Genomic DNA, 114,586 nt, shown 5'->3' on the forward strand with positions numbered 1-114,586 from the left:
CCCAGTACTCCTCCAGGTCCGCCGCTCCGGGAAGCCGGGCCGCCATCCCCACGATGGCGACGGCCCCGTCGTTCGCCTCGGCCGGGAGGGCCGCCGGGGCGCCGGTCCCGGGCCGGGTCGCCGCCTCACCGCCGGTCGCACCGCACAGCTCACCGACGAGGAAGCGGGACAGGCTCCGTGCGGTCGGGTGGTCGAACACCAGCGTGCGGGCCAGCCGCAGCCCGGTGTCCTGGGCGAGTCGGCCGCGCAGTTCCACCGCCAGCAGCGAGGTGAAGCCGAGGGTGACCAGGGAGGCGCCGGCCCAGTCGGGCGCCAGGTCGTCGAGGGAGTCCACGCCGAGCAGCGCCGCCGCATGGGCGGCGATCAGGCTCAGGGACTCACGCTCAGCCACGGTCCTGGGCAGCTCGGCCAGGCGGTCGAACGGTCCTTCGTTCTCCGTCCGTTCCCCGGCGGACGCCGGGTCGTCGGCACCGGCCGGCACAAGCGGCTCGACGGGCATGACGGGTGCGGCACCGCCGTCCAGTACGGCGGTCCAGTCCACCGGCACGCCCCTCACGTGGAGTTCGGCGAGCGAGGCCAGCAGGGCTGCTTGTCCGTCCTGGGCACGCCGCAGAGTGCCGACGACGACACCGTCCGCCTCGACTCCGGCGGCCTCCAGGACACTCGACACGCCCATGGCCAGGGCCGGATGGGGGCTCAGCTCGACGAAGGTGCGGTAGCCCTCCTCCACCAGGGCCCGTACGGTCCCCGCGAATTCCACCGTCTCGCGCACGTTGGCGAACCAGTAGGCGTTGTCCAGCTCGGTGCCGAGCAACGGCTCACCGCTGATCGAGGACCGCATGGGCAGTTCGGCCGGGCGGGGCGTGATCGCGGCCAGGTCCCGCATCATCCGGTCCCGAACGGCGTCGAGGTGTGTGGAGTGCACCGCCAGGTCCACCCGGATCAATCGCGCCCGGACGCCGTCCGCCGTGAGCTCCTCGACCAGGTCGACCACGTCCTGGCGGTCGCCGGACACCAGGACCCAGTCCACTCCGTTGACCGCGCCCAGCCCGATCCGGCCGTCGTAGCCGGCGAGCCGCTCGCGCACGGCATGCGGCGGGAGTTCGACGGACGCCATGGCACCGGCACCGGCCAGGGTCGCCTGGGCCTTGCTCGAATGGGCGGACAGTGCCGCAGCGTCCTGCAGGGACAGGGCGCCGCTGACATGGGCGGCGGCCATCTCGCCTATGCAGTGCCCGAGTACGGCCGCCGGTCGCAGCCCCCAGGAACGCAGCAGTGCGTGCAGCGACACCATGACCGTGAACAGCGCGGGCTGCACCACGTCCACCCGGTCCGGCGAAGCCGCTCCCGGTCGGCCGCACAGTACGTCCGTGAGCGACCAGTCGATGTGCGGCGCGAACGCCTCGGCACAGCGGTCGGCCTCGGCGCGGAACACCGGCGAGGACTCCATCAGGTCGGCGGCCATGCCCTGCCACTGGGATCCATGACCGGGGAAGACGAAGACCGGCCGGCTGTCGGTCACGGACACCACGCCGCGGGTCACTCCTGGGGATGGCCGGCCGGCCGAGAGCGCGGTCAGGCCGCGCAGGAGATCGTCGCGGTCGGTCCCGACCACGACGGCGCGGTGGTCTCCGGCAGGGTCCGTGGCCGCGTCGGCGGCCAGGGACCTGGCGATCTCCAGGGGCGACTGCTCCGGCCGGGCCTCGACGGCCGCCCTGACCTCGACCGCCCGTCTGCGCAGCGCGGCCTTCGACTTCGCCGCCAGCACCCAGGGCATCGCCTCCGCCCGGTCGGCGCTTGCCTCCGGCGCCGCGGCTCCTGACTCGGCTCCCGGCTCGGGGCGCGGGTCGGCAGGGTGGTCGGGCAGCCGGATCCGGCGCCGGCCCTGGCCCTCGTACACGTTGTCCCACTCGATCTCCGCACCGCCGAGCCAGGCACGGCGCAAGGTCTCCAGAGGGCTGTCGGAGCCGACCGTCAGCACGAGGTCCTCGGGCTCGGTTCCGGATCCGAGCGGAAGTACCTCGAAGGACGGCCTGCGACGCGCACGCCGACCGGACTTCGTGACCGTTTCCGGCTCCCCCAGCGACGCCACCGCGTCCGCCAGGCTGAGCGCACCGCCGACACACGCGGCGACCGTCTCCCCCACCCCATCGGCCCGCAGCGCACGTGGCCGGAGACCCCAGTGCAGCCAGAGCCGGACGAGCGCGTACTGGTAGGCGAAGACGGCGCCGGCGGTGCCCTTCTTGAGGGCTCCGGCGCGTCGGCACGCCCGGTGGAAGCCGGCGAACCGGGGATCGGTGCTGATGGCCTCGGCGGCCAGGCGGGCGACGTCCGGCACATCGGCCGGCAGCTCCAATACCAACGCACTCGTACCGGGGCCGCCGTCGCCTGCGGACGGTGAGGCCTCCAGCAGCCGGGCCGCCTCCTGCGGATCGTGACAGATCACGGCCCGCCGGTGGCTGCGCCCCCGGCGCCCCACGGCAAGCGTGTAGGCCGCGTCGGGAAGGTCTGCGACCTGGAGCCGGCGCAGGCGCCCGGCGAGTTCGGCAGCCGCCGCGTCCCGTGCCTGAGCGGTGTCACCCGACACCACGACCAGGGTCGGTGCCCCGGGCGATCCCACGGTCGACGGACTGCCGTCGAGCTTCGAATCCAGCGTGGACATCTTTCCTCTTCCTGGCTTGCCCGTCAGGTCCCGAAGGCGGCACGAACGCGTCCCGCGGCGGAACGGTCAGCGAACGTCCCGGGGGCTGACGGTCAGCTCATGCGCGTGTTCGAGTCGCTCTCGCAGAGTGCGCAGGAATCGCACGGCGTCCCGCCCGTTGACGATCCGGTGGTCATAGGCGACCCCGATCGCGGCCACCCGCCGCAACCGGACCTCGCCACGGTCGTCGACCGCCAGCTCGTCCCGGGTGTCGCCGAGGGAGACCGCGCAGGTGTTGCCGGGGAACACGATCGGGGTGGCCATGACCACACCGGCGTCGTTGTTGAGCGCGAGCAGCGCCGTGCCGCCCGCGAGGTCCGATCCCCGGAAGCCGTCCCGGACCGCCTTGACACGGAAATCCATCATCACGTCGGCGATCTCCACCACCGACAGTTGCTCGGCCTCGCGGACGACCGGCGTGAACAGTCCCTTTCCCACATCGACGGTGACCGCGATGTGGGACGCGTCGGCCGGCCTCACCCAGCCGGTCTCACCCGGCGCGGCGAAGAACAGCGGGAACTCCACGCGTAGCCGGGCCATGGCAGCGATGACGAACTCGGTGGCGCCTGCCATGGTGCCTAGACGGGCCGCGCTCTCCTCGACCTGCCCCATGTCCACATGGACGACCGTGAACGCGGCAGGGATCGTCCGCTGCGACTCACTGACGACGTTCCACACAGCCCGCTGATTCGGGCTCAACCGGTGCCCCTCGGGATTCGCCGCCGCTCCCGATCCGCCCTTCAGCTGGGCGAGCCGCTCGACATCGGCCCGTTTGACGACCTTCTGGTCCAGCAGACGCAACTCGGCTTCGTCGATGCCGAGTTCGTCCATCAGCTCACGCGCCGGGGCCGTCACGACCGGGGAGGGTGCCGGGGCGCTCACGGCGCGCTCCGCGTCGGCGTCCGGGGACGGCACAGGTGCAGGCGGGCCGTCGGCCGCGCTCCCCACCAGTCGGCCGATCACTTCGCCGCACTCGCACTCGGTCCCGTCGGGCACGATGCGCTGGAGGACACCGGAGGCGGGCGCGACCAGGTCCTCGGTGGCCTTCGAGGTCTCCAGTACGGCGACGGACGCGTCCGCCGGCACCTGGGCACCGTCGTCGAACAGCCACTCCACGAGGAGGTAGGAACTGTCATTGTTGTTCAGCTTGGGAACCGCGATATCAACCAACGAACATCTCCCGTACCGCGTGATGGATGGTCTCGCTCTGCACCAGTACGCCGCGTTCCAGATGGGTGGCGGTCGGGATGATGCTGGCCGCCGAGTGCACCAGCCGGACCGGCGCCGCCAGCTTCCCCCACAGCCTGCTGTGCACGGCCTGCGCGATCTCGGCGCCCCAGGTCCCACCGGCCGTGCTCTCCTCCACCACGCAGACCCGGCCGGCCGCCGCCAACATGGGCAGCAGAGGGTCGAGGTCGAGGGGGTACAGCCGGGAGGGGACGACGAGCTGGCAGGTGATCTCGTGGTCCAGCAGCAAGCCGCGCATCGCCGTGAGCGTCCGGTCGACGAGGCCTCCCGGCGCGATCAGCACCACATCGGCGTCGTCCGGCCGACCGGCGTACACGCGGGCGAACTCCTGCGCAGGATCGGCGAAGTCGAAGTTGAATATGTCATCGACGACACCGTCACGACGCATTCGACGGGTGTACAACACCTTGTCCTCGAACAGGACACAGGGTTCCGCCCCTCGGAACATGCGCTCCAGAACGACTCCGCTTTCATGGAACGGAGACAGTTCGTAAAGATTCAGTCCAGGAATCCCCACGAAATGCTTCTGCGGGCTCTGACTGTGAGTGGGGCCATAGCCGCGGCTTCCTCCGGTGGGACACCGGACGACGAGCTTCAGTGGGATCCGACGACCGTACATGGAAACCGATTTGCTCGCGAAATTCAGGATCTGATCGAAAGCGAGCGCGATGAAGTCTCCGAACATGATCTCCACGATTGCCGTGTTACCCGCGAGCGACAGGCCGGCGGCCACGCCCACGATGCCACCTTCACTCAGCGGAGTGGCGAGCACGCGGTCACCATATCGTTCGGACAGACCCCTGGTGACTTTGAATGCGCCTCCATAGGGGTCCACGATGTCCTCACCGAGGAGGTAGACACTCTCGTCCCGCTCGAACAGGCCGTGCAGGGCTCGGTTGAGATTCTCGACTACACGTTCGGCAACAGGCATCTGTCATCCCACGTGGACAGGGGGCGGGCGGCAACTTCTTTCACGACCTGCTCGACGAATTCACGCTGACGTATGTCGCACAGCCCAAGCCGGTCGGGAATCTCGGCCGCGTACCGGCGATACCAGTCTCGCTCGGCGGCCAGATCCACCTCTTCGGCGGGCCGGGTGTCGTCGCCTTTGCTGTGCGGCCCCAGACGCTGGGTCAGGAACTCGACCACGAGGGGTTCAGCGGTGTCGCGCACCCGGGTTACGGCCGGGCCCAGTTCGGCCCTGATCTCGTCGAGGTCCTGGGTCCGGACGAGTTGATGGCGGACACCGAAGGCGGCGGCACGGCCGGCGATGCTGCCCGCCAACTGCACACCGGTCGGGGTCGACTGGGCGATGCCGTTGTTCTCGACCAGGACCAGTAGCGGCACCTGCCACAACGAGGCCATGTTCAGGGCCTCGTAGACCGATCCCTCGCCCCAGGTGCCGTCACCGAGGAAGACTGCTGCCAGGTTGTTCGAGCCCTCGCGCTTGAGGTGCAGCGCCGTACCGACAGCGACCGGCATGCTCTCGCCCTGCACTCCGGTGGAGAGGTAGCGGCCTCGCAGGATGTGCTGACTTCCGCCGACACCCTGACAGACCGCACCCTCACGGCCCATGATCTCCGCCAGCAGTCCGTGCGGATCGTTGAACCGGGCCAGGTAGTGGCCGTGGCCGCGATGATTGCTGAACACGTAGTCGGCTTCGGCCAGCAGCGTCCGCAGCGCGACCGGTATGTATTCCTGCCCCAGGCAGGTGTGGGTGGTGCCGTTGAGCTGACCGGCTTCGAAGAGTTCCAGCAACTTGCGCTCGAAGTGACGTATCAGCAGCAGGAGTTCAAGGTCCGCATCATCCACGCCCATGACGGTTCCTCCTCTCAGACATTCGGACGGCGCCACGGGGCCGCGCGGCCGGATGAACAGGTGCGAATGCCAAAGCACCGGATGCAGCAATACACCCAGCACTGCCGATCCAGAAAATTCTGAACGAACAGAACATGAACAGAACAGACCGAAGAGAAGAGACCGGAGATCGGCTGGGGAATACGGGGGGCCACGGACTCCCATCAGCAAGCTCGTACGACGACAGCAGAGACGGTGCCGCACCATCGAATCGGAGCCAATTGACGGTAAGTCACATTCACAAGCGGCTCACTTGTATTTACATTCGGTCAGACCGGAGCTGCGCTCAACGGTAAGACATCAGGCAAAACAACCGACCGGACTCGCGACCGGGTTGCACCAGGGATCAAGTGTGGGGATTTCAAATGGTTCACGCGAGGAGTGTGACAGCTGGTACGCGGCCAGACAAGAGTAAGATCCGCAACCTCATCACAAAACGGACAGGCTTTCCACTCAATGGAAAGAGGGGGTCTGTTTTCCACATGTCGGTGCGTCAAGTAAGCGCCCTACCAACCCATCGGGGCATCAGTTCACTCCGTACCAGGCAGTCCGCGAGGACGATCCGGGACACATTCCCATAGGCGCGTTCCCGCAGGCGCGTTCCAATGGCATAGTCCATCGCATGGTTCGTCGCTTTGCCCCAAGTGGTGGCGCACGGCCTACCGGTAGTTCGTTACTGAACTTCTTCAGCGTTGCCACTCAAGGGTGAGGACGGCTTTGGCGATTGACGTCATGCGGTTTGGGCTGCATCGGGATCTGACGCCAAGGACGCCCTGGTCATCGCCGACCGGGTGCGACTGATCAACCGCCTGCGCGATGAGCCGGCCGCAAAGCCGTGCTGACCGAGGCGGGGACGGCGTTGATCGAGCCGGCCCGGACGGCTGTGCGCAGCCTGGAGACGGCCCGCGCCGACGTCGCGGCCGAGCATGAACTGGGGGAAGTGGGCCTGGACATCGCGGCCATGCCCTCCCAGGTGGTGGAGCCGCTGACCACGATGATCCGTGCGTCCAGCACCCGCTGTCCCTGGGTGCCGTGAACATCCGGACCGCCTTCACCTCCCGCGATGTCGTCGACATGGCGCGTACCGGCGCCACCGGGCTGGGACTGATCGCCGCATCGAAGCCGTTTGCCGACAAGGACGTGCTCTTCCATGCTGCCGGGGAGCAGTAATTCGTGCTGGTCGCCCCTCCCGACTGACCGTTCCCCGCGGGTCGGCCGGTCGCCTGCGAGGAACCGGCCGGGTCACCCCCGCCAGGCTCAAGCCGGCCGGGGAGCAACTCGCCCGGCGCGCCGAGGTCGCGTTCGCCGGGGCCATCAGCGGCCACCACAACCTGATGGCCAGCGTCATCTGCCGCGACGCCGAGGACTTCTACCACTGCCTCACCAACCAGGTCGCCGCCATCGACGCCTACGAGGTCAGCATCCACGTCCGCCGTCTCAGGCAGGCCGCCTCACTCATCTTCCAGGGCCGCCTCGTCCACACGTCACCCGCCTGACAGCCGGGCCCACTGCGGCGACTGATCCGGGCGCACGTTCCGAAACAACCGGAAGGTCATCACCTACGGCTCCCGCACCAAGGCCGACCGCCGCGACGCCTTCGTCCGGCGCGGACCGGGGAGGTCCGGCGGACACGCTGGTTCCCTTGTGCTCCCGGCGCCCGAGCGAGGAGTTCGCCGTCCACGTCACTCGCCGGGCGCCCGCATAGGTCGCCGGTAGTGCTGCTCAGCGCGGGTGGCGAAGACCCTGGCAGAGGGCTGTGATCACGTCCGCATTCATCCGGGTGGCCACTGCGGCCCGGCTGCCCTGGTTGGCGCCGTGGAACGTACCGGGATACAGGTGCAGTTCGGTGAGCACGGCAGCCTGCGCGAGCCGCTGGGCGTAGGCGATGGCCTCGTCGCGCAACGGGTCGAACTGGGCGGCGCCGACGAACGCGGGCGGCAGTCCGGACAGGTCCTCGGCGCGGGCGGGAGCCGCGTAGCAGGGCACGTCGTCCCTTCCCCGTACGCCGTCTCCGAGAAAGTGGTCCCAGCTGAGTTCGGCGTCGGGCCGGCTCCAGCCCGGGGTGTCGGTGTAGGCGCGCATCGACTCGGTGAGCAGGCGGTCGTCGAGCACGGGGGTGAGCAGGCACTGGAAGCACAGGTTCGGGCCGCCCCGGTCCCGGGTGAGGAGGGTCAGCGCGGCGGCCAGGGCCCCACCCGCGCTCTCTCCGAAGACCCCGATCCGGGTCGCGTCGATGCCCAGGCCTGCCGCGTTCTTGGTAACCCACTCCAGGGCGGCGAAGCAGTCGTCGAGCGCGGCCGGGTAGGGGTGCTCGGGCGCGAGACGGTACTCCACCAGTACGACGGCCGCTCCCGTCTCCGCTGCCAGGCGGCGGGCGTCGGCGTCCGAGGCGGCGATGGAGCCGAGGACGAAGCCGCCGCCGTGGAGGTACAGCAGTCCCGGGACCTCGTCCTGGCCCACGGGACGGTGGACGCGCACCGCGACGGGCGGGGCGTCCGTGGGTCCGGGCACCAGCTCGTCCCGGACGGTCAGCGGCACGGGCGGCTCGTACGGGGGCTGGTAGGCCAGGCCTCGGATCATGCCGGCGCGGGCGGCCTCGTGGTCGGTGAAGTCGAACAGGGCGACGAACTCCAGGCGGGGCGCCAGCTCGGGGTCGATGGGGTAGGACGGGTCGGTCATCGGAGGTCCTCTGCGGTGGTGGGCCAGGGGGTGCGGAAGGAGTGCCGGCCGGGACCGGCCTCGACGGGCGCGCTACCGGGCATCTCCACGGTGGCTGTGGCGCCGTCCGCGACGAGGACGTCCAGGCGCAGTTCACCGTTCTCGATCCGCCAGGAGGACTCCGCGCGGCCGTACGGCGTCTCGTGTGCCGCGTCGGCCCAGGTGATGCCGCCGCCGGGCAGCGGGCGGAACCGGATCCGTCGGTAGCCGGGCTCGGCGGGTGCCAGTCCCGCGACGGTGCGGTGGAGCCAGTCGGCGACAGCCCCGTAGGAGTAGTGGTTGAGTGAGTTCAGGGGCGAGGGGTTGAGGCTGCCGTCGGGCAGTACGGCGTCCCAGCGTTCCCAGATCGTGGTGGCGCCACGGTCCACCTGGTACAGCCAGGAGGGGCACTCGCGTTGGGTCAGAAGCCGGTAGGCGGTGTCGGCGTGGCCGGTGTCGGTGAGCGCGTCGCAGATCAGCGGGGTGCCGAGGAAGCCGGTGCCGATGCGGTGGCCTCGTGCGGCGACCAGCGCGGCCAACCGCTCACCGGCCCGGCCGCGTTCGGCGTCATCGTCGATCAGCCGGAAGCACAGCGCCAGCGCGTACGCGGTCTGGGTCTCCTCGTGGAGCAGGCCGCCACCGCGATGGAAGCGGTCCCGGAACGCCTCGCGCACCGAGTCGGCGAGCGCGTGATAGTGAGCGGCGTCCTCCTTCTCCCCCAGCACCTCCGCGGTACGGGCCAGCAGCCGGGCCGAGTACGCGAAGTAGGCGGTGGCGACCAGTGGTCCGGAGGTGCTCGACTTCGGGGGCATCGACGGGGGCGCGGTCGGGTCGAGCCAGTCGCCGAACTGGAAGCCCTCGCCCCACACATGACCCGGTCCGGCGACCGCGTCCACGGTGTCGACCCAGCCACGCATGGACGGGTACTGGGCACGGAGCACCTCAGTGTCGCCGTACCGCTCGTAGAGGGTCCACGGGACGACGACGGTCGCGTCGCCCCAGCCCGCCATGGGCCGATTGCCGCTGGGCGGCGGGGCACTCTGGAAACGCAGCGGAACCGCGGGGCTCATCACCGGCGGCACCCCGTCCTCGTCCGCGGCCTGTTCGGCGGCCAGATCCCGCAGCCAGGAGGCGAGGAAGTCCCGGACGTCGTACAGGAAAGAGGCAGTGGGAGCGAAGACCTGGGCGTCGCCCGTCCAGCCCAGCCGCTCGTCGCGCTGCGGGCAGTCGGTGGGCACGTCGAGGAAGTTGCCGCGCATGCTCCACACGACGTTCTCGTGCAGTCGCTCCAGGGAAGGGTCGGAGCAGGCGAACCAGCCGGTGCGCCGCAGGTCGCTGTGCAGGACCACGGCGGTGATGTCTCCGGGACCCAACTCACCGGGCCAGCCTTCGAGTTCAGCGTAGCGGAAGCCGTGGAAGGTGAACCGGGGCTCCCACTCCTCCGCATCCGCGTCGCCCCGCAGGACATAGCGGTCGGTGGCCTCGGCGCCCCCCAGTGAGCGGGCGGACGGCGTCCCGTTCTCCAGGACCTCCGTGTGGCGCAGGGTGACGGTGTGGCCGGCCTCGCCACGGACGCGGATGCGCAGCCGGCCGACCAGGTTCTGCCCGAAGTCGACCACGACGCGCCCCTGGTCGTTCCCGCTCACACAGACCGGTCCGAACTCCTCGACCCTGCGGACCGGCGGGCTGTCCGCGGGGAAGAGGACAGAGGGGTCGAAGCCGCCGAGGATCTGTACCGGCGGCCAGGCGGAGTCGTCGAATCCCGGTGCGCTCCAACCGGGCTGTTCGAGGCGGGCGTCGTGCGTTTCGCCCTCGTACAGCCCGGTCACGACGACCGGCCCGGTGCCCGCGCGCCAGCCGGGTCCGGTGGTGACGGTCTGGGTGGTGCCGTCGGCGTAGGTGATGTGGAGTTCCGCGAGCAGGCCGGTGCGCGAGCCGTACAGGTTGCGGGTGCCGCCGTTGAAGCCGAGCAGTCCCCGGTACCAGCCGTCGGCCAGGTGGGCGCCCCAGGCGTTGGGGCCCGGCCGCAACAGACCGGCGACGTCGAACGTCTGGTACCGGTGCCGGTGGTGATAGCTCGTCCAGCCCGGGGCGAGCACGACGTCGCCGACGACCGTGCCGTTCAGCTCCGTCTCGTACACGCCCAGGGCTGTGATCAGCATGCGGGCGCTGTGCACCGGCCCGCGCACGGTGAAACCGGTACGCAGCAGCGTGCCGGGTCCTGGCGAGTCGGAGGGGGCGCCGGCCGGGGAAACCGATGGGGCGGAAATGACCTGTGCGGTCCACTGGTGCTGGGGCATTTCGTCCTTCTGGCGAAGCGGGGCGGGTGCAGGTGCGGGGCGCGGGCGGGCCGAGGACGGCTCGATGAGTGACATTCGCGACCGCCGCCCCCGGCCCTTCCTCCTGCTGATTCAGAGGCGGGATCGGCATGCGCTGCCCGGCAACGGCGCCGCGACGGACGGTGTGATGCCGGAACAGCCCGTCAGTCCGTTGGTCGGCGGGATCAGGGTAGGCCGTAAAAACCATCACAGCAATGGTTTTTATGGCTGGGTACGATGCCGCCATGCCGAGGCAGAGAAGAACCGGAAGCTACGCGGTGGGCCGTGCCCGGCAGGACGCCATCCTGGACACCGCCACCGAGCGTTTCGCCGAGACCGGCTATCACCGCACGTCGATGGGCCGGATCGCGGCGGACGTCGGCCTCAGCGAGCCCGGGCTGAGGCATCACTTCCCCACGAAGAAGCACCTGCTCGTCGCGGTCGCCGGCCGCCGCTTCGACCTGCTCGCCGCCTGGGCCAGGGAAGCGCCTCGGCCCGATGACGGCACCCGCCCCTTCCGTGTGATGCTCAGCATCACGGAACGAATGGTCACCCAACCGGGACTCATCGAGCTGTTCGTCCTGATGTCGGCGGAGGCCGCCGGCCCCGGCAGCCCCGCACACGACCTGTACGCCACCCACTACAGCCAAGTGGTGCGGGCGATCACGGGAGAGTTCCACAGCGCCGCCGAACAGGGCTTCCTCAGGGCCGACATCGACTATGAGGCCGTCGCCCGGCGCTACATCGCCATGAGCGACGGACTGCAGCTCCAGTGGGTGCTGAGCGGTGGCACGCTCGATCTCGTCGGACTCATGCGCGGCTATCTTGAGCAGCTCGCCCTTACCTTGCAGACCTCGCCGGCCCCTCTCGATCCGACTCCAGTCGTCTGAAGCCGCCCTGCCGGGCTCGACTCTCCGGGGTGCCCAAGTGCCCGAGTGGCCGAGCGGAGATCCGAGGTCGCCGATCCGGACCATGGCGCGTACCGGTGATCGGGCACGGACGCGGCCTGCGCGACCACGGCGACGAGTGCACTGCCTGGTGACCTCGCCGGATCAGCGGCGCCCGTGACGGGAAGTCCGGTCGGTGCACGGGCCGTTGGCACAGCCGCGCTCTCCCCGAACTCTCCCGAACCCTCTTGAGGAGCCCCGCTCTCAGGGAGCGTGCCGACCGGCCCACCGGCTGCCGATCGCGGCCCCGGCGATGTCGCCCGCTCGCCTGTCCGGCCCGACGGCGGCGCGGCCACACCGACAGGATCACCCTCACCCACGGGCTGAAGGAGGAGAGCACCCGCACCATCCTCGCGAAGCACCCGTGGGCGCCGATTCGAAGGCACCGTGTGAACGCGACACACCGCGCACGCCGCGCGCCCTGGGCCGGGCTTCGCCGTCGCCTTCGCGTCCGAAGTTCCGGCTCCTGCTTTCCGCAACCGGGCCCGTGGCGATCACGCCGACTCGCGGACCACAATCCTGCCCGGCGGGGGCGTCAGCTCGCCCGGGTCGATGCCGAGGGCGTTGCGGGCCGCGATCCGTCCGAGGATTTCGGCGTCGATGTGGACCGTGGTGAGTGCGGGGGTCGACAGGGAGCCGTACTCGGTCTCGTCGAAGCCGATCACCGCCACGTCCTCGGGCACCCGCAGCCCGAGGTCGCTCAGGGCCGTCAGGGCGCGTAGCGCGATGTCGTCGTCGAAGGCGGCCAAGGCGGTCACGTCCGTGTGGGCGGCGAGGAACGTCTCGACGGCGGCGGCGCCGGCCCGACGGGGACGCGGCACGACAAAGCGCTCCAAGAGCGGAAGCCCCAGCCGCCGAACGGCCTCCTGGGCGAATCCGAGCCGGGCCTCGGTCAGCGGGTACTCGCGGTCGGTCATGCCCATCGCGATCCGGGTGTGCCCGCGTTCGGCGAGGTATCCGATCTGCAGCGCGGCGTTGGCGGCGAACCCGTTCTCCCAGTCCTCCTCGGTCGGTTCCTGTCCCTGCAGGTAGGCCTCGCCGAGCCGCAGCACCGCCCTCGGCGCGATGGTGTCCAGCACCTGCTGCGTAGCCTCCGGGATCGCGTGCCCATGGCGGACCAGGAGGATGTGGCCGTGCTCGGCCAGTTCCTCGTCCAGGCCCCGGACGTAACTCCGGGAGAAGTTGCCCTCCATGCCCCAGTCGACATTGAGCACGACGATGCGCGACGAGCCCTCGCGCAGCGCGCGGGCGATGCCGTGTACGACGTATCCCAGGTCCTGAGCGGCCTCCATGACCCGCTCACGGGTGGCCGCCGAGATCGTCTGCCGTGGGTCGTCGTTCAGCACGAAACTCACCGTGGCCCTCGACACGCCGGACGCCTTCGCCACGTCGGTCAACGTCACTCGGCCAGAACGGCCCATGGCGGCACACTCCTCTCCGTCGGACCGGGCACACCCGCTCGCATGTGGTGTCGCCAAAATAGTGGCGACCGGCTTCTAGAACGATTAAGCGTCGGACCTCAGCGTACGCGGCTAGATCGTTACAGTCCTTCACCACCTGAGCCAGACCGATGTGCGCCCGTACGCTCCATGTCTCAGGACTCCCTCTTCTGCCGCCACCCCGAAACCTGGCTCAGCGGGGGTCCGTTCAGGCGGATCGCCCGAAGGCCCCGCCGCCCGGAGAGCGAGCTGCGGAGCCATGCTCAGATATTCCGTCCGCGCTCGACGCTATGGAAAGCAGCCGCCGCGCCTTCAGTTCGGTTTCCTGCCACTCCCGCTCGGGCTCCGAACCCCAGGTGATTCCTGCCCCCGTGCCGAATCTGAGGAGCCCCGCCGACCTGTCGATCCAGAAGGTGCGGATACCGACGGCCAGTTCCCCGCAGCCTCGGTCCGCGTCGACCCAGCCGATCCCGCCGCAGTAGGGGCCACGCGCCGACGTCTCCAGTGCCGCGATGATCCGCAGGGCGCTCTCCTTGGGAGCCCCGGTGACCGATCCGGGCGGGAACGTCGCCGCCAGCAGCTCGGGCCAGCCCGCGCCGTCGCGCAGTCGCCCGCGCACCGTGGACACCAGGTGGACGAGCCCTGGATGCTTTTCCACGGCGCACAGATCGGGGACGGCCACGGAGCCGGGGACACAGACGCGGCCGAGGTCGTTGCGGACCAGGTCGACGATCATCACGTTCTCCGCGTAGTCCTTCTCCAGCAGGTCCGCCTCGGTCCGGCCGGTTCCCTTGATGGGGCCCGACGCGATGCTCCTGCCGGCGCGTCGCACGAAGAGTTCCGGGGAGGCGGTGGCCACCTCGATGCCGTGCCGGGGGATACGGACGACACCTGCGTACGGTGCCGGGTTGTGCCGGGCCAGCAGTCCGGCCAGCGCCGCGACATCGGCGTCCGCCGCGACCGGCGCGGACAGGACCCGGCAGAGGTTCGCCTGGTAGACCTCACCCGCGGCGATGTGCTCGCGGATACGCGTCACCCCGTTCGTGTACGCGGCACGGTCGAGCGAGGTGGACCACGTCCCGGTACCCGGCCCGCGCCACGGCGACGCAGGCAGGACATGGCCCTCGGCCTGTCGCACGTCGCTGAACCGGGCGCACGTCAGGTGACCCTCGAAATCGGCCACGACGGCCCAGAAGCCCTCGGAGTCCAGTGCCGAGGGGTCGCTGGTGACGTCCACGAGACCCGTTGCGAGATGCCCGCCGAGAAGGGCCATCGGAGCAAGCAGCCCCATTCCGCACCTCCTGTGATGTGTCGTGCCGTGCATCGAGCTGTCAGGGCTCCCCCGTACGGAGCACTCAGGCCACAACGGCCTCGCGTTCGGCGCCCCATTGAGCCGCGCGCAGGGTGTTGACCATGAGCATGGCTATGGTCATGGGACCCACGCCGCCGGGGACCGGAGTGATGCGACCGGCGATGCCGTCGAGCTCGGCGGACCGGACGTCGCCGCTCAGGCCGGCGGGCGTGCGGTGGATGCCCACGTCGATGACGACCGCGCCGGGCGTGACGTGTTCGGGGCCGATGAGGCCGCGGACGCCGGTGGCGACCACGACGATGTCGGCGGGCCTGGTGACGGCGGCGAGGTCGGTGGTGAACTCGTGGGCGACCGTCACGGTCGCTCCTCGCCGCAGCAGCAGGTGGGTCAGGGGCTTGCCGACGAGTTCGCCCCAGCCGACCACGGCGACGCGGGCGCCCTGGATGGGAATGTCCTCGGCGTCGAGGAGTTCGATGACGCCGCTGGGTGTGCACGGGCGCAGGCCGCGCTCGCCCCGGGCCAGCAGACCCGCGCTGGCGGTGGTGAGGCCGTCGACGTCCTTGGTGACGGGTATGCGGTCGATCAGCGTGGCCGCGTCGAGCTGCCGGGGCAGCGGTAGCTGGAGCAGGATGCCGGAGACCCGCGGGTCGGCGGCCAGTTCGTCGATCACCCCGGCCACGTCGTCCTGGGTGGCGTGCTGGGGCAGGAATCGGTGGAAGTCGCGCATGCCGGCTTCCTTGATGGCGCGCCGTTTGGCGGCGACGTACACGGCGCTGGCCGGATCGTCGCCGACCAGAATGGTCGCCAGGCCGGGAACCCTCCCCGAACCCGCGGCGGTGGCGACCTCCTCGGCGACCTGTGAACGGATCCGCTGGGCGATGGTGGTGCCGTTGATCGTGGTGGTCATGGTGGCGAACCGCTTTCTTGCGATGAGGAACGATTCGCCCGGGTGAAAGGGGTGTGCCGGGCGCGGTTGCCGTGGCCGCGCGTGTACGGCGCCGCGGCCGGGCCGGCCGTCGCGGCGGCCGGCCCGCCGCATGGGGTGTGGCGCACGACAGGACTGTCCATTCCCTGCACCGGGCGGTTTCCCTGTCCGTGGGATCTCCCGCGTCCCTCCGTCAGGCGAAGACGATGGTGTGGTTGCCGTCGCGGATGACGCGGTCCTCGGCGTGCCACAGCACGGCGCGGGAGAGCACCGCGCGTTCCACGTCGGCGCCGCGACGGGTGAGGTCGGTGGCGGTGTGGGCGTGGGTGACGCGGACGACGTCCTGCTCGATGATCGGCCCCTCGTCGAGGTCCTGGGTGACGTAGTGGGCGGTGGCGCCCACGAGTTTCACTCCCCGCTGCTTGGCCTTGGCGTAGGGGCCGGCGCCGATGAAGGCGGGCAGGAAGGAATGGTGGATGTTGATGATCGGGACGCCGACGTTGTCGATGAAGTCGCCGGAGAGGATCTGCATGTAGCGGGCGAGGACGACGAAGTCGACGTTGCCCCGTAGCAGCCGCAGGTGCTCGGCCTCGGCGGCGGCCTTGTCCGCGCCCTGGCAGGGGACGTGGAAGAAGGGGATGCCGAAACCGCGTACTTCGTCGGCCACATCGGGGTGGTTGGAGACCACCATGGCGACGGTGACGGGGAGTTGGCCCTGCCGGTGGCGCCAGAGCAGGTCGAGCAGGCAGTGGTCGGACTTCGAGGCGAAGATCGCGACCCGTTTGGGCACCGACAGGTCGCGCAGTGTGTAGCTCAGCCCGAACGTGTTCACGAGGTGCTGGTCGAGGTCCGCCCGCAGTGCGGGCAGCGCGACCCGGAGGTTGTCCAGGCCGAAGACGGTGCGCTGGAAGAAGGCGCCGCCCTGCGGGTTGTCGGAGTACTGGTCGAGGGAGACGATGTTGGCGCCGTGGCCGCCGAGGACCGTTGTCACGGCGGCGACGATGCCCGTTGCGTCGGCGCCCTGCACGATGAGCGAGGCCTGCTGGACGGGCGGCTTGCCCGTTGCGGTGCGGGCCGGGGCGTCTTGCGTGAGGGTCATGCCAGGCTTTCCTTCCGGAAGCGGGCGGCCCAGTCCGAGGTGGCCTTGAGCCCGCCGAACGTATAGAAGTGGATCTTCAGTTCGCCGTGGCGGCCCGGATCGTGGGCCTCGGCGAGGTCGTGCAGGAATCGGTCAGGGCCCGCGGTGCCCATGAGGTTGGTCAGGGAGAAGCCGTATTTCCTGACGACCGACGCGCTGGTGCCGACGCCGAATCGTGCCGCGTACCCCATGAGCCGGCGCACTCCGGCGGGACCGGGCACCCCGATCCTGACCGGGAGCCCGATACCACGGCTGCGGACCTGTTCCACCCAGGCGAGCACCGGGTCGACGTCGAACCCGAACTGCGTGATGATGCCGCCCTCCAGGGGCTGCTCGGCGAGTGCCACGTGCTTGTCGCACAGCGCGGACCAGAGGGTGGCGCCGTCGATCGCGGGGTGCCCTTCGGGGTATCCGCTGATGCCGACGTGGCGCACTCCGTACTCCTCCAGCAGCCTGGTCTCGATCAGCGACAGGGAGTCGGCGTAGGGGCCCTCGGGGTGTGCCGGATCTCCGCCGACGACGAACACGTTGTCGGACGTCCCGTCGGCGTGCAGGCCGGCCAGGAAGCGCTCGAAGTCGTCGCGCGATCCGAGGCGGCGGGCGGATATGTGCGGCACGGGCACGAACCCGAGCCGCTTGACCGCCCGGGCCGCGTCCAGGCGCATCTGGAGGTCCTCGTTGCCGAGGAAGGTGACATTGACCCGGGTGCCCTGGGGAATGGATTCGCTGGCTTCCTCCAGTTTGGGAATGTCCTTCGCCGTCATCTCCAGGGAGAAGTCCTCAAGCAATGATGTGCTGACCGCTGTTCGTGTCGTGGTGGCGGGAGTCATCGTCTTTCGTCTCGCTTTCTCGTCCGGGGGGCGAATGCTGGGCACCCGGGGCACCGCCGAGGCGGAGGATCAAGCCCTGCGCCGCCCCCGCGCGCCGTCACCAGGGCGCGGGGGCTGGACGGCGGAGGGAGCTCCGTGGCGCGGGGCCGGCGCGATGCGCGTGCGGCCGGCTGTCGTCAGCGGTCGCGGCGGTAGAGGGTGCGCGCGTGCTGGTTGAACGGGGAGGGCTGCACGGTGGCACGGATACGGGGGAATCCGAGGTCGGCCCCGGGGTCGGTGCCTGCACCGGGGTGCTCGCCCCAGGCCACCGTCACCTCTGTGCCCGGTACGGCGTGCTCGGAGTCGATCAGGGTCTGCGCGAGGACCGTGCCCATCGGGTCGATCGACGCGGTCTGCATCGTCGTCCCGACCAGGCCCGCAGCGGTCTCCACCCGGTGGCGGGCGTAGGTGAGCACGAAGCCGGGATCCTCGCCACCGCCGAGGTCACGGCGTACGTCATCGGCGTCGAGAACGAGGGTGACCTTGGTGCGGCGCACCTCGTCCTTGGCCTTCTCCAAGGCGTCGCGACCGACGAAGTCGTGGTTGAAGGAGATCATCTTCCCGTAGCCCAGCTCGTACGGGGAGACGTAGTAGTCCTCGATGTCCTCGCTGAAGTAGCTGCCGTTCAGCGGACGTTTGCCCTCGATGCCGAACAGGGGCAGCTGTCGGCGGTACTCCAGCAGTTCGGGGTCGGTGTAGATGCCGGGCACCGGTGAGGGGATCCAGCCGCTCTCCACGCTCGGCGTGGTGTAGGCCAGTGCGCCCACCTGGACCAGGCCGAGCGGCTCGCCGGTCTTCAGGAACTTCTCGTGGACGTAACCGGCGTGCTCCCAGTGGCCGATGAACTCGAATCCGGCCTGGCCGGCCATACCATGGCGCAGGGCACGCAGGGGGCGTCCGTCGAGGGTGACCGCGGTGGAGTGGAAGAACTTCGTCTCCGGCAGCGGTCCGCCGAACGCGCGCTCGACCAGTTCCACGGCCAGCGGGCCCTGGATCTGGTAGCGGAAGAGCTTCGGGTCGCCGCCGCCCTGGCGGAAGGCGGAGGACGGGTCGGTGACGAAGCCGACGTCGTAGCCGCCCTTCTCCGCGTGGTACTGCACCCAGTGCTGTGCGGCCGGGATGCCGCTGAGCAGGTACTTGTTCTCGCCCTCACGGGCGAGGATCCCGTCGGTGACGATGTGGCCGCCCCGGGTGACCGGCACGTACTGCTTGGCCTGGCCGATCGCGAACTTCTCGAAGTTGTTCGCGCCGTGGTCGGCCAGCACCTGCGTGGCGTCGGGGCCCTCGATCCACATGTCGTACATGTGATGCGAGAGGTTGAGCAGGGCCACGCCCTCGTGCCACGCGGCCTGCTCCCGGCGCCAGCCGGAGAACTCGCGCGCGACCACCTCGGGGGTCCACGGCTCGGCGCCCGGCTTCCACAGCAGATTGATCGCCGATCCGGCCTTGTCGATGCCGTCCTGGAGGGAGGGAATTGTCATCTGCGGGTCCTTCTCGTCGTTCGCCGGAATGTGTTCCGGCGTGAACTAGATCGATCTAGTGCTATATCGATCCAGCACGTTAGCGCAGCAACCTCATTCAGGTGACTACGGCGTTACGAATGCATTGCGTGCGCCACTTGCACCCTGCGGGCGCTCGCCGGCGCTCACGGACACGCGCCGGTGCCCAGGCGTCTCCCCAGGCATCCAGGGGCACTCAAGGTCGGGCCCGTCGCGGTCGAGGGCGCCACGTACGCGGCGGCCATGCGCACCGCGTCGAGGCTCGCGCGGACGTCGTGCACGCGAACACAGAACGCGCCCGCCGCAGCGGCGAGCGCGGAGACGGCGGCCGTCGCCGGGTCCCGCCCTCCGGGCGGCACGTCGCCGGCCCCTCCGCTCGCGAGGGCCGCGCCGATGAAGCGTTTTCTCGACGCGCCGACGAGCAGGGGGAACCCCGACTGCCGCAGCGTCCCCAGGCCGGCCAGGAGCGTCCAGTCGTGCTCGGTCCGTTTGGAGAAGCCGAGTCCTGGGTCGAGGACGATACGGGCCGGGTCGATCCCCTGTGCCGTCAACTGCCTTACGCGTGAGTCGAGTTCGGCAGCGACCTCGGCGACGACGTCACGGTACTCGGCGTGGCGGTCCATCTCCCGGCTGGGCGCACGCCAGTGCGTGGCGACGTACAGGACGCCGGCCGCGGCGATCGCCGGTGCCATGTCCGGGTCGGCCAGACCGCCACTGACGTCGTTTACCAGACACGCTCCCGCTTCGACGGCGGCCCGGGCCACGGGGGCGTGCATCGTGTCGATGCTCACGCGCACCCCGGCGCGGGCGAGTTCACTCACCACCGGGACGGTCCGGGCCAGCTCCTCGGCCACGGCCACGGGCCGCGCTCCCGGCCGGGTCGACTCGCCGCCCACGTCGACGATGTCCGCACCCTGGGCGGCAAGCTCCAGCCCTCGGGCGATCGCCTGCCGGGTCCGCGCGTACAGGCCGCCGTCGGAGAAGGAGTCGGGTGTCACGTTGAGGATGCCCATCACCAGACACCGGCCCGGCCGGGGCAGTCCCTCCGGCCGTGGGGATGCCCCCGGCTGCCGGGCGGCCGGGCTTTCCGTGGTTGACATCGGCGGCAACCTCCTTGGTCCCGCTCCTGCGGGGACGAGATGCTAAATCGATTTTGTCGGACGACGCAAGAGTTTCGCTAAATCGTTCTAGTACGCTGCGCGGGCAGATGCAGGAATGGTGGGAGCGATCGTAGGGGCCGTCACACCCCCACCGGTCGAAAGCTGATGTTGCGCCCCGAACGGGCACGGGCCGGGCGTCCGCGTCAGGACTGCGGCGACCTCGCATACGGGTGGCCGGCGGGCCGGGGCAGTGCGGGAAGCGCAATCTTTGGTTGTCTCCCACGCCCTTCCGCGTGCCGGCCCATGTCCCGAGACTTCCCGCAATCGATCGCTCATCGGCCCGCCGACCGGGCCTGTGCGGCGCGGCGGGAGTGAGCGATGGACACCGTGCCCCATGGCCACCGGACAGCGCACACGCGGGCCCGACGCGGCCCGGACTCCCCTTCCCCTCGGACTCGTCCCCACCACGGCAATCGCCCTGAGCGGCACCCGGCGGTGGCATGTGCCCGCCCGGGACAGCGCGAACTCTCGACCATGGAGGTACAAGCAATGGCGCTTACCAGAAGAGGGTGGCCGGCCCTGGCCACGGCCCTGCTCCTCGCGTCGGCGGTGCTGGCAGGATGCGGCTCCGGCGGCGGCACCGCCTCGTCGGGCAGCACCGTCTCCGCCTCGGGCCTCAGCACGGCCGAGAAGAAGGTGGCGGCTCTCCAGGCCGGGGTCAGTGACTACCCCGTCCCCACCACCGACGTGCGGGGCGTCGCCGGGTTCAAGGGTCGCAAGGTCTACTACATCCCGTTCCTCCAGCAGATCCCCGCCTTCGCGGACGCGGCACGGTCGATGCGCGAGGCGCTCGCCAGGGCCGGGCTCTCCCAGCAGGTGTGTGACGGCAAGGCCCAGCCCAGCGCGATCGCCGCCTGCGTCCAGCAGGCCATCGCGGCGGACGCCGCCGGAATCATCCTGGAAGCCGTCCCCTACGGCATGGCCCAGAACGCCCTCGACACGGCCAAGGCCAAGGGCATCCCGATCGTCGTCGCGGACCAGGACCCCCCGGCCGGTTTCACCAACAGCAACCAGGTGGCCTACATACCGGGGGCGACCACTCAGGCGAGCGCCATCGCCTGGTGGGTCATCGCCGACTCCAGGGGCAAGGCCGATCTGATCATCACGGAGTCGGCCGACAACCCGTCGGCGACGAAGTACGTGACCGACTCGCTTCCCATCTACAAGAAGTACTGCCCCGGCTGCACCGTCGAGGTCAAGGTGATCACCGCCTCGACGCCGGCGCTGCTGGCCTCGAACGCGAGCTCCAACATCCTGGCCAACCCGAAGGCCACCTACTACTTCACCCAGTTCGAGGACAGCCTCCAGCCCACCATCCAGGGCATCCAGCAGTCGGGGCGCGCTTCCGGCATCTCCCTGTCCGTGACGGCGGGTTCGGTGAACGGCCTGGGCCTGCTCAAGGGCGACTCGGCGGTCAAGGCCGTCGTGGCCGTGGACATGGCCTATGCCGGATATGCCATGACCGACCAGATCCTGCGCATGATGACGAGCTCCGGGCCCGTCGAGGAGACCTTCCCGATGCGGCTGTTCACCGAGCAGAACATCGCCGGCATCAAGGTGACGGCCGCCGCCCAGACCTCCGGTGAGTGGTTCGGTGACGCGTCGTTCCACGAGGACTTCGCCAGGCTCTGGGGTGTCTCGTGACGAAGGGGTACACGCCATGAACACTGTTTCCCGGGCCCACCCACCGGACGCGGAACGGCCCCAGCGCCTCGAAGTGGCAGGGCTGTCCAAGACGTTCGGCTCGACACGGGCGCTCAGCGACGTCCGGCTGCGGGTCGCCCACGGAGAGCTGCACGGGCTCGTGGGCCAGAACGGATGCGGGAAGTCCACCCTCGTCAAGATCCTCACGGGTGTGCACTCTCCCGATCCGGGAGCGTCCGTGACCGTGGACGGGCTGCGTCTGGACCTGCCGATCCGCCCGCTGCGGCAACGGGCCGCGGGAGTCTCGGTCGTCCATCAGAATCTCGGCCTGGTCGACGACTTGACGGTCTGGGAGAACGTGCGGCTGGGCCACTACCGCGCGGGCCGTCTCTCCCGGCGGATCAACCGCCGGGAGGAACAACGGGCGGCGCAGCAGGTGCTCGCCGGGCTGGGCCACCCGCTCGACGCCGACCGGAAGGCCGGTTCGCTCTCGGCCCAGGATCGAGCCGTGGTCGCCATCGCCCGGGCGGTGCAGGACCATCCACCCGGCAGCGGACTGATCATCTTCGACGAGTCGACACGGGCCCTGGGCAGATCGGCGCGGACCCGTTTCTTCGAGATGGTCCGGTCCCTCGTCGCGGAGGGCACCTCGGTGCTGCTGATCTCCCACCAGTTGGAGGAGATCGTCGAGGTGACCGACCGGGTCACCGTCCTGCGTGACGGCACGGTGATCGAGGGGGGCCTGCCCACCCGCGAGGTGGACGAGACCTCGCTCACGCGCATGATGCTCGGACGCCACCTCGTCACCCAAGGCCCGCGGGCGAGCCACGCCCAGAGCCGGCCCGCGGCCTCCGTGCGGGGCCTCTCGGTCGGCGCGGTGAACGGCCTCGACCTCGCAGTCCGGCGCGGCGAGATCGTCGGCCTGACGGGTCTGGTCGGATCGGGGTTCGTGGAGGTGGCCGAGGCACTGGCGGGCGCACGCACAGCTCGCGCCGGCACCCTGTCCCTACGCGGGCACGACCTGGCCCTGGACCGTGGGCGGGGCAGCTCCGGGCCGTTCGTGCGGGCGGGGGTGGCGTTCGTGCCCGAACGCCGTCTGGAGTCGGGGCTGGCCGGTGAGCTCTCGGTGGCCGAGAACCTGACTCTGCCCCGGGTGGGCCGGCGCGGCGGCCCACTGCGGATCGGCGCGGCGTGGCAGGCCGAGGTGACCGCCGCGATGATCACGAAACTCGATATCCGACCGCCCGACCCCCACGCACCGGTCCACACGCTGAGCGGCGGCAACCAGCAGAAGGTACTGCTGGCCAAGTGGCTGGCCGACGCACCCGAGCTGCTCGTGCTGAACGAACCGACGCAGGCAGTCGACGTCGGCGCCCGCCACGACATCATCGAGGCGGTCCGGGCCGCCGCGCGCGACGGCTGCGCGGTCGTCATCGCCTCGATCGACCCGACCGACCTCGCGGTGCTGTGCGACAGGGTGCTGGTCTTCCGGGACGGCCAGGTCACCAGGGAACTCACCGGCGATCTGGAACAGGACACCGTCGTGCGCGCCGTCTTCGACGACGACGCAAGGCCTCAGGGAAAGGAACAGGCCGACTGATGGACGTCGCCCGCCGGAAAGATCTCGCCCCTCCCCCACCCGCGCCGCAAGCGGCGCACGGCGCGAAGCAGGTATCGGCCTCCGCCCAGGTCCGGCGCGTGGCATCGCGCTACGCGGTGATCGGTGTCTGGGCAGTCATGATCGCGGTGTACACGGTCGCGGAGCCAGGGCTGTTCCTGACCGAGGGGACCTTCCAGACCATCTTCGGCTCCCAGCAGGCCCTGGTGTTCCTGACCATGGCGCTGCTGTGCACCATCTGTGTCGGGGAGTTCGTGGACCTGTCCGTTCCGGCGGTCTTCGGGTTCTCCGCCACCGTCCTGCCCGTTCTTGTCGTCGACCACGGGTGGGGAGTGTGGCCGGCGGCGGCCGTCGCCCTCCTGGGCGCGATCGCCGTCGGCGCGGTCAACGGGCTGCTCGTCGTCGTGGTCGGGGTCAACACCATCGTGGCGACGCTGGGAATGGGCACCCTGTTGGGAGGCATCAGCCTCTGGATGTCGCATCTCAACACGGTCAGCGGTCTGCCGACCGGGTTCGGCAGGTTCGCGCTGTACCCCGTGGCCGGCCTGCCGGTCTCGTTCTTCTACGGTGTGGTGCTGGTGGCCGGATTCGCCTACGTCCTCGCCTTCACCCCGCTGGGCCGCCACATCCGCTTCGTCGGAGCCAACCGGGAGGTCAGCCGGCTCTCGGGCATCCACGTGAACCGGATCCGCCTCGGCTCCTTCATCGCCTCCGGCGCCATGTGCGGCGTCGGTGCGGTCATCGCCGTCGCGGCCCTGGGCGGTTACAACCCGACCACGTCCGACACCCTGCTCCTCCCGACGTTCGCGTCCGTCTTCCTCGGCACCGCGGTACTCCAGCCGGGGCGCTTCAACCCGGTAGGCACGTTCGTCGGCATCTACTTTCTGGCGACCGGGATCCTCGGACTCCAACTGCTGGGCCTGGAAGCCTGGGTCTCCTCCGTCTTCTACGGAGGTGTCCTCATAGCAGCGGTCACCATCGCGACCGTGCTGCGCCGCCGAACCACGTGACCGACGCGCGCTGCGAACCGACCGGCACCGTCGTCGTCGACGACGAGCCGGGCAGCGGTTCTGAGGGTCCCGTGCGCCCGCGTGTCGCCCGGGGCCGGTTTCGCCGCGCGCGCCACGGCAACGCAGGTCTTCGGCAGTGCCGGCGGCGGCGCGTCCGTCAGGGTGTGGTGCCGGCCAGGGGCCACATCGCGGCGCCGGCCGGGTCCTCGCCGTCCAGCGCGACGGTCAGCTCCCGGAGCCGTCCGAGGACCTCGTCCTTGCCGTCGCCCAGCATCGCCGTCAGGACGCCGTCGATCCGGGCCATGCGTGCGCGGCCGTCCACGACACCGGCGAGACCGGTCTCGGTGAGCTCGTGGAGGATGACGCGCTTGTGCACGGGGTGCGGCAGCCGCCGGACCCACCCGATGCGCTCCAACTGGGAGAGGGCCGTGGTCACGCTCTGCGGTGTGATGTGGAAGCGGCGCGCGAGGTCCGACGCGGAGAGCAGGCCGAGTTCGTCGAGGTGGACGGCGAGTCCGAGCTGGGTCACCGTGACCCCGAGCCCGTCGAGTGCGGTGTCGACGCGGCGGTGCACCGCCTGCTGGGCCCGCCAGAGCACATGGGGCAGCCCGTGCTCCCACGCGAATCCCACTTCGCCCGTTGCCAACGACATGGTCGCCCTCCGTTCCGAGTGAAGCCATTATCGGTGCGGAATATTGTTTCAGACATCTTAAAACTTTTCAGATGACTGATATAGCCTGACGCTCACGCGGACAACGAGGCCGTGCGAGTCGCAGTGCGGAAGGAATGCCATGCCCAGTCTCGAAGAAGAGATCAACAAGGCGGGAGGGCCGCTCGCCCTCCTCCGACAGGGGCGCTCCGGGGCGTACCCGTTCCCCATCAGGGCGGAGTTCAGCAACTGGCGCGACGAGCAGGAGGCGTGGCGCAGCACCGCGGCGCTGATGGACCTGTCGCACCACATGACGGACCTCGTCGTAGAGGGCCCCGACACCTACCAGTTGCTCGAACACCTCGGGGCGAACAGTTTCCAGGGCTTCGGCCCCGGCAGCGCCAAGCAGCTCATCACGGTCCGGCCCGACGGCTACATGATCGGCGACTGCATCCTGTTCTGCGTCGGCGACCGCCACGTCCGGATCGTCGGCCGCCCGCCGGCCCTCAACTGGGTCCAGTTCAACGCGGTCACCGGCGGCTGGGACGTCACCGTCCGCCGCGACGAGCGCACCGTGAACAACCCGAAGGGCCGGGAGCTCTTCCGGCTCCAGTTGCAGGGCCCGCACGCCGAGGCGATCTTCGAGAAGGTCAACGGCGGCCCGATGCCGGACATCCCGTTCTTCACGATGGGACGCTTCAACGTCGGCCCACACCGGGTCACCGCGCTCAACCACCGGATGTCCGGCTTCCCCGGCTACGAGTTCACCGGACCGTACGCGGACATCGAGGCGGTGAGCGGCATCATCCTGGAGGCCGGTGCGGAGTACGGCGTGCGCCAGGTCGGCGCCCGCGCGTACGCCTCGGTCGCCACCGAGTCCGGCTGGATCGCCAACACCCTGCCGGCGACCTACACCGGTGATGACATGAAGGCGTTCCGCGAGTGGCATTCGGCGCGCTCGTTCGAGGGCAACCTAGCGCTCGGCGGCAGCCTGGTCTCCGACCGGATCGAGGACTACTACAGCACCCCGTGGGACCTCGGCTACGGTCACGTCATCAAGTTCGACCACGACTTCGTCGGGCGCGAGGGACTTGAGGCGATCAAGGACCAGCCGCACCGCCGCAAGGCCTGGGTGCTCTGGGACCGCGACGACGTCGCGAAGATCTTCGCGAGCATGTACGAGAAGGAGGACCGGCGCTTCAAGTACATCGAGATGCCCGCCGCGTTCTACACGGCCTGCCAGTTCGACCGGGTGGAGAAGGACGGCGAACTCGTCGGAGCGGCGATGCTCACCTCGTACTCCGCGAACGTGCGCGGCTGGATCTCGCTCGGCACCATCGATCCGGCCGCGGCGGCCGGCGATCGGGTGGAGATCGTGTGGGGCGAACCGAACGGCGGGTCGCCGAACCCGGCTGTCGAGCGCCACTCCCAGACCCGGGTGCGCGGAACGGTCATGGCGCGCCCGTTCCCGACGAAGAAGCACTGACTCGGCCGTGACCCGCAGCGTCTGCCCGACGAGGAGGGCGACGCCTGCCGGGAAGGGCACCAGACCCGTCGCGCGACCTGTGGTGAGGCGCGTCGCACCACAGGTCGCGCGACGGGTCCCGGGGAAACGCAGCGCGACGCCGAAGCCACTCGGAACTCAGGGCTCCCACCTCTCGCGGGAATGCCGGGGCCTCTGCTAGCCTCCAACTAGATCGTTCTAGTAGCGACCAGCACATCTCATGTCGGACACGGCCTGAGGGAGACCCGAGCCGTGGCCCGCTGGAGGATTCCCATGGACCGCATGCTCCTGATGCGCAGCTTCGTCACCGTCGCACGGCTCGGCAGTTTCAACGGGGCCGCCCGAACGCTGAACTCGTCCGGCTCGCTCGTCTCACGACATGTCGCGGAACTGGAGCGGCAGATCGGTGTCCGGCTCGTCAACCGCACCGCCCGTTCCATCAGCCTGACCGAACAGGGCCTGCGCTACTGCGAGTTCGCCGCCCGGATCCTTGCCGAGATCGAGGCGGAGGAGGCCCGGATCGGACAGCAGCACGACCGGGCGGAAGGCCAGCTGAGTGTCGTCTGCCCCAAGTGGATAGGGAGTCTGGACGTCGGCGACGCGATCGCCGCGTTCGCCGCCGCGCATCCCAGGATCGCCGTCCGGTTCGAGCTGGGAGGCCTCTCGGAGCGCACCTACGACTTCCTGGACAGCGGCTTCGACGTCGCCCTGCACACCCGGGACCTGCGGGACTCCCGGGTGCACCTCAAGAAGATCGCGTCTCTCCCCTTCACCCTGTGCGCGTCCGAGGAGTACGTGAAGCGCCACAGTTCCCTCGCCCACCCCAGCGACCTGGCCGCACATGACTGCCTCGTGCATGTCAACGAGCCGGTCTGGCGTCTCGGGCAGGGGTCCACCTCCAGCCTGCACAAGATCCGCAACGTGGCCTTCTCCTCCAACTCGTACATCGCTCTGCAGAAGGCCGCCGTCCAGGGGCGCGGCATCGCCCTGCTCCCCCAGCGGTCGGCCTACGAGGACCTGGTTTCCGGGGCACTCCTGGCCCAGCTCCCCTCGGTCCCCGTCCCCGAGCGCCCGCTGTTCGCGGTCTACGGCCCCGGACAGACCGTGCCGCGGAAGACCGTAGCCCTGCTGGAGTTCCTCACCCGCTGGTTCAGGGAGAACCCGATTCCCGTGCTGGCGACCTGAGGCAACCGCGCCCGCAAGAGTCCTCTCGGTGACGGTCAGCCGGTCAGTGGTCCGACTGGTGTGCGCGTGGACGCGGCGCGCCGCGTGAGGGGCCACGGCGACGCTCGTCCACGGAAACCCCGACTACAGCGCGGAGACGTCCGTTCGCCGCCTGTCGGGCTTGAAGGGGAGTGCGGCCACCGTCGCCCGGATCTCGCGCTGCGAGGTTCCCGGCCTCCCCCACACCACCACCACCTCGGTCCCGGGCTCCGCGTGGGCCGGGTCGATCCCGCACAGGGAGATGGTCGACCGCAGGTTCACGCTGACCGTCCGGCCCGTGGAGGCGCCGACAAGCCGTCCCCCGACGAGAACCTGGTCGAAGACCGGGCCGCGCCCCCGGGGCAGTTCCATGGCGTCGGGCAGGTCGCCTCCGCCCATCGTCGCGGCAAGGACACCCGTGACGTCGGAGGTGTTCCAGCGCAGGCCGACGAGCGTCCTGTACGGCTCCCCCTTGGCGGCGTCCGCCACCAGCGCGTCGCGGCCCAGGAAGTCGCGGTCGGGGACGCCCTTGCGGAAGCCCCAGCCCAGTTCGGCCGGCTTGCGGAAGTAGTCGGTGACGCCGTTCTCCGGTACGAAGCTGCCTCCGGGAAAGGCCATCCTGAACTGCCTGGGCACGGCGGGGGTCACGACGGACGAGGCAACGTAGTCGAGGCCGTTCGTGGCGATGCCCGCCTCGATGTGCTGAACGGGCTGGGACCGGAAACCGAGCTGACGGATCCCGAACTGCCCTCCGCTCTCGACCGCGGCGGACCAGATCTCGTTGGCATGTCCGGCCGGGCCGTGCAGTTCGTAGCCGAGTTCGCCGGAGATGCCCGTACGGAGGATGCGTACGGGGATGCCGGCGACGCTGGACATCCGGCTCCGGCAGAAGGCGATGTCGCGCAGGCTCTCCCCGGTCAGCTTCTCCATCGTGTCCAGGGCCGCCGGACCCTGGATGCCGAAGATGAACAGCTCGGGGCTGACGTCCTGGATCTCCGCGTCCCAGCTCCCCTGGCTCAGCTGCCACAGCAGCCAGTCCCCGCTGCCGGCCGTGTAGAGGAACTCCTCCTCGCCCAGGTGGCACAGGACCCCCTCGGACGCCACCCAGCCGTTCTCGTCGAGCTGGACGTGATGCTTGATCTGTCCGACCTCGAAGCGGGACAGGTCCCGCATGCCGTGCCAGGCGAGGAAGGCTCGCGCCTGGCTCCCCCGGACGACGAGCTTGTGCAGCGGCGACCAGTCGCCTATGTAGCAGGAAGCGACGTGCGCGATGCTCTCGTCGATCCAGCCGGAGTACTCAAGAGGCAGCAGGGTCTGGGCGAAGTGACCGTAGGCCTGCAGGTTGTTGCTCACGGCCTGGGCCGACGCGGCAGGGCTGAAGTAGGCCGGCCGCTCCGCGACGAAGGGGGCGTCCTTCAGTCGCAGGACCGCCTCGTAGGTGGCGCGCTGGACTTCGGTGATGTCCACGGGTGATCCTCCCGCTCATGGGGCTTGGTCTGTCGGGCTGTGGGGCCATGGACCCGCAGGGCGGTCCAGACCATCTGGAATGTGCGAGTACTTCCGCCGCTCACACGTCCGGCGTGGTCTCCGGTGGGGTGATGCCGAACCTGGCCGCGCTCTCCGTCAGTTCGCGCCAGACCTTCGGCGCCACCGGTACCCCCTGCGCGGCCCGCTGCCCGGCCACGCCGGCACTGCGCTCCCCGGGGTAGTACACGCCGTCCGCGCCGTCGGCGACCGGGAGCCCTTTGAGGGTGCCGAGGGTGGCGTCGGCGTCCGCGGTGAAGGTGCCGGGGTCGCCGAAGGCCGCTGGGGCGAGGGCGATGAGCAGGGCGTTCTGGCGGTGCTTGCGGCCCTTCGGGTCGTCCGAGTGGAACGCGGAGAAGATCGGCGCGCCGACCAGCACGCTGGTGAGCAGCTCAAAGGCCAGGGACATGCCGGAACCCTTGGCGCCGCCCAGCGGAAGGGGCATGACCGCCTTCTCCGGGTCGGTGGTCGGCGTGCCGTCCTCCGTTGCGGCGGCGCCCTCGGGCAGCGGGGTACCGCTCGCCCTGGCCTGGCGGATCTTGCCGAGCGCGATGGTCGCGGTGGCCATGTCGAGCAGCAGCGGGGCGTGGTCCCGGGCGGGTACGGCGATGGCGAGCGGGCTGGTGGCCACGGCGGCGCCCTTGACGCCGGTGTAGCCCATGTTGGGCATGCCGGCGACGAACCCGAGGCCGACCAGGCCCTGTTCGGCGATCTTCGAGACGTAGTAGCCGATAGCGCCGGTGTGCACGGTCTGCCGTACGCCCACGGAGGCGATCCCGGTCTCCCGGGCCCGCCGCACCGCTTCCTCGGCAGCCATGGTGAGGGCCACCGGACCGGGGGCGCGGTCGGCGTCGAGGACGGCGGTGGCGGGCGTGCTGGACTCGACCCGGATGCGCGGCCGGGCGTTGGCCACGCCCTTGGCGAGCAGTTCCAGGTAGGCGGTGACGCGCCCGACGCCGTGGGAGTCCACGCCGCGCAGCGAGGCCCAGACGAACACGTCGGCGGTGGTGCGGGCGTGCTCGGGGCTGAGCCCGCCGTTTTCGAGCAGCTCGGCGGCGAAGGTGCGCAGGTCCTCGGCCGAGACCCGGACTTTGCCCGGCTTGGGGGGTGTGTCGGTCATGACGGTGGAAGCCTCCTGTGTCAGAGGTCTGCGGTCAGCGGGTGACGAGGACGTCGACGACGGCGGTGGTGCCGTCCGCCACGGCCTTGAGCGCGCGCTCCAGGGCGGGACCGAGGGAGTCGGGGGCGTCGACGGTCTCGGTGTGCAGGCCGAACGGCTCGGCGAACGCCGCCAGGCGCGGCAGCCGGTGCAGGTCGGTGCCCAGCCACTCGCCGGTCTCGGCCGCCGCGCCCTCGGGGTAGAACCTGCGGTGGTTGAGGTTCATCGACTTGTAGACGCGGTTGTTGAACACCACGATCAGCAGCGGGAGTTGATACGTCCTGGACGCGTCGTACGACGGGATCACCGGGTTGTAGGCGAAGGCGCCGTCGCCGATGGTGAGCACCACGGGGCGCTCCCGGGCGGCGAGTTTGACGCCGAGGGCGACCGCGATGCCCTGGCCGAGGCCGCCCTGCACGTAGAAGTACGAGTCGGGGGCGTCGGTCCGCAGGTGGCGCTTGACCACGCGGCTGTGGGTGATGGTCTCGTCGACGACGATGCCGTCCCGCCCGTCGAGGAGCGTGCGCAGGGTCGCGGCGACGAGCACCGGGTCGATGCCCTCGGCCCGCGCCGCTCCCGCCTCGGCGGCGGCGATCGCGGCCTGCTCGTCGGCGTGCCGTTCCTCCTGCGCCGAGCGCCGGGCGGTGACGGCCGCCACGTCCAGGCCTGTGGCCCGCTTGGCGAGCTGGCGCAGCGTGTTGGCGACGTCGCCCTCCAGGTACCGGTCGGCGAACAGCACCTGGTAGACGACGTGCGGACGCTGCGGGACCCCGTCGATGACGACGACCTGTGCCTTCGCGGGGCGCCTGCTGGGCGGGTAGAACGGGGCCCGGCAGTTGACCAGGAGGATCAGGTCCGCCTCGTGCAGCCAGGATCCGATGTCGCTGCCCGCGTGCAGCGGATGGGCGCGAGGGAAGTTCCCGCAGACCGCCGAGTCGGGCTCGACGACCGGGATGCTCCAGGCCTCGGCGAAGGCGAGAAGTGCCTCGAAGCCGCCGTCCTCGCGGCCCGCGGTCTCCGTGACAACCACGGGGTTGGTGGCCTCGCGGATCATCTGGGCGACGGCGTCGACCTCGTCGGGCGAACTGTGCGTGGAGCCCGGCGCGACGACGGGCTTCGCCTCGCGGCCGTCCCACTCCTCGAGAAGGGTCTCCAGCGGGATGTTCAGGTACACCGGTCCCGCCGGGGCCCGCCAGGCCAGTTCCGCGGCCCGGGTGATCATCGTGGGCAGGGTGTGGACGCTGGCGGCCTCGGTGGACCACTTGGTGAACGGCTGGGCCACGCCCTGCGGGCCGCCCACGATGGACAGGTTGCGGTACCACTGTCCGCCCGGGTCCGGCCCGGGTCCGTCGCCGTACGTGGTCGACTCCGAGGAGGCGACCACCATCGGTACTCCGGCCAGGAGTGCGCCGTGCACGGCCATGGAGCCCTGGAGCAGGCCGGGGGCCGCGTGCAGCAGAACCCCCTGCGGGCGGCGTCTGACGAGTCCGTAGCCGGTGGCCATGCCCACGGCCACCGTCTCGTGGGTGAGGTCCAGGTACCGCGGGGCGCTCTCGCCGTCGCGGTGACGGCGGGCCAGCGACTCCCAGACGGGGGCCCACTCGGACCCCGACGCGCAGAAGAGGTGGTCGGCGCCGACGGCGTCGAAGGCGGATACGAAGGCATCACCGCCGTCAATGCCCGGTGTATTGCCGGTGTCTGTCATGGCGTGTGGTTCCTCAGCCCTCGACCGGCCAGTTGAGGACCTCGGAGATGCCGCGGCCCATGATCCATTCGAGCTCTTCGGGCGTGAAGTCCCAGTGCTTGGTGAACTGCTCGATCGTGTCGGTGTAGGTGATGCCGTGGCCGAGCAGCCGGGTGATGTCGGTGCCGTAGAAGCAGCGCTGCGGGCCCATCCTGTCGACCATCTCGCGCACGTACTTCTGGATGTTGTTGTTCGGGAAGGGCTGGGTGGAGTAGCCCGGCAGGGCCGAGACCTTGACGTAGATGTTCGGGTGGACGGCCAGGTCGGCGGTCTCCTGGACCCAGTAGCCGATCGCGTCGTCGACGCAGCGGGCCATGATGCCCATGTGGTCGATGATGATCTTCAGCTCGGGATGCTTGGCGGCGATCTCGCCGAGCTCGCGCTTCCAGATCGGGGCGTGGACCATCGTCGGGATGCGCAGTTCCTCGGCGATCGGCCAGTACCACTCGTTGGTGCCGTCGATCATCCAGTTGCGGTCGATCGGCCGGTGGAAGGTCAGCCGCGTGCCCTTGACGTGCGGGTTCTGCGCGAAGTCCGCGAGCATGGCCTTGCCCTCTTCGGGCTTGTTCTGCGGGATGCGCGCCATGATGCCGAAGCGGTCGGGGTGCGCCTCGCATGCCTTCAGGGCGTAGTCGATGCGGTCGCCCTCCCAGGACGGCGGCAGGATCAGCGCGCGGTTGACGCCGGCCTCGTCCATGAGCTCCAGGGCCTCCTCGTAGGAGAAGGGGTCCTCACGGTGGCCGTTCAGCCGGATCCGCTCACGCGCGCCCGGGACCCAGGGGCGGTCCGGGGTCTCCTCCAGCCAAATGTGGATCTGGGTGTCGACGACGAACATGTCCCGAACCTCTTTCTCTACACGGGAGTGGGATGGGGGTGGGGATGGAGGGTGGGGGGTACGAAGGAACGCTAGGCGGGCCTCGCGTCCTTGCGGAGTCCCCAAAGGCGCAAGCTGTTCTTGCGGGAAAGTGCGCTGTGAGCAGGGCGTTCCCCGAATTCACGGGCGCCTGGTCGCGGGCGCGTCCTCGAAGGCGGCGTGCACGATGTGCTCGGCGATCGCCATGGAGGCCGTGGCCGCCGGCGAGGGGGCGTTGCGTACGGCGGTGACACGGCCCGCCCGGTGGATGCGGAAGTCGTCCACGAGGGTGCCGTCGCGGTCCAGTGCCTGGGCGCGGACGCCCGCTCCGCCCCGTACGACGTCCTGGACGCCGACGCCGGGGACGTACAGCCTGGCGTCCCTCATGAAGGCCGTCCGGGAGAACGAGCCGCGGTACTCCCGGATGCCGGTACGCCAGTGCCGGGCGGCCATCCGCCAGGTGCCGGGGTAGGCGGCGAGGCCGATGAGGTCCTTCGGTGAGACACGGGTGCGGGTGTAGCCCTCCCGGGCCAGCGCGAGGACCGCGTTGGGGCCGACCTCCACCGAGCCGTCGACGCGGGGCGTGAAGTGCACGCCGAGGAAGGGGTAGCGCGGATCCGGGACCGGGTAGACCAGACCGCGGACCAGGTCGGTCCTCCCGGGCCTGAGCAGCAGGTACTCGCCCCGGAACGGGACGATCCGCGGCTCCCGTCCGTCCAGGGCCAGTCTCGCCACCACGTCCGACTGCAGGCCCGCGCACAGGATCAGCCGGTCCACCCGGACACGCTCCCGCGCGGAGGCCACCTCGATGCCGCCGGGTACGTCGGTGATGCCGGTGACCGGGAAGCCGAGCCTCACCTCGCCGCCGGAGCCGGTCACGTCCTGGGCGAAGGAGCGGGCGATCGCCGGGTAGTCGGTGATCGCGGTGCGCGGGGAGTGCAGGGCGGCGACTCCGCCCACGTTCGGCTCCAGCTCGCGGATCTCCTCCTGGGAGATCCTCCTCAGATCGGGTACGTGGTTGTTCCTGGCCCGCTCGTAGAGGCTGTTCATGCGGCCGAGTTCGTCGTCGCGGACGGCGACGACCAGCTTGCCGATCTCCTGGTACGGCAACCGGCGGTCCTGGCAGTACTCACGCAGCAGGGACACGCCCCGGACCGTCAGGCCGGCCTTCAGACTGCCAGGGGCGTAGTAGATGCCTGCGTGGACGACGCCCGAGTTGTGGCCGGTCTGGTGGAGCGCGACCTCCCTCTCCTTCTCGAAGACCAAGACCCGGGTGCCGGGCCGCCTCAGGGCGATCTCGCGGGCCGTGGCCAGTCCCACGATCCCGGCCCCGACGACGCCCACGGTCTCGTCAGGCACCGGTCTGCTCCGGAGTACCGAAGTGGACGGCCACCGTCTTGACGCGGGTGGAGAACCGCAGGACCTCGTCGCCCTGCTCCTTGTACGCCGTGCCGGAGTCGCGGAACCCGCCGAAGGGCAGGTGCACGTCCCAGCCGGTGGTGGTCGTGTTGACGGCGACCTGCCCGCACTCGGCCTCGTCCGCGAAGCGGTACGCGCGGGCGAGGTCGCGGGTGAAGACGGCGGCGGCCAGCCCGAAGCCGGAGTCGTTGACGGCCTCGACGGCGGAGGTGAAGTCGTCGACCTCACGGACGGCGAGGACCGGGCCGAAGACCTCCTCGCGCCAGACGGCCGTATCGGGGGTGACACCGGCGAGCACGGTCGGCCGCACGTAGCAGCCGTGCACGCGCTCACCCTCGGTGTCCGCACGGCCGCCGGTGAGGACGGTGGCGCCCTGCTCGACCGCGCGTCCGATGTCGGCGAGGACGGAGTCCCGGTGCCTGGGGCTGGACAGCGGGCACAGGGTGGTCGCCGGATCGCTGCCCGGCCCGACCTTCAGCGTCTCGACCTCGGCGACCAGCAGCCGGGTGAACTCCGCGTACACGGGCCGCTCGACGATCACCCTGCTGGTGGCGGTGCAGCGTTGTCCGGCCTGGCCGAAGGCTGCGGCGACTACGGCCTTCGCGGCGGTCGGCAGGTCGGCGTCGGCCAGGACGACGGAGGCGTTCTTGCCGCCGAGCTCGCCCTGGAAGCGGACGTTGCGGTCGGCGAGGCGGCGCCGGATGCGGTTTCCGACGGAGTTGGAGCCGGTGAAGGTGACGCCGGCGATCCGCGGGTCGTCCAGGAGCGCCTCCTCGATCTCGGCAGTACGGCCCGTCACGACGTTCAGCACACCAGCGGGCAGTCCGGCGTCGTGCAGGGCGCGCGCGAAGTGCAGTCCGGAGACAGGGGTCTCGGTGGCGGGCTTGAACACGGCCGCGTTACCGGCGGCCAGGAGCGGGGCGAGCTTGCGGGCCGGGGTGATCAGAGGGTCGTTCCACGGGCTGATCACGAGGATCACGCCGATCGGCTCGCGCTGGGTGTGCGTACGGTGGTTCGGGCGTACGTCGTGCAGGAGGGTGCCGTAGCCCTGGCGCGCCAGCCCGGCGTAGTACTCCAGGAAGTCGGCGGCCTTCAGGGTCTCGCCCCGGGCCTCGGCCAGGGTCTTGCCGTTCTCGGCGGTGACGTCGGCCGCGACGGCGTCGGCCCGCTCGCGGATCAACCGGGCCGCGTCGGTCATGATCCGGGACCGCTCGAAGGGGCTGGTCCGCTTCCAGACGGCGAAGCCGCGCGCCGCGTGGTCGTAGGCCCGGGTGACGTCCTTGGCGGCGAGGGCGGGGACGCGGACGATCGGGGTGCGGACGTCGGCCGGGTCGTGGACGTCGATCCACTCCCCGGTCGTGACCCACTCCCCGCCGGAGAGGATTTCCACCGTGCGCATGAAAGTTCACTTCCTTCGTCCGCCGCGATGACGCGGGCTGTACCTCACAACGGCCATGCGGGCCGGATGCGACAAAACACCATGTGGGAGCGGGCCACCAGCCCCTCCGGGGCACTCAATGCTTGCGCCGTGCGCGGGGTCGGCGGGCACCTGATCCGTGCTGGAATCTGCGGGCCGGACGGCATGTGCGACGCCGCCGGGACCCGTGACACAGCCGAGGAGACACAGACATGGCCTGCACAGTCATCGCCCACTACCGCTGCGCGCCCACCGACGAGGCCACGGTCCGGGCCGCGCTGCTGAAGGCTCAGGAGGCGACCCGTACCGAGCCGGCCAACCTCATGTACGAGGTACACACCGTGACCGGTGAGCCCGGCGGTTTCCTCCTCTACGAGCGATACACCGATCAGGCCGGATTCGAGGCCCACAAGGCGGCCGAGCACTTCCAGGAGCTGATCGTGAAGACGACGTGGCCGCTCCTGACGGATCGGTCGGTGACGTTCGCCGAGTCGATCTGAACCGGTAGGGGGCCGGGATCCCCGGCCCCTCCCCCGTCAGAACTCGTTGCCCCAGACGTAGCGGGCGACCGTCTCCACCAGCACGATCTTCCCGTGCTGTGCCTCCGCACTCAGCAGCGGCCGGTCCGCCACGTCGGCGAAGCCCCGGGACGGCGACACGGCCGCGTCCTCCAGGTCCTTGAACTCGCCGACCGCGTCGATCCTGGCCATCACCGTGTCGAGGTCCTCCAGCTGCGGCACGGTCGCGTCCACGACGCCCAGGCACACGTCCCGGTCCTCGGGCAGCGCCCTGACGAGGTCGAGTTCGGCCGCCGTCCCCTGGTCGAACGGCAGGACCCAGCGGTCGGCCGCGATCGCGCCGTACAGCCTTTCGGCGCGGGCCATGTCCACCGCCACGGGCGCCGCCCAGCCGGGTGCCACACCGATCCGTACACCCTCCTGGCGCTTGCCCGGCCGTACCGCCAGCGCGTCGACGGCCAGCGCGTCCTCGAAGGACAGCGCGCCCGGGTCGGCCGGGTCGGTGGCCAACTGGGCCAGCAGGAGCGGGTTGTTGAGCTGGATCAGACGGACTCCCCTGGTGACCAGCAGCTCGATCTCCGCGTGGATGATCTCCGCGAGTGCCTCGCCCAGCTCACGGGCGGAGGCCGGGCCGAGGCCGGGCCTGAACGTGGTGGCGGCGAGGTACGCGGGAGAGGGCAGCGACGCCTTCGGAGCGATCACCGTCAGCTCGGCGAGGCGCGCCGCCCAGTCCGCGAGCAGCGGGCCGTCGGCCTTGGGCAGCGACTCCGCCACCCAGCGAGTGAGTCCGTCGGCGCCCGTCTCGTCCGTACGGCGGAAGCCGGAGACGGCGTCGAGGACGGCGCTGCGGAAGTCCTCGCGCGGGAAGTCGCCGTCGGTGACGACGGTGGAGCGCAGCCTGCGCTGGTACGCCACGGCCTCCTGGACGGCCCGGAGCTCTGCGTCCAGCAGTGCCTGCGGGTCGCCGCCCGAGGTGCGGGCAGCGGTCAGCTCGGCGGGGCGGACCAGGCTGCCGTGGTGGTCGATCCGGTAGTTGAACGTATCCGCCATGGCTCAGACGTCCTTTCCGGGCGTGGCCAGTGTGCCCGCGACGCCCCAGGCGGCGAACTCCAGCTCGTAGCCGAGGGATTCGAGGACCTCGTCGGCGATCTGCTGGTCCTCGTCCGCGGTGCCGCCAGCGATGCCGAGGCCGCCGATGATCTCGCCGTCCTTCTTGATGGTGACGCTGCCCTCGGTGGCCATGATCGGCAGGGCCGCGCCGGGGAGCTGGGAGAGCTGGGAGAAGAAGACGGGCTGGGTCTCCTGCCACTTCTTCAGCATCCTGCCGGGCCGTTGCATCACGGCGGCGGTGTAGGCCTTGGCGCGGGCGATGTCGGGGGTGAGCGGACGGGCCCCGTCCGCGCGGCGGACGCTGATGACGAAGCCGCCCGTGTCCACGACGGCGACGCTCACCGCCTTTCCGCCGGACAGGGCGTGCTTCAGGGCCGCGTCGACGATCGCGTCGGCGGCGTCCAGGGTGAGGCGGCTGGTCATGCTGCTTCCTTAGGTGCGGTGAGGGTGCGGCGCAGGTGGGCGACGGCCGCGTTGTACCGGTCGGGGACCTCCCAGTACATGGAGTGCGGGGCGCCGGTGACGATCTCCAGGCGCGAGCCGGGCAGCAGCTCGTGGGCGCGGGTCACGGTCTTCACGCTGAGGACCGCGTCCTTCTCGCCGGCCAGGAAGGCAACCGAGACGCCCGCGTCCTGGATGTCCTCCAGGGTCGGGCCGCCGGTGTCGAGGTTGCGCAGGTCGGCCATCTTCGCGACGTTGAAGGTGCCCATCTGCTGGAAGAGGAAGGTGAGATCGGCCCGCTCCCGCTGGAACCGCCGGGTGAGCAGGCGGTCGATGACGGGGAGTTTGACGGCCTCGGCCCGGTCGGCGGCGGCGAGCTCCTTGAGTTCGGGGTGGCTGATGCCGCCCAGGGAGTGTCCGAGGACGACCGAGCCGACCCGTTCGGGGCGCAGCAGGGCGGCGCGGAGCGCGGCGACGGAGCCGATGGACTGGCCGACGAGCATCACATCGGTCAGGTCTTCGTGGTCGAGGACGGCGACGATGTCTCCGGGGAAGTCCTGCCCGTCGAACTCGGGCCTCGACGAGCCCGGAGGGGTGGGTGCGTCGGAGTTGCCGAAGCCGCGCAGGTCCACGGTGACGACCGTGAACTCGTCGCGCAGGGCGGCCACTTGCTGCCACCAGGCGGCATGATGCCCGCCGCTGCCGTGCACGAACAGAATCGCCGGACCGCTGCCGTGGCGCTCGTAGTAGAGGGAGGTGCCGTCGGAGTCGGCAATAGGCATGAGAGTGAACTCCTGTACAGGCGATGTCAGTTGGGGCGTTTGCCGTGCCAGACCAGTTCGATCATGGTGTGGTCGGGGTCGTGGATGTAGCAGAACTTGGACTGGTTCTCCGGGCGTTGGATGGGGCGGGTGTGCCGGATGCCCAGCTCCTGGAGATGGGCGAGGAAGTCGTCCCAGTCGTCGACCTCCACGGCGAAGTGGTAGGGCGCCATACGCTCCATCTCCTCGACCGGGGTGAAGTGCAGGTCGAAGTTGCCCCGGGTCATCAGCACCACGCGGGTGTTGGACTTGGGCATGATCCGCTTCATCCCGAAGACCTGGGTGTACCAGGCGGCGGTCCGGTCGGGATCGGTGGTGGGAAAGTTGACGTGGTGGATGTAGCGGGGCTCACTGCTCATGACTGGCTTCCTTCGAGTAGTACGGGGTTGGACAGCACACCGATGCCGCTGATCTCGACGTCGACGGTGTCCCCGGGGGCGATTTGGCACGTGGACTCGGCGCCCATCCACAGCACGTCGCCCGGATGCACGGTGATGTGCCGGGTGATCTCGACGAGGTGGTCGAAGGGGTCGAACACCATGTCCCCGGTGGGGAATTCGGCGCGGACCTCGCCGTTGAGGCGAAGCGTGGTGGTCTGCGCGAGGGCGTCGACGTCGGTCTCGATCCAGGGCCCCATGGGCTTGAACGTGTCGCTGTTCTTGCTGCGCCAGAACGAACGGTCCTGGTGCTGCCAGGTGCGGGCGCTGACGTCGTTGCCGATGGTCCAGCCGAAGACCGACCCGCGCGCTTCCTCGTACGTCGCGTGCCGCAGCGTCCGGCCGACGACGGCGACGAGTTCGGGCTCGGCCTCGAACCGCCCTTCCACCTCCGCGGGCTTGACGATCGGCGAACGATGGCCGGTGAGCGCGTTGTTGGCCCGGTAGCCGACCTCGGGGCGGTCCGGAACCGCGGCACCGGCGTGCGCGATGTGCCGCGGATAGTTCAAGCCGACGGCGTAGAACACGGGCGGGACGACGGGCGGCAGCCAGACGGCAGAGTCGCGCTGGACAGTACCGAGGACATCCGGGTCACCGTCGATCGGCGAGCCGGAAAGCAGCTCGACATCCGTCTCCCGCACCCGGCCCCACACCGCGCGCCCGCCCACCGAGACTCGCGCGTACCTCATGGCGCCAGCAAGTGGGAGACCCTCTTGGTGACCAGGTAGGCGTCCAGCGCCTCCGGGCCGCCCTCACGGCCGTAGCCACTGTCCTTGACGCCGCCGGAGGGCGCCTCGTGGACGGAGCCGCCGCAGTGGTTGATCGACAGGATCCCGGCCTCCAGCTCGGCCGACAGCCTCTCGGCGGTCGCCGCGGAGTCGGTGAACCCGTAAGCGGCCAGGCCGTACGACAGTGCGTTCGCCGTCCGCAGTGCCTCGTCGAGGCCGGTGAACGAAACGATGGGCGCGATCGGGCCGAACGGCTCCTCGTGGAGGAGTTCCGCGTCCTCGGGCACCTCGGTCAGGACGGTCGGTGCGAAGAAGTACCCGGGGCGGTCAAGGCGTTCGCCGCCGGTGAGGATCTTGGCGCCCCGGGCGACGGCGTCGGCGGTGAGCCGTTCCAGGGACTTCAGCCGGCGCTCGTTGGCCAGCGGCCCCATGGTGGTGCCCTCCGTCAGGCCGTCCCCGACGACGAGGGATTCGGCGGCCTTCACGAACTCGGCGGTGAACTCCTCGGCGAGGCTGTCGTGGACGAGGAAGCGGCTCGGTGAGGTGCAGACCTGGCCGGCGTTGAGGAACTTCGCCCGGGCGGCCCTGCGCGCGGCCTTCACGGGGTCGGCGTCCGCGCAGACGATCACCGGGGCATGGCCGCCCAGCTCCATCAGGGAGGGCTTCATCACCTTGCCGGCCTCGGCGGCGAGGAGCTTGCCGACGGTCACGGAGCCGGTGAAGGCGACCAGGCGGGTGACCGGCGAGGCGATCAGGTGTGCGGAGACCTCGGCCGGCTCGCCGAACACGAGGTTCAGCGCCCCGGCCGGGACTCCGGCGTCCGCGAAGCAGCGCACCAGCTCCATCGCGGTGGCCGGGGTCTCCTCCGAGGCCTTGATGACGATCGAGCAACCGGCGGCCAGGGCCGAGGAGATCTTCCGCATCGGCCCGCCCGCCGGGAAGTTCCACGGCACGAAGGCGGCGACGGGTCCGACGGGTTCGCGGCGCACGGTGAGCAAGGTGCCGGGTTCGGAGGGAATGACCCGGCCGTAGGCGCGCCGGGCGTCGTCGGCGTGCCAGCGCAGCGTGTCCGCGACCCGCCGGGCCTCGCCGGTCGCCTCGGCCAGCGGCTTGCCCTGCTCCAGGGTCATGGTCCGGCCGACCTCGGCGGCACGCCCGGTGAGCAGGTCGGCGGCGGCGTGCAGGATCGCGGTGCGCCGGGCGACGGGGGTGCCGCGCCACACTCTGAATCCCTCGGCTGCGGCATCGAGGGCGCGGTCGAGGTCGGCGGTGGTGGCGAGCGGTACCTCGCCGATCGTCTCCCCGGTGGCCGGGTTCACGATCGGGGCGGTACGTCCGGCTCCGCCCTGGCACCACTCGCCCGCTATGTACATGCGGACGGCGGGGTAGCCGTGGTCGGTGGTCATGGCTGGATGCCCTCTCAGGCTTGGGGGATTCAGGAGGCGGAGGCGTCCTGCTGATCGCGGTTGGTGCGCAGCGCCCAGATGTGGTGGGGCGGGGCGGCCTCGTGCACGCGCGTTCCGTACGAGTCGTCGACGCGGTCCATGTCGGCGGCGTACTCGACCCGGCCGCCGCAGGGGGCGTGCAGGAAGCGGAAGACGTTGGAGCCGACGGTGTGCCGACCGAGCCGGCGTGCTTCCCGCCAGCCTTTGTCGATCATGTGGTTGCCGCCCTCGACGACATCGTCGAAGCCCGGTACCTCGTAGGCGATGTGGTTGATCCCCGCCCGGTCGGGACGGTGGCACAGCAGCATGGTGTGCTGGTCCTCGTCGCCCGGGGCCTGCATGAACACGCCCATGGGCTCGACCACGTCGGTGGGCCGGAAGCCGAGGCGCTCGGTGTAGAACGCGAACGCCTCCTCCCTGCCCTCCTTCGGGATGTTCAGCGCCACATGACACATGCGCAGCGGGCGCACCCGGGTGATCGGCTCCAGGACGGTGTTCCAGCGGTCAACACTGCCCAGCGTGTTGGCGGGCCGCGGTGTGACGGACGCCGGCTTCGGCCGGGCCAGGGTCAGACCCACCCCGAAGCCGGTCCCATCGACGGTGTGGTGGACGCCGTCGGCGCTCGCTCGGACCGTGCGGTCGCGCCCCGCCTCGGCGACCAGCCGATGGAGCTCCTGCCCGGTGTCGACGCCCCACACCACCTCGCGCAGAGTGGGGCCGTCCTCGACCGGGGGCGGCAGCGACGGGCCGGGGCGGGTGTCCAGGTGCAGGCTCTGCCCGGTGAGTGTCTCGAACACCGCGTGCTCGTCGGTCCTCTCGACGAGGAACAGGCCGAAGTCGTCGAAGAACCGGACGCAGGTGCCGAGGTCGTCCACACCGTAGGTGACCGATTCGATTCTCTGGATTCCCATGGATTCCTCGCTTCGTCGCAGCTCACGCTGCGGGTCTCATTCGGTCACCGGCCCTCGGCTGCCGGTGTCGGTGATCGTAAAATCGCGGCTCGGGCGACCTCAATAGATTCGCGACGCAGGCATCGCAAACGTTTCTTGCACAATCTGTCGGCCGGCCGGAGCCATGGCCTGGCCCGGTCTGCTCACCTGCTGATGGCCGGTATCGGATTTCCGGAGAACCACTCGGTCAGGAAGTCGAGGAAAACGGTGACTTTCCGCGGACTGGCCTGACCGGGTCCGTGGATCGCGTACAGCGGGCGGTCGGGTACGGAGAGCCCGGGAAGCAGGACCTCCAGCGCACCGGACATGAGGTCGTCGTAGACCGGCCGCTGTGGGAGCAGGGCGATGCCGCGTCCGTGCACGGCCGCCTTCTGCAGGGCCAGGTAGGAGTTCGACGAGAACGCCGCGTTGTGGATCTTGTGCAGGGTGGAGGCGGGGCCGTGCCCGATGCGCCAGACGGGGTCGTTGACGTGCACGAGGCAGTCATGGCCGGCGAGGCCGTGGGGCTCGGTGAGCGGCCCCTTGCGGTCCAGGTATTCCTTCGACGCGCACAGCACGAAGGGCAACGAGGCGATTTTCTTCAGCCGGACGCTGGAGTCCCGCAGATCTCGGGTGTGGAAGGCGATGTCGAATCCACTGTCCAGAAAATCGTAGGTCCGGTCGGACATTCCGCCGAGTTCGAAGCGGACGTGAATCTTGGGATGAGCCACGGAAAATGCGGCGATGGCATCCCCTAGATCCAGGCTTCCGATCCATTTGGGACAGATGATGCTCAACGCCCCCTCGGCACGATCGTGAAGCTGGGCGATCCCGGCGTCCTCGGCGTCGATCTCGTCCAGGATGCGTGCGGCGAATTCGGCGTACCGGTGGCCCGGTTCGGTCAGGCTGACCGATCGGGCCGTGCGATTGACCAGGCGGACACCCACATGTCTTTCCAGTTCGGCGACATGCCGGGACACCAGCGAGCCGGAGGAGCCCAGTCTCTTGGCTGCTCCGCTGAAGCTGCCGACCTGCGCGACGGTGACGAAGCTGTGCATGAGAAGCAGACGATCCATGTTTCCTCCCGGGGTGCTTCCTCCCCGCTCACGCGATGCCGGTGGGACACAGCTGCACGTCCCTGGGCATGCGGACCCGATTCGGGCCGACGGATACCGCTACGGGCGCTGTCGCGGCCGGTCTCCGCCGGGGACCACGCGCTCGAAGCCTCGGATGTCCGGGAAGGGAGGCTCGCGGTCGGGCTGGAGATCGACTTGGAAGGTGTTCAGGCACATGCCGAGCATGGTGAAGTTGCCCAGCGCACCGATGGTGTCGACCAGCCCCTTGGATCCGAAGTGCTCCAGGGCGGCGGCGAAGGTGGCGTCGGAGACGAAGTGCCGGTCGAGTACTTCGTGGCAGAACCGGTAGAAGGCCTGGTCGGCCTCATTGCCGAAGACCGCTTCGCGCCCCTCGGCGATGGCCTTGACCGCGCCCTCCGGAATGCCGGCCGCGATCGCCTGGTGCGCATGGGCGTTCCAGGAGTACTGCGCGTCCCAGTTCCGCGCGGCCATCAGAAGCGCGAGTTCGCGCAGATGCTCGGGCAGGCTGCAGTCGAAGCGGGCGAAGGCGCCGAGGGACTCGGCACGTTCACACATCTCCGGGCTGTGCAGCCAGACCCGGAACGGACCGCGGACGGCACCACGACGGCCTGCGATCCGGGCGGCCAGTTCCTGCTGACGCTCGGTCATTTCCTCTTCGGTGAGAACGGGGAGCCTCATGAGGCGATACCTGCCTTTTCTTCCCGGCACGTTGCGGGCGCTCACAGATGCGGAACGCGACGCCGCGGGGTGCCAGGTGACCGTACAGCCGGGTCCGGGGTCGCCGACCCCTCCAGAAGCGCAAGGTAAAGCTGCACGCCAGAGGGCATCCAATCACCGGGCGGCGCCCTAGTGTCGACCGACGCACGACCGTGGACTGGAGAGGAACCAGGGATGACCACCATCATCAAGGCCGCGTCCGTACCCCGGCTCGACCGGGGCGGCGCCGTCCTGACGACGCCGCTCATCACCACGTCCTCGGCGGGAGGCGAGAACCTCATCACCAGCGGGATGAGCGTCTACCCCGTCGGTTCCGGAGCACCGCTGCACTCGCACAACTGCGACGAGCACGTCACGATCCTGGAGGGCGAGGCGGAGGTGGTGGTGAACGGCGAGGTGACCAAACTGGAGCGGTTCGACACCACCTACGTCCCCTCCCCCCTCCCCCACCTGTTCCGGAACATCGGCGACCGCCCGCTGCGCATCCTGTGGGTGTACTCGTCCGGGCACGTGACGCGGACGTTCACCGAGACCGGCAGGACGGTGGAACACCTTTCGGCCGAGGACCAGATGGGCTGAAAACATCCGATGACCGTCACGGCCCGCCCCATGCCAACGGCACCAACCCGGACGGACCCAATTCAGAAGTATTCGGGTGAGCAGATTCCACGCTTTCTGTCAATTCAGGCATTATGCCGACCAGGTTCCATGGACTGTGTCAATACTTGAGACCGAGGGGAATCATCACTCGCTATACGGACGCCCCACGGGCTGACGTACGAGCTAGAATCGATCGTCGATTTCTTTCAAAAGGAAGGGAGAGGTGCGTATGAGTACTGCATATGGGGTGACCGTGGACATTGCGATGCGGGACGGCACAGCCGATGCCTACCTGGCACACCCTGATGGAGCAGGACCGTTTCCCGCCGTTCTGCTCTACATGGACGCCTTCGGGCTGCGACCGCATCTGAAGAAGATGGCCGATCGTCTGGCCTCGGCCGGCTACGCGGTTCTGATGCCCAACGTCTTCTACCGCCATGGACGGGCGCCGGTGATCGACCTGCCGGAGTTCGTGGACCCGGCCGAGCGCCCGGAACTCTTCCAGCAGCTCGGGCCGATCATCCGGTCCCTGACCCCGGAGTCGACCATGGCGGACGCCGACACCTACCTGCGCTGGCTGGCCGAATGGCCGCTGGCCAGGAGCGGACCGGTCGGCATCACCGGCTACTGCATGGGTGCCGGCCTGGCGCTGCGGACGGCAGGCACCTATCCGGACCGAGTGGCCGCCGCGGCCGGCTTCCACGGCGCCAACCTCGCCTCCACCGCGCCGGACAGCCCGCACCTGCTCGCCGACCGCGTCAAGGCCGAGCTGTACTTCGGCCACGCCGACCAGGACCGGGCACTGCCACCCGAGCAGATCGACCGTCTGGACGCGGCCCTCGACGCGGCGGGCGTACACCACCACTGCGAGGTGTATACCGGCGCACACCACGGCTTCACGCAGGCGGACACCGCCGCCTACGATCCCGAAGCCGCGGAACGCCACTGGGCGGCGCTGCTGGACCTCTTCGGGCGCACGCTCTGACGCGCTGAAGAAATACCGCGGGCCGAAACCCGGCTCGCTCCCACCGGTGAAATTCCGGTGAACAATTCCATTGCACACAAAATTGCGTCCCGGTCGGTAGTCCGGGGCACAGCCTTTCACTTTCACATCCGGCTGTGTCAATATTCCTCTCCTCCAAAGAGGCCCAGTGTGCTCCCTCGTACGAATCCAATTGCACTGGGAGTACTTTTGTCTGGGACACGTTTTGTCATCGCCGGCGGCGGTCTTGCCGGGATGACCCTGGCCCACTATCTGCACCGGCACGGTCTGGACGTCGCCGTCTACGAGCGTGACACCGGCATCGCCGCCCGCGAGGCGGGATACCGCATCCACATCAACTCCACCGGCACCTCCGCCCTGCACGCGGCCCTGGAACCGCGGCTGTGGGAGCTGTTCCTCGCGACCTCCGGCATGCCGAACGACGACATGCTGCTGTTCGACGAGCAGCTCAACCTCCGCCCGGGCCGCGACAAGTCCGCCACCGAGGGCACCGGGGTACCCACCGACATCCCCGAGCACCTGGTGGTGTGCCGCTCGACACTGCGCCGGATCCTCTACCTCGGGCTGGAGAAGGTCGTCCACTTCGGGGCCAGGGTCACGGGATACCGCTCCAACCCCGACGGGACCGTCACCGTGCTCCTGGGCAACGGGGAGAGCGTCGAGGCCGACGTGCTCATCGCCGCGGACGGCATCAACTCCGACGTACGGGCCCAGAGGCTGCCCCAGGTGAAGGTCGCCGACCTGGCCGCCCGTCACATCGCCGCGAAGGTCCCCATCACCGAGGAGACCAAGGCCAAGCTTCCGGCACAGCTGTTCAACACCTTCTCGCTGGCCTACGCCTCCGACTGGACCGGACTCACACTCGGCCCGCTGGAGCGCAGCAACCCCGGCTCTCCGCTGGTCAAGGAGCAGGACCCGGACTTCCAGGACGAAGCCACGAGGAACTACGCGCTGAGCATCTTCAACTCCGTGGAGAGCCTCATGATGCCCGACGCCGAACTGTTCACCGCCACTCCCGAGCAGCTGAAGGCATACGCGCTGGAACGCGTGGCCTCCTGGCACCCGGCCCTGGTGGAGACGGTCCGGCTGTGGGACACGGCCACGGTGCAGGCGCTGACGTTGCGCAGTTGTGTGCCCGTCAGCGCCTGGGAGCCCTCGAACGTGACCGTGGTGGGCGACGCGATCCATGCCATGAGTCCGTCCTGTGGCATCGGCGCCAACACCGCGCTGCGTGACGCACACGTTCTCGGTGGGGAACTACTCGCCGCCGCGCGGGGTGACAAGGACGTCGTGGACGGCATAGGCGCCTACGAAGAGGCCATGCGGGACTACGGGTACAAGGCCCTGCGGATGTCCGCGGCGGTGGGCGAGAAGGTGATCGGCCACCTGCCGCTGCCCGAGTAGGCAGCTCCTGCGCGGCCACGCCCGGCCCGCGGGCGCCGCGCGGGGCCGACGGTCATCGGTGTCGGAGCCCTCGGTAGACGCTGGGGCCCGGCACCGATGACGGCCGGGCCGGACCGACGCCAAAGACCTCGGCCGGGCTGCCGGCGCCAGAGGGTCTGCCAACTGCCAAAAGCGTCCACGCCGACAGCAGCGCGCGAATCCCGATACGTCTGTCGGAGAGTTGTCCGTACGGGTTTAGGTTCTCCGCCACCGCTTGGCACAGGGCTCCCACGAGGGCTTCATCGCGTCCCCGGAGGCGGCGAGGTTTTTCTGCGCCCGTTGTGCGGATTTCTCTGTTTTTCGGGAATTGCTGTACTGGCAGAGTGTCGCCTCTCGCTGTCTCATATCTCTCCGCAGGCGCGGAATTTGTCGTAGCAGATGAGCCGGACGTTCATGCCGCGGCGAAGCAGCGGCAGTGGGCGCACAGGCCGTGGAGTTCGGAACAGACGCCGTCCTGGACGCATACCGGGGCGGCGCTGACGTCTGTGATCCGGGCGGCCGGATCCAGTGCTCGTGGGTCATCGTGCCGGACCGTATGTGGTGCAGGACGACACGGACTTCGGCGGTCAAGATCCGCGGGCCAACCTCGTCGCGGTCTCCTTCGAGGGTCAAGGCGGTCGCTGGGAATAGCGTGCCGGACGCCGGCTGAGCAGACGAAGCCGAGTGCCAGGGCGGTCTTAGCGACCTTGCCCGACGCGGGGCAGGCGCCGATAGCAGTCAGCTGACCAGAGCGAGTTCCGCCGATGAGGGAGGCGAGTCGATGCGGCCCGTGTGTCCGCCATGACGTCACGGGGAGGACCGGCCGACGGGCTTGCGGGGACGCAGCTGACGCCGGTTCGACTCCACCGCGACCGGCTTCAGCACCGATGGTCGCCGGTATTCGTATACAAGAAATTTGGAAAACAATTCTGCATTTCACAGCGCCCCCGTTCATGCTCGAAAAATTTCGACATATTGCCGCTCGATCACAAATCCGTCGCCCTGGTCAAGCGCGAAAATAGTCACATGCGGAAGGGTGCCCATCGTCGAAATCCAAGGTGTTATGGTCCATTCGACTCCGAGGCGGGACCGCGCTATGCATCCATCTCCACCGACAATCGGGCAACAAAGGTTGCAAACGTGACCACTGCGACGTCCAGCTCACCGTCTGCGATCTCCCGGAAATCAAATCGCTGTTCAACTTCCCTTTCTCGCTCTCACGCAATTACCGCACCTCCTGACCATCCTTGAAGGAGTTCTCCGTTGTCTGCCGACAGTACGATCACCACTCCCACTCGGGCGGGTGCCGATCAGACGGGGGCCTCCCCGGGCACCCGGCACCTCGGCGTCGCGCTCTTCGTGATCGCCGCGGCCCAGCTGATGATGGTCCTTGACGGCACCATCACCAACATCGCCCTACCCTCCATCCAGACCGACCTCGGCGTCTCCGAGGCGAACCTGGCCTGGATCGTCAACTCCTACGCGCTCGCCTTCGGTGGCCTGCTCCTACTCGGAGGCAAGGCCGGCGACCTGTTCGGACGACTGCGGATGTTCCAGGTCGGCATTCTCACCTTCACCCTCGCCTCGCTGCTGGGCGGACTCGCCGCGAACGAAGAGCTGTTGCTCGGCGCCCGTGTCCTGCAGGGCGTCGGCGCCGCGCTTGCCGCTCCCAGCGCGCTGGCTCTGATCACCACGACTTTCCCGACGGGCAGGTCACGCAACACGGCCATGGGTGTGTACGCGGCCATGGGCGGCATCGGCGCCACGGTCGGAATGCTGCTGGGCGGTACGTTGACCGACGCTCTCGACTGGCGCTGGGTGTTCTTCGTCAACATCCCCATCGGCCTGGCCGTCCTCACCGGAACAAAGAGCCTGGTCGAGGCCGAGCGTCACCCAGGCCGCCCGGACATCCCCGGCGCGATCACCGGCACAGGTGGCCTGCTCGCGCTCGTCTACGCCATCACCCGAGGCGGCGAACACGGTTGGACGAACGGCCTGACACTGGTCTCCTTCATGACGGCCGCCGTGCTGCTGTCCGTGTTCCTGGTCCTCCAGTCCCGCGTATCGGATCCGATGATGCCGTTGCGCATGTTCAAGGACCGCAACCGCAGCGGCAGTTACACCACGATGCTGCTGATGGGCGCGGGCATGTTCGCCACGTTCTACTTCCTGACGCTGTACATGCAACTGGTCCTGGGCTACAGCGCCGTCAAGACCGGCTTCGCCTATCTGCCCTTCAGTATCGGTATATCGGCTGCCGCCGGCATCAGTTCCAAGCTGGTCACCCACTTCGCACCGCGGCTGATCGCCGCACTGGGCCTGACGATAGCCGCGGCGGGCATGTTCTCGTTCGCGACCTTGGAGACCGACTCCTCGTACGCGGCTCATCTGGTGCCCGCGATGTTTGTCACCGCCATAGGGCTGGGGGCGGCCTTCGTCCCGCTGACGGTGACCACGGTCAGCGGCGTGGACCACCGGGACACGGGTGTCGCCTCGGCACTCCTGAACACCGCCCAGCAGATCGGCGGAGCGCTCGGTCTCGCCGTCCTGTCGACGATCTCCACGTCGGCAGCCGACGACAAGCTGCCCGAGGCGGCTTCCAGCCTCTACCGGGGCCTCGCAGTCAAGGACTTCGGCCTGGTGTCGAAGGCGAGCGCTGCGCTGACGCACGGCTACACCATGGCCTTCGTCGGCGCGGGCGCCATGTTTCTGGTCGGCGCGATGGTCACAGCCCTGGCTGTGAACGCCGGCAAGCAGCAGCACACGGAGGGCGCGGCGCCCGTCCACATGGGTTGACAGACCACGAAGAAGGCCCGGCCCACCCCTGCGTGGCGACGGCATTCCCAGCTGTGCGGCCCAGTGGGTCCAACCGAACCTCAAGTCGGCCAGAACGATGTGTGGCGCGAGACATCGCATCGTGATGCCTCGCGCCCGCAGAGAGAAGACACGCACGATGAACACCCCACGCTGTGCTCCGAAGGAGCACCGGTCCGACGCCCCGTGGCTGCCCGCGTCCCTTCTGGCCGCTGACCGAGCCTTCACCCTGCTGGGCAAATGCTGCAACGGTCTGATCATCGCGGCCTTGGCCAAAGGTCCGGCCGACTTCGCTCAGATTCACGACCATGTTCCCGGCATCGGCGACCGCATGCTCGCCGAACGCCTCAGGGAATTGGCCGCGGTTGACCTCGTTACTCGTACTGTCCCGCCCGGCCCCTCCTCGCGAACCCTTTACGCGCTGTCACCGCATGGCAACGCCTTCCTCATTCCCCTCGCCGCCGTGATGGTGTGGGCGGAGGACCATTTCCCCGCGACCGGCTCACCAGCGACGGAATGACCGGCCGTACCGGATCGTCGAGTTCCGTTCCCGCGCAGGTACAGGTACCGGCGGTCCGGGAGCGGCAGCGGTGTGAGACACACAGCTGCCCGGTGTCCTCGTTCCGGTGTGTCGCACGCGCCATTGACCTGGCTCTCCGCTCTCTCCATGGATGCATACAGGACACCGGTCGGCTGAAAACTCGCCGCCCAAAGGAATCAAGAGGAAACATCTGTCATGCGTAAGGCGCCCCTGCTTTCCCTCACCCTCATTGCTCTGACACTCTCGATGACGGTCGGCTGCACCGACAACGAGCCGGAGCCGGCTCTGGCCGCGAACACCGCGTCGGCAATACAGAGCCCCGGCCTGACACGTGCCGTTGGCGGCACTGGCTCGCCCGCTGCCGGTTCGACGAGCGTCCCGGACTCCGCAGCAGAAATTCCCACCGGCAGTGACCCGTCACTCACCATCGACAGCAACTACAGCGCGCGGACCACCGACTGCGCAGGGCGCGACGTCGTCATCGAAGGCCAGGCGAACACCATCGGGCTCACCGGAACGTGTGGAACGGTCGCCATCGGCGGCCGGTTCAACACCGTCACGGTGGAGACAGCCAACACCATCAAGATCACGGGCAACTCCAGCACGGTGATCGCGGAGACGGTCGGCGCCATTCGGCTGGACGACGCCGCCTTCATCACCGTGAACTGGGTCAACGGGGCCGGTGGCAACGAACCCGCCATCTCCGGAAACAGCAAGGCCTCCACCGTGAACAAGATCAGCGGCCAGGAGTACGAAAACCGGATGAGGCCCTGAACGGGCCTACGCCTGGGCCACCGCGTCGGCGCCTCCACCATCCGACGCATCCCGCGCAGCGCCGGCCCCGGCCCCGCACCCTGACGAAAGCGCGGCGCCCCGACCTGGCGCGAGTTCGTACGCGCCCAGGCCTCCGGCCTGCTCGCCGCCGACTTCTTCCACGTGGACACCGCCGCGCTGAACAGGCTGTACGCCTTCGTGGTCATGGAGGTCGGCACCCGCACCGTGCACATCCTCGGCGTCACCGCCCACCCGACCGCAGCCTGGGCCACCCAGCTCTCGAGGAACCTCCTCGCCAACCTCGCAGACCGCTCCGCCCGCTTGCGCTACCTGCTACGCGACCACGACAGCCGCTACACCCAGGCGTCCGACGCCGTCTTCACCGCCGACGGCATCGAGACCCTGAAGAGCGCGCCACAGACACCGCGGATGAACGCCCACGTGGAGAGGTTCATCCGCAGCGTGCGGGCCGAGTGCACCGACCGGATGCTGATCTACAACGAGCAACACGCACGGCGTGTCCTCGCCGAATACGCCAAGCACTACAACTCCGGAAGGCCGCACCGGGCCCTGCACCTTCGCGCACCAGCCGACGATCCGGACGTCATCCCCTTCCCAGCCCAGCACATCCAGCGCCACGACGTCCTCAGCGGACTCATCCACGAGTACCGCGACACAGCCTGACAAAGATCACGACAGTCTGGCGAACGCCCAGCTCAACGCATGTGCGGGACTTTGGGCACCCAACAGGGAACGCATCGATCCGGTCATCAGCCAATCCCTGAGTGCACGCGACATCACCGCCACCGTCTACGACTACGCCTGAGCCCGGCTCTCCGCCTGGCCGCCGAGCCGCAGATTCACTGTCAACCTACGGGTGCACCTCGACCGCAGGCCACCGGCACCGGGCCACGACCCGGATGCGCACACCGTGCCCTGTCTTGCCGTCCGGTGGCGCGGGACTCCAGCTGACCATCAGGTGGAGGAGCGCTCCATCGCCCTGTCCAGATGCGTGATGACGGTCGGCACGTCACCGCTCTCGGTCCGCCGGATCAGTTCCAGGGCCGGTCGGACGATACCGGTCGGCCGTGCGATCAGCCTGGCGAGCACAGCGGCCCGGATGTCGAGGCGCTCGATGGTGGCCTCGCGCTCCCGCTCGCTCTGGCCGGCGAGCAGGACGGCGTTGTACCAGGCCTCCTCACGGGACTGGCGGATGCTGAAGTCGAGGATCTGCTCGTCGGTCCGGCCGCCGACCTTGTCCAGCAGCGACAATAGGGGCGACAAGGCGTCGACCGAGCCCTGCACGGCCAGCACCACCCGCGCGAGGATGTCGTTGATCAGCAGGAAGTCGCGGCGCAGCGCATGGATGTCCGCGCCCGGGCCGGTCCGCGCGGCCGCGACGGCCAGGTCAAGATTGATGTGCGCGTTCACGCCGAGCAGCAGGTGCTGGACGATGACGGTGTCGGCGTCGTCCAGCAGCCCAAACGTCTCCCGCCAGCAGCGCGGCCCGCTCCGATCGCGACGCCAGGCGTCGTACGCCTCGAAGTAGCGGTTGCCGAAGTGGGTGTCGAAGCGATCCATGCGGGGACCGTCGTCGAACAGGTCTTCATGGATGCTCTTGCGGACCTCGACGGTCACCTGTCGGTACAGCGCGGCGAAGTACCCGATCCGGTCTCCCGTACGGACGGCCTCGCGCACGATCCCGGCAAGGCCGTCGACGACATCGTCGATGTTCTCCGCCACCATGTCCGGCTCCCCCCTCGTGACTCCCTCACCCCTAGGACTGTAGGCCAAATGCCTTGCTTGAAAGAGGAGTTGACGTTTCCCTGATGCGGCTTGGTGACTGAAAGGTGGATCGAGGCACCGGTGGGACTGTTCCCGCAGCGGGCAGAGGTCGTCGCCGTCGAGGGCTGGCTCAAAGGCGTCGCACCGCGATAGCGGGATGCCGGTCCTGCCGTCGCACGAGCTCAGCCGGATGAGCTGTCTGAGGCCGAACGGCGGCGGGTCCTGCTGGAGTTGATCACCGATCACGCGGGTGCCATCCTCAGCCACCCCGACCCCGGGGCCCTCTCCGCCGACACTGGCTTCAGGTCCCTGGGCTTCGACTCCGTGACGTCCGTGGAGATGAGCAACAGGCTGGGCGCGGCGACCGGGCTGAGCCTGTCGGCGACCGCGGTCTTCGACCACCCCACCCCCGCCGCCGTCGCGGACCATCTCGGCGAACGGCTGGCCGAGATCAGTGCCCCCGTCGCGCCTGTGGCGTCGTGGGCCGGCCGCCGGGAACGGCCGGAGGGCGCGCTGCTGCGCCAGGCGGTCACCCAGGGGCGGGTCGCGGAGGGAGTGGGCGTACTGGCGGCGGCGCGGCTGCGGCCGGTGTTCTCCCATCCCCCGCTGCCCGAGCACACGCCCGCCGCGACCTGGCTGCGCCGGGCCGGACGACCCGTGCTGATCTGCGTGGACTCCTTCATCCCCGCCGCCGCCAACCTCACCTACCAGCGGCTGGCCGTCGCCCTGGAGAGCCGGTACGACGTGGCGGCCGTCCAACTGCCCGGCTACCGGGACGGCGAGTCGCTGCCCGACAGCGCCGACTCCGTGGCCGAGGCCGTGGCCACCGCCGTCGACGCGTCGAAACGCTCACGGCTTTCGACAGCAGCACTGGCACTGCGAAGTCGCTGCCGGGGTGCTCGGCGGCTGCGGTCTCAGAGTGTCCCTGGACATCCTGCGTGAGCTGCTCGACGGCACCACCGGCGGGTAGAGCGCCTGCCCGCGCCCGATCGACACGCCGCCCTCCACCTGACGAAATCGGGTGCAGGGCACCGGCGGTGGGCCGAGGCACTGCCGCCACACACAGGCGGCCTTGGGGTTGTAAAGGCCGCTCCAGGTGTTCGGGCCCACGACCCCGTCCTCCTGGAGACCGTTGCAGCGCTGCACCCACGTGATGCCGTCGTACGGGTTGGTGCCGTGGTCACCGTCCCTGGACATGCAGGTGGGGGAATCCGCTGTAGTAGTCGATCAGGCACTGGACTGCTTCGTCGCGGGTCCGTCCCGATTGACGTACACGGTCGGACGCGACGAGTCCGAGATGTAGTTGCAGAAGTCCTCCGCGGACGCGGTGGGGCCAAAGGCGACCATGCCCCCGAGGGCCAGGGTGCCGACGGCCGCAGCGATGGTCAGCCTTCGGATCAGCGCGAGCATGCGGATACCTCCGGATTCGGACGGTCCCACCATGGGCCGAGCACAGGCCCCCGAAGCCGACCGACTACGGGCGTCGCACCGAAACCCTCACCCTGCCAGCCTTCAGGAAAGAGCAAGGCCACGTGACAACACGCTCAGCTCACCCCTGCCGACCAGCTCCAGGACGCACTCCTCCCACTCACATGACTCCCACAATGACGCCCCGCCTCCTATGACACAGACAGGCGGAGCCGGCCGCTGTGCGGGTCGCCGGGTCGATCGCACAGCGCAGCACGGCCCCCGTGGAGGCGACCCGATGACGACCGAGGCAACACCCGAAGCGGCGACCGGAACGGTGACCGCAGCGACGAACAGCGCGACATCGGCCGCCGGGCCCTCCGACCCGCGTGGACCGGAAGCTGTACGTCCAGGACGTCACCCTGCGGGACGGCATGCACGCCCTCCGACACCGCATTGACCCCGCCGACGTGGGCCGTACCGTGGCCGCGCTCGACGCGGCAGGGGTCGACGCCATCGAGGTCGCCCACGGCGACGGCCTCGCGGGCGGCTCGGTGAACTACGGCCCGGGCAGCCACACCGACTGGGAGTGGATCGAGGCAGCGGCCGACAGCATCCGCTCCGCGGTCCTCACCACGCTCCTCCTGCCCGGCATCGGCACCATCACCGAACTGGAACGCGCCCACGCGCTCGGCGTCCGCTCGGTACGCGTGGCGACCCATTGCACCGAGGCCGACATCTCCGAGCAGCACACCGCCAAGGCCCGCGAACTGGGGATGGACGTCGCGGGCTTCCTGATGATGAGCCACATGGCCCCGCCCGACGAACTCGCCGCCCAGGCAAGGCTGATGGAGTCCTACGGCGCGCACTGCGTGTACGTCACCGACTCCGGCTGCCGCCTCACCATGGACGGAATGCGCGAGCGCGTCCGCGCCTACCGCGACGTGCTCGACCCGGCCACCGAGATCGGCGTGCACACGCACGAGAACCTGTCCCTGTCGGTCGCCAACAGCGTCGTCGCCGTGGAGGAGGGCGTTACCCGGGTGGACGCCTCCCTCGCCGGCCAGGGCGCGGGGGCGGGAAACTGCCCGATCGAGGCGTTCGCCGCCGTGGCGACCCTGCACGGCTGGCAGCACGGCTGCGACCTGTTCGCCCTCCAGGACGCCGCCGACGACCTGGTCCGGCCGCTGCGGGACCGCCCCGTACAGGTCGACCGGGAGACGCTGACCCTCGGCTACGCGGGCGTGTACTCGTCCTTCCTCCGGCACACCGAGATCGCCGCCGCACGCTACGGCGTGGACGCCCGGACCCTGCTCCTGGAAGGGGGCTGCCGTGGTCTGGTGGGCGGCCAGGAGGACATGATCGTGGACATCGCGCTCGACCTGGCAACGTCCGGGCACACGACCTCCCGACGCTGACTGCCCGCCTCGAAGCGGCGGCTGTCAGGAGGCCGGCGGCCCTCAGGACCGTGAAAATCACAACTCGGGCAAACGCGTCGGCTCGTCCAGTCCTGCCCGCGGTCACTGCGGGCTTGGACCGGTGCCATGCCACAGCCGCAGGACGTCGAGATCACCCCACGGCTCGGCACGGCCCTTCGTGCCTCCGCGGACGTCACGCTCAGCATCACTGTCTCCGCCGACGCCCCGCCCGATCGCGTCCGGCCCGCGCTGCGCCAGGTCCGGGAGGCCCTGTGGCAGGTGGGCAGCACCACCCCGCTGCCCACCGGCGACCTCCCCACACCGTCGTACGTCTCCCTGCCGGCCGGCAGGGGACACGGCCCCTGGACCATCACCGTGGACTTCGACTTCGCACCGCGAGAGGAACGCACACGCGTGCCGGATCTCATCGCCGGCATCCTGCGGGAGTTCCAGGTCACGCCCGCGCACCTGGACGTCTTCGTGGACGACTCGTAGTGTCGTGCGCCGGAAGTTGCGGGCTCAAGTCAGTCTCAGGGTCCGGTGGTGGTCGGCCGGTGGCCGGTGGGTTGATTCTGGTGAAGTAGTCGGCGAGGAAGTTGAGGATCTCGTCGGCGGTCTTGGTCCAGAGGCCGACAGGACCGCCTTGTCGATCGCGGCCAGGAACCTCTAGTAATCGTGGGTGCGCCGCTCGCGCATGCCCGGCAGCATCGGCAGTACGGGCGTCAAGGGCCCCTGGCCGACGAGGCCTCCCGATAGAGCGGCTCCGTCACGCTGGTGGGTTTCACAGAACATACGGACGCCTGGCAGAGCCTGAAAATCTCCCCTGCCGTGAGGGCTCACGAGAGAGCGGTGCGGTTCCGGCGGCCAGGAGCAGAGTCACCAACCGCGTGAGCCAGGTGCGAACTCGGATGCCACCTCGCCACATGGGGCTGCCCGCCATGAGCACCCCGTCCGTCCGACCGGCCCGGGACGGACGGATACAGTGCGCGCGACGGTAGCCTGGTTGATTTAGGAGGGGAAGCGTGACCGCCACCAGCGAAGCTCGCTCCGACGACAGCGCATCGCACAAAACCCAGCGGACCCGACTGCACCGCCTGATGCGCTACCTCCCCCTGATCGCCCCCGTCCTGCTGTGGGCCGTGCCCTGCTGGGTGCTGCTGTACGCCGGCCAGCACTGGCCGCTGCCCGTGACGCTGGGCGGCACCACCCTGTTCGCCCTCGGCCTGATCGGCATGCCGCTCGCGATGGTGCGCGGCCACGGCCGACGGCAACAGGACTGGGCGGCGATCATCGGGGACACCCTGCTCGGCACCAGCTGGGTCCTGTTCACCTGGTCCGTCCTGCTCGGCGTCCTGCTGCGCCTGACCCTGACCGTGACGGGCGTCGGCGACGGCCAGGACCGGGCCCGGATCGTCACCTGGGCGGTCCTCGGCACAGCCGCCGCACTACTTGCTTGGGGGTACGCCGAGGCCCGCCGAGTCCCACGGGTGCGCCGGATCGACGTACAACTCCCGCGCCTGGGAGCCGGATTGGACGGCACGCGCGTCGTCCTCATCACCGACACCCACTACGGCCCCCTCGACCGCGCCCGCTGGTCGGCGCGGGTGTGCGAGACGGTCAACACCCTGGAAGCCGACCTGGTCTGCCACACCGGCGACATCGCCGACGGCACGGCCGAACGCCGCCGCGCCCAGGCCGCCCCACTCGGCACCGTGCAGGCCAGCCGGGCCAGGGTCTACGTCACCGGCAACCACGAGTACTACAGCCAGGCCCAGGGCTGGGTCGACCTGATGGACGAGCTGGGCTGGGAGCCGCTGCGCAACCGCCATCTGCTGCTCGAACGCGGCGGCGACGCCCTCGTGGTCGCCGGCGTGGACGACGTCACCGCCGAAGCCTCCGGCCTCGCCGGCCACCGCGCCCACCTCGCCGGAGCCCTCAACGGCACCGACCCCGACCTGCCCGTCCTGCTCCTGGCCCACCAGCCCAAGTTCGTCGACCGGGCAGCAGCAGCCGGCATCGACCTCCAGCTCTCCGGCCACACCCACGGCGGCCAGATCTGGCCCTTCCACCACCTCGTCCGCCTCGACCAGCCCGCCGTCTCCGGCCTCAGCCACCACGGCACCCGAACCCTCCTCTACACCAGCCGCGGCACCGGTTTCTGGGGCCCACCCTTCCGCGTCTTCGCCCCGAGCGAGATCACCCTGCTCGTACTCCGCTCCCCGCAGCAGTCCCCTTCTCGACGGCATCCGCGATGACACGGAACGCGAAGTCTTCCTGCACGACTGGATCGCAGGCCGCAGACCTGGCGACATCCCGCCCGAGATCACGGCCATCATCGACCGGCACGCACGTCCTACCGTCGTCGTGGACTCCTTCTTCCGCCGTCTGTGTACCGAAAGCAAGCAGACGCCGTACCCGGCGGCGGAGATAGAGCGGCAGTTGGGCGCTGGCGTCACAACCCCGAGTTGATCAATGCCCTCGCCTCGGCCTGTCAGCGGCAGCCAGGGGGCGGTGTCTCCGGTTCTGGGACTGATCAGGGTGACGCCGCTGTGGGCCTGAAGGGCGACTCGCAGGGCCTCGTTCGCCAGGGTCAGGCGCCGGATGTGGTCTTCGTAGATGTACAGGTGGCGGGTGAGGCATCCACTACCTCCGACACCGAGGACGCCAACTCCCGTGCCCCACGCGGGCAGTACGCGCTCGCGCTGTACGATCTCGCCGACTACCCCCGGGAAGAACACCTGGACCAGGGCCGGCACCTGGCTGCGCAACTCCGCCGGCGGGACCACCGGAAACACCGTGTCCTACTACATCGGCATCAGCCACCGCATCTGTCTCTCGCGCGACAGCGACGGCTACGACCACTTCACCGACGGCACCGACAGCGGCCGCATCGCGGGCTACGCCTACCGGACCTGCAGCTAGAACCGGTGCGGCACAGTGTGTGAGGGATACCTGGCACCCTCGCCCACCGCCGGGCCCGGCCCGCCGGTCCTGCGCCGCAACTCCTTGATCTCGCCCCTCTCGTACGAGCCCCACGTCTCGTACCAGCCCCGTGCCAGGGCGAGAAGCCGTTCCCGGGCGGTCTCCGCAAGCCGCAGCCGAAGCGCCTTGCGCCGCGCAGATGGAAAGGGACGTGCGGGCCGTGCCCGGCAACACTGTCGAGGCAAAAGCCCATGAAGGCAGACGTGACGCTCGCGGGCCTGCCGTGGGTGTGCCGTCGCAGTCCGCGCCTGGCGATCGGACTGCTTCGGGCCGGGGCGGGCACTAGAACCACCACCGCCCGTCCGGTTGTGCCCCGGTCGCGCGCAAACGCTACGGGAGTCCCTTTGCCGATCAGCCTGTTCGTCGCCCGACGTCTCCGCAGAGCCGCACGGGTGGCCTTCGGATGGGACGAGTTGCGTCCCGGTCAGCTCACCGCGATGAAAGCGGTCATGCGCCGCAGGGACGCCATGGTGGTGATGCCGACCGGCTCGGGCAAGTCGGCGGTGTACCAGGTGCCGGGCATGCTGCTGCCCGGTCCGACGCTCGTCGTGTCACCGTTGATCGCTCTCCAGCGGGACCAGATCGCCGGACTGCTGCGCAGCAGCGGCCAGAGAGCCGTCGCCGTCAACTCGTCGATGTCCAGGGCGCAGAACGAGCAGGCATGGGAGAGCGTGAGCGACCGAACGGCCCGGTTTCTCTTCCTCTCCCCGGAACAGCTCGCCAAGCAGGACGTGCTGGAGCGGCTGGCCGCGCTGAGACCGTCCCTCTTCGTCGTGGACGAGGCGCAGTGCGTGTCCTCCTGGGGCCACGACTTCCGGCCGGACTACCTCAGGCTCCGTCAGGCCGCCGAGAGCATCGGGCGCCCTCCCATCCTCGCCCTCACCGCCAGCGCAGCCGCACCGGTCCGAGCCGACATCGTCGAGCAGCTCGGCATGCGCAAGGCCCACGAGGTGGTGGCCGGGTTCGACCGGCCCAACATCCGCCTGGAGATCACCCACTTCCTGGACAACGCGGCCAAGCGACGCGCGGTGGTGGAGCGGGCTGCGGCCGAGCCCAAGCCGGGCATCGTCTACGTCGCCACCCGTAAGGACGCCGATGCGTACGCCGCCGAGCTCAGCGAACTCGGCCTGAGCGCCGCCGCCTACCACGCGGGCAGCCGGTCGGCCGACCGCAGCGCGGTCCACGACCGCTTCCTCAGCGGCGAGTTGGACGTGGTGGTGGCCACCTCGGCATTCGGTATGGGCATCGACAAGCCCGACGTACGGTTCGTGCTGCACGCCTCGGTGCCCGGGTCCCTCGACGCCTACTACCAGGAGATAGGCCGGGCGGGCAGGGACGGCGAGCCGTCCCGGGCCATCCTGCACTATCGCGTCGAGGACCTGGGCCTGCAGAAGTTCTTCTCCACCGGCCGCCCGGACGCGGATACCATCGCCGACGTCTCCCGCCTCGTACGGGACCGTGCGACCCCGCTGACACCGACGGATCTCCAGGAGGAGACCGGCCTGTCCGCCGGCCGCCTGACCGCCGTCCTCAACCTCCTGGAGAGCGCCGGAGCCCTCACCACGGAACGCGGAAAGGTGGCACCGGTACCCGGGGCCGATGCGGAGGAAACCGCCACGCGGGCCGTGGAGTTGGGCACCGCGCACGAGAGCATGGAACGATCCCGGGTCGACATGATGCGCGGCCTGGCCGAGACCACCGGCTGCCGACGGCGTTTCCTGCTCGGCTACTTCGGCGAGCGCCTCAACTCCCCCTGCGACAATTGCGACCGATGCGAACAGATGCCCACCGGCGTCGAAGCCCCAGCCGGCGCCGTCCCTGGCCTGTCCCGCCCCCGAACCACCTCACCCACACGCCACGACCACCCCTTTCCGCCCGGCACCGCGGTCCACCACCCGCAGTGGGGTGACGGCGAGGTCCTCAGCGAGGAGGAGAACAGGATCACCGTCCTGTTCGCCTCGGTCGGCTACCGAACCCTGTCACTGCCGGTGGTCCTGGAGAAGAAACTGCTCACAACCGCTTCCTAGACGAAGGCCCGGGCGGCCCGGCGCAGCACCGCGTACAACCCCGTGCTCACCGCGAACCCGACCAGGAAGGTCACATCCCCGAACGACGGCCACTGCTCCGGCACCCACCCCACGTACTTCTCCTGGTTCGCAGGCGGCCTCGCCTGCCGTACTGCCCTTCCCGGGCAGCAGGAATGATGCCTGCATGGCGACCAACCTTGAGCTCTTCGCGGACTACTCCCAGATCCACGTTCTGGACGACGACTCAGAGGCAACCGAGACCGGCATCGGTGACGTGTGGACCGAACAGGCCGTCCTGGACGGGCTCGGCGTCGCCGAACACGCCCTGGCTATCGGCACAGCGGTCAACGTAACCGTCGACGTCACCTTCGACCTCTTCACGGGCCAGCCGGACGATGACAGCGCCGAGTTCGACCACGTCGTCGAGGCAAGTCTCAACCTGGCCTCGGGACGACTCGTTGTGTTGGGCTGCACCGACTACGTCCCCGACGCGGCACGCTTCGACATGCCCGCCGGATGGATCCGCATCCGGACGTCCCGGCGGAATCTCGAAGCCGCGGCCTTCCCCGACCTCGAGTGCGAGGACGAGCCCGAAGACATAGAGGAGATCCGGATACAAGCATGGCCGGCACCGCAATCTGAGCCCAACATCATCAAGCGCTGGGCCCCGCCGGACGCATAGATCGCGAGTTGCTCTTCGTGGTCGCTCTGTCGTCGCGCACCGAGCACTCCTCAAGCACCCAAGCCCTGCCCGGGACATCGTCATCGTGAACGTCGCCGAGCCACTGGCTCCTGCTCACGCTGAGAATCGGCCGACAAGAGGCCGGCTCGGCGAGGTCGAAGGTCTTCAGGTCAGCCTGGTCGGCGCAGAGTAGAACCTCTGCCCGCTGGATCGGGGCCACGGGCAGCGTACGGCCGTGGACCTGGGTATCCCCCACCACACGTGGGTGGGGGATGAACCCATGAAGGTGGGCTGCCGCATGGCTCAACCAGGATCGAGAACAACTTCGAATGAGCGTGCGTCAAACGCCCTTCAGAACACGGTCCAGTGCCGCCCGGCCTACGGGTCCCCAGTTCGGCTTGCCGCCGGGAAGGCCCCGATCTCCGTTCTGCCCCATGAGCATCAGAAAGAGGCTCTTCATGGCGGCCAGCCCTCGGGCGCGCCGAATCGCCGCCTCGTCTGCACGCGCGTACGTGTCGAAGAACCGTGAGGCCGTGCCTGCGGGCAGCAACACCCATGCGGCGGCGAGGTCCAATGCCGGATCACCGGCGAACATGTCACCGAAGTCGACGATGCCCGAGAGCGTTCCGTCCGAGACCACGACGTTCGCGGGATGGAGGTCACCATGGACCCAGAGCGGTGGCCCCTCCCACTCGGGCGCTGCGACGGCGTCTTCCCAGACGGCCCGGACATCGTCGGCGAGGTCGTCGAGAGCAACGGCGTGGAAGAAGTGGTCGAAGCCGCCCGTGCAGTTCCTGGGATGGGCACCGCGGTCCTTGGCGATCGGCGCCTCGGCGGGCGCCTCCACATGGAGCGCCCGGAGGAAGTCCGCCAGCGTGTCGGCCGCATGCACACCGCGGCTGATCGAGCCGTGGTCCAGCGGCTCGCCGGGAACCCACGTCATGACGGTCCAGTGCTTGGGGAAGCGATCGGACGGCTCGCCGAACCGCACCGGGACCGGCACCGGGAGCGGCAGGCGCGGGGCCAGCACGGGCAGCCAGCGCCGCTCCTTCAGCTGGAGCTCGGGGGTGGGGTCCATACGCTGCATGCGCACGGCCAACTCGTCCCCAAGACGCCACATTTGGTTGCCCCAGCCGCCCGCCACCTCGCGGATGGCCAGCCCTGCAAGGTCTGGATGCTGCTCCTGCAGCAGGTTGCGTACCAGGTCTGCGGTGATCTCGATCTCGGTGTCGGTCATGCGAAGTCACAGTACCGAGGCGACAGGCGGAGCGGCTCTCACTCTCCGGAACGTCTCACTGCGTGGCTCCGTTCGCGAGAACGGACAGCCGATGTTCGCGGTTGGGAGGCAGCCGGCCCGGCGAACGCGTCGAAACGTTCACGGCTTTCGACAGCAGCACTGGCACTGCGAAGTCGCTGCCTGGGGGCGGCTGCGGTCTCAGAGTGTCCCTGGACATGCAGGTGGGGGAATCCGCTGTAGTAGTCGATCAGGCACTGGACCTGCTTCGTCGCGGGTCCGTCCCGATTGACGTACACGGTCGGACGCGACGAGTCCGAGATGTAGTTGCAGAAGTCCTCCGCGGACGCGGTGGGGCCAAAGGCGACCATGCCCCCGAGGGCCAGGGTGCCGACGGCCGCAGCGATGGTCAGCCTTCGGATCAGCGCGAGCATGCGAATACCTCCGGATTCGGACGGCCCCACCATGGGCCGAGCACGGGCCCCCGAAGCCGACCGACTACGGGCGTCGCACCAAAACCCTCGCCCTGCCAGCCTTCAGGAAAGAGCAAGGCCACGTGACAACACGCTCAGCTCACCCCTGCCGACCAGCTCCGGGACGCACTCCTCCCACTCACATGACTCCCACAATGACGCCCCGCCTCCCATGACACAGACAGGCGGAGCCGGGCAAGCAGTAACAGCAAAGCCCTTCCGGGCGAGCAGTCACACAGAATTCCCACAGCATTCCTGTGGCTCATCTCACGTTTCCCGATGGAGCGCATGAGATTCACTCGCACCGAAATCCGAAAAGTCTCCACGATGCTCCAACAACCCGGACATATCGATAGTCTCTAGGTAGGGCAAATTTCCTGGACCGGCACGCATCAACGCCTGCAGGATCTGCAAGGATCGAATTCAGGAAAAGCTGCGGGGACGGACCGTGCTGGATCTTTCCGGCGGTCCAGGACTCCACGCCGGGACCGGGGGGAAAGCCACCGATGGATGACATGGTGCTGCAGGCGCAGAAATTCATCAACACCACGTACGCGGGAGTCCCCGGTATACCCACGGTCGTCGAGGACGGCACAACCGGCTGGGACGTCATGTACGCGCTGACCCGGGCTCTCCAGTACGAGCTGGGTATCACCGCACTGTCCGATACTTTCGGCCCGACCACACTCGGCAAACTCACAACGCTTTACCCGGTCATCGACGGGACGAACACGAACGCCAACATCAACCGCATCGTCCAGTCCGGCCTCTACTGCAAGGGATACGACGGCAGCGGAATATCCGGATCGTACGACTCGACGACCGGCTCCAGCGTGACCCAGCTCAAGGCCAATATGGGCGTCGCGGCTACCTTTCCCGGGAACGGTGTCACACCCAAGGTCTTCAAAGCGCTGCTGACAATGGATCCCTACGTCCTTATCAGCGGCGGCAGCGACCAGGTGCGCGCGATCCAGCAGTGGATGAACGCGAGTTACATCAACCGCGCAAATTTCTTCATCATCCCCTGCGACGGCTACTTCTCGCGGGACGTCCAGAAGGCGCTGATGTTCGCGATCCAGTTCGCCATCGGCTATGACGACGCCACAGCGAACGGCGTCTTCGGACCGGGGACTCAGGCCGGTTTGAAGGCCAATACCCTGTCGGTCGGTTCGAGTGGCACCTTCGTTCAGCTCTTCACTGCCGCCATGGTCTTCAACAAGCGCTCGGGGGCGGTTTTCTCCAGTTCCTTCGGATCGGATCTGGCGGACGCGGTCTCGAACTTCCAGAGTTTCGTGCGGCTTCCCGTCACCGGTACCGGAAACTTCCAGACCTGGGCCTCCCTGCTGGTCAGCACCGGAGATCCGAGCCGCTCGGGCACTGCCTGCGACTGCGTCACCGAGGTCACCGCCGACCGTGCGGCAGCGCTCAAGGCGTCCGGATATTCGATCATCGGCAGATACCTGACCAACGTCGCGGGCACCACCCTCAACAAGAAGATCCAGGCCGGAGAGTTGGACACCATCGCCGGTGCCGGCCTGCGGGTGTTCCCGATCTACCAGACCTACGGCGGCTCGGTCAGCTACTTCAACCACAGCCAGGGGGTGGCGGACGCGTCGGCCGCCATCGACGCAGCCCAGGGTTACGGCTTCAAGAGGGGAACGCGGATCTACTTCGCGGTGGACTACGACGCACTCGACGCCGATGTCACCAGCAATATCATTCCGCATTTCCAGGGAATCCAGGACCGTTTCGACCAGTATGCGGCCGGCTACAAAATCGGCGTATACGGACCGAGAAACATATGCAGCCGCGTCGCCGCCTCCGGTGCAACCTCCGCGAGCTTCGTCTCGGACATGTCGACCGGATTCAGCGGAAATCTCGGATTCTCGATGCCGGAGGACTGGGCCTTCGATCAGATTTCCACGATATCCATCGGATCGGGAACCGGCGCCATCCAGATCGACAACGACATCTCCTCCGACCGGGACAGTGGGCAGAACACCTTCGATCCCGTCCCCACGCAGAAGCTGGACGTCGCGTTCGACACGGCAAACCGTGACGCACTGCTCGCCGACATTCGGGCGACCATGCAGTCCCTGGGTGTGGACGAGACGACCTGGTACACCAATCATTCGACGGAGGACGCCCTGAACGTCGTTCTCCAGTACGACTCCTACATCACCGGACTCGCCCGCTCGCTGAAAATGCGCAAGTCTCTCATTCAGGTTCCGATCTTCTGGGAATACCGGAAGTACACCTATCTGGACGATGCCGCGAACACCTTTGTCCAGGAGTACTACAGCTACATGGAGCAAATGGAGGCATGGAACAACATGCCCGTCTGGCAGCAGCTCATCACTCCGGTCCCGGAAATGCCGGTCGGTTCCAGGGAGGATGCCAGTGCAGGGCTGGGCCAGATTTTCGCCGCCACCGCCATCAGTGCCCGCAATTACTGCTCCTCGGTGGGAATCACCGACGAGGCGACACTCGATGCGTCGGACTGGCACACAATGGAAACCGTCTGGAACAATCTGTACACGGACAACGAGTACAACATCACCACTGCAGCCCTCGTCCACATATCCGATGCTCATTCCATCGGTCAGCGCGTTCCCGGTCTGGATTATACGGACGCTGAAACACAGGCCGTCCTTGCACGCTACAACGGCACCGGCGACGATGCGACGGAGTACGGGGTGCAAAACCTGAGCGTCTACCAGACGTTCGAAAAGTACAACGCGCCTGCCCGAAACCTGTGACCCATGCCGAGCGAGTGAAAAAGAGTGCGGAAATGACTGGAGATCCGATGTCCGAACAGCAAGGGAACGCGAAGAAGACCGCCCGGCGCCCGACCCGCCGGTCCGTTCTGACGACCGGCACCGGGGTGCTGGCCGGTACGGCCCTGTCCGGCTTGGCGGGGCAGGTCCCGGCGATGGCCGCCGGCAGGGGCAGGACAGTGCAACCCACCCGGCCGCCCGCACCTACCGACGAACACCCGACGCCGAAGAAGACCCCGGCCAGCGCCAACGGCTGGGCGACGGAGGCGAAGGCCAACGACGGCGGCACCATATGGTCCAGAGCCGTCAACGGCAGCGATCTCTCGGTGGAAGTACGGACCGGGGACGTTGCCGCGGTCCTCCTCTACGTGGTGCGCCGTTTTCACTACGAGATCGACACCCTGCGGACCGGCGACGTGGTGGGCTTCAGGAAGCTGGGCAGCACCAGCCTCTCCTCCCCGCAGAGCAACCAAGCCTCGGGGACCGCGATCTCGATCCGGAGCGGCTGGTACCCGGAGGGCATATCCGGAGGCTTCTTCGCGCCGCAGCTGGCCGTCATCCGGGACATCCTCGCCGAGTGCGACGGCACGGTGCGGTGGGGAGGCGACGACAAGCGGCCCTACGAGGCACTGTTCTACATCGACGTCCCGCCCAGCAGCGAGGAACTGAGCACGATCGGCAGTCGCATTCTGGGCTGGAACCAACAGCCCGGCCAGGGGGCAGGTCAGCTCCCGGACCCGTCGCAGCCGACGCGCCGGTCCGCCGCCCTCGCCCTGGAGCGTGTCCAGCACGGTTCGTGACCTGACCTTTCCGCGCACTGACCCGCCAGGACGGACCGGCACCGGTCCCCACCACATCGCGCCGGATTGACGGCCCCGGCATCCCGCCTACCGCTGCCGTCGTCCGCCGCAGGGGTGACCAGCGGCCGTTGTTACTCTCTCCTCTGAAGGACCCCCGCTCCGGGCACGTCCCACACATCGGCAGCCCTCATACGGCGCCCTCGGCCACCCCCCTAGGGACGATGGCGGCGAGCCGCCCCGCCCGGGCCACCAGGACAGGACAGATGTGAATACCAGCGCTGCTGGCGCCGCCCCTCGTACACGGTCCGCGCAGGAAAGCCGCCGCATACGGATCCGGGCCGGTTTCGGTCTCGGTCTACTACCCGTCTCTTTCGTGCTCGCCGCCCTGATCTGGCTCTACTGCGCGGACCAGTACGCCCATTCCGGCGCCGACTGGACCACCCACTGGCCCCTGGGGCTCACGTTCTTCGCCGCTTCCGGACTTCTCGGACTGCTGGCGTTGGCCCTGCCTCGACGATGGCTCGTGTGGCTGCAACTGCTCCTGCTGCTGCCGGCCATGGTGCTGTTCGCCTTCTGACAGAGCTGAGACCTGTCCCGTAGAGATCTACGAGTTATCGGGGCCGTGATCGGCTACCGCCTGCTCTGATCGCCTGTCAGCTGAGTGCGCGAGGGGGCCTTCCCCCGTGAAGGTGGGCACGCGGTTATTGATCACGCGGCGAGCGTGAGTTTAGCGGTGTGGTGTCGGTGTTCGTATTCGTTGGGGCTGAGGTGGCCGTTGGCGGAGTGCCGGCGGCGGGTGTTGTAGCGGGTCAGCCAGGCGAAGACGGTCCTGCGGCAGGTGTCGGCGTCGCCGTAGTCGTGGGCGCCCTGGAGAGGCTCGCGTTTGAGGGAGGCGTGGAAGCTTTCGCAGGCCGCGTTGTCGGCCCTGGTGCCGACCGCGCCCATCGACGGGATCACTCCGAGTTGGTCGCAGAGGCCGGCGAAGGCCCGGGAGCCGTACTGGGCGACGCGGGCCTCGGCGTCGGCGAGCCACTTGTAGTAGCTGGACCGGTTCACGTCCAGGACCTGGCAGAGCCGCTTCACCTCGTAGGTGTCCCGGTGGTCGTCAACGAACTGGAAGCGGCTCATCACCAGTTCGTCTCCCCGGCGAAATACTTGGCCGCCTTGCGGAGGATGTCCCGCTCGGTGGCGAGCTTGCGCTCACTCGCCTCCAGCTCGGCCACCCTCGCCTCCAACTGCCGCACCCGCTCGTCCGGATCAACGGACGCCACCGCCTCCCGGGGCCGGGCGGCCGGCCTCGCAGCCGCAGCGGTGACGCCACGGCGTTCGCGGTCCCGCAGCACCCACTCCCGCAGAGTCGCCCGGTTGACGCCCAGGTCAGCGGCGATGCTCTTGTAGGTCACCCCGGGTGTGGACTCGTACAGGGCCACGGCATCAGCCTTGAACTCGTCCGAATAGTCCTTCATCGCCATCGGCGGTCTTCTCGCTTCCTCCGGATCAAGCAGATCCAGTATCAGCGTGTCCACCACTCAGGTGGAGGCCCCGCCCGCCTATGCACCCGACTTGCACCCTCAGCAGGGCATTTGGTCGCTGGTTGGACGCAACCTCGGCAACCTTGCCGCAGCTGACCTCGCCCAGATCACCGGGGCTGTGAAGCGCAGGCTCAAGCAGATCCAGTCCCGGCCCGATCTGGTCGACGGCTGTCTGGCGGGCACTGGCCTGATGATGGGCGGCTGACCGACCTGCCCCGTCCTGTCCGTGAGGTGAGGGGGTATTCGATGGCAGACCAAGCCTCCCGGCTGACAGGCTTTGCCCATGAGTCTCCAGCCCAACGACGTATCCGACCCTTCCTGGCTGGGCAAGCCGATTGACGCTCGCCCACTGTTCGGGTCAGAGCTGGCGTCGCTCCTCGACGTGCTAGGCGGTCTGCGGCGCAGTGAGTGGAGCAGAGCTGCGGTCCCAGGCTGGACCGTGCAGGATCTTGCCTCCCACATCCTCGGCGACTACCACGGCCGCCTCGGCTGGAGCGCAGAGAGCCACCAGCGCGCCATGGCCTTTGGGGAGACGCTGGAAGCGTTCATCCACCGGGTCAACCAAGAATGGATCGACCTCCACGCCGATCACAGCCCCGCCGAGATCATCGAGGCCCTGGAACTGTCCGGGACCCAGGTCGCCCGTCAATTCGAGGGTGACGACCTCGACGCAACGGGTCTAGGAGTGTCCTGGGCAGGGGCCGACCCGGCACCCAAGTGGCTGGACATCGCCCGGGAGTTCACCGAGTACTGGACCCACCGCCAGCAGATCCGCCACGCCACCGGCCGGGACACCGATCCGGAGCCCAACGCTCTGTCCACGGTCCTGGACACCTTCATGAGGGCCTTGCCTCACACTCTGCGTGACACTCCCGCACCCGCCGGGACACAACTCCAGGTGGTCATCGATGAGCCAGCCGCCGGCACCTGGACCGTGACCGCCACCGCGGACCGCTGGTCACTGGCCGCAGCACCCAGCGGTCGGCCAACCGCATCAGTGGGACTGGACCCAGAGACCGCCTGGCGACTCTGCACCCGCGGCATTGATCCTGGCACTGCCCTCGCCCGGGCCCGCATCAGCGGAGACCGCCAGATCGCCGAAGCCGCCTGCCAGATCGTGTCCATCGTCTACTGATGGACGCTGCGCGTCGAGGTACATCGCCCTGGTGTGACGGCACCTCTCATAGACGGCAGACCGACATCACGCATTCCAGTTCAATAGCCCAGCTGACGGCCCCGCGGGGCCGGATCACAGTCGAGTTGCTCAAAGTAGTGGGCAACGATCTCGGTGCCGGGCAGCATTCGGGCGTGTCGCGCTGCCAACTCCGGCCGGGTTGCCCCTCAACGGGTGTCCGGGCGTCGGGGTACACCCGTATCTGCTCAGGACGGTACAACCGATGGTGTTCAGCTTGGCCGCGACGAGGGCACGGCGAAATCGGGACGCGCTTCGGGCGGGGGATGTGGAACACTTCGCCGGGTGATCGTCATGCAGCCTGTCCTGGAGATCTACGCCCCTGACGGCTTCGACCTCTGGCCCATAGCCGCGATCGAGCCGTTCAGCTTCCTGCCTCTCAGCGGTGATCTCTCACCCGCCGAGGTCGGGACGGCGGTGATGCGCATCGCGGGCTGCAATGACATCGACCCCGACGGCGACCGCCCGCCTCGTCCGGCCGACGCGCTCAGCTCGTTCCTCCACGGACTGCTGACCTTCGAGTGCCTCTTCGCGGCCGGCGGCCTGCGGGTCACCGACAGCTCCACAGGCGTCACCTTCGCACCCGGCTGCTGCGACGGCCTGGACGACTGGCGCGACTGGCACCAGTTCGTCGACGACGGCACCCTGCTCGGCTTCGGTCACGAGCCCGTTTCACCGGTTGCGGAGCGTACGGGCGACACAATCCGGCTCACCGTCAACGCCGAACAGAGCGACAGCCCGCTGATCGAACTGTCCGACACCGAGCTCCGCCAGCTGCTCGCCGGTGCCGAACGCGACCTGGCCGACTTCCTCGAACTGGCAGCAGACTGGGCCTCCGAACACCTGCCGGCCCACTGCGCTCCCGTCACAGCCGCCCTCGCCCGCCTTCTCGATCTTCCCGTGCCGGCCATACCGCAGGCGCCGTAGTACGGCGGCCCAGCCGTTCGCCGATACAACGGCCTCGGGGCTGTCATCGTGTGCGACGCGGTGAGCATGTTCGCGTCTACCCGCCTGGGCACTTCGACGTGTATGCCGACACCGGGGACGGCGGAGAATGCAGCGTATGGATGATGCCTTCACACTCCTTCGGCAGGCCGTCGACCTGCTGCCTGACGACGCAGTGGCAGAGAACGGACAGACGGTCGGGGACGTGCGCGAGGACATCCGGCGCCAAGAGTGGGAGATGGTGCTCGGCGTTCTCATCGAGATCGGGGATGTCCACCCCGTGTCCGTGGACTTCTGGGAACTCCTCGCCGAAGCAGCTCGCCAGATGATGCTCGATCGCAGCCGCCGTTGGTGCGAGTGGCGGGGCTGGGAAGCCCAGCACGGCACCGTCCGGGCGACCCTGAGCCTGGTGGGTTCGGGGGAAGGCCGACGCGAAACTGTCTTTGCCGCAGACGGACAGCTTCGGCCGATGTGGGACATCGGCAACCGCACCGCTGAAGGGGAGCGTGAGCTGAACGTCGCAAGGCTCTGGGTGGAGTATGCGCAGGAGCTCTGCCCGGGACAAACCGCGGACGTTCGGCTGGCTCCCCTGAGCCCCGAGCAGTGGAGGCATCTGACGTGCGGTGATGTGATCACCATGCACGAAGCCCGACCTGTTGTCGGAAGGGCCACCGTGATCGAGGTCTTGCCGCCGCGCGCCTGAGCCCATCTCGTGGCTCCTGGTGCGCGGCAGTAGCACGAGGCTCGTCAGCTGCTACCGGGGCACGGGATGAGTCGGCCTGCGTTGGTGCGGAAGTCGGGCATGCCGAGGTGAACGATGCTGTGCCGGGTGGCGACATCGTGCATCACCTGGAGCTTTTGCTCGGCGGCGAGGCCGGCCTCGATCGCGGCGACCTCGACGAGCCAGCCCTGCTCTCCGGCCGCGTGGAGACGGTGGAGGACCAGGTTGGCGCGGATCTCCTCCAGGCGGGGCATCTGCTCAGAGTCCGGCCGAAGGACGGGGGCAGCGCACGCAGGCTTCTCTGAACTAGCCGTTGCGCGGTGATCGAGTCAGGAGGTTCTTACTCGCAGTTGAGTTCGTGGTAAGCCCGAAAGTCGAAGTGAACCGCTCCGGGTTCGATAGGGACTCGATCATTTGAGAGGATCGAGTCATGGCACGCCCTTCCCCTTACCCCCTTGAGCTGCGCAAACGTGCGGTCCGCATGGTCGCCGAGGTGCGGCCCGAGTACGACACCGAGTGGTCCGCGATGAAGGCGGTCGCCGCCAAGCTGGGGATCGGGACGACCGAGACGCTGCGCAAGTGGGTCCGCCAGGACCAGATCGACAACGGAGCCCGGCCGGGGACCACGACAGAGGAGTCCGCGCAGGTCAAGGCGATGAAGAAGGAAATCGCCGAACTCAGGCGGGCGAACGAGATCTTGAAGGCGGCGGCGAGTTTCTTCGCGGCCGAGCTCGACCGGCCACACACGCGCTCGTAGCGTTCATCGACGAGCACAAGGGCCGCTTCGGCGGTGTCGAGCCGATCTGCCGCGTGCTCACCCAGCACGGCTGCAAGATCGCCCCTTCCACCTACTACGCCTGCAAGAAACGCCAGTTGGCGCCCTCGCCGCGGTCCGTGCGGGACGAGGGGCTCAAGGAACAGATCAAGGAGGTCTACGAGGCCAACTACCGTGTCTACGGTGCGAGGAAGGTCTGGCGCCAGCTGAACCGCCAGGGCCAGAAAGTGGCCCGCTGCACGGTCGAGCGTCTGATGCGCGAGATCGGCATCGCCGGCGCCGTCCGCGGCAAGAAGGTCATCACGACCATGCCGGACCCGGCGGCGGCCAGGGCCCCGGACCTGCTCGACCGCGAGTTCGTCGCACCGGCGCCGAACCGGACCTGGGTCGCCGACTTCACACACGTCGCCGCCTGGGCGGGCGTCGTCTATGTCGCCTTTATCGTGGACACCTTCTCCCGCCGCATCGTCGGCTGGTCCGCATCGCTGTCGAAACAGACCCAACTCGTCCTGGACGCCCTGGACATGGGCCTGTGGCAGCGCGACCGAGACGGTCGTCCACCCATCCCCGGCGAGTTGGTGCACCACTCCGATGCCGGGTCGCAATACACATCATTTCGCCTCGCCGAACACCTGGACTCGGTCCGGATCGCGGCCTCGATCGGGTCGGTTGGCGACGCTTACGACAACGCGCTCATGGAGTCGACGATCGGCCTGTTCAAGACCGAGGTCATAAAGCCGCAGCGGCCGTGGAAGACGCTGTCGCACGTCGAGCTCGCCACTGCCGAGTGGGTCGACTGGTACAACCACCGCCGACTCCACGGTGAGATCGGGCACATCCCACCCGTCGAATACGAAGCCAACTTCTACCGAGCAACCACGAATCTCCAGGTCACAGCCAACATCTGAGATCTCTATCGAACCCGGAACGGTTCAAAGAAGCGCAGGCTGGCGTTCAATGCTCCAGACTTGATCTCCTGCAAGGTCCAGGGGTGGCCGGAATAGTCGTCGGTCGCCACGCCTTTATGCTCAAGCAACAGCTCGACCAGTTGGTGAACCTCTGTGGTGCCGCCGATTCGTCCGGAGATGTCAATCTTCACTGCCCAGGTGGGGCGATGCCCGACGGCCGCTTCCAGGGCCGCCACGTCGTCGGGATCCCAGTCGGAGAAGAGGTAGCCGGTCTGCTCATCGTCAATCTCGATGTAGAGGTTGTCCTCCACAGTCCAGGGATCGCTCTGCTCGGGCAGATGTCGATCGAGCGACGCGACTGTCTCAGCACGCTCACCTGCAGGGAACACGAACACACTGCGCATGGAGTGGATCGTAGGTGTGCAGCTCCTCAGCGACCACGGATATCCACTGGGCATCGATCAGCTTGCTTTCATGAGGTGCTGGTGGAGGCTCTCGGCGGAGCACGGAGGCCGCGGTCGATGGTGCTGTGGCTGATGGGGCGGCGGTCGAGCTAGGCAAGTTCCTCCGGTGAGGCTGGCCTGGAGTCTCTCGACATCGCCCAGCCAGCCTTCGCAGTCGGCTTCGGCAATGCGGGCGAGGAGGTTGTCGCGGATGTCGACGAACCGTGCCCGTTGGGCTGGATCCGGCCGGAGGAGCGAGCATCTGACACAAGCTGCTCTAAAACTACATTCGCTTGGTTGGGGTCTGATCGACACGCGGTGTCAAGTGACGACTGCCACGGAAGCGGGTCGGGGAACGGCATCATCTCCCATCCCAAGGGCCAGTCAGGATCTCGTTGTTCTGCAGCCTCGACCTCAAGGCGCCGGGGAACACGCCATGTCCACCATCGAGCACCTTCCTCGGGGCGGTCAGGCCATGGAATCGTCGCGCGGCGATAGCGAACGTCGATGCAATCGAGTTCCGGTTGCCTGAGCGCGCGAACACGTGAGGGCAGCAGCGGCCAGACTCCCGCGAGCGCGCTCCGGCACGAGAGATCGTGGTCGAGCTCCGGCGCGCACCACGAGTAGCCCTCCTCTACCTCGTGCACCAAGGCGCTCCACTGTGCGAGGAGGGAGTTGAGGGAGTGGGCTTGTGCTCCGCCTCTGGTGCTGGTGACACGGGCGAGGGCTGCCCTGACGGCGTCGTACTCTTCAGCGCTCAGAGCGATTTCGTCCGCGTGACCATCTGCCGGATCCATGCGGCGACTCCTGCTGAACTTGATGGGACGGCGCGGGTGAACTCACCTGTTGTCGGAGCTGATTGTCGCGCTCAGAGCGCGCAAGGCGTCGTCGTATTGGCGGCGGTCGAAATGGAACGGGCCGAACGCCGTATAGTCGCGTGTTGTGCGGTGGGGCTGCTCGATACTGAACTTGAATGGGTGATGTCGGGGAACGGTGAGCGTGGTGGTACCCCGAGCCGTTCCACGTATGGCTGTTGCGTCAAGATGACCGCATGACCGAGAGTCAAGCGGATCTGCTGGCGTTGCTGTGCGGGCTCGATGACCCGGAGTGGCTGGAGTGGCCGCAGCACTACAACCGTGCCGAGACTGCGGCCTTGTTCAGCGGTCTGGTGAGCCGGCTCGAAGGTGACTTCGCAGCTCGGTGCACGGCTGAGCACGACACTCAGGACTCCAGCGAGTACGGACGTGTCGTCGTGCCTGCGGACGCGACCGTATGCGGAACCCGGATCGTGGTCTGTGTGAGCAAGTTCGGCTCATTGGCTCTGGTCTGCGCGGACAACCCGGGAGCCTTCTTCGGGACGGAGGATGCCCAGGCTGAGGGCGCACTGGACGGTGTCGACCTTGCCAAGGTGAATCGCGCGTTGGTCGAGCTCGGCTACGTGGTGGTCGCCGAGGAAGTGTTGGAGCTCGACTACGACGGGCCGAGCCGACTGCCCTCGCACGTTCAGCGGCCCAGCTGGTGGCATCGCTTCTTCGGCATCTTTTGACAATCACGATCACAGGGTCAGGCCGGTGCCGGCGAGGCAGCCGTCGATTACCCCCGGTTGGTACTGCAACATCTTCAGCTTGCGCTTCACAGCGCGGGTGATCTGGCCGAGGTCCGCGGCGGCGAGGTTGCCGATGTCGCGTTTGACCAAGGACCAGATGCCCTCCTGCGCGTTGAGGTCGGGTGCGTAGGTTGGAAGCTGGAACACGGTGAGCCAATCAGCGTTTGCCCCGAAGAACTCCCGCAGGGGCGCGACCAGGTGCATGCGTAGGTTGTCCCACACCAGAACGATCGGCCCGCCGAGCTGTGTACTGGCGCGGATGACCAGGTCACGATAGTCCTTCCAGCCGAAGCCCTTCGGCTCCTCCTTGCGGCCCCGGTACTCGCGGATCGCATAGATCAGACGGGACCGCTCACCAGCCTTGTAGCAGGTCATGCCCGCCATCGACACACGGCCCGATCCCCGTCCGCGCACCCGGATGACCGGAGTGCTGCCCTTGCGACCCCACGTCTTGGCGCGCGGCGGCGTCATCGACTGGCCGGCCTCGTCCTCGAAGACCACCCAGGCTCCGTTCGCCGCCGCGGTGCTCTTACCCGCGGCCACACCTCCCGCTTCCACAGCTCCACCGCGTCGTCGTCACGCTCGATCGCGCGCCGGGCGGGCTGCTGCCACGACCAGCCATGGCGCCGCAGCAAACGCCATGTGCCCTCCACGGTGTACGAGACGTGGAACAGGCGGCCGATCATCGTCTTCACCCGAGCCAGGGTCCATCGCTGGTCGATCCACCCGTGTGCCAGAGGCCCACGCTCCAACTCGCGCTCCAACCTGGCCATTTGTGCGTCAGACAGCCGAGGTCGACCAGGTGACCCCTTGGACGCCACCCCGGCGTGGCCGCCCTCACGCCACTGGCGTCGCCAGCGTTCCACCGACCGCTCCGAGACCCGCAATGCGTCAGCGACCTCCCGGCTCTTCGTCCCACTCTCGAAGCAAGCCACAGCCTGGAGCCGGACCCGCTCCCGTGCGTCCCTCTCGGTGTCAGTCAAGCCGCCACCCTGCGGATATCTCACCTCGCCAGGACTACCGAGGCCACCTGCGCGCTGTCCGGCGAACAGCCCGACATCACCCGATCAAGTTCGGTAGCGTCCCAGGTAACGAGGTCGGCTGTCGCGGTGATGCGGGCAACGGGGTTGTCTCGAATCTCCTCCAACAGGCCGCGCTGGGCCGGGTCCGGCCAGACGAGCGAGCAACGAACACAGGCGTGTTCATGAACACAAGGGCTTGAAAAAACGCGCGAGCGCAGGTGCCGATGGACGCCTTGCGCTTCTCGAAGTGCGCAAGGAAAGCGTCCCATTCCTCCTCGGTGTGCGTCCGATATTCGTCGCTGGGTCGGGTGGTCCGGCGACGGCCGATGAAGGCGCGGTGGGCCTCGATCGTCTCGGCCGGGTAGATCGCCTTGTAACCCATCGTCGTATCAAGACTCTTATGCCCGCAGATCACTTGGGTGATAGGCGGTGGCAGGCCGTTCATGATGGCGTCGGTCACGAAGATCCTTCGGAAGTCGTGCAGGGAGAAGACGAGCGGTTCGCCGGCGGCATCAGTGAGGCCCGTGGCGGCCAGCGCGTTGATCAGAAACTTGCGGAGCGCGGTCGGGGTGAAAGCGCGGTGTTCGGTGCCGATATCGCGCTGGAACACCAGCGGCATCGGCGGGTTCCAGACCCGCTCGTGGACGTCGTAGGAGGTCACCGGCGGGATCACACCGCTGCTTCCTCGCAGGCGGCGGATGATGGTGGAAATGATGTCCGCCAGTTCCGGGCTGACCAGCAGGAGCCGTTCGCTGTCGGTCTTGGACGGGGCGACCTGCAACAGGGGCACGACTTCGCCGGTGGTTGGGAGCCGGGTTTCGGTGATGCTGTGGTGGGTCAGCTCCAGGAGCTCCTCGTTGCGGATGCCAGTCAGGCGCAGGACCTCGATCGCGGCGAAGGCCCAGAAGGCTTCGCTCTCCTCGTAGGTGAGGTTCCGCCGCTGCCCGGTCAAGGTCTCCTCGGCCCAGGTCAAGTGCCCGGCGGCCTTGGGCGCAACGGTTCTGCGCAAGGCTCCGGCGGTGTCGGGGATCAGATCCCCGGGCCTGGGTGTGCTCGGCCGCGGTGCGTCGCCTGCGGTCCACTGTGTCGCCCAGCACCGGCAGGGCGGGAAGCCATTCGCGAGTGCGCTGGTCCATCCGGGCCTTGCGGTGTTTGCGGTCCTTGGCCTTGCTGATCTCCTCATTGCTGATCGGGCGGGGCACCACCCACGGTGCCCCGCGGGCTGGCTCTGCCGCAGCACAATGGGCGACGTCCAGATAGAAGGCGCGGACGCGAATGAGCTCGTCCTTGGCGTTCAGCCTGGGACTGACGACCTCGACGGCGGTGCCGTCTGGACCGATCGTGCTGCGTCTCTTGGTGGCGATGTCTGTCGTCCAGGCTCGGGCCAGTGCCGATGGCAGCCTCAGGGAATCGATGCCCGGTGAAAGTGCTTCGACCCTGGTCCAGAACAGCCCGGCCAGCGTGCGCGACACAGTGTCCAGGCTGGTGTAATCCAACGATGGCTGCCGTTCGTGCAGGTTATCCACGATCAGGTCGCGGACCGGGCGGCACCGGATCGGATAGCGATCCACGAGTTCTTCGATGCTCAGCCGGCCGACGGCGAGCCTGAACGCCCGGATTGTGGCCGGGGCGTACTCAGGGACGAGATCCAGTGCCCGCGGCCGAAGGTAGAAGTCGACTTTGCGCTGACCCCCGCGGACATCGACTCGACGCATGGTGTCGACCCGTTCCACGCAGCCGCCGACGGTGATGTCCGTGACCGACCCGCCCTCGTGGCAGGCTCCACGGCCGACCTCTGCGGACCGTGTCACCTTCTTCGTACCGCAGCTGCGACACCAGCGTGCCGAAACAGCGAGGGCTCAACCCAGTGAACGGGGCTGCCCAACACGGCTGCGACGCTGTGATCACAGCAGAACACCGCGAGATCATTTCGCCTCGCCCAGGTGCCCCGTTCACGGCCGTTCTGGACGGTCCCACCGAATTTCGAGCAGCGCTCCTAACCGACCCTGGTGACCTGGGTCAATCAAAGAGGGCAACAACTCCATTTACCCAGATCGCGACGAACGCAAGAACCCCCACCAGGCAGCCGACACCCGCCAGCACACCGCCGACCGTCCACGGCTCGGAGGGCGCTTCGTACTTTTCCTCCAAGCCGTCCTTGTAGGAGGCGGGGTCGTCCCAGCCGACGGGGTGCCCCAGCTCCTCGGCGCAAGCAGTCCGCACCGCGACCAGCTGCCTCTTCGCGAATGAGGTGGCAGCCATCGCCTCAGGGTCGCGCCAGGCGAGGGCCTTCATGCGCCACCCGGGAGACCCGTACCGCGCCTCGAAGGCGGCGGTCTCGTCGGCGTTGCGGTCCTCTTCGAGGTACATCCAGCGTCCGGCCTCGGCGGAGTCGCCATAGAGCCGGTACACCTCGGCCAGACGCCGACGGAGCGTCAGGTCGTACGGGAAGGAGGAGACGAGACCGCGCAAACGCTGGCGCGCGACCGGAACCCGGCCGGCGGCCAGGTCCACATCGACTCGGGCAAGGGTCTCTCTCAGCGGCATGACCACATGATCGGTTACCACACTGATCCACGTCGACCTGGTTTTCGCTCAGCACTCACTCGCTCTCAACAGCATCGACCGAACCCCACTGAGACTGGACACCATCACTTACGGGACAAGTCTTGGACAGCCCTGTCTTCGACCACGGTGGGTCGGCCGGACTGTGTGATGGAAGATGTGGGCCCTCCAGGCCCTTCGCCAAGTCGAGGACGTACACGGTGTTGGTGTCCGTGTCGGGGCGGGCGACGAGTTGGCGGACCGCGTCGAGCGCGTCTCCCCCGCTGAAGGCGGCCTGCTGCTGGTCGCACGTGGTGTAGAAGTGGTAGGCGCCGATGCCCTCGTCGGCCGGCGTCAGAAGCTGGGCGGGTGTGGACAGGCGAGCGAAGGTGTCCGGGTGCGTCATCCCGCTCCTCCTCGCGTGGTGAGCAGGTAACGACTTCCCGGAGTGCGGTCGTCGGCGCCCGAGGATCCAGCCCGCGTCGGTCAGCGTGGCCGGGTATCTGCTGACCTACACGCTCACCAGGGTTCCGAGGTGAACCTGGTCCTCCAGCTGATCTTGAAGCGTTATGAGAAGAGCTCGATCACCCTGACCACGAACAAGACCTTCAGCAAACCGCACATGTTCCGGCGAACCTGTGTCAGGCAGTGCCGAAACATCACTGGTTCGACCTGGGCAGAGAGAGCAGGTCGGTGCCGTTACCGTTGCCGCTCTGTCTGGATGCCGATGACATAGTGGATCGCGGATGCGACGTTGTCGGCGACATGGGTGGGTCGGTAGGCCGCCTCGGTCCACGGTCGGCCGCCTGACACCCAGACGCTCGAGACATCAAGCCTGTGCGCACCGGCGATGTCGGCCTGGGGTGAGTCGCCGATGATCCAGGCCTCCTGGAGGGAGGCTCCGACGGCCGTTGCCGCCGCCTTGAAGATCGCCGGATCGGGCTTCTTGTGGCCCACTTCCTCGGAGATCGTCCATCCATGGACCAGCCGGTCGAGTCCGGTGTTCCGGATCTTGGCTTCTTGTTGCACGGTTCGGCCGTTGGTGACGATCATGCAGGACCAGCCCTCGGTGGTTGCCTTGCTTAGCGCGTTGCGGGTGGCTTCGGCCAGGACAACCCGATCCGCGGCGCCACGATCGAGAAAGACGCGGATGGCGGTCTCGCGCAGGGACGCTCCGTACCGTTCGGCTACGGCCGTGGCGAGAGCTTCCCTGGATGTGTATCCGCTGGCGTCGGTGGACATCAGCCATTCAATGTCGGATTCGGGCAGTGCGTGCTCGGCCAGGAAAGCGGCCGTCGCGTCCCGGAAGGCGGCATCGCGATCGACCAAGGTGTTGTCGAGGTCGAGCATCAGCAACGGCATGCCCGGCAGTAGATCACGTCCAGTACTGCGAGGGCAGGCACTGTAAGACGTTTGGCGGTCCCCCGCGATCTCCTGACCGGCGCTGGTCGCTCTTGTCGGTCCCCACCAGTTGGCGGGGGCGGACCCGGCGGGCGGGCACCGAGTAGAGGTTGCCGCCAGTGGCTATCGGGCAGTCCTTGCCGACCGGCGCCTCCGCGATCCGCGATGTGCGATGTGCCCGGCCCGGAAAAGACGCTTGGCCATGCCGAGGCGTTCATACGTGGCGATGGCCGGGGCGTTGCCGGTGAGCACCATGAGCGTGGCCCGGCCGTGCTGGTTGACGAGGGTGTCCACCAAGAAGCCGTACACGGCCCGCGCAAGACCGCGCCTGCGGGCGCCTGGGTGGGTGACCACACCGCCCATGAACCCGCATCCGGCCGCGGTCCATGTGTCCGCCGCCACCGCCAGCGGTTGCGCCCCGACGCTGCTGTCCACTTCGCCGTCGCCGCGTCGTGGCACCAGGCGCGTACCCCCCGGCCCCAGTCCGTCACCGCCTTGTCCCTGGGCGGCCCAGACCGGATGCCCGTCGCCGGCCGCGGCTGCTCGATGTCGCTGAGCCGTGCAAGTTCCTCGATACGCCGTGCCTACCAGGCGTTCTTGGAGGCCCGCTGCCACCCAGCCCTCATCGATTGCCACACATGATCACGTATCTGACCATACTTGGGGAATGCGAATGCGAGGTGGCCGCCGACATCCTCCGCCCTCGATCTCAATGGCCCCCGCCGCGCCCTCACCCACTTCGATCAGGCACGACACGTCCGGTACGCGGCCGACCGCTAGGTCCGCGACCACATCGTCGGCCTCACCCGCACCGTCCCCGCCCACCTGCAGACCGGTGCCCCGGACGCCGCGTGCGCCGTCGCGACCAACGCCTGCACCCGGAACGCCACCCTCAACTCTTCACGGCCTTCGAACGCCCTTGAGACCCTCCGCAACGAGCTCACGACCACCGGCACATGCGGGTGGTCCGACACTTTCTGCTGCTCAGCGCCTGCCCTCAGGGAGACCCGGTCACCACGAGAGCCCGTCGCTCTCCCGCCAGATCTCGTGGACTTGCAGATCCGGAGACGAGTAGAACAGCACACCACCGTCGTAGAGGCGGTAGCGATACCGGCCGACCCGCTCCAGGTGACGCCGACGCGACGGGTCGCCTTCGGGCAGAACGAGCGCAACGGACCCGCGACAGTCACGCAGGACGCCCCGCGACGTGATCTTCCCGGTGATGATCGCCACGAAGGTGTCGACCATGAGCTGGGCTGCGTTGCCGTGCATCGGGTCGGGGCCGCAGAATCCGGTCATGCCCGCCACTCCCGTGATCTCGATGTCCTCGGAGCCGGGCGCCCGCCCAAGGGCGATTGCTTCCCGTACTCCGGTGATCGTGAGGCGGTGGTCGTGGGTGGTGTGACGGTCCGGGCACATGACGCGAACGCTCCCGGCTTCGGCATAGGCCATGGGCGATGCGTCGGCCTTCAAGGGACGAACCTAGCCGTGCGCGTGCATGGTCTCGGTCTCCCCGTCGTTGGGGGCAGTGCCAGACCCCGCGCTGAGAACTGCCCCTACAGGCCGAGAAAGTCGGACGGGCCAGCCTCTCGCTCGTCACCCGCATCTCTTCGGATCACGGGGAGCACGCCACCGGCCGCGCGCGCTACATCCGCTTCAACTTCACCGGCACCCGCAACACCATCTCTCCGGAGGAACACGCTGGTATTCCCGTTATCTCGCACCCGCCGACCAGCCCACGGCCCGGGTACTCGACGGAGTCCACGGCAAGTACTCCAGCCGTAGATCACGATCTTGTGAGTGGGCGCGCCGCTGAATTCGCGCGGCCACCATTGACCCTCTCGACGAGACCGCCGCGCCATCGGCGGCGTCCATCCCTCTCCGCCTACTTGAGTCCACCGAGACGAAGAGCGTCCTCGATCTCGCTGAGTTTCGCGGACGGCAGGACGCCCGCCTGCCCGATCAGGTCTTCCCTGGCCAGGGTGACCAACCAATTGCAAGGGATGAGGTCGGGACGTGGAAGTGCGACTCTCAGGACGCCTTCGAGAGGCAGTCCTTCGGGAGCACCTACTGCCACCTCAACGGCCACGCCGCTGAGATCGGTGCCTGCGGGAGCGACGACCTGCATCGCCAAGAAACCGGACGCATCTTCTCCCGACAGCAGGACAACTGCCCGCTGCTCGTTGAAATCAGCCCACCAGACTTCGCCACGCCGCATATGTCCTCCTGATACGAGACGGCCCGCCTGCGTGGCCCCATCGACCGCCGCCCACTCCAGGCACAGATCGTCATGTCGGCTGGTCAGGGTCGACGACAAGACGGCCGAGGTCACCCATGGTCATCGTGAGCTGTGTGCACAAACGAAGATCATGCGGTGGCCGCAGCTCACAGCGTAGACCCTGCCCGGTGGCAGGAGGCGTTCGAGGCTCTGACGAGCCGGACAGCGGCGATGTTCGCGCGAGTCGAACCACGCCTTCGGGCGCGGGACTTCGTGCGCGGGCTGCTGGCGGACCGGCCGTGGAAGAACTGCTGGACAATCGCCGAGTGGGCCGGAGAGGCGAGCCCTGATTTCATGCAGCACCTGCTGGGCCGGGCCAAGTGGGATGCTGATCCGGTAGGCGATGACGTACGGGAGTACGTGGTGGAGCATCTGCACGACCCAGATGCGGTCCTGGTCGTCGACGAGACCGGAGACGTGAAGAAGGGCACGCACACCGTCGAGGTGCAGCGCCAGTACACCGGCACCGCCGGCAGGATAGCAAATCCCAGGTCGCCGTCTGTCTCGTCTACGCGGGCCGCCGCGGACACGCGGCAGTGAACCGCGAGCCGTGCATTCCGAGCTCGTGCACATGCGACCCGGACCGCTGCCGGGCTGCGGGCCTGGAGGAGGACACCGTCCTCGCGACCAAGCCTGAGCTGGCCGCCCGCATGATGGGCCGTTTCCTTGACTCCGAGCACCGCGCGGACTGGGTGGCGGGAGACGAGGTCTACGGCGGCAACCCGAAACTGCGGTTCGCGCTGCAAAAGCGCGGGGTCGCCTGCGTGCTCGCCATGGCCTGCTCCCACGAAGTCACCACCGCGGCAGGGAAGTTCCGAGCGGATGCCCTTGCCGCCATGGTGCCCAAGCGGGCCTGACAGAAGCCACCAGCTCCTGATCCGCCGCAACCGCACCACCGGTGAACTGGCCTACTACCGCTGTTGGTCGCCCCGCCCGGCGCCCCTGACCACACTGGTCCGCGTCGCCGAGTCAAGATGGCGGATGGAGGAAACCTGCCCCCCGGAAAGGGTCTTGGCTGGACTGGACGAGCACCGGGTTCGCCGCTTCACCGCCTGGTCCCGCTGGCTCACCCTGACCATGCTCGCTCACGCCTTCATCACCGTCGTCCACGCCGACGAACGCGCCCGCCAGGTGGGTCCCTCGCCTGCGCGCAGAGCGACGTCGTCACGGACAACACCGGCTGGCGCGGGCACCGACTACAACAGCACGAGCTGGAACGTCAGCCAGCTCATCGCCCCCAGTGCAACGTCTCCGGCAACATTGAGAGCACCGGCACACTCAACGCCACATTGTCCGGCGGCTACTTCTGGACCTGCGGCACCTCCCGCGGCAGCGCGATGACCCTCAACAGAGACGCGGAGCGGCAGGGTCGGTCGGCGGCAGGGGAACGTGCGCGATGCCGTGCGGATCCCAGTGGTCGTCGGGTCGCGATGGCGTCGGCGGCGATAGTGCTCGCGGTGCGGGGTGTCTCAGCCCCAAGGTGTCTCAGGCGGCGCAGCTCCCATGGACGAAGCGGACGGGCGTCGCGGCCACGTGCCGCAGCGGTCGCTCAGAGGTGGCCGTCCAGGAACTGTCGTACCTCGGTGATGGTCGTCGGCCCCGTGCCGTGCGCCACCGCCTCCCCCTCCTTCAGCAGGACGTAGGACGCGGCTCCGGTGATCCCGTATCGCTCGGTCGCAGCCGGACAGCGCGTGATGTCTACGCGGATGGCCGTCAGTCGGCCCGTGTAGTCGTCGGCGATGCCACCCACGACGAGGTCCATCACCCGGCAGGGCTCGATTGCCTTGGGCCATGTCCCGGTGAAGTATGCGAGGACCGGAACTGTGCTCATCCCGAGGATGAAATTGAACTCCGCGTCCTCACGGGGTCGGTGAACCCGCTTCGCCATGGAAGCTCCTGACCTCATATTCCGTCATTCCATCCCCATCATCCCTCGCGCGGTGTGCCGGCCCGGCCCGGCTCGGTCGGTCGTCCGGTGGTTGACCTGTGGGAAGGCAGGCACGGGGCCGTCGCAGAACCACGGTGGTCCCCCGGCACGAGCGGCCCAGCCCCCTGTGCCTGGTGACCCGACCTGGCCGCCCCGCCGGTCATCCGGTCATCCGGCTGCAGCCCGCGTGCTCCTGGGGTCAGCTCGTGCCAGGACAGCGCCCTCCACGCCACGGGCTTCCCGAGGGCTCGTCCGGTCTGCACATCAGCCCCCGACTGTCTCAACCGGCCGATGCCGCTCTTCGACAGGCCGCATGAACCAGCTGACAGCACCGAGAACGAGGCATGATTCCTGGATCGCTCGCGGACGCGGACGCGGTCGTGGACGGTCGGCGTACGCGTCAGCTGACCCGAAGACCGACTGCCAGCGTCAGTTCAAGGACCCGGTCTGGCGACGCGAGATCCGGAAACAGCTCCCGCAGCTGCGACATCCGGTACCGGACCGTCTGGGGATGGACGAACAACGCCGCCGCCACCTCGTCCCGCCTGCCCTGGTGCAGCAGCCACGCTCGCAACGTCTCCTCCAGCCGTCGCGCCGTCGGAACGGACAAGGTCCGCAACGGTGCGAGGGCTCGGGCACGCAGGTCTGCGAACGCGTCCGCGTCGGCGCTCAGCACCAGCTCGGGCAGGTGGTCCTCGGTGTCGCGGATGTCGGAGGAGAGGGAGCGCGCGCGTGCGGCTCGTGCGTACGAGGCGGACGCACGAGTCCATGGCCGGGGCGGGCCGGCCACGGCGGTGCGGTCGGTCAGCTGCCGCAGGAGATGTGATCGGTCGGCGTCGGGGACGAGCAGCACACCGGTGGCGTCCGGCAGATCATCGAGGACGAGGGTGCTCGGGTCGAGTGCGCGGTAGGCCGGCCGGGCCTGGGCGGCGGGCAGCAGGACCGCGGTCAGTGAAACCGGAGGCTGCCACCCGGCCCGTTGAGCAGAGGCCAGCAGTACGTCCGGGCTCGCGCCGGCGAGGAGGTCGCGGGCCAGGTGTTCCAGGTGGCGCTCCTGGTCCCTGCCCCGGGCGGCCAGTTCGTCGGCGTGGCCCGCGGCGCTCGCGGCGGAGAGCTCGTCGATGTAGGCGAAGGTCAGTTCGGCGAACTTGGCGACCTCGGCGGCGGGCAGACCCGCGGGTACGGCACCCGCTGCCAGGCATCGCCAGGCCACGCGGGCGCCGACGCGGTAGGCGCTGAGCAGGGCGTCCATCGAACGGCCGTCGCGCACCTCGCCGCGGCCCAGCTCGTAGGCCGCGTCACCGGCGTCGCCGCCCGTGGCGTTCCCACTCGCGAGGTCCAGGTAGTGTCCCAGGGCGGTGCGGACGGCTCGGCGGATGGTGGCGCCCATGTGGCCCGAAAGGGCGTTGGCGTAGGAAGGGACCTCGTCGATGATCGCCTGGACGACCTCGTCGGCGGTGGCCTTCAGCGCGGCCCGAAGTGCGGTGACCGTCGTCTCATCCAGGACCAGTTCGCTGGCCCTCCGGACTGCATAGCTCATTTTTTGTTCCCTGCGAACAATTAGGCCGACCAGATTCACGTCCTACGGACAGGACTTTACGCCCTGAGGCGCAGCAAGCTGGAGTCATGACGAGTGCAGCCCTCCGCAGCAGGGCGTGGAAAATGCTGGAGATGGTCACGACGCCGCTGCTGCCGTCGGACTACCTCGACCTGGTCAGCCCGCTGCGTGCGGGCGCCGACCTGCGTGGGCGCATCGAGGCCGTGCACCCCGAGACGGGTGACGCCGCGACCATCGTGATCAGACCGGGACGGGGCTGGCGCGGCCACACGGCCGGTCAGTACATGCGGATCGGCGTCGACATCGACGGGGTGCGCCTGTGGCGTGCCTACTCCATCACCTCGCCGACGAACCGCAAGGACGGCCGCGTCACGATCACCGTGAAGGCGATCCCGGACGGCAAGGTCAGCAACCACCTGGTCCGCAGGGCGAAACCGGGCACGCTGATCCAGCTCGACCAGGCGACCGGTGACTTCGTGCTGCCGCAGGCCAAGCCCGCCAAGGTGCTCTACCTGACGGCCGGCAGCGGCATCACGCCTGTGATGGGAATGCTGCGCGACACCGAGTTCGACGACGTCGTCATGATCCACTCCGCACCACAGCCGCAGGACGTGATCTTCCGCACCGATCTGCACAAGCTGGTCGCGGACAAGAGGCTGCGTCTCACCGAGGTGCACACCGACACGGACGGCGTGCTCGACATCGCCCGTCTCGACGAGCTCGTACCCGACTGGGCCGAGCGCGAGACCTGGGCTTGCGGGCCCGCGGGCATGCTCGACGCCGCCGAAGTGCACTGGACCGAGCACGGCGTACGGGAGCGCCTGCACACCGAACGCTTCCGCCCCAGCATCGTCGTCGCCGGCGACGGCGGCGAGGTCACGTTCAGCACCACCGGCAAGACCGTCGACGCGGACGGCGCCACGCCGTTGCTGGACGTCGGCGAGGAGGCCGGCGTGCTCATGCCGTCCGGGTGCCGCATGGGCATCTGCTTCGGCTGCGTCACACCGCTCAAGGCGGGCGCCGTACGCGACCTGCGCACCGGTGAGATCACCGAGGCCGAGCCGGGCGTCCTCATCCAGACCTGCGTGTCCGCCGCCGCGGGCCCCTGCGACATCGAACGGTAGGAACACCTTGACCGCCACCGACCCCACCGCCCACCTGACCGCGGAGCAGATCGAGGAGCTCGGCCGCGAACTGGACGCGATCCGCGACGAGGTGCTCGCCGACCGCGGCGAGAAGGACGCCGCCTACATCCGCAAGGTCATCTCGGCGCAGCGCAAGCTCGAGCTGGTCAGCCGGGGCGTGCTGCTGTTCTCGCTCTTCCCGCCCGCGTGGCTGATCGGCACCGCCGGTCTGTCCGTGGCGAAGATCATGGACAACATGGAGATCGGCCACAACATCCTGCACGGCCAGTGGGACTGGATGCGGGACCCGAAGATCCACTCCACCACCTGGGAGTGGGATCACGTCTCGCCGTCCGAGCAGTGGAAGCACTCGCACAACGAGCTGCACCACACGTACACCAACGTGATCGGCAAGGACAACGACCTCGGCTACGGCATCATGCGCGTCGACGAGGACCAGAGGTGGCACCCGTTCCACCTCGGCCAGCCGCTGTGGAACTTCCTCAACGCGTGCTTCTTCGAGTACGGCATCGCGGCGTACGACCTGGAGCTCGGCAAGAACCTGCACAAGCGCCGCCGCAAGAACCCGGAGTTCCGCGCGCGGGCCAGGGCCGTGGGCCGCAAGATCCGCAAGCAGGTGCTCAAGGACTACGTGATCCACCCGCTGCTGTCGGGCCCCTCCTTCCTCCCCACGCTCGCCGCCACGTTCACCGCGAACCTGGTCCGCAACATCTGGACCCACTCGGTGATCATGTGCGGGCACTTCCCCGAAGGCGTACAGGTCTTCGAGCGCCGCTCGATCAAGGGCGAGACGCGCGGCCAGTGGTACCTGCGCCAGATGATGGGCTCGGCGAACATCAGCGGCAGCAAGGCCATGCACTTCATGACCGGCAACCTGTCGCACCAGATCGAGCACCACCTCTTCCCGGACCTGCCGAGCAACCGGTACGCCGAGGTCGCGGTGAAGGTGCGCGCGCTGTTCGAGAAGTACGAGCTGGAGTACGTCACCGGTCCGCTGCCCAAGCAGGTGTTCTCCGCGTGGCACAAGGTCTTCCGGCTCTCGCTGCCGAACAAGAAGCCCAAGGTCAAGACACCGGATCGCGAGCAGGAGCTCGTCGCGGCCTGATTCCCGGTATTGGTTCAGTTCTTTCGGCCGTACGGCGCCGCCGCCGGGTTCGGTGAGATCCGTTGCGGACGGTGGGCGTCCGCGAAGGCGGACCATCCGACGCGGGATGCGGGGCAGCCCGGCGTCCGGCTGCACTGCCTGGACGTGCGCAGGAATCTCAGCGCACAGCCCCGGCGTGGTGTCGCCACGCGCTGTCCCAGCCCTGCTGCCGGGGCGGGTGGGTGAGCCGAAGTGGGACAGGTGACAGAGCCTGGTCTGTTTCGGCGCGGGGCGGGTGGTACTGCGCTCCAGGCGCGGCACCGAGACGGCCGGCCTCCCCCGAGGTGATCGCCGGGACCGCGCAGCTGCCGGAGGCGACGGCGCTGGACGGGGTTGTGTGACCTGCACGGGCGTCTTGAGTGCTCGGCTGTCTCATTGAACTCGTCGGGCGATCCCGGTCGCCCTGCCCATCAGCCATTCGAGCGGTCCCCGTGGGAAGAAGCGGGACCATACGGTGGCCAGGACGGCGACAGAGGTGACGAAGCCGAGCAGGACGTACAGCGGCTGAACGGTCAGGGTCTCGGTGTCCAGGAGCCAGATGGCAACGATGTGGGAGACGTACGCCGTCAGCGACATCGTGCCGACCGCGATGACGGGCTTGGCCAGGCGGCGCAGCCGGGGAAGGGCGTCCATGGCGGCCAGGCACACGGTGATCACGAGGATCGCCACACCGGTGGCGCCCACGATGGACAGGGTCGCCTCGCTGTGCGGGGCGGAGGCCAGCATCCCGGCGGGGATGTCGCCGAAGATGCCGATGCTGTCGGGCGATACGGACGGCATCGACGATCCGGACGGCATGGATGACATGCCCGAACCGTGTTCGGCTTTCCGGACGGCTTCGGCGGCACCGGGCACGAGACGCACCGCCAGCCAGGAGCCGCCGTAGGCGGTGACGGCGAGGGCGACACCGGTTAGGGCAAGGCGTATCCGGACAGCCGTGGCGGCCAGGTCGCAGCGGGCGACAGCCATGCCGGCGATGACGAACGGGACCCAGGTCAGGGCCGGATAGCCGCCGGTGAAGAACAGCGAGACGGGCCCGTCGGCCTGGCCGTGGGAGAGGAATACGCGGCCGCCGACCACCGGCTTCAGCGCGTACAGCAGCTGAGGGCCCACCAGGGACCAGCCCAGCGCGATCAGCGCCAGCGGCTTGGTGCCCAACCGGTACAGCGGGAGCACGAGCAGGAAGAACAGCCCGTAGAAGGCGAGGATCGGCACGACCGGGGTGCCGGTCAAGGTCAGGGCGGTGCCGAGGGCCATCAGGATCACGGCCCGGATGACGACCTTTGCGACGGCCTGGCGGCCGGCCAGACCGGTCTTCGGTGTGTGGCGCCCCGTGATGAGGGCGACCGCGAAGCCGGCCAGAACGGCGAACAGGGCGGAGGAACGGCCTTGTGCCAGCTCCATCAGGAAGCCGATGACACCGCCCTGGCCCGGGGCGGGGCCCACATGGACCGCGTACATGCCGAAGACGGCCAGGCCGCGGGCCAGGTCCAGTCCGACCAGCCGGCCCATGCCGGGCGCGCCCGTCGTGGGCTCACCGCGCTCATGGTCAGGGGATGGTGCGACGGCCGACGAGGAGTCTGCGCGCTGTGTCATGGCTCTCAGGCTGGAGTCCGGGCGAGCCGCGGTGTATCCGGCAGAGGGCTGCCGTGACCCTGCCGACCGGAGGGCGATACCCCGCCGGGTGGCTGGAGCTGCCACCCGAGACGCTGCAGGGACGCTCCGGGGCTTTAGGGTCGAGGCGGTACGAGCCGGGCGGTAGGGACGAAGGTGAGGCGGAGGGCACGTGATCCGGGTAGTGGTGGTGGACGACGAGGCTTTGGTCCGCTCGGGGTTCGGGCTCATTCTCGGCACGTCCGAGGACATCGAGGTCGTCGCGACCGCGAGCGGCGGCGATGCCGTGGACACCGTCCGCCGGGAGCGGCCCGACGTGGTGCTGCTGGACATCCGGATGCCGGACGTCGACGGACTCACCGTCCTGCGCGAGCTGCGGACGATGCCGGCTGCCCCGGTGGTGGCGATGCTGACCACGTTCGACGCCGACGAGTACATCCTGACCGCGCTGCACTCCGGCGCGGCCGGATTCCTGCTCAAGGACACCGAGCCGGAGCAGCTCGCCCACCTGGTACGCACCCTCGCCGCGGGAGGTGTGGTGCTGTCCGCCAAGGCGTCGCGGACCCTGCTGCACAGCCACCCGGGCACCCGGCCGGCCGTCGACGAGGAGGCGGCCCGCGTCCGGCTGCTCACCGCCCGTGAGCGCGAAGTCCTCGTCCTGGTGGCCGAGGGGTTGTCGAACGCCGACATCGGCGCGCGCGTCCACCTGGGTGTCGGCACAGTGAAGGACCACGTCAGCGCGATCCTCACGAAGCTGCGGGTGACCAGCCGGGTGCAGGCCGCGCTGCTCGCGCAGCGGTCCGGGCTGCTCGATGAGCGCCCGCAGCCCAAGGCCACACGATGAGCCGGGCACGTGCTCTGTGGGATCGGGTGCCCGCACCGGTCGTCGACATCGTCCTGGTGGCGGTGGCGGCCGTGGACGTATGGCTGACCATGTGGGACCACACGCGCCTCGGCGTCGGGCCGGCCACGCTCGGCTGTGCCGCGTTGGTCTTCCGGCGCAGGTTCCCGCTCGGCGTCTTCCTGCTCACCCTGCCCATCGCACTGACGCAGCCGGTCGCCCTCGCCCCGCTTGTGGCACTGTTCACCCTGGCCGAACGCTCCCGCAGCCGCCCTCTCCTCGCAGGATGCGTCGCCCTGACCGCCATGGCAAGCAGCTTTCCGTGGCCCTTGGCCAGTTTCTCCGAGGTCGGCCGGACCATGACGCTGATCGACTTCGTGTACAGCCTGGCCACCGCTGCCGCCCCGGTCCTTTTCGGGCAACTCCTCCAGGCACACCGGGACTTGGCGCGGCGGCTGACGGAGATCGAGGAGGCCAGGGAGCATGAGCGGGCCCTGCATGCCCAGGCCGTGCTCGCCCGCGAACGTGCCCAACTGGCCCGTGAGATGCACGACGTGGTCTCCCACCAGGTCAGCCTTATCGCCGTCCAGGCGGGAGCCATGCAGGTCGCCGCCAAGGACCCGAACGTCAAAGAGGCCGCCCGTACGATCCGTTCGCTGAGCGTCACCACACTCGACGAACTGCGCACCATGGTCACGCTGCTGCGCGCCTCCGGCGGCCAGGCCACCGAGCTGACTCCTCAGCCCACCCTGGCCGACCTGCACAAACTGGTGGAATCAAGCGGCACTCACGCACAGCTGACGGGCGAACTCCCGCCCGTCGTGAGCACACCGGCCCAGCGGGCTCTGTACCGCACGGTCCAGGAGGCGCTGACCAATGTCCGCAAGCACGCCCCCGGCGCCACGGCCTACGTCGAGCTGTGGCAGGACGGCAACCACGTCGGCGTGACCGTCGCCAACACCTCTCCCACGCGCCCTTCTCTGTCCCTTCCCGGATCACAGCAGGGTTTGGTCGGCCTGCGGGAACGGGCTGACATCCTGCACGGGACACTTCAGGCGGGCCCGACCGCGGACGGCGGCTACCGGGTGCGGCTGCGGATTCCGCTCGGCGCGGACTGACCGACCAGGACCCCTCGCCGGCTCAGTGGGTCTGCGCCGGCTCACCAGACCCACCGCTCTGGGAGCGCGGCGACGGCGGAGCTCGAGATCAAGAGCCTTTACACGCCGCCGAACAGCGCAGTCGGCTGCGCCGGCCAGTCGCACACCGCACCACATCTGTAAGGGATGGCGGACTCGGTGTGCACGCGGAGCCTTTCACGGTCATGGCTGTTCCGTCGGTGTCGGTGCGTGTGGTCGTCCGGCCGGATCGGGGCGGTGGACGACCGGACAGCCCTGAGTGCGGTGGGTGGGTCATCGCGTGGGGACCAGGAACTGGGTGGCCGCCAGTTGCCCGTACAGCCGGTCCTGGACCACAAGTTCCTCGTGGGTGCCCACCGCCCGCACCCGTCCGGTGTCCATGACGACGATCCGGTCGGCGTCTGTCACCGTCGACAGGCGGTGGGCCACCACCAGCACGGTGGTTTCGCGGGCCACCTCCGCGACGACGTCCCGCAGCACCAGTTCGTTGACGGCGTCGAGCTGCGAGGTCGCCTCGTCCAACAGCAGCAGCCGGGGCCGCCGCAGCAGGGCGCGCGCGATGGCGATGCGCTGCCGCTCACCGCCGGACAACGTCGAGCCGCGGTGTCCGACCGGGGTGTCCAGGCCGTGGGGCAGACGGCCGACAAGGGTGTCGAGCTTCGTCCGGGCCAGGACGCCTCGGATGTCGTCGTCCGTAGCGCCGGGCGCGGCGAAGAGCAGGTTCTCCCGCAGCGTGCCGGCCAGCACCGGAGCGTCCTGCTCCACGTACCCGATGGCGGACCGCAGCTCGGACAGGGACCAGTCCCGTACGTCCTTGCCGTCGACCAGGACCCGGCCTCCGGTGGCCTCGTAGAACCGCTCGATGAGCGCGAAGACCGTCGACTTGCCCGCACCCGAGAGACCGACGAAGGCCGTCATCCCCGCGCCCGGCACCTCGAAGCCCACCTTCTGATGGATGTACGGCAGGGCCGGACGGTAGCGGAAGGACACGTCCTCGAAGCGGACCGAAGCCGGGCGCTGCACCCCGGTCCCCTGCCTGGGCAGAGCGCCCTTGCGCTGAGCGGGTGGCTCCGTCGAGAGGCGTTCCACGTACACGATCCGGGAGATCGCTGCCGCACCCTCCTGGTAGTGGGACACGGCGTCGACCAGCTTGGACACCGGTTCGATCAGGTAGAAGAGGTACAGCAGGAAGGCGATGAGGGTGGACACGGGGATCTCCCCGGACGCCACCCGCGCCCCGCCGACCGCGAGCACCGCGAGAAAGGCCAGTTGTACGGCGAGTTCGTCCGCCGAGCCTGCCACGGCCTCCCACTTCGCGCTCTTCACGCCGTGCCGCCACGCCCGCCGTGCCGCCGCCTCCACATGGGCGGTCTCCCGCTCCTCGGCACCGGACGCCTTCACTGTGCGAAACGCCCCGAAGACCCGCTCCAGCGCCACGGAGATCTCCCCGACCGCCTCCTGCGAGCGTTCGGTGGCGCGGGCGATTCTCGGCATCACCAACGCGGCGGCCCCGCCGACCAGCACGACCACGCCGAGCGTCACGCCCAGCAGAACGACGTCCAGGAACGCCATCATCACGATCGCCGCCACGAAGGTCACCGCGCCGGTGGCCGCGGAGACGACCGCCTGGGTGCTGACCGCCCGCAGCAGGGTGGTGTCCGAGGTGACCCGGGACATCAGGTCGCCCGGCGGGATCCGTTCCCACTCCGCGATCCGCAGCCGCAGCAGCCGCCCCACGAGGGTGCGCCGCGCGGCCAGGACTACCGACTCAGCCGTCCGCTCCAGCACATACGCGCCGAACGCCTCGACCGCCGTGCCGAGCACCACCAGCACGGTGAGCGCGATCAGGATCCCGGCGATGGTCCCACCTGTCGCGAGCCGGTCCACCAGAGTCTTCGTGGCCAACGGCTGCAGCAGTCCCCCGGCGGCCCCGACCAGAGCACACACCAGGCCGAGCGCGACGGGCCACCGATGCGGCCGGACATAGGCGCACAACGCCTTGACCGTCTCCAGGGCGGACAGGGGGGCCTCACAAGGCTCATCCGTCGTCGGGGCGGATGCGGTGTTCACGACGTTCCTTTCTTTCCGGGGTCTGCCGGGCACCGCGTCAGCGGTGCGGCACATCAGGGCTGAGCCGGCGTCGACTCAGCGGACGACTGCGGCCGCCATCGTGGCGAGGTGCACCAACACCTCGGATGCCTCAGGACGCACGACGAACAGGACGAAGGCCCCGGCCGCCAGCGTCAGGCCGAGGAATTCCACGAACCGGCTCCTGCCAGGGGTGACGTCGCGGCGCGGTACGTCGACCGATGGTCCGGGGAAGTCCTGGCGCTCCTTGTGTCGCGCACGGTGTGTCATGCCTCCAGCCTGGAAGCCCGGCCGCCTCGCGCCCATCCGGCAACCGCCGGGTCCGCCCCCGCCGAGTGACTGGAAAAGACCGCTGGCCGGTCCCGCCGGACCGGGCAGGGCGTGACGACTCCGCCGGTCGGCGGGGCGGTACCCGCCGACCGGCGGAGTCGTCACCGAAGCCTGCCGGATGGTCCGCGCCATGACGTCCCCGCGAGATTCTCCGTATGACAAAGTCGCAGCCGCTGCAGGAGACGTCAGCTCCGCAGGAGAACCCGCCTCCGCAGCCCCGAACCTCCGCCGAGTCGGCGGCCCTACCAGCCTCGCCCGGCCCTTCGACGGGACGCCTCGTCGGGGTGGACCTGGCCCGTGCGCTGGCGGTGTTCGGCATGTACGTCGTACACATCGGTCCCCCGCTTTCGGCCACGACCGGCGTCGCCAGCTGGATCCGGTACATGGCGGACGGCCACTCGTCGGTCCTGTTCGCCACCCTCGCCGGATTCTCACTGATGCTGCTCGCCGGCCGCCGCGAGCCCAAGACCGGCCTGGCCGGCCGCCAGGCGAAGGCCAGGATCGCGATCCGCGCCGTGGTCCTGCTCGCGCTGGGCACCGCGATGGCGATGGAATACGGCGGAGTGATCATCCTCGGCTTCTACGGCGTCTACTTCCTGCTGGCCCTGCCCCTGGTGCGACTTCGCGCCAGGACCCTCGCGATCATCGCGGCCGCCCTCGCCCTCGTCACACCACAGCTGGCGTTCGTCCTGAACTCGCTGCTGACCGAGCCGATCCGACAGGGCATCAACGCATACGACCCGCTCCACCTGCTCAGCGACGTGGGAGTGCTCGATCTGCTGTTCACCGGCTTCTACCCGACGATCACCTGGATTTCGTTCGTGGTCGCCGGTATGGCACTGGCCCGCCTCGACCTGTCCGCGACCGCCGTCCAGTGGCGCCTGGCCGCGCTCGGCGCCTCCCTCACTGTGGCCGCGTACGGCATGTCCTTGCTGCTGGCCGGCAAGAACGCGTTGGACAGCCTGGCGGAAGGCGGGCCGTCGTCCGCCAGCTCCGGATCGATGTCCGGCGGCTCCGGATCGATGCCCCTCGACAGCGGATCGTTCGAGCCCCAGGCATCGATGCTCCTGACGGCCGGGCCGCACAGCGGCACCACGTTCGACATCATCGGCAGCGCGGGAGTCGCGATCCTCGTGATCGTGGGTGCGACGGTGGCGATGGACCGCCTGCCGCGACTGCGCCGCCTGGTCGGCCCGGTCGTCGCCGTGGGCACGATGTCCCTGACCGCCTATGTCGGCCACTTCGTCGCCCAGTCCTGGCTGCCCGGGCTCGGGAACGGGTCCGGCACCGAGCAGTCCTGGGGGCCGCTCCTCATGTTCGTCCTCGGGGCGATCGTTTTCGCCGCGATCTGGTCCCGCTTCTTCCGCCGCGGCCCGCTGGAGTACCTGCTCAACGCCGCCACCACGCCGGCGAAGCACCTCCGATGAGACCAGGCCGGGGTGGCTCGACCTCCATGTCCCGCCCCGGCCTGGACCGCTCATCGATCCAGCAGGCGCATAGTCCCTACAGGCTCCACCTGTAACCCTGGATCGTCGCCGACAGGTGCACCGAAGGCCGCAGGTTCAGCTGGGCGACGATGTGGACCCACTTGTCCTGCGGGGCCAGGGCCACGTGCGGGGTGACGGTGCCCGTGATCAGCCTGCGGATCTCGGTCAGCTTCTCGTGGATCACCGGCGGTTCGTAGGACTGGAGGGCATCGCCGTCCGCGGTGAACCGGTAGCCGTCGACACGTGTGCAGATCAGCGGCGGCGAGCCCTTCTGCGCGATGAGGTCGCGCAGTATCGCGAGCTCGGAGCAGACCTGGCCACAGGTCAGTTCGGCGCCCCGGGAAAGCTGCGGCATGTGCAGGCCTGCCGCATCTTGAGCAAGTGTCGCAGACCTGGCAACAGGAGCTCCAAAACGCAGGAGCCCACAATCAGGTCCGTCAGCTGGGAATCTGGAGGTCCGTGCAGTGGTGGCGTTTCGCTGAGGCTCGGGCGAAGCCGGTGAGCAGGTCCTCGGCCACGTCTCGCCGCGCGGGGGTGTCGATGGGCTCCCCGGTGTGGAGCGTGAACAGTGCCCGAGCGCTGAAACCGGGGCACTTGGCGCTCGCCCACGTGCCCCAGGCATCGCTTCCTGCCCTCCGGCTGTACTGCAGGCCATTATTATCCTCATCCGTTGCCGACCGATGCCTCTGGGCGAACGGGCCGAACCAGGAAGCGAGGCGGTAGCGGGCCACACCGTGCACCTTGTCCTCACCCAGCAGGCAGCCCTCTACCGGGGCCATGGCCGACGTCTCCGTTTCCATGATCGGCCGGACCAGGCTGGCCCGGCCACGCAGCGGCACCCCCTGGCAGGTCCCCTCGGCGACGCCTGCTCCCGACGGCTTGGGCGCTTCCGGGAGATCCGGGATCCGACCGCCGAGGTCCGCATCGCACGACCACCGGCCGGCTGCCTTCACCGCGGTGGCGGTGACCAGTTCGGCAATCTTGCGAGCTCTGTCCAAAGACCGGTCGTCGGCGAAGATCGCCTTCGCCGAGACGGCTGTCAACGGCCACTCAGTTCTCCCCGGAGGCGGCCAGTAATTCTCCCCGCTGGCGGCCAGTAGATCTTCCCCAACCGCGGCCAGATATCTCCCCGCTGTTGGTGGGTGGATCAGCGCAAGGGGATCACCCCCTGACCGCTGGTGGCCTGGTTGAGCCGGAAGGAATCACCTTGGGTGACCACCACGTGAGCGTGGTGCAGGAGCCGGTCCACGGTCGCGGTGGCCAGGGTCTTGGGCATGATCTCGTCGAAGCCGGAGGGGTGGAGGTTGCTCGAGACGGCCAGCGCCCGCCGTTCGTAGGCGGCATCGACCAGCCGGTAGAAGCCCTCGGCGGCATCGGGTGAGACCGGCAGCAGTCCGATGTCGTCGACGATGATCAGGTCGGTCCGGATCAGCCGGGCCATCGCTCTGGCCAGGGAGTCGTCGGCTCGGTGGCGGCGGACGAGGGCTCCGAGGTCTTCGATGGTGAACCAGGCGACGGTCATGCCGGCTTCGATGGCGGCCTGTCCCAGGGCTTCGGTGAAGTGGCTTTTGCCCGTGCCCGAGGGTCCGCAGATGCAGAGGTTCTCCTTGCGGGTGACCCACTCGAGCATCTTCAGCGAGTCCTGGGTCGGCCAGGGAATTGAGGAGGCGGTCTCGTCCCAGTCGCCGAAGGTCTTGCCCGCGGGGAACCCGGCCCGCTTGCGGCGGGTGCGGAGGTTCGCGGCGTCCCTGCCGGCAGCCTCTTCGGACAGGAGGACGCGGACGACCTCGGCGGGGTCCCAGCGTTGGGCCTTCGCGGTGGGGATCAGGTCGGTCAACGCCCTCCGGATGTGCGGGAGTTTCAGCCGCCGGGTCAGCTCGATGGCCTCGGCGAGGGGATCGCCGTGGGTGCCGGTGACGGTGCGGATCGGGGTGGCCATCAGTGCTCTTCCTTCTCGTCGGCGACGCCGAAGTTGGACCAGGCGGAGGTGCCCGGCTGGAGGCTGTGGTTCTCGGAAGGCCGCGTGGGTTCGACTGTCTCCAGGCCGACTTGGTAGGTGAGGATGCGGATCAGGTCGTTCTCCGCGAACCGTCCGGCGACCGCCGCCGAGCCCAGGGCCCGGTCGACATCGGCGGCGGAGTGGAGCTTGGCCAGCGCGACGGCCTCGGCCATCTTCGACTTGACCCTGCGGGCTCCGGCCGCGCCGGCCTCGATCAGCCAGGACGCCGCCCCGGGACCGAGCGCGAGGAAGGCCGCTTCCTCGGCCGAGTTGGCCTTCGGTGTCCGGTCGCCCTCCTTGTCTTCGCGGGGCGGGTAGTGCTCGTCCTTGATCTGCGGGCTGCCGGGAGTCGAGCGGTCGTGCCGGGCGACCTCGGCCGGCCCGTCGTCCGCGACGGCGGTGACGATCAGCTCGTCGCCGTTGAAACGGGCCCAGACCCGGGTGTCGACGAGTTGGTGCGGGACCGAATAGCGCACGCCTTCAACAGAGATGGTGGCGTCCCAGTTGACCCGTCTCGTGGTGCCGAACGCGACCGCGAACGGCTCCTTCGGCAGCGGGTGCAGCCGCTGCCGTTCCTCGGCGAGGGCCTCGGCGGGCTTGCGCCGGCTGGCCCGGTGGACCCGGTTGTTGACCTCGTCGCAGAAGTCGCGGCAGGCCGCCTCCAGATGTCCGAACGACCCGTACTGCTCGAGCAGGTTGGCGTCGGTGGGCACCAGGTCGGCCTTCGCGATGCGGACCGTGGCCTCGGATCCGCCCTTGGTTTCCGGGTCGGCCGGCAGACACGTACGGATGGTCAGCCCGTAGTGCCTGGCCACCTCGACGATGTCCGGGTTGCGGACCGCGATGTTCGCGATGTGCATCGTGGTGACCGTCTTCTCGTTGTCGGTCAGCGCATAGGCAGGCACCCCTCCTATTCGCCGCAGAGTGGAGTCCAGGCAGGCCACGATCGTCGGCAGGGTCTTGTCGAACACCGGGATGACGACGCGGAACCGGGACCAGGCCAGCCAGGCGCACCACAAGGAAGTACGGCGTCCGCCGATCCGCGGCCCTTCGCCCCAGTCCCACTGCAGCCACAATCCGGGCTCGGTGATCCACGGCCGATAGACCCGTCGCGATCCGGCCCGCAGGCTCGTCTTGACCTCCGCGACCACCCGCCGGGTGGTCCTTTCCCCGCCCGTGAAGCCCATCGCCGTGATCCGCCGGTGCACGACATCGGCACGGATCCGGCCGTGGGAGTTCACCACCAACTCCTCGATCTTCGCGAGGTATTCGTCGATCGGGCGGGCCCGGTGCTGCCGCTCGGTCGGGCTCTTGCCCTCGGCCCGAGCCTGCACATACCGGGCCACCGTGTGGTGGTCGCAGCCGGCCAGCTCGGCCGCTGCTCGGTAACTCCCCGTGAGGTCGTATGCCTCAAGGATCTCCATGATCTCCCTGCTGTTCTTCACACCGGTCAGCTTCGCCGACCGGTATCGGTCCAGGTCCGGGGAGATATATGGCCGTCCGTGGGGCAATCCTTGGCCAGGAATGGGGCGCTAAGTGGCCGCCTACGGGGAGTATCTACTGACCGCCGTCAGACGGCCACAGAGGCGTCCTGGTTACGGCACGGGAGCACCACGGAGGTGGTACTCAGATCCGTGAAACCGCGCCAGCCACCGCCAAGCGGGGTGGGCGGCACAGACGTCCGCTCTGGCTGAATCTCGGTGAATATACTCATGCCGAAGTCGTCGGCGCCGAGAGCCGCACCTGGAATCCGGCCGAGGGCGAGGATGATGTCTGCGACACGGCAACTGTCATAGTCGAGGCCAGCGCCGAAGCTCGACCTGGTGTAATCCAGGCCCGCTGTGTCCAAATCGGTGAACACAGCCGACTCGTCGTACGGAATCAGCCCCTTGCAGTAGGCGGCGAGCTTGTCCTCATATCGCCACCCCCGGGCAGTGTCACTCAGGCGATACCACGCAAAGCCCGCCACACAAGCCAGCACAAGCGGCAACGCCACGTACAGCGCCACCCGGCGCATCCCCCACATCGTTTCCCGCGCCCCTTCCGCCTGGCTGCTCCCGTCCCCGGGGCACCGTACCCTGCTGCCAACCATGTCGAGTTCCAACGGCAAACGGCCTCGGCCTGCGACAGGTTCAAGGACGGGTTCTCGGAGCGAGGTCACACGAGCAGATGCTTCACAGCCGACCGAAGCCGGTGATCCCCTGCATTCTCGACCGCGGTGTCCTTCCTGGCGGACCCACCGATGGCACCGGGCAGCACATCGTCGGCCTGGCCATCAGTGTGGGAAGCCGCGGGGTGGGCGAGTGACTGTGGATTCGCGGAACTCGGCTATCCGCGACTGGACTTGGCGCATCAGGTGGGTGTCCTCGATCCGGTCCAGGTAGAGGCAGCGGGCTGCCAGACCCGGGAGGTCGAAGGCGAAGTAGAGGGACATCAGCGGGTTCACGAACAACTCGCTGCCCCGGGTGCGGTCAGTGAACCGGACATCGCCGAACGAGCCGCGCACGGCTGCCGCGATGGAACCGTTCACGATGCTGGGGTACTCCGGGGTGTGGTGCTGAGCGTGCGTCACCGCGTCAAGGTAGAGAGCACCCTCACGGGTGGCACGCGGTATCGAGAACGCACCGAGGTACGCGCCGTCGCGCTCCAGGGCGGCGATATTCTCCAAGACCTGCACATGGTTCACGCCGTGATACGCGTCCACTCCGAAGCCGACCGAGGCGACGAGGCGGATCGGTACGTCGTCCAGCGCGGCCAGCGCAGCCACGCTGGCCAGATCCTCTTCCGGAGTACCGAGCCCGGCTTCGTCACCGCGCATCAGAATGTCCGTACCCCCGTCGACCAACACCACAGCGTCGACGCGGTGCAACTCGATCAGCGCTCGATAGGCGGCGCGCAGCGGACGCACTCCGGTCTGAGGGAAGGCGTACACGGTGCACGGGTAGCCGTGCTCGTGCAGCCACTGAGCAAGCGTCCGCTCGGGGAAATAGCTCTGGTGCAAAGCGGAGTCGGGAGTGATCGCCGCCAGGTCGGGGGCGACCCAGTCGTCGAGCGGAAGACCCTCGAGTGCGCTGAAGGAGAGGTTCGCGAGATGTACCTCCTTGCCCTGGTGCAGAAGGGAGAGAGCCAAGGGCAGGCCGGAGTAGATGTCGAATCCGCCACCCGCGCCCGCTACGAGGATCCGTTCGGCATCGGCAAGGCGAGTGAACAGCGGGTTGGCGTGGAGAGACGTCATACCGATCATTGTCCCGGGACCCGGCACCAGGCGCTTCCGAGTTCTCGCCCGACGGCAAAGCCGCGGAGCAAAGGGAATGAAGGACCCAGTGCAGGACCGTCAGAGCCGATCCGACGCGGTAACGGGACGCTGGCCAGCACCCGTTCATGAGACCACCTGAAGCAGTTCACACATGCGGGGAGGTGATGGTCCGGGAAATCCGGGCGTCTCGCGTTCCGGCGGCTCCAAGGCCGCCTGCAAAGGCGCGACACCGGGGCAGTCGGTTCGCCGATCAGCGGCGCGGCTACTTTGTCTCCTTGGTGTGAACGGACACCACGGCGCGGCCGTCCCGGCTACGACATACTCCGCCCGGTGGGAACCGAAGAGACGCTGAGCGCCTCTCTCGTGCGACCCGCACTGGTGGCGGAAACCGGCGTCGAAGTCGCCCGGGACAGTTCCCGACGCTTACGGCACTCGGCCCGCTGGCAGCGCGCCGGCCCCGGTCTCTCTCCCCCGGCGACGTCGCGCTCTTCGGCGCCCCTGGACAGCCTGCCGCTCCCGGGAGCCACAGGGAGCCGTGGTCCACGCTGATGTGGACACCCGTCTGGGGCGCTGGACAGGCGCCCCAGACGAACGATGATCAGACGGCGGGGACGACGCCACTCTCCTCAATGACGATCTTCTTTGCGGTGGTGCCGGAGCGGCTGCCGAGCGCCTCGATCGTCTTGACGATGTCCGTGCCCTCGACGACCTCACCGAAGACGACGTGCTTGCCGTCGAGCCACGGGGTCACCACCGTGGTGATGAAGAACTGCGAGCCGTTGGAGTTCGGCCCCGCGTTGGCCATGCTCAGCAGAAACGGCCGGTCGTGCTTGAGCTGGAAGTTCTCGTCGGCGAACTTCACACCGTAGATGCTCTTGCCGCCCGTGCCGTTGCCGTTGGTGAAGTCGCCACCCTGCAGCATGAACTCGGTGATGACCCGGTGGAAGGGCGCACCCTTGTAGCCGAACCCGTTCTGGCCGGTGGCCAGCTCACGGAAGTTGCGGGCGGTCTTCGGCACGACATCGTCGAACAGCCGGAACACGATGCGACCGAGGTCCTCACCGTTCGCGGAAACTTGGAAGTACACGTTCTCACTCATGGCAGTGATTCTCCACCATGGATTCAGGCCCACGAAATTCAGCGTCGACTCCCTCTCCTCCCATACCACCGCTCGCCTCCCGCAACGGCCGGATGGGGCAGCTGCGGGGAGAGGCCGAACGTCGCGCCGCAACAGACCGAACTGGTGGTCAAGGTCGGTGTGGACATCGCCCGGCACAGCGCAGACCAGCGGTGTCATCCCGTACGCCGGCACCGTGCCCGTACAGGCGCCGGCGTCAAGGAGGTGTCGATGTTCCGCGAAGACCGCACGCGAGCCCTCGCCATGAACCATGACTGGGACAAGGTCGGGCCGGCCACAGGGCGCCGGAAGCGTCGCCCCCCTGGAGCGTCACACGCCTCACGCCAACGGCACGCCGGGCGACGGCGGTCCTGGTAGAGGTAGGTGCGGGTATCGCGACCTCACGTTGACGAAAACATGGAGCCCAAGCGCCGAACCGCATCCCCTGCCGCCTGCGCACCCGTTCGATCACGCCCTTTGGAATTCCCGTTCCCGCCGCCGACCGCGACCAGCAGGGTGTCCCAGTTCACATGAAACGTGGCGTCGACGGCGGAACATCCAGGGGTAGTTGAGGGTTCATCTGTATGTGGCTGCGGAGGGGACAGTGTCCCCGGGCCTCACCCATAGCCCATGGGGAAGATCGTTCGGCTGAAGCCCCATGGAGCCCTTCGCCGCGAGGCGACCGCCCTCCGCACGCCACCACCTACCGCCCCGGCTGGTCTCCCCCGTCCAGCCGGGGCTTCACAAGTCGCGGCCCGTCCAGTTTCCCTGACGCTGCGCAGCGCCGGGCCAGCCTTCCACCTGCATTTCCCCGCAGGAAGCGGGGCGTCCTTCCTCGGACCACCAACTCATCCCCCGCCCCGAGTCGCGGCGGCCAGAGAACAGCAACATCAACGTCAACATCAAGTTGAGCGTGTGCGGCCAGCATGTTGGCCGTTGGCAAGGCCCTGCGCCGGCTAACACGAGCTGGCGGCGATTCATCGGGCAGCGTGCAGCCTCACCCGATACGAAGCTCACGAACCATCCGTGACTTTCGAGAGGAAGCCCCCCGCGCGGACCGCCGGCACCCCGCCGCCTCCGCAATCTGCGCACTCGCCGCACTGCTCCCCCCGGCCACCGCGCAAGCCGGGTGTGCAAGCGGGCCATGTTGCAGCTCGACCTGCCTGCCCCCGCAGAGATCTCTGCACCTCAGTAGTCGCTGAGGTGGAACTCGTAGCCCTCGCTGTCACAAGGGCCGCCGCCGTAGAGGTGGAGGTTGTCTCCGGTCAGATTGTGGTTCTCCTTGCACCACCAGCAGGAGCGTGCCGTCCATAGACTGTGCGGAGGATTTGAGCCGAACGAGACGGATGGTGGCATGGCCGGACCAGACGACGACGCTGGCCGTGTGATCGCCGGGCGCTACCGGTTGCTGAGCAGTCTGGGAACTGGCGGAACGGGGCGCGTCTGGCTCGCCCATGATCAGGAACTGGCATGCGATGTTGCGCTCAAAGAGGTTGCCGTGCCGCCGGGGACCACCGAAGCGGACCTGACTGCGCTCATCGCCCGAGCCCGAGGTGAAGCGCAGCACTCCGCCCGGCTGCGGAGCAACCCTCACGTGGCCACGGTGTACGACTGCATTGTCGACAGCGGCCTTCCTTGGATTGTCATGGAGTACGTGCCTGGAGCGCTGGATCTTGAGACAGCGGTACGCGAGTTCGGCCCCCTCTCACCGGCCGAAACAGCGAGGGTCGGCCTGGACCTCATCGACGCGCTGAGTCACGGCCACCAGTTGGGCATTCTCCACCGGAACGTCCAACCCTCCAATGTCTTGTTGACCCGGCAGGACACTGCCGGCACCCAGGGCACCGGAATCGGACGGGTGCTGCTCACCGACTACGGCGTCTCCCTCCGGCAGGACTCGGGCGAGCCGAGACTCACCACGGATTCCGAAATCATCGGGACCCCTGGCTACCTGGCACCTGAACGCGCTCACGGCTCAGCTCCCACGCCGGCATCGGACCTGTTTTCGCTCGGCGCCACGCTCTACTTCGCCGTCGACGGGCACAGTCCCTTCGACCGCACGTCCTCCGCGGCCACACTCAGCGCGCTGCTCGCCGAGGATCCGGCGCCTCCCCGTCGGGCCGAGGGCCTGGCGCCCATCCTGCTGAGACTGCTGGCCAAGGACCCTGCCCAGAGACTGGGCGCCGACGAGGCAACTCACCTGTTACACCAGTTCACCGCCCCCTCCCTACCGGGAAAGTACGAGCCGACCAGCGCGGCTGGGCCGCAGTCCTCCGCGCAGGCGCCGATCCCGCAACCGCCTGAGCTTCCATCAGCTCCGCATCCTGAATCGCACCCGCCGCAGGTGCCCCGTACGACGAGGCACGCCGCGCTCCCATGGAGCCGTCCGAGGGCCGCACCTGGTGCAGCCCGTCGGCAGCCATCTCGCAGGACCCGCCTCATCATTGCCGCGACCGCTACCGCGCTCGTCTTCGGAATCGGCGCCGGGACATGGGCACTTGTCACAACTCCCAGTGAACCAGACGAGTCATCCCGTATCGCCTCCCCCAGTACCTCCCCGAGCGTGCCCTCGCATTCCCTGGACTCCTGGGCCAAGAAGATCTGTCACGCTCAGCAGCCGCAGGCCAGGAAAATCGAGGGCGCCCACACCGCAATCCTGCAGCAGGCCTCGGAAAACAGCACCCCGGAAGAAGTCCAGAGGGCCGATTCACAGGCCTTCCAGGACATGTCCGACGCCTACAAGGCGATCGGCGACTCCCTGAAAGCCGCAGGGCCGCCTCCGGTGTCCGACGGCCGGAAGAGGCAGCAGGACGCCGTCAAGGAACTGGAGTACATCTCCGCGTCGTACGCGAACCTCAAGAAGCAGGTCGACGGACTGGACACCACAGACCAGAGCAAGTTCGCGGACGGCCTCACGAAGATCGCCCAGGAGCTGGACAAGCTTGGCCAGAACCCCAACGGCGCGCTTGTGAGGCTCGAAGAAGGCGACGTAGGTGAGGCCATGCAGAAGCAGGAACTCTGCAGGAGCGCGTAACAGCAGGAGCAGGTTGTCGATGCCGGTGTGCGGCCGCAGGCTGTTGGCACTGGCACTGGCACTGGCACTGGCACCAACAGCGGGGCGCTGGGGTCGGGCTCGATGTGGCAGGTCGCGGAGAAGGGCTCTGTTCCGGCCGGGGGCGGTCATGGAGGCTCGAACGCCCCGCCCCTGTGCCGAGGATGACTCGGGCCGTCCGAAATCGGGGGCGGGACGTCGAGGCTATCCGGCCGAAGGAACCGCCGAGTCGACCGACTTCTTCACCCCGGAGGGCCAGGCGGAGCAGATCGACAGGCTGCTGGCCACCGGGAAGTCGCCTGGACGCAATCCACCGAGACAGGCAGGGAACACCCGCCCAGGCCGGTGGACGACTACTTCCCGGCCTGGTCCTGGAACTCGACGCCACGCTGATCACCCGCCAGGCGGAGACAGAACAGTCCGCGCCCGCCTACAAGGGCAGGTTCGGCTTTCATCCGCTGCTGTGTTTCCTGACGAATACCGGCGAGGCCACGTCTGGGAATGGGCCCTCGCCAGGTGAGACGCAGGGTCGGCCGAGAGCTCAGCGCGACCGGTGGCACCCGCTACGGCAGCAGGGCCCGGACCGCGCATGTTGCGGTCCGGACCCTGCCCCGTGCGGTGCCGTCCTGCGGCGGCGGTGCGTCAGCTCTGCGCGGTGCCGTCGGCCGCCTGGTCGGTGCCCTCAGCTGCGCGTGTCTTCTCGCGCATCTTGCGCACCAGCTCCGCCTTCTGGTCGGCTGCACCCTGGCGGTCGAGGTTGCGGTGCGGACCGTTGTTCTGCCGTTCGGCGCGGGACAGCTTCTTGCGCTTGCCACCGCCCATGCCCACAGGGTTGTTGATGTTCTTGCTCACGGTCACGGGTTCTCCCGGTAATGATGTGAAGTGATCTAGGGATTCATCGGTGGGGGACGGGCGGCGACATCGAAGGATGTCAGCAGCGGCCCATCACACTCTCACTCGTAAATCGGTGTCTGGAAGAACATGACAAAGACATTACCCGGTTCCGTCGGCGCCGCACACCAACCTTTTCACCGCCCCGGCGTCGACCGGGCTGTCGGCGAGTGCCCCGGGACAGGCGTTCCCTTCCGGGATTCTCAGCACCGTCAGCAGGCGCCGGCGGTCGCAGCCCGCCCGGGGCAGTGTCGACTCGGCCTCGCCGTCGCCGCGTTCCAACGGCACGAACGTCTGATTTTGTGGCCGTCCGCACGCTGTTCGGTCGATCGGAACCGATGTAGAAGTGAGGGCTGTGCAATATCCGGTCGACTGGTGCCCTGGGGAGGGCACAGCGGTCTGCCTGATCGTTCTCGTTTCGACCGATCGGTTCAAGGGGGATCATGCGCATACGTTTACGCGCCTGGATGCTGGCGGGCGCGGGCCTGCTCACCGTGAGCGGCGGTCCGGCGTACGGGGCCGGCACGTCGCCGGCCGAGCCGGCGGCGGGGTCCGTGCAGTACAGCGTGCAGGATCTCGGCACCCTGGGCGGTACTCGCAGCAAGGCGACCGCCATCGACCACAACACGGTTGTCGGGAGCTCACTGACGAGCGGCAACGCCGCCGAGCATGCCTTCGCATACGACCTGCGAAAGCACACCATGACCGATCTCGGCAGCCTGGGGGAATCCAGCCAGGCAACCGACGTGGAGGGGAACTACGTCGTCGGGGAGTCGGACCTCTCCGCCAACGGCCCCACTCATGGATTCGCCTACAACATCCGCACCCGTAGTCTCGTTGACATCGGCACTCTGGGCGGCAGCCGTACCAACATCACCGGCCTCAACGGTGACACCGTGGTGGGCACGTCGTCGCTGCCTGGCGACACCGTCACCCACGCCTTCGCGTACAGCCTGCGTGCCCGGACCATGACCGATCTCGGTAGCCTCGCCGGCCCGTCGGGCCACAGCACCGCGGCGGCCGTCAGCGGAGCGATCGTCGTGGGCAGCTCCTCCCTGCCGGACGCGCCTGCCAGCACAAAACACGCCTTCGCGTACAACCTGCGCACCCGCACGATGACCGATCTCGGCACCCTCGGCGGAACCTCCAGCACAGCCAACGACATCAGCCATTCCACCGTGGTCGGTCAGTCCCGAACCATCGGCAACGGGTACTCCGGGTACGCCTACAACCTCCGCACCGGCATCCGCACAGACCTCGGCCCCCGCTTCCTCACCGCCCAGCTGATCAGCGGGAACACCGTGATCGGCGGTGACAGCCTGCTCTCCAGCTCGTTCGACCTGAAGACGCACACCAGTGCCACCATCGGCCCCGGACGAGGTGTCACCGAGGTCAAGCAGATCAGTGGGAACACCATGGTCGGCGACAACTTCGCCCCCAACTCCTTCGCCTTCGTCGCCCACGCCGACAACGGCGACTTCACCTACCTGCCCTCCCTCGGCGGCACCAACTCGTCCGCGACACAGGTCAACCGCCACGGCGTCGTCGCGGGCAGCGCAGCCCTCCCGCCCACTGACCCGTCCACCGCCAACGGGCCCTTCCACGCCACCGTCTGGACACCACACACAGCGGCACAAGAAAGCTGAACCAGGTCTGTCAGCGGCTCCCTCATCGAGGTTTCACCTGATGGGACCGAGGCGAAGATCGGCGTGGGTGTGTTCCTGAGCAACAGCGAGAGCAGGAGCGAGAAGCTCACCGCCGACAAGCGCACCGCCCGCACCGCCCTCGGACTCAAATGGGCGGCGGCCGGGTGGCCGTGTCGGACCGTGCGAGGGGCCGTGCCGCGTCGGCACGGCCCCCGCTGGTTCCGTCGTTTCAGGAGCCTGTACGCGAGGGTGGCCACAGGAGTTCGGGCGCGTTCTTCGTCGTACGCATGCCGGTGTACGACCCGTTCCAAGTGCGGGCGATCGGTACGTTGCGCGGGGTTTCCGTCCTTGGCGACGCAGGCCGGACAGGTCATGTCACGGGCCGGCAACTCCTGGCTGACCAGCGGTTCAGAACCTCGATGAGCTCGTTCGGACGCATGGTTCGGTTCCTCCCCTTCAGCGCAGTTGCTCGGCCAGTCCCACGATGATGCCCTCCGGGCCGCGGAGGTAGCAGAGCAGATAGCTGTCCTCGAACCGGGCGATCTCGCCGACGAGTTCGGCGCCGTGAGGGCGCAGGCGGGCAACGGTGTCTTCGATGTCGTCGACGGCGAACATGACGCGGTGCGTGCCCAGAATGTTGTGCGGCCGGTTGCGCGGCCCGGCGCTGATCACCGCGGGGCTGCGGTACTTCGCCAGTTCGAGCCGACTGTGACCGTCCGGGGTCCGGACCATCGCGATGTCACAGCGGACGCCGTCGAGTCCGGTGCACTGATCGGCGACGAGGCCCTCGACCTCGGCCCTGCCCTCCAGCTCCATACCTAGTTCCACGAAGAACGCGATGGCGGCGTCCAAGTCCTCGACGACGATGCCGACGTTGTCCATCCGCTGAATCGCCATGCTGGATTCTCCTTCTTCCTCGTGCGACCGGTGGTGGCCGCTGATGCCCCTGGGACGGAGCCGGTGGCACGTTCTCGACATCCTCACCACCGAACTCCGAAACAAATCTGGATCACACCTCAGCACCGCTGCAGCAGACCCGCGAGCCGTGCGCTACCGCCGACGGGGAGCGCGGCGCAGGTAGCCGCTCCCGTGAGGACGATCAGCCGCAGCGTGCCGTCCTCGTCCTTCCATGCTTCCTCGACGATTCACAGCGTTCGCACCTGCTCATCGCGCCACCACAATCAATTCACGCTGCCGGGTCACCCCTTGGCGGGTGGAGCCGCCCGTGCCGGCCGCTTTCAGGGCGTTGGTCTCCGTCGACGCCGGCCGGGTCGTGTCGCACTCGAGGCGCGGCACCGAATGGGGTTGTCGTTCCCGGAGGTTGCCGGCGAGGCCGCGCGGCTGCCGGACACGACCGCTCTGGACGGCGAGCCGGTCGTACCGAACATCGCGGGCCGCCGCGCGTTCGAGCGGTTGCGGAATCGGAACCGGCTTGCCCGGCACGGTGCTCGGGCGGCCCTGCGGCAGAGGAATGGTGGGCCACTTCGTCGCGTTCGATGTGCTCACACTGTCCGGGACGGACACGGACTCCTGACCGTGTCGGCGCGGCGCGGGGTCACCCTGGAGTTGTTCTTCGTCGCGCGTCGACTGTCGGCGCCATGGGCGCCAGGGCGGGATCCGGTTGGCCCTTGTCACCTTCGGCTGGTGATCATCCCTCAATTGCCGCTGCCGGATCGCCTTTCGGACCGTTGGACTCCCCCAGGGCTGCGAGGGAGACCATGGGCTTGTCGCAAGCGGACGGTCGGTGTCTTCGTACGGGCAGGAGGCGTGCTGGGAGGGCGTCCGGCCAAGACGGATTGCGCTCTCAGCCGCAGGCAGCCACCACGGACAGGTTGCTCACCCGCGCCATCGGGATGACGGCGGCGCTGTGCGCTCCCGCCACGGTCAGCCGCAGCATCCCGCCGTCCGCCGATCGCAGGATGCCGCAGGTCGCTGTCGAGTCGTGTTCGACCTTCAGGTAGGCGGGCGGGGAACCGGCGGTTGTGGGGGCGGGGGCCCACCAGGTCAGGCCGACGCCGGCCAACAGGCACAGCAGGCCCGCGGCCACGGCGGCGCGGGCGATGTCGAGCCTGGCCCCGGCATGTCGGGCGGCAGCGACCCGGAGAGCCCGGACCGATCCGTACCGTTCGTGGACATCGGCCAGGGTCAGTGTCAGGGAGCGACCGCCGGCCTGGGCGGCGAGCGCCTGCCACAATCCGATCACGCTGGAGGCGAGGCCAAGCGCGACCAGCGTCGTGACGGCGATCCGCCAGCCGACGGGCATGTCGCCGACCACGTCCCGCCCCTTGATCACGAAACCGGTGGTGACCAGAGTGATGAACGCGGCGAGGCCGTTGCGCCACTTCTCGGCGCTGTCCTGTACACGAGGCAGCGAGTCGTCGATGAGCCGCTCGAACTCGGCCCGTTCGGCCAGATCGAAGGGCGTGGGCGGTCGGTCGGGCAGCTGGGCCCGGTAGTGCGGCGGCACGCTCATGGGGTCGCCTCGTCCGGGCTGCCCGAGTCGAGCACCAGCTGGACCCGGAAGGCCACGCCGCAGCCGGTGACCTGCTCGGGGGCACCCGTGTGGGGTTCGCCGCAGCCACAGCTGACATCGATGACCACGGTCCGCGGCAGGGGCTCCCCGCGGTGTCCGCCCCTCACCGCGGTGACCGCCTGACCGACCTGCCGGTCGACGAACTGGTGACCACAGCGAGGGCACGGGCCGCCGACGGTCGCCGTCACCACTCCCTCGCCGACGACCATGTCTGCCTGCATCCCTCCTGACTGGATCAGGTGGAAGGCACGTTCGGTCCATCGGAAGGCCGTGGTTGCCTGGTAGGCCACATCGGCCCCCTCGACAGCGGTCGGCTCGCTCGGTATCAACCTCATCCTCCCCCGCTTGCGTGGAACTTCACCAGTGTAGTAACCGGTGATGGCAATATGGTCTGTGTGCGCGACTGGGTGGCACGACTGACTGGACGGCCGCGCGCGGGAGTTGAGGCGCGCCGGTCGTCTCCGTCATCGCGTCCGGTCATGGATGCGGCCGGACTCGACGAGTTCGTGGAGCGGCAGCGAGCACTGGGCGCGGGCCCGGCCGCCAAGCCCACCGACGTGATGCGCCTCGCCGAGGCTCTGGTCACACGGTTCGAACTCGCGGGGCGGCCCGTGGACCTGGACGACGCCATAGCCGCCGGCCGACGGGCCCAGCAGGGTTTCCCGGCCGACCACCCGCACTGGGCCGAAGCAACCGGCAGGCTGCGGCAGTGGTTGTCGGAACGCCACCGGCTGCGCGCCGACCCCGAGGACCTGGACGAGACGATCGCACTCACCCGCGTGCTGATCACCGCACGTCCGGCCGGCACGGAACCGGCGGACCTGATCGACGAGTTGGGTGGGCTACTGACCACACGGTACGACCGGACAGGATCGATCACCGACCTGGAGGACGTACTGAAGGCGAGCAGCCAGGCGGTCAACAAGACCGCCACCCATGATCCGGCCTGGGCGGGCCGGATGGGGAACCTCGCCATGGCGCTGCGCCTGCGCTTCCTCCGGACCGGCGCGGAAGCCGACCTCGACCTGGCGGTCCACACCGCCGAAGTGTCCGTCGAGTACATGGATCCTGGCCGCTCCGGATACGCGACCGTCCGGTCGAACCTCGGCATTCTCCTGCGCTCACGCTTCGAACGATCCGGTGACCGGGACGACCTCGACAGAGCCATCGGCCTCTACCGGCAGGCCGTCGAGCACAGTTCCGCTGATCCGCTGACCCGGTCGGTCCTGCTGTCCAACCTCGCGTCCTCCCTGCACGACCGGTTCACGCACGCCGGGAACGACGCCGATCTGGACGAAGCGATCCCCCTGGTGCGCAGTGCGATCGACCTCACCCCGCCTCACGATCCGGCGAAAGGACGCCATCTGGCCAACCTCAGCAACGTCCTGCTGTGCAGGCACGACCGGGACGGCACCGAAGCCGACCTGGACGAGGCACTCGAAGTGCTCCGCGCCGTCGTCTTCTCGCCGACAGCGACGCCGAAGCTCAGGGTGACGACGGCGCTCGTCTGGGCGGGGACAGCCGAACGCCGGGGCGATGCCGAGGCGGCCCTGCTCGCGTTGCACAGCGCGGTGGACCTGCTCCAGGTCGTCGCCTGGCACGGCCTGGACCGGGTCAGCCGCGAGTCGGCGCTGGACGACGTGCGCGGCCTGGCACGCGATGCGGCCGCCGTCGCAGTACGCCTGGGCAGGCCTGAACACGCGGTCGAAATGCTCGAACAGGGCACCTCGGTGCTCTGGGGACAGAGCCTGCGTCTGCGGTCCGATCTGTCGGAGCTGGCCGTGACCGAGCCGGAGTTGGTGGACCGACTGCACACGGCACGCCAGGGACTGGACGGCCGTACTGCGGACGACGTGCAGCGGGTGCGGCTGAGCAGGCTCTGGGACGCGACGCTGGAGGAGGTGCGCGGCCTCCCGGGATGGACGGACTTCCTGGCCCCCGTTCCCTTCGACCGCCTGCGCCACGCCGCGGACGAGGGACCTGTCGTATGGCTCAACATCTCCGCGGACCGCTGCGACGCGCTGGTGGTGAGGGACGGACGGGTGACCGTGGTGCCCCTGCCCGGGCTGAGCGAGGAGTCCGCGCTGGAGAGGTGCAACACCTATCTGGAGTCCCTGTCCTACGCCGCTCAGTTCAGAGGCCCTGAGGATTTCCTCGTGCGCGAGCGCTTCCGCGAGGAACTGGTGGACATGCTGGCCTGGCTGTGGGACACGGTCACCGAGCCCGTGCTCGATGCCCTCGGGTTCACCGGCACGCCGGGGGAACCACTGCCACGCCTGTGGTGGTGCCCGACGGGATCGCTGACGTTCCTGCCGTTGCACGCGGCCGGACACTACGGCTCCGGCGCGGATCGAACCCGGACGGTGCCCGGACGGGCCGTACCCTCCTATGCCTCCGGTCTCGGCTCGCTGCTGCGGGCCCGCCGCGACCGCGACAGAACCCCCGCCCGCGTGCTGGCCGTCGGAGTGGCCGAGGGAGACGGCCAGCAGCCCACCCTGCCCGAGGTGCGCCAGGAGATCGCCGGGCTCACCGCCGTCGTCCCGCCCGAGCGGCTCACCATCCGGACCGGGCCACAGGCCACTCGCGCCGCGGTGATGCGGGCGCTGACCGAGCACTCGTGGCTGCACCTGGCCGGGCACACGCAGCCTGATCCCGACCGGCCCCTGCACACCGGGATCGTGCTGTCTGACGGGCCGCTGACCGTCCTCGACCTCGCCGAACAGCACCTGGAGGGGGCGCAGTTGGCGTATCTGTCCGCCTGCATGACGACGTTGGGCAGCGGCCGGCTCGTCGATGAGGCACTGCACCTGTCGGCGGTCCTGCAACTCGTCGGCTACCGGCACGTGGTCGCGACCCAGTGGCACATCGAGGATCAGCACGCCGCACGGATAGCCGAGGCGGTCTATTCCCGGCTGTCCCGCAGCGGCGATCTGGACGCCGACAGCGCGGCGCGCGCACTGCACGACGCGCTCGACGAACTGCGGGAGCGGGCCCACCCGGTGGACTGGGCGGCGTATGTGCACAGAGGACCGTGAGAGCCAGAGACCGACAGGGATGACGAATGCACCGGAAGCTGCGCAAGGAAGTCAGAGAGATCGAAAAGCTTATCGCGGACAGCGGGCGAAACGCCGCGCCGAGTCCGGCGCAGCTGGCCGACCATGCCGCGGTCCTGGTGCGTGCCGGGGACGTCTATCGGTCGGCGGACCGGCTGCAGGACGCGGCCGCCTGCCTGACCGAGGCCCTTGACGCCTACCGGCGGCTCGATGACCTGCCCGGCGAGATGCGCACCCTGTCCGGCATGACTTTCGTCCTGCGCGCCCAGGACCGGTTCGCCGAGGCTGCGGACTGCTGCCGCCGATCACTCCTCATAGCGACAGATCTGGGCTGGGAGAAGATACGGGACACTCTCCAGTGGCGGATCGCCGCGATGGAGGCGGCCGACCGGGCGGGCATCGACGTGCCTGACGAGCTGGTCAAGGCGGCCCTGCACGGCGAGCCCGGCGAGGACTGGGTCTACGAGATCGACAGCAGCCGGGTCCAAGGAGACCACGCACCCCCGGAGGCCATCATCCGGGCCTGGCAGGTCGGCCCTGACCGTCTGCTCACCGGTGTGGTCATCCCCAACGCCAACTACCGACCGCGCAGGAAGCGGTAGGCAGGTGCAGCACGGCCCGCAGACCGCGTAGTTGCATTCTGTGGCGCTCGCCTCGAACGAATCGTTCGGCGACATCGGTGACGCTGGCCTCCCACCGCTGACGCAGCGCGGTATCGGCGGCCGGGAGCTCGCGTCCCGGGCCCGCTCGGTCAGCAGCGTGTCGTGCGCCGCCCGGGTCCATCGACTGGCGCCGGTCGCGCCGGACCATCGGCTTCGTGCGCGGCTGTGGCTTCGCCCTGCGGGCCGAGCTGTTTCCCTTGCCGGCGAACCGTGCGGGCGGGAAGGTACGTATGGGCGATGCCAGGCGCCGGTGCCGCGTGCCGTCCGCCAACCGCCGTTGCGACGCGGTAACAGTGGACCGTGTCCAGCTTCGGCTTCCACCTCACTCGCGATGGGTGGCCGGCCCGTTGCCGCGCCGGTTGTGGCCACCGCGAGCGCGTGACCGATCGGTCGTGCGGCGGGCAGCCGTCGGCGGCACACCAGGGGCAACTGTTCGTTGCACCAGAGCAGAGAAACGACACCGACACCGACACCGCTGCCGAGGAGCGCTCGCACACAGCCGGGCCGTGCAATCGCCGTACGAAGGTTCTGATCTCCGAGCAGCAACATCAGTCGCACTGGGCCGCTCGCCGACAGGCCGGACGGCGGCGCCGATCGCCGGAAGAGAAGACGGGTGTGAACCCGTGGTCGAGAGGGAGGTACCCATGTCAGTGTCCGACGGCTTCTTTGTGATCGACCCCCTGCCGAGGACCAACCGGTACAACAGGACGACCCGGACCGACGAGGCCACGCGATGACCCAGAACGCCGAGCAGCCCATTGCCCCGGAGACCGCTCGGTTCTACGACGGTGGCGTCGACGCCGACAAGGGACAACCGGAGGTTCTGCCCGATCCTGCCAGTCGTGCGCGGATCGAGCTGGTTCGGACCACCGAGAACGGCTGCGAAGAATTCAAGATGCAGCGC

Annotated in this window: 103 protein-coding genes and 4 pseudogenes (2 of these 107 running past the window's edge); 45 read left to right on the forward strand and 62 right to left on the reverse strand. The window is 68.7% G+C overall.

Annotation, left to right across the window (positions count from 1 at the left end; genetic code table 11):
* From OHN74_RS00745 to OHN74_RS00760, 4 genes are all read right to left on the reverse strand, one after another.
* Positions 1-2,662, reverse strand: the beginning of a protein-coding gene (locus tag OHN74_RS00745) for an SDR family NAD(P)-dependent oxidoreductase (protein WP_327692523.1). 15,476 nt of this gene lie to the left of the window's left edge; 2,662 of the gene's 18,138 nt are visible here — the first part of the coding sequence; the start codon lies at positions 2,660-2,662; its stop codon lies off the left edge, out of view.
* Positions 2,663-2,728: 66 nt separating this feature from the next.
* Complete coding sequence (locus OHN74_RS00750) at positions 2,729-3,871, reverse strand: 2-oxo acid dehydrogenase subunit E2 (RefSeq protein ID WP_327692524.1); 1,143 nt, start codon at positions 3,869-3,871, stop codon at positions 2,729-2,731.
* Positions 3,864-4,880 (reverse strand): alpha-ketoacid dehydrogenase subunit beta, encoded by a 1,017-nt coding sequence (locus OHN74_RS00755; protein WP_327692525.1) that lies wholly within the window; start codon positions 4,878-4,880, stop codon positions 3,864-3,866. The genes OHN74_RS00750 and OHN74_RS00755 overlap by 8 nt, the downstream gene beginning before the upstream one ends.
* On the reverse strand, positions 4,859-5,869 hold the full coding sequence (locus OHN74_RS00760) for a thiamine pyrophosphate-dependent dehydrogenase E1 component subunit alpha (RefSeq protein ID WP_327692526.1): 1,011 nt from the start codon (positions 5,867-5,869) through the stop codon (positions 4,859-4,861). Before OHN74_RS00760 ends, OHN74_RS00755 begins: the two co-directional genes overlap by 22 nt.
* Positions 5,870-6,641: 772 nt before the next feature.
* Here OHN74_RS00760 and OHN74_RS00765 point away from each other — a divergent pair.
* The 3 genes from OHN74_RS00765 to OHN74_RS00775 all read left to right on the forward strand — a co-directional run bounded on the left by OHN74_RS00765 (position 6,642) and on the right by OHN74_RS00775 (position 7,302).
* Positions 6,642-6,842: a hypothetical protein gene (locus OHN74_RS00765; RefSeq protein ID WP_327700466.1), complete on the forward strand. Its 201-nt coding sequence runs from the start codon at positions 6,642-6,644 to the stop codon at positions 6,840-6,842.
* Positions 6,839-6,976 carry a hypothetical protein gene (locus OHN74_RS00770; protein ID WP_327692527.1) on the forward strand — a complete coding sequence of 46 codons (138 nt, stop codon included), beginning with the start codon at positions 6,839-6,841 and terminating at the stop codon, positions 6,974-6,976. Before OHN74_RS00765 ends, OHN74_RS00770 begins: the two co-directional genes overlap by 4 nt.
* Before the next feature lie 164 nt (positions 6,977-7,140).
* Positions 7,141-7,302 carry a hypothetical protein gene (locus OHN74_RS00775; protein WP_327692528.1) on the forward strand — a complete coding sequence of 54 codons (162 nt, stop codon included), beginning with the start codon at positions 7,141-7,143 and terminating at the stop codon, positions 7,300-7,302.
* Positions 7,303-7,528: 226 nt separating this feature from the next.
* On the opposite strand, the gene OHN74_RS00780 is transcribed toward OHN74_RS00775, so the two are convergent.
* Positions 7,529-8,485 (reverse strand): alpha/beta hydrolase, encoded by a 957-nt coding sequence (locus OHN74_RS00780; protein ID WP_327692529.1) that lies wholly within the window; start codon positions 8,483-8,485, stop codon positions 7,529-7,531.
* Positions 8,482-10,803 (reverse strand): glycoside hydrolase family 78 protein, encoded by a 2,322-nt coding sequence (locus OHN74_RS00785; RefSeq protein ID WP_327692530.1) that lies wholly within the window; start codon positions 10,801-10,803, stop codon positions 8,482-8,484. Before OHN74_RS00785 ends, OHN74_RS00780 begins: the two co-directional genes overlap by 4 nt.
* A 263-nt stretch (positions 10,804-11,066) precedes the next feature.
* On the opposite strand from OHN74_RS00785, the gene OHN74_RS00790 reads away from it, so the two are divergent.
* Positions 11,067-11,711, forward strand: a complete 645-nt coding sequence (locus OHN74_RS00790; RefSeq protein ID WP_327692531.1) for a TetR/AcrR family transcriptional regulator — start codon at positions 11,067-11,069, stop codon at positions 11,709-11,711.
* A 551-nt stretch (positions 11,712-12,262) separates the two neighbouring features.
* On the opposite strand, the gene OHN74_RS00795 is transcribed toward OHN74_RS00790, so the two are convergent.
* The 7 genes from OHN74_RS00795 to folP form a co-directional block, all read right to left on the reverse strand.
* The gene (locus tag OHN74_RS00795; RefSeq protein ID WP_327692532.1) at positions 12,263-13,189 is read right to left on the reverse strand and encodes a LacI family DNA-binding transcriptional regulator; all 927 of its coding nucleotides are present in this window, start codon (positions 13,187-13,189) and stop codon (positions 12,263-12,265) included.
* 226 nt (positions 13,190-13,415) lie between these two features.
* Positions 13,416-14,498: a chorismate-binding protein gene (locus tag OHN74_RS00800; protein ID WP_327692533.1), complete on the reverse strand. Its 1,083-nt coding sequence runs from the start codon at positions 14,496-14,498 to the stop codon at positions 13,416-13,418.
* 64 nt (positions 14,499-14,562) lie between these two features.
* Entirely contained in the window at positions 14,563-15,426 is an 864-nt protein-coding gene (locus OHN74_RS00805) for a bifunctional 5,10-methylenetetrahydrofolate dehydrogenase/5,10-methenyltetrahydrofolate cyclohydrolase (RefSeq protein WP_327692534.1), read from the reverse strand.
* A gap of 211 nt (positions 15,427-15,637) precedes the next feature.
* Positions 15,638-16,543: a formyltetrahydrofolate deformylase gene (gene purU, locus OHN74_RS00810; protein WP_327692535.1), complete on the reverse strand. Its 906-nt coding sequence runs from the start codon at positions 16,541-16,543 to the stop codon at positions 15,638-15,640.
* The gene (locus OHN74_RS00815) at positions 16,540-17,412 is read right to left on the reverse strand and encodes a methylenetetrahydrofolate reductase (RefSeq protein ID WP_327692536.1); all 873 of its coding nucleotides are present in this window, start codon (positions 17,410-17,412) and stop codon (positions 16,540-16,542) included. Before OHN74_RS00815 ends, purU begins: the two co-directional genes overlap by 4 nt.
* A 176-nt stretch (positions 17,413-17,588) precedes the next feature.
* On the reverse strand, positions 17,589-18,932 hold the full coding sequence (locus tag OHN74_RS00820) for an aminomethyl transferase family protein (protein WP_327692537.1): 1,344 nt from the start codon (positions 18,930-18,932) through the stop codon (positions 17,589-17,591).
* A 164-nt stretch (positions 18,933-19,096) separates the two neighbouring features.
* Complete coding sequence (folP, locus tag OHN74_RS00825; RefSeq protein WP_327692538.1) at positions 19,097-20,050, reverse strand: dihydropteroate synthase; 954 nt, start codon at positions 20,048-20,050, stop codon at positions 19,097-19,099.
* Between the two features lie 549 nt (positions 20,051-20,599).
* Here folP and OHN74_RS00830 point away from each other — a divergent pair.
* The 3 genes from OHN74_RS00830 (at position 20,600) to OHN74_RS00840 (ending at position 24,382) form a co-directional block, all read left to right on the forward strand.
* Positions 20,600-21,754, forward strand: coding sequence for a substrate-binding domain-containing protein (locus OHN74_RS00830; RefSeq protein WP_327692539.1), 1,155 nt, complete (start codon positions 20,600-20,602; stop codon positions 21,752-21,754).
* A 16-nt stretch (positions 21,755-21,770) separates the two neighbouring features.
* Positions 21,771-23,354: a sugar ABC transporter ATP-binding protein gene (locus OHN74_RS00835; RefSeq protein WP_327692540.1), complete on the forward strand. Its 1,584-nt coding sequence runs from the start codon at positions 21,771-21,773 to the stop codon at positions 23,352-23,354.
* 98 nt (positions 23,355-23,452) lie between these two features.
* Complete coding sequence (locus tag OHN74_RS00840; RefSeq protein ID WP_327692541.1) at positions 23,453-24,382, forward strand: ABC transporter permease; 930 nt, start codon at positions 23,453-23,455, stop codon at positions 24,380-24,382.
* Between the two features lie 157 nt (positions 24,383-24,539).
* Here OHN74_RS00840 and OHN74_RS00845 read toward each other — a convergent pair whose 3' ends face one another.
* Entirely contained in the window at positions 24,540-25,034 is a 495-nt protein-coding gene (locus OHN74_RS00845) for a MarR family winged helix-turn-helix transcriptional regulator (protein WP_327692542.1), read from the reverse strand.
* A 139-nt stretch (positions 25,035-25,173) separates the two neighbouring features.
* On the opposite strand from OHN74_RS00845, the gene OHN74_RS00850 reads away from it, so the two are divergent.
* Positions 25,174-26,517: an aminomethyl transferase family protein gene (locus OHN74_RS00850; RefSeq protein ID WP_327692543.1), complete on the forward strand. Its 1,344-nt coding sequence runs from the start codon at positions 25,174-25,176 to the stop codon at positions 26,515-26,517.
* Between the two features lie 291 nt (positions 26,518-26,808).
* Positions 26,809-27,720 (forward strand): LysR family transcriptional regulator, encoded by a 912-nt coding sequence (locus OHN74_RS00855; RefSeq protein WP_327692544.1) that lies wholly within the window; start codon positions 26,809-26,811, stop codon positions 27,718-27,720.
* A 123-nt stretch (positions 27,721-27,843) separates the two neighbouring features.
* On the opposite strand, the gene OHN74_RS00860 is transcribed toward OHN74_RS00855, so the two are convergent.
* The 6 genes from OHN74_RS00860 to OHN74_RS00885 all read right to left on the reverse strand — a co-directional run bounded on the left by OHN74_RS00860 (position 27,844) and on the right by OHN74_RS00885 (position 35,836).
* Entirely contained in the window at positions 27,844-29,205 is a 1,362-nt protein-coding gene (locus OHN74_RS00860; RefSeq protein ID WP_327692545.1) for an aminomethyl transferase family protein, read from the reverse strand.
* Between the two features lie 100 nt (positions 29,206-29,305).
* Positions 29,306-30,382, reverse strand: a complete 1,077-nt coding sequence (locus tag OHN74_RS00865) for an Ldh family oxidoreductase (protein ID WP_327692546.1) — start codon at positions 30,380-30,382, stop codon at positions 29,306-29,308.
* 34 nt (positions 30,383-30,416) lie between these two features.
* Entirely contained in the window at positions 30,417-32,126 is a 1,710-nt protein-coding gene (locus tag OHN74_RS00870) for a thiamine pyrophosphate-dependent enzyme (RefSeq protein ID WP_327692547.1), read from the reverse strand.
* Positions 32,127-32,139: 13 nt separating this feature from the next.
* The gene (locus OHN74_RS00875) at positions 32,140-33,000 is read right to left on the reverse strand and encodes an amidohydrolase family protein (RefSeq protein WP_327692548.1); all 861 of its coding nucleotides are present in this window, start codon (positions 32,998-33,000) and stop codon (positions 32,140-32,142) included.
* A gap of 159 nt (positions 33,001-33,159) precedes the next feature.
* Entirely contained in the window at positions 33,160-34,377 is a 1,218-nt protein-coding gene (gene lhgO / locus OHN74_RS00880) for an L-2-hydroxyglutarate oxidase (protein WP_327692549.1), read from the reverse strand.
* A complete protein-coding gene (locus tag OHN74_RS00885; protein ID WP_327692550.1) occupies positions 34,370-35,836 on the reverse strand; it encodes an aldehyde dehydrogenase family protein in 1,467 nt (488 codons plus the stop codon). The genes lhgO and OHN74_RS00885 overlap by 8 nt, the downstream gene beginning before the upstream one ends.
* A gap of 230 nt (positions 35,837-36,066) precedes the next feature.
* On the opposite strand from OHN74_RS00885, the gene OHN74_RS00890 reads away from it, so the two are divergent.
* On the forward strand, positions 36,067-36,354 hold the full coding sequence (locus tag OHN74_RS00890) for a putative quinol monooxygenase (RefSeq protein WP_327692551.1): 288 nt from the start codon (positions 36,067-36,069) through the stop codon (positions 36,352-36,354).
* A gap of 36 nt (positions 36,355-36,390) precedes the next feature.
* Here the strand turns inward: OHN74_RS00890 and OHN74_RS00895 are convergent, their stop codons facing one another.
* From OHN74_RS00895 to OHN74_RS00935, 9 genes are all read right to left on the reverse strand, one after another.
* Positions 36,391-37,422, reverse strand: coding sequence for a methionine synthase II (cobalamin-independent)-like protein (locus OHN74_RS00895; protein ID WP_327692552.1), 1,032 nt, complete (start codon positions 37,420-37,422; stop codon positions 36,391-36,393).
* 3 nt (positions 37,423-37,425) lie between these two features.
* Positions 37,426-37,905: a GlcG/HbpS family heme-binding protein gene (locus OHN74_RS00900; RefSeq protein ID WP_327692553.1), complete on the reverse strand. Its 480-nt coding sequence runs from the start codon at positions 37,903-37,905 to the stop codon at positions 37,426-37,428.
* Positions 37,902-38,705 (reverse strand): alpha/beta fold hydrolase, encoded by an 804-nt coding sequence (locus OHN74_RS00905; RefSeq protein WP_327692555.1) that lies wholly within the window; start codon positions 38,703-38,705, stop codon positions 37,902-37,904. Before OHN74_RS00905 ends, OHN74_RS00900 begins: the two co-directional genes overlap by 4 nt.
* A 26-nt stretch (positions 38,706-38,731) precedes the next feature.
* Entirely contained in the window at positions 38,732-39,103 is a 372-nt protein-coding gene (locus tag OHN74_RS00910) for a VOC family protein (protein ID WP_327692556.1), read from the reverse strand.
* Positions 39,100-39,870 (reverse strand): fumarylacetoacetate hydrolase family protein, encoded by a 771-nt coding sequence (locus OHN74_RS00915; RefSeq protein ID WP_327692557.1) that lies wholly within the window; start codon positions 39,868-39,870, stop codon positions 39,100-39,102. The genes OHN74_RS00910 and OHN74_RS00915 overlap by 4 nt, the downstream gene beginning before the upstream one ends.
* The gene (locus tag OHN74_RS00920) at positions 39,867-41,315 is read right to left on the reverse strand and encodes an NAD-dependent succinate-semialdehyde dehydrogenase (protein WP_327692558.1); all 1,449 of its coding nucleotides are present in this window, start codon (positions 41,313-41,315) and stop codon (positions 39,867-39,869) included. Before OHN74_RS00920 ends, OHN74_RS00915 begins: the two co-directional genes overlap by 4 nt.
* A gap of 29 nt (positions 41,316-41,344) precedes the next feature.
* A complete protein-coding gene (locus tag OHN74_RS00925) occupies positions 41,345-42,265 on the reverse strand; it encodes a VOC family protein (protein WP_327692559.1) in 921 nt (306 codons plus the stop codon).
* A 182-nt stretch (positions 42,266-42,447) separates the two neighbouring features.
* The gene (locus tag OHN74_RS00930) at positions 42,448-43,359 is read right to left on the reverse strand and encodes a LysR family transcriptional regulator (RefSeq protein ID WP_327692560.1); all 912 of its coding nucleotides are present in this window, start codon (positions 43,357-43,359) and stop codon (positions 42,448-42,450) included.
* 99 nt (positions 43,360-43,458) lie between these two features.
* Entirely contained in the window at positions 43,459-44,058 is a 600-nt protein-coding gene (locus OHN74_RS00935) for a carboxymuconolactone decarboxylase family protein (protein ID WP_443060326.1), read from the reverse strand.
* A gap of 213 nt (positions 44,059-44,271) precedes the next feature.
* Between OHN74_RS00935 and OHN74_RS00940 the strand changes: the two genes are divergently transcribed.
* From OHN74_RS00940 to OHN74_RS00970, 7 genes are all read left to right on the forward strand, one after another.
* A complete protein-coding gene (locus tag OHN74_RS00940) occupies positions 44,272-44,676 on the forward strand; it encodes a cupin domain-containing protein (RefSeq protein ID WP_327692561.1) in 405 nt (134 codons plus the stop codon).
* 250 nt (positions 44,677-44,926) lie between these two features.
* On the forward strand, positions 44,927-45,682 hold the full coding sequence (locus OHN74_RS00945) for a dienelactone hydrolase family protein (protein ID WP_327692562.1): 756 nt from the start codon (positions 44,927-44,929) through the stop codon (positions 45,680-45,682).
* Positions 45,683-45,889: 207 nt separating this feature from the next.
* On the forward strand, positions 45,890-47,104 hold the full coding sequence (locus tag OHN74_RS00950; protein WP_327692563.1) for an FAD-dependent oxidoreductase: 1,215 nt from the start codon (positions 45,890-45,892) through the stop codon (positions 47,102-47,104).
* Between the two features lie 1,281 nt (positions 47,105-48,385).
* Positions 48,386-49,918: an MFS transporter gene (locus OHN74_RS00955; RefSeq protein WP_327692564.1), complete on the forward strand. Its 1,533-nt coding sequence runs from the start codon at positions 48,386-48,388 to the stop codon at positions 49,916-49,918.
* A 157-nt stretch (positions 49,919-50,075) separates the two neighbouring features.
* Positions 50,076-50,456 (forward strand): winged helix-turn-helix transcriptional regulator, encoded by a 381-nt coding sequence (locus OHN74_RS00960; RefSeq protein WP_327692565.1) that lies wholly within the window; start codon positions 50,076-50,078, stop codon positions 50,454-50,456.
* 216 nt (positions 50,457-50,672) lie between these two features.
* Positions 50,673-51,251, forward strand: coding sequence for a DUF3060 domain-containing protein (locus OHN74_RS00965; protein WP_327692566.1), 579 nt, complete (start codon positions 50,673-50,675; stop codon positions 51,249-51,251).
* Positions 51,252-51,413: 162 nt separating this feature from the next.
* Positions 51,414-51,935: an integrase core domain-containing protein gene (locus tag OHN74_RS00970; protein ID WP_327692567.1), complete on the forward strand. Its 522-nt coding sequence runs from the start codon at positions 51,414-51,416 to the stop codon at positions 51,933-51,935.
* Positions 51,936-52,226: 291 nt separating this feature from the next.
* On the opposite strand, the gene OHN74_RS00975 is transcribed toward OHN74_RS00970, so the two are convergent.
* Positions 52,227-52,997: a DUF5995 family protein gene (locus OHN74_RS00975; protein ID WP_327692568.1), complete on the reverse strand. Its 771-nt coding sequence runs from the start codon at positions 52,995-52,997 to the stop codon at positions 52,227-52,229.
* A gap of 270 nt (positions 52,998-53,267) precedes the next feature.
* On the opposite strand from OHN74_RS00975, the gene OHN74_RS00980 reads away from it, so the two are divergent.
* Positions 53,268-53,978 carry a phosphopantetheine-binding protein gene (locus tag OHN74_RS00980; protein WP_327692569.1) on the forward strand — a complete coding sequence of 237 codons (711 nt, stop codon included), beginning with the start codon at positions 53,268-53,270 and terminating at the stop codon, positions 53,976-53,978.
* A 285-nt stretch (positions 53,979-54,263) separates the two neighbouring features.
* Here the strand turns inward: OHN74_RS00980 and OHN74_RS00985 are convergent, their stop codons facing one another.
* Positions 54,264-54,446: a hypothetical protein gene (locus OHN74_RS00985; RefSeq protein WP_327692570.1), complete on the reverse strand. Its 183-nt coding sequence runs from the start codon at positions 54,444-54,446 to the stop codon at positions 54,264-54,266.
* A gap of 386 nt (positions 54,447-54,832) precedes the next feature.
* On the opposite strand from OHN74_RS00985, the gene dmpG reads away from it, so the two are divergent.
* From dmpG to OHN74_RS01020, 6 genes are all read left to right on the forward strand, one after another.
* Complete coding sequence (gene dmpG, locus OHN74_RS00990; RefSeq protein WP_327692571.1) at positions 54,833-55,861, forward strand: 4-hydroxy-2-oxovalerate aldolase; 1,029 nt, start codon at positions 54,833-54,835, stop codon at positions 55,859-55,861.
* A 126-nt stretch (positions 55,862-55,987) separates the two neighbouring features.
* Positions 55,988-56,356, forward strand: a complete 369-nt coding sequence (locus OHN74_RS00995) for a hypothetical protein (protein ID WP_327692572.1) — start codon at positions 55,988-55,990, stop codon at positions 56,354-56,356.
* Between the two features lie 527 nt (positions 56,357-56,883).
* On the forward strand, positions 56,884-58,116 hold the full coding sequence (locus OHN74_RS01000; protein WP_327692573.1) for a metallophosphoesterase: 1,233 nt from the start codon (positions 56,884-56,886) through the stop codon (positions 58,114-58,116).
* Positions 58,117-58,534: 418 nt separating this feature from the next.
* Positions 58,535-58,783 (forward strand): hypothetical protein, encoded by a 249-nt coding sequence (locus OHN74_RS01010; RefSeq protein ID WP_327692574.1) that lies wholly within the window; start codon positions 58,535-58,537, stop codon positions 58,781-58,783.
* A gap of 410 nt (positions 58,784-59,193) precedes the next feature.
* Positions 59,194-60,870 carry a RecQ family ATP-dependent DNA helicase gene (locus tag OHN74_RS01015; protein WP_443060530.1) on the forward strand — a complete coding sequence of 559 codons (1,677 nt, stop codon included), beginning with the start codon at positions 59,194-59,196 and terminating at the stop codon, positions 60,868-60,870.
* A 184-nt stretch (positions 60,871-61,054) separates the two neighbouring features.
* Positions 61,055-61,552, forward strand: coding sequence for a hypothetical protein (locus OHN74_RS01020; protein ID WP_327692576.1), 498 nt, complete (start codon positions 61,055-61,057; stop codon positions 61,550-61,552).
* 340 nt (positions 61,553-61,892) lie between these two features.
* Here OHN74_RS01020 and OHN74_RS01025 read toward each other — a convergent pair whose 3' ends face one another.
* Complete coding sequence (locus tag OHN74_RS01025; RefSeq protein WP_327692577.1) at positions 61,893-62,789, reverse strand: aminoglycoside phosphotransferase family protein; 897 nt, start codon at positions 62,787-62,789, stop codon at positions 61,893-61,895.
* Between the two features lie 976 nt (positions 62,790-63,765).
* Between OHN74_RS01025 and OHN74_RS01030 the strand changes: the two genes are divergently transcribed.
* From OHN74_RS01030 to OHN74_RS01040, 3 genes are all read left to right on the forward strand, one after another.
* Positions 63,766-66,018 carry a glycoside hydrolase domain-containing protein gene (locus OHN74_RS01030; protein ID WP_327692578.1) on the forward strand — a complete coding sequence of 751 codons (2,253 nt, stop codon included), beginning with the start codon at positions 63,766-63,768 and terminating at the stop codon, positions 66,016-66,018.
* Between the two features lie 47 nt (positions 66,019-66,065).
* Positions 66,066-66,836 carry a hypothetical protein gene (locus OHN74_RS01035; RefSeq protein WP_327692579.1) on the forward strand — a complete coding sequence of 257 codons (771 nt, stop codon included), beginning with the start codon at positions 66,066-66,068 and terminating at the stop codon, positions 66,834-66,836.
* Between the two features lie 373 nt (positions 66,837-67,209).
* Positions 67,210-67,413, forward strand: coding sequence for a hypothetical protein (locus OHN74_RS01040; RefSeq protein ID WP_327692580.1), 204 nt, complete (start codon positions 67,210-67,212; stop codon positions 67,411-67,413).
* Positions 67,414-67,544: 131 nt separating this feature from the next.
* Here OHN74_RS01040 and OHN74_RS01045 read toward each other — a convergent pair.
* Positions 67,545-68,308: pseudogene (locus OHN74_RS01045) on the reverse strand (transposase).
* Between the two features lie 73 nt (positions 68,309-68,381).
* Here OHN74_RS01045 and OHN74_RS01050 point away from each other — a divergent pair.
* The 4 genes and pseudogenes from OHN74_RS01050 to OHN74_RS01065 all read left to right on the forward strand — a co-directional run.
* Positions 68,382-68,573, forward strand: a pseudogene (locus OHN74_RS01050) (IS630 family transposase); the annotation flags it as partial.
* 78 nt (positions 68,574-68,651) lie between these two features.
* Complete coding sequence (locus tag OHN74_RS01055) at positions 68,652-69,503, forward strand: maleylpyruvate isomerase family mycothiol-dependent enzyme (protein ID WP_327692583.1); 852 nt, start codon at positions 68,652-68,654, stop codon at positions 69,501-69,503.
* 351 nt (positions 69,504-69,854) lie between these two features.
* Positions 69,855-70,487, forward strand: a complete 633-nt coding sequence (locus OHN74_RS01060; protein ID WP_327699939.1) for a hypothetical protein — start codon at positions 69,855-69,857, stop codon at positions 70,485-70,487.
* Positions 70,488-70,623: 136 nt separating this feature from the next.
* On the forward strand, positions 70,624-71,208 hold the full coding sequence (locus tag OHN74_RS01065; protein ID WP_327692584.1) for a hypothetical protein: 585 nt from the start codon (positions 70,624-70,626) through the stop codon (positions 71,206-71,208).
* A 44-nt stretch (positions 71,209-71,252) separates the two neighbouring features.
* On the opposite strand, the gene OHN74_RS01070 is transcribed toward OHN74_RS01065, so the two are convergent.
* Positions 71,253-71,480, reverse strand: a complete 228-nt coding sequence (locus OHN74_RS01070) for a hypothetical protein (protein WP_327692585.1) — start codon at positions 71,478-71,480, stop codon at positions 71,253-71,255.
* A gap of 176 nt (positions 71,481-71,656) precedes the next feature.
* Here OHN74_RS01070 and OHN74_RS01080 point away from each other — a divergent pair.
* Positions 71,657-72,909 (forward strand): IS3 family transposase gene (locus OHN74_RS01080; protein WP_443060327.1). Its coding sequence is split into 2 segments (ribosomal slippage): positions 71,657-71,939 and positions 71,939-72,909, totalling 1,254 coding nucleotides; the frame shifts between segments, so codons are not numbered across the junction.
* Positions 72,910-72,914: 5 nt separating this feature from the next.
* Here OHN74_RS01080 and OHN74_RS01085 read toward each other — a convergent pair.
* The gene (locus OHN74_RS01085) at positions 72,915-73,313 is read right to left on the reverse strand and encodes a hypothetical protein (protein ID WP_327692587.1); all 399 of its coding nucleotides are present in this window, start codon (positions 73,311-73,313) and stop codon (positions 72,915-72,917) included.
* Positions 73,314-74,403: 1,090 nt separating this feature from the next.
* Between OHN74_RS01085 and OHN74_RS01090 the strand changes: the two genes are divergently transcribed.
* Complete coding sequence (locus OHN74_RS01090) at positions 74,404-74,898, forward strand: hypothetical protein (protein ID WP_327692588.1); 495 nt, start codon at positions 74,404-74,406, stop codon at positions 74,896-74,898.
* Positions 74,899-74,907: 9 nt separating this feature from the next.
* Here the strand turns inward: OHN74_RS01090 and OHN74_RS42800 are convergent.
* From OHN74_RS42800 to OHN74_RS01150, 9 genes and pseudogenes are all read right to left on the reverse strand, one after another.
* Positions 74,908-75,965 (reverse strand): IS630 family transposase gene (locus OHN74_RS42800; protein ID WP_443060328.1). Its coding sequence is split into 2 segments (ribosomal slippage): positions 74,908-75,509 and positions 75,509-75,965, totalling 1,059 coding nucleotides; the frame shifts between segments, so codons are not numbered across the junction.
* Between the two features lie 52 nt (positions 75,966-76,017).
* Positions 76,018-76,953, reverse strand: coding sequence for a site-specific integrase (locus tag OHN74_RS01105; protein WP_327692590.1), 936 nt, complete (start codon positions 76,951-76,953; stop codon positions 76,018-76,020).
* An 800-nt stretch (positions 76,954-77,753) separates the two neighbouring features.
* Positions 77,754-77,909: pseudogene (locus tag OHN74_RS01110) on the reverse strand (IS5/IS1182 family transposase); the annotation flags it as partial.
* 90 nt (positions 77,910-77,999) lie between these two features.
* Positions 78,000-78,527 (reverse strand): DUF6584 family protein, encoded by a 528-nt coding sequence (locus tag OHN74_RS01115; RefSeq protein WP_327692591.1) that lies wholly within the window; start codon positions 78,525-78,527, stop codon positions 78,000-78,002.
* Positions 78,528-78,582: 55 nt separating this feature from the next.
* Positions 78,583-78,930, reverse strand: a complete 348-nt coding sequence (locus tag OHN74_RS01120) for a hypothetical protein (RefSeq protein ID WP_327692592.1) — start codon at positions 78,928-78,930, stop codon at positions 78,583-78,585.
* Between the two features lie 293 nt (positions 78,931-79,223).
* Positions 79,224-79,886 (reverse strand): HAD family hydrolase, encoded by a 663-nt coding sequence (locus tag OHN74_RS01130; RefSeq protein ID WP_327692593.1) that lies wholly within the window; start codon positions 79,884-79,886, stop codon positions 79,224-79,226.
* 162 nt (positions 79,887-80,048) lie between these two features.
* Positions 80,049-80,384: a GNAT family N-acetyltransferase gene (locus OHN74_RS01140; protein WP_443060329.1), complete on the reverse strand. Its 336-nt coding sequence runs from the start codon at positions 80,382-80,384 to the stop codon at positions 80,049-80,051.
* 552 nt (positions 80,385-80,936) lie between these two features.
* On the reverse strand, positions 80,937-81,398 hold the full coding sequence (locus OHN74_RS01145; protein WP_327692594.1) for a hypothetical protein: 462 nt from the start codon (positions 81,396-81,398) through the stop codon (positions 80,937-80,939).
* A 412-nt stretch (positions 81,399-81,810) separates the two neighbouring features.
* Complete coding sequence (locus tag OHN74_RS01150; RefSeq protein WP_327692595.1) at positions 81,811-82,257, reverse strand: type II toxin-antitoxin system PemK/MazF family toxin; 447 nt, start codon at positions 82,255-82,257, stop codon at positions 81,811-81,813.
* 117 nt (positions 82,258-82,374) lie between these two features.
* Between OHN74_RS01150 and OHN74_RS01155 the strand changes: the two are divergent.
* Positions 82,375-83,060, forward strand: a pseudogene (locus OHN74_RS01155) (IS701 family transposase).
* A gap of 692 nt (positions 83,061-83,752) precedes the next feature.
* Here the strand turns inward: OHN74_RS01155 and OHN74_RS01160 are convergent.
* Positions 83,753-84,091, reverse strand: coding sequence for a thioredoxin family protein (locus OHN74_RS01160; protein WP_327692596.1), 339 nt, complete (start codon positions 84,089-84,091; stop codon positions 83,753-83,755).
* A 439-nt stretch (positions 84,092-84,530) separates the two neighbouring features.
* The gene (locus OHN74_RS01165) at positions 84,531-85,670 is read right to left on the reverse strand and encodes a helix-turn-helix domain-containing protein (protein WP_327692597.1); all 1,140 of its coding nucleotides are present in this window, start codon (positions 85,668-85,670) and stop codon (positions 84,531-84,533) included.
* A gap of 86 nt (positions 85,671-85,756) precedes the next feature.
* Here OHN74_RS01165 and OHN74_RS01170 point away from each other — a divergent pair, with 86 nt between their 5' ends.
* From OHN74_RS01170 to OHN74_RS01180, 3 genes are read left to right on the forward strand one after another with little or no spacing between them, the layout of a single operon-like run.
* Complete coding sequence (locus tag OHN74_RS01170) at positions 85,757-86,812, forward strand: ferredoxin reductase (RefSeq protein WP_327692598.1); 1,056 nt, start codon at positions 85,757-85,759, stop codon at positions 86,810-86,812.
* Between the two features lie 7 nt (positions 86,813-86,819).
* Positions 86,820-87,938, forward strand: coding sequence for a fatty acid desaturase family protein (locus OHN74_RS01175; RefSeq protein ID WP_327692599.1), 1,119 nt, complete (start codon positions 86,820-86,822; stop codon positions 87,936-87,938).
* A 9-nt stretch (positions 87,939-87,947) separates the two neighbouring features.
* Positions 87,948-88,163 (forward strand): DUF6207 family protein, encoded by a 216-nt coding sequence (locus OHN74_RS01180; protein WP_327692600.1) that lies wholly within the window; start codon positions 87,948-87,950, stop codon positions 88,161-88,163.
* Positions 88,164-88,349: 186 nt separating this feature from the next.
* On the opposite strand, the gene OHN74_RS01185 is transcribed toward OHN74_RS01180, so the two are convergent.
* Complete coding sequence (locus OHN74_RS01185) at positions 88,350-89,573, reverse strand: DUF418 domain-containing protein (protein WP_327692601.1); 1,224 nt, start codon at positions 89,571-89,573, stop codon at positions 88,350-88,352.
* A 202-nt stretch (positions 89,574-89,775) separates the two neighbouring features.
* Here OHN74_RS01185 and OHN74_RS01190 point away from each other — a divergent pair, with 202 nt between their 5' ends.
* Both OHN74_RS01190 and OHN74_RS01195 read left to right on the forward strand, forming a co-directional pair.
* Positions 89,776-90,435, forward strand: coding sequence for a response regulator transcription factor (locus OHN74_RS01190; protein WP_327699942.1), 660 nt, complete (start codon positions 89,776-89,778; stop codon positions 90,433-90,435).
* Positions 90,432-91,550: a sensor histidine kinase gene (locus OHN74_RS01195; RefSeq protein ID WP_327692602.1), complete on the forward strand. Its 1,119-nt coding sequence runs from the start codon at positions 90,432-90,434 to the stop codon at positions 91,548-91,550. Before OHN74_RS01190 ends, OHN74_RS01195 begins: the two co-directional genes overlap by 4 nt.
* A 291-nt stretch (positions 91,551-91,841) precedes the next feature.
* Here the strand turns inward: OHN74_RS01195 and OHN74_RS01200 are convergent, their stop codons facing one another.
* Together OHN74_RS01200 and OHN74_RS01205 are read right to left on the reverse strand one after the other, a co-directional pair.
* Positions 91,842-93,638, reverse strand: a complete 1,797-nt coding sequence (locus OHN74_RS01200; RefSeq protein ID WP_327692603.1) for an ABC transporter ATP-binding protein — start codon at positions 93,636-93,638, stop codon at positions 91,842-91,844.
* Positions 93,639-93,713: 75 nt separating this feature from the next.
* Complete coding sequence (locus tag OHN74_RS01205; RefSeq protein ID WP_327692604.1) at positions 93,714-93,926, reverse strand: hypothetical protein; 213 nt, start codon at positions 93,924-93,926, stop codon at positions 93,714-93,716.
* Between the two features lie 215 nt (positions 93,927-94,141).
* Between OHN74_RS01205 and OHN74_RS01210 the strand changes: the two genes are divergently transcribed.
* Complete coding sequence (locus OHN74_RS01210; RefSeq protein ID WP_327692605.1) at positions 94,142-95,413, forward strand: DUF418 domain-containing protein; 1,272 nt, start codon at positions 94,142-94,144, stop codon at positions 95,411-95,413.
* A 76-nt stretch (positions 95,414-95,489) separates the two neighbouring features.
* Here the strand turns inward: OHN74_RS01210 and OHN74_RS01215 are convergent, their stop codons facing one another.
* The 8 genes from OHN74_RS01215 to OHN74_RS01250 all read right to left on the reverse strand — a co-directional run bounded on the left by OHN74_RS01215 (position 95,490) and on the right by OHN74_RS01250 (position 103,201).
* Positions 95,490-95,828: a RacP protein gene (locus OHN74_RS01215; RefSeq protein ID WP_327692606.1), complete on the reverse strand. Its 339-nt coding sequence runs from the start codon at positions 95,826-95,828 to the stop codon at positions 95,490-95,492.
* A gap of 82 nt (positions 95,829-95,910) precedes the next feature.
* Entirely contained in the window at positions 95,911-96,516 is a 606-nt protein-coding gene (locus OHN74_RS01220; RefSeq protein ID WP_327692607.1) for a hypothetical protein, read from the reverse strand.
* A gap of 104 nt (positions 96,517-96,620) precedes the next feature.
* The gene (gene istB / locus OHN74_RS01225; RefSeq protein ID WP_327692608.1) at positions 96,621-97,412 is read right to left on the reverse strand and encodes an IS21-like element helper ATPase IstB; all 792 of its coding nucleotides are present in this window, start codon (positions 97,410-97,412) and stop codon (positions 96,621-96,623) included.
* Complete coding sequence (istA, locus tag OHN74_RS01230; protein ID WP_327692450.1) at positions 97,412-98,917, reverse strand: IS21 family transposase; 1,506 nt, start codon at positions 98,915-98,917, stop codon at positions 97,412-97,414. The genes istB and istA overlap by 1 nt, the downstream gene beginning before the upstream one ends.
* Before the next feature lie 125 nt (positions 98,918-99,042).
* Entirely contained in the window at positions 99,043-99,480 is a 438-nt protein-coding gene (locus OHN74_RS01235) for a hypothetical protein (protein WP_327692609.1), read from the reverse strand.
* Between the two features lie 267 nt (positions 99,481-99,747).
* Positions 99,748-100,707 carry a DUF1152 domain-containing protein gene (locus OHN74_RS01240; RefSeq protein ID WP_327692610.1) on the reverse strand — a complete coding sequence of 320 codons (960 nt, stop codon included), beginning with the start codon at positions 100,705-100,707 and terminating at the stop codon, positions 99,748-99,750.
* Positions 100,708-101,326: 619 nt separating this feature from the next.
* On the reverse strand, positions 101,327-101,827 hold the full coding sequence (locus OHN74_RS01245) for a peptidylprolyl isomerase (RefSeq protein WP_327692611.1): 501 nt from the start codon (positions 101,825-101,827) through the stop codon (positions 101,327-101,329).
* Between the two features lie 1,206 nt (positions 101,828-103,033).
* Positions 103,034-103,201: a hypothetical protein gene (locus OHN74_RS01250; RefSeq protein WP_327692612.1), complete on the reverse strand. Its 168-nt coding sequence runs from the start codon at positions 103,199-103,201 to the stop codon at positions 103,034-103,036.
* Between OHN74_RS01250 and OHN74_RS01255 the strand changes: the two genes are divergently transcribed.
* A complete protein-coding gene (locus OHN74_RS01255; RefSeq protein ID WP_327692613.1) occupies positions 103,200-104,879 on the forward strand; it encodes a serine/threonine protein kinase in 1,680 nt (559 codons plus the stop codon). The genes OHN74_RS01250 and OHN74_RS01255 overlap by 2 nt on opposite strands.
* A gap of 660 nt (positions 104,880-105,539) precedes the next feature.
* Here the strand turns inward: OHN74_RS01255 and OHN74_RS01260 are convergent.
* Positions 105,540-105,755, reverse strand: coding sequence for a DUF6243 family protein (locus OHN74_RS01260; protein ID WP_327692614.1), 216 nt, complete (start codon positions 105,753-105,755; stop codon positions 105,540-105,542).
* Positions 105,756-106,231: 476 nt separating this feature from the next.
* On the opposite strand from OHN74_RS01260, the gene OHN74_RS01265 reads away from it, so the two are divergent.
* Positions 106,232-107,434: a hypothetical protein gene (locus OHN74_RS01265; RefSeq protein WP_327692615.1), complete on the forward strand. Its 1,203-nt coding sequence runs from the start codon at positions 106,232-106,234 to the stop codon at positions 107,432-107,434.
* Positions 107,435-107,890: 456 nt separating this feature from the next.
* Here the strand turns inward: OHN74_RS01265 and OHN74_RS01270 are convergent, their stop codons facing one another.
* From OHN74_RS01270 to OHN74_RS01285, 4 genes are all read right to left on the reverse strand, one after another.
* On the reverse strand, positions 107,891-108,331 hold the full coding sequence (locus OHN74_RS01270; RefSeq protein ID WP_327692616.1) for a VOC family protein: 441 nt from the start codon (positions 108,329-108,331) through the stop codon (positions 107,891-107,893).
* A 267-nt stretch (positions 108,332-108,598) separates the two neighbouring features.
* The gene (locus OHN74_RS01275; RefSeq protein ID WP_327692617.1) at positions 108,599-108,958 is read right to left on the reverse strand and encodes a hypothetical protein; all 360 of its coding nucleotides are present in this window, start codon (positions 108,956-108,958) and stop codon (positions 108,599-108,601) included.
* Positions 108,959-109,238: 280 nt separating this feature from the next.
* On the reverse strand, positions 109,239-109,907 hold the full coding sequence (locus tag OHN74_RS01280) for a hypothetical protein (protein WP_327692618.1): 669 nt from the start codon (positions 109,905-109,907) through the stop codon (positions 109,239-109,241).
* Positions 109,904-110,188, reverse strand: coding sequence for a hypothetical protein (locus tag OHN74_RS01285; protein WP_327692619.1), 285 nt, complete (start codon positions 110,186-110,188; stop codon positions 109,904-109,906). The genes OHN74_RS01280 and OHN74_RS01285 overlap by 4 nt, the downstream gene beginning before the upstream one ends.
* A gap of 258 nt (positions 110,189-110,446) precedes the next feature.
* Here OHN74_RS01285 and OHN74_RS01290 point away from each other — a divergent pair, with 258 nt between their 5' ends.
* From OHN74_RS01290 to OHN74_RS01300, 3 genes are all read left to right on the forward strand, one after another.
* Positions 110,447-113,002, forward strand: coding sequence for a CHAT domain-containing protein (locus OHN74_RS01290; protein WP_327692620.1), 2,556 nt, complete (start codon positions 110,447-110,449; stop codon positions 113,000-113,002).
* A gap of 26 nt (positions 113,003-113,028) precedes the next feature.
* On the forward strand, positions 113,029-113,622 hold the full coding sequence (locus tag OHN74_RS01295) for a tetratricopeptide repeat protein (RefSeq protein ID WP_327692621.1): 594 nt from the start codon (positions 113,029-113,031) through the stop codon (positions 113,620-113,622).
* Between the two features lie 793 nt (positions 113,623-114,415).
* Positions 114,416-114,586, forward strand: partial view of a DUF1353 domain-containing protein gene (locus tag OHN74_RS01300; RefSeq protein WP_327692622.1) — the 5' portion only. 744 nt of this gene lie beyond the right edge of the window; the window shows 171 of its 915 coding nt (coding positions 1-171); it begins with the start codon at positions 114,416-114,418; the stop codon falls past the right edge of the window.

The organism is Streptomyces sp. NBC_00459, from assembly GCF_036013955.1.
Lineage (GTDB): Bacteria > Actinomycetota > Actinomycetes > Streptomycetales > Streptomycetaceae > Streptomyces.

What these genes read in the sequence shown, in the direction of transcription:
- OHN74_RS01035 (WP_327692579.1), top strand. Translation starts at nt 66,066, where the DNA reads ATGTCCGAACAGCAAGGGAACGCGAAGAAGACCGCCCGGCGCCCGACC.
- OHN74_RS01160 (WP_327692596.1), bottom strand. Translation starts at nt 84,091, where the DNA reads ATGGCGAAGCGGGTTCACCGACCCCGTGAGGACGCGGAGTTCAATTTC.
- OHN74_RS00915 (WP_327692557.1), bottom strand. Translation starts at nt 39,870, where the DNA reads ATGAGGTACGCGCGAGTCTCGGTGGGCGGGCGCGCGGTGTGGGGCCGG.
- OHN74_RS01250 (WP_327692612.1), bottom strand. Translation starts at nt 103,201, where the DNA reads ATGCCACCATCCGTCTCGTTCGGCTCAAATCCTCCGCACAGTCTATGG.
- OHN74_RS00870 (WP_327692547.1), bottom strand. Translation starts at nt 32,126, where the DNA reads ATGACAGACACCGGCAATACACCGGGCATTGACGGCGGTGATGCCTTC.
- purU (WP_327692535.1), bottom strand. Translation starts at nt 16,543, where the DNA reads ATGACCCTCACGCAAGACGCCCCGGCCCGCACCGCAACGGGCAAGCCG.
- OHN74_RS00930 (WP_327692560.1), bottom strand. Translation starts at nt 43,359, where the DNA reads ATGGATCGTCTGCTTCTCATGCACAGCTTCGTCACCGTCGCGCAGGTC.
- OHN74_RS00805 (WP_327692534.1), bottom strand. Translation starts at nt 15,426, where the DNA reads ATGACCACCACGATCAACGGCACCACCATCGCCCAGCGGATCCGTTCA.
- OHN74_RS01070 (WP_327692585.1), bottom strand. Translation starts at nt 71,480, where the DNA reads ATGCCCCGCCTGGAGGAGATCCGCGCCAACCTGGTCCTCCACCGTCTC.
- OHN74_RS01120 (WP_327692592.1), bottom strand. Translation starts at nt 78,930, where the DNA reads ATGACGCACCCGGACACCTTCGCTCGCCTGTCCACACCCGCCCAGCTT.
- OHN74_RS01090 (WP_327692588.1), top strand. Translation starts at nt 74,404, where the DNA reads ATGACCGAGAGTCAAGCGGATCTGCTGGCGTTGCTGTGCGGGCTCGAT.
- OHN74_RS00815 (WP_327692536.1), bottom strand. Translation starts at nt 17,412, where the DNA reads ATGACTCCCGCCACCACGACACGAACAGCGGTCAGCACATCATTGCTT.
- istB (WP_327692608.1), bottom strand. Translation starts at nt 97,412, where the DNA reads ATGGCCACCCCGATCCGCACCGTCACCGGCACCCACGGCGATCCCCTC.
- OHN74_RS01065 (WP_327692584.1), top strand. Translation starts at nt 70,624, where the DNA reads ATGGATGATGCCTTCACACTCCTTCGGCAGGCCGTCGACCTGCTGCCT.
- OHN74_RS00755 (WP_327692525.1), bottom strand. Translation starts at nt 4,880, where the DNA reads ATGCCTGTTGCCGAACGTGTAGTCGAGAATCTCAACCGAGCCCTGCAC.
- OHN74_RS01210 (WP_327692605.1), top strand. Translation starts at nt 94,142, where the DNA reads ATGACAAAGTCGCAGCCGCTGCAGGAGACGTCAGCTCCGCAGGAGAAC.
- OHN74_RS00925 (WP_327692559.1), bottom strand. Translation starts at nt 42,265, where the DNA reads ATGGGAATCCAGAGAATCGAATCGGTCACCTACGGTGTGGACGACCTC.
- OHN74_RS00850 (WP_327692543.1), top strand. Translation starts at nt 25,174, where the DNA reads ATGCCCAGTCTCGAAGAAGAGATCAACAAGGCGGGAGGGCCGCTCGCC.
- OHN74_RS00790 (WP_327692531.1), top strand. Translation starts at nt 11,067, where the DNA reads ATGCCGAGGCAGAGAAGAACCGGAAGCTACGCGGTGGGCCGTGCCCGG.
- OHN74_RS01115 (WP_327692591.1), bottom strand. Translation starts at nt 78,527, where the DNA reads ATGCCGCTGAGAGAGACCCTTGCCCGAGTCGATGTGGACCTGGCCGCC.
- OHN74_RS01185 (WP_327692601.1), bottom strand. Translation starts at nt 89,573, where the DNA reads ATGACACAGCGCGCAGACTCCTCGTCGGCCGTCGCACCATCCCCTGAC.
- OHN74_RS00895 (WP_327692552.1), bottom strand. Translation starts at nt 37,422, where the DNA reads ATGGCGGATACGTTCAACTACCGGATCGACCACCACGGCAGCCTGGTC.
- OHN74_RS00845 (WP_327692542.1), bottom strand. Translation starts at nt 25,034, where the DNA reads ATGTCGTTGGCAACGGGCGAAGTGGGATTCGCGTGGGAGCACGGGCTG.
- OHN74_RS00985 (WP_327692570.1), bottom strand. Translation starts at nt 54,446, where the DNA reads ATGCTCGCGCTGATCCGAAGGCTGACCATCGCTGCGGCCGTCGGCACC.
- OHN74_RS00795 (WP_327692532.1), bottom strand. Translation starts at nt 13,189, where the DNA reads ATGGGCCGTTCTGGCCGAGTGACGTTGACCGACGTGGCGAAGGCGTCC.
- OHN74_RS00940 (WP_327692561.1), top strand. Translation starts at nt 44,272, where the DNA reads ATGACCACCATCATCAAGGCCGCGTCCGTACCCCGGCTCGACCGGGGC.
- OHN74_RS01205 (WP_327692604.1), bottom strand. Translation starts at nt 93,926, where the DNA reads ATGACACACCGTGCGCGACACAAGGAGCGCCAGGACTTCCCCGGACCA.
- folP (WP_327692538.1), bottom strand. Translation starts at nt 20,050, where the DNA reads ATGTCAACCACGGAAAGCCCGGCCGCCCGGCAGCCGGGGGCATCCCCA.
- OHN74_RS01195 (WP_327692602.1), top strand. Translation starts at nt 90,432, where the DNA reads ATGAGCCGGGCACGTGCTCTGTGGGATCGGGTGCCCGCACCGGTCGTC.
- OHN74_RS00885 (WP_327692550.1), bottom strand. Translation starts at nt 35,836, where the DNA reads ATGCGCACGGTGGAAATCCTCTCCGGCGGGGAGTGGGTCACGACCGGG.
- OHN74_RS00960 (WP_327692565.1), top strand. Translation starts at nt 50,076, where the DNA reads ATGAACACCCCACGCTGTGCTCCGAAGGAGCACCGGTCCGACGCCCCG.
- OHN74_RS00935 (WP_443060326.1), bottom strand. Translation starts at nt 44,058, where the DNA reads ATGAGGCTCCCCGTTCTCACCGAAGAGGAAATGACCGAGCGTCAGCAG.
- OHN74_RS01030 (WP_327692578.1), top strand. Translation starts at nt 63,766, where the DNA reads ATGGATGACATGGTGCTGCAGGCGCAGAAATTCATCAACACCACGTAC.
- OHN74_RS00890 (WP_327692551.1), top strand. Translation starts at nt 36,067, where the DNA reads ATGGCCTGCACAGTCATCGCCCACTACCGCTGCGCGCCCACCGACGAG.
- OHN74_RS00920 (WP_327692558.1), bottom strand. Translation starts at nt 41,315, where the DNA reads ATGACCACCGACCACGGCTACCCCGCCGTCCGCATGTACATAGCGGGC.
- OHN74_RS01290 (WP_327692620.1), top strand. Translation starts at nt 110,447, where the DNA reads ATGGATGCGGCCGGACTCGACGAGTTCGTGGAGCGGCAGCGAGCACTG.
- OHN74_RS00830 (WP_327692539.1), top strand. Translation starts at nt 20,600, where the DNA reads ATGGCGCTTACCAGAAGAGGGTGGCCGGCCCTGGCCACGGCCCTGCTC.
- OHN74_RS00945 (WP_327692562.1), top strand. Translation starts at nt 44,927, where the DNA reads ATGAGTACTGCATATGGGGTGACCGTGGACATTGCGATGCGGGACGGC.
- OHN74_RS01085 (WP_327692587.1), bottom strand. Translation starts at nt 73,313, where the DNA reads ATGCGCAGTGTGTTCGTGTTCCCTGCAGGTGAGCGTGCTGAGACAGTC.
- OHN74_RS00835 (WP_327692540.1), top strand. Translation starts at nt 21,771, where the DNA reads ATGAACACTGTTTCCCGGGCCCACCCACCGGACGCGGAACGGCCCCAG.
- OHN74_RS01165 (WP_327692597.1), bottom strand. Translation starts at nt 85,670, where the DNA reads ATGAGCTATGCAGTCCGGAGGGCCAGCGAACTGGTCCTGGATGAGACG.
- OHN74_RS00820 (WP_327692537.1), bottom strand. Translation starts at nt 18,932, where the DNA reads ATGACAATTCCCTCCCTCCAGGACGGCATCGACAAGGCCGGATCGGCG.
- OHN74_RS00905 (WP_327692555.1), bottom strand. Translation starts at nt 38,705, where the DNA reads ATGCCTATTGCCGACTCCGACGGCACCTCCCTCTACTACGAGCGCCAC.
- OHN74_RS01295 (WP_327692621.1), top strand. Translation starts at nt 113,029, where the DNA reads ATGCACCGGAAGCTGCGCAAGGAAGTCAGAGAGATCGAAAAGCTTATC.
- OHN74_RS00865 (WP_327692546.1), bottom strand. Translation starts at nt 30,382, where the DNA reads ATGACCGACACACCCCCCAAGCCGGGCAAAGTCCGGGTCTCGGCCGAG.
- OHN74_RS01060 (WP_327699939.1), top strand. Translation starts at nt 69,855, where the DNA reads ATGCAGCCTGTCCTGGAGATCTACGCCCCTGACGGCTTCGACCTCTGG.
- OHN74_RS01215 (WP_327692606.1), bottom strand. Translation starts at nt 95,828, where the DNA reads ATGCCGCAGCTTTCCCGGGGCGCCGAACTGACCTGTGGCCAGGTCTGC.
- OHN74_RS01265 (WP_327692615.1), top strand. Translation starts at nt 106,232, where the DNA reads ATGCGCATACGTTTACGCGCCTGGATGCTGGCGGGCGCGGGCCTGCTC.
- OHN74_RS01245 (WP_327692611.1), bottom strand. Translation starts at nt 101,827, where the DNA reads ATGAGTGAGAACGTGTACTTCCAAGTTTCCGCGAACGGTGAGGACCTC.
- OHN74_RS00975 (WP_327692568.1), bottom strand. Translation starts at nt 52,997, where the DNA reads ATGGTGGCGGAGAACATCGACGATGTCGTCGACGGCCTTGCCGGGATC.
- OHN74_RS00775 (WP_327692528.1), top strand. Translation starts at nt 7,141, where the DNA reads ATGGCCAGCGTCATCTGCCGCGACGCCGAGGACTTCTACCACTGCCTC.
- OHN74_RS00780 (WP_327692529.1), bottom strand. Translation starts at nt 8,485, where the DNA reads ATGACCGACCCGTCCTACCCCATCGACCCCGAGCTGGCGCCCCGCCTG.
- OHN74_RS01240 (WP_327692610.1), bottom strand. Translation starts at nt 100,707, where the DNA reads ATGACGTCTCTCCACGCCAACCCGCTGTTCACTCGCCTTGCCGATGCC.
- OHN74_RS01020 (WP_327692576.1), top strand. Translation starts at nt 61,055, where the DNA reads ATGGCGACCAACCTTGAGCTCTTCGCGGACTACTCCCAGATCCACGTT.
- OHN74_RS00800 (WP_327692533.1), bottom strand. Translation starts at nt 14,498, where the DNA reads ATGGGGCTGCTTGCTCCGATGGCCCTTCTCGGCGGGCATCTCGCAACG.
- OHN74_RS00995 (WP_327692572.1), top strand. Translation starts at nt 55,988, where the DNA reads ATGCCACAGCCGCAGGACGTCGAGATCACCCCACGGCTCGGCACGGCC.
- OHN74_RS01285 (WP_327692619.1), bottom strand. Translation starts at nt 110,188, where the DNA reads ATGCAGGCAGACATGGTCGTCGGCGAGGGAGTGGTGACGGCGACCGTC.
- OHN74_RS00875 (WP_327692548.1), bottom strand. Translation starts at nt 33,000, where the DNA reads ATGTTCGTCGTCGACACCCAGATCCACATTTGGCTGGAGGAGACCCCG.
- OHN74_RS00965 (WP_327692566.1), top strand. Translation starts at nt 50,673, where the DNA reads ATGCGTAAGGCGCCCCTGCTTTCCCTCACCCTCATTGCTCTGACACTC.
- OHN74_RS00855 (WP_327692544.1), top strand. Translation starts at nt 26,809, where the DNA reads ATGGACCGCATGCTCCTGATGCGCAGCTTCGTCACCGTCGCACGGCTC.
- OHN74_RS01130 (WP_327692593.1), bottom strand. Translation starts at nt 79,886, where the DNA reads ATGCCGTTGCTGATGCTCGACCTCGACAACACCTTGGTCGATCGCGAT.
- OHN74_RS00910 (WP_327692556.1), bottom strand. Translation starts at nt 39,103, where the DNA reads ATGAGCAGTGAGCCCCGCTACATCCACCACGTCAACTTTCCCACCACC.
- OHN74_RS01170 (WP_327692598.1), top strand. Translation starts at nt 85,757, where the DNA reads ATGACGAGTGCAGCCCTCCGCAGCAGGGCGTGGAAAATGCTGGAGATG.
- OHN74_RS01255 (WP_327692613.1), top strand. Translation starts at nt 103,200, where the DNA reads ATGGCCGGACCAGACGACGACGCTGGCCGTGTGATCGCCGGGCGCTAC.
- OHN74_RS01055 (WP_327692583.1), top strand. Translation starts at nt 68,652, where the DNA reads ATGAGTCTCCAGCCCAACGACGTATCCGACCCTTCCTGGCTGGGCAAG.
- OHN74_RS00900 (WP_327692553.1), bottom strand. Translation starts at nt 37,905, where the DNA reads ATGACCAGCCGCCTCACCCTGGACGCCGCCGACGCGATCGTCGACGCG.
- OHN74_RS00785 (WP_327692530.1), bottom strand. Translation starts at nt 10,803, where the DNA reads ATGCCCCAGCACCAGTGGACCGCACAGGTCATTTCCGCCCCATCGGTT.
- OHN74_RS01025 (WP_327692577.1), bottom strand. Translation starts at nt 62,789, where the DNA reads ATGACCGACACCGAGATCGAGATCACCGCAGACCTGGTACGCAACCTG.
- OHN74_RS01270 (WP_327692616.1), bottom strand. Translation starts at nt 108,331, where the DNA reads ATGGCGATTCAGCGGATGGACAACGTCGGCATCGTCGTCGAGGACTTG.
- OHN74_RS01280 (WP_327692618.1), bottom strand. Translation starts at nt 109,907, where the DNA reads ATGAGCGTGCCGCCGCACTACCGGGCCCAGCTGCCCGACCGACCGCCC.